This is a genomic window from Vannielia sp. ABF1_015 (assembly GCF_056160745.1).
In genome coordinates, this window is sequence record NZ_JBSWXT010000001.1 from 800,526 (window position 1) to 912,467 (window position 111,942).

Consider the following 111,942-nt stretch of genomic DNA (forward strand, 5'->3'; position numbering starts at 1 on the left):
TGCCCTGCGTGATCTGCTCCAGCGCATCGGCGATGGACGTCGCGCAAATACCAAGCGTGATCGCTTCAGCCGGGCAGCCGTGCTGCAGAAGGGCGTCGATCCCGGCGGACCGTTCCGAAAGGCCCACCGAAGCGCCTTCTCCCGTAGTGCCAAACAGCGTGACGCCCCGCGCCCCGCGATCCAAAAGGTGCCGTGCGTGCTGACCAAGCTGCGTGGTGTCGATAGCACCCTCCGCAGTGAAAGGCGTCAGCAGGGCAACCGAGATGCCAAAGTGTTCCAGTTGAGATTCTCCTCGTCCTTGGGGGAGAACTAACAGGTCATCACTACATCCACAACTGACATGTTAGTTGTGAGCGCCTAGAGCCAGACTCAGCCGAGCGCGCGAATCCGGCGATTTATGTATCCTTGTCTCTGCGGGAAACATCGTAGCGGCAGGCCCGTGACGAACTCGTCCCGCAATGCGTTCTGCCAAGCCTGACAAGGGACCGCACGGCCAAACCGAAGGATCAAACACCAAGAAAATTGGGATTCCAAAGGCCACAAGTCGCCCGCACGGGCTACAGGGCCACCACGGAACGATTATAGTGGAGGGAAGTGGCGCGCTGGGGAGGATTCGAACCCCCGACCCCTTGATTCGTAGTCAAGTACTCTATCCAACTGAGCTACCAGCGCGTGGAGCCGTCATCTAACCGGCCCTCCCGGGCAATGCAAGGGGGATCGCGCGGGTTTTCTTGCGGCAGCAGAAACCGGGCAGCGTGCCGCGCGTTGATCTCATGAAAGGAGAGCGACATGACCAATGGTTTCTCTATTCTCCCCGACTTCCCGACCGAGGTGCTCGCCGTGAAGGGCTCTGGCACAATAAACGCCGAGGCCTACGAGACGGTGCTGCGCCCCGAGGTCGAGCATCGGCTACGCCGCCACGCGCACATCCGCCTGCTCTACATTCTCGACGAAACCTTCGAAGGGTTCACCGCAGGGGCCGCGATGAGCGATGCCCGGCTCGGCATGAGCCATCTGCATGACTTCTCCCGCATCGCCGTTGTCACCGATGCCGGTTGGGTCGCCAAATCGGTGCACCTCTTCGCCCCGCTCATCAAAGCGCCCGTGCGAACCTTTCCGTTGGCCAAGCGCGGGGCGGCAAAAGCCTGGATCAGCGAGCCGGACGCGTCCGCCGAAGCCCAGGCCGACCCGCCCATGGGCGATTCCTTCCCCATCTGACCAACCCGTCGCACGCGGTGTTAACGATTGCCCCGGCGATCCGACGCGCAAAATCGTAAACATGGATTGTGCATAGGATGTGCATGGGTTGTTGCCCCCCTCTTTTTGGGGTGGCATGGCCCGTTAACCACTCAGCGAATTGGCTCGAATCCCGCGTCCCGCATCCGGCAATCGCGTGACACATCCACCCCGCATTCGCGCGGCTCCAAATCCTTTGTCAGGCAGATCCGCACCTCCTGAATACGCCCCGCCTTGCAGGTCACGGTGAGCATATCGGCGTGCAGGTCTGGGTTGTCACGCAGCCATGCCTCTTCGATGACCGAAGCGGGCAGGGTGATCGGGTCTTTCAGCTGTCGCAGCACCTCGGGCCGGGTCACGCTGCCATAGGCCGCGCGGGCTGTGGTAAAGTAGTCTGTGGCCGAGAGCCCGGCGCAGCGGCCGTGCTTTTTCCACTGATACCACGCAAGGCCGGAGGTGCCCATTATGTCAGCCATTTCAGCGGTTTGTGCGCGGCTCGGGTCGCGCGCGCCGGTGCGGCAATAGCTTGGCCAGCCGCGCTCGTTCTGCGGCCAGAGCCCGTGCAGCACCCAGCCGAAACCCCGGCCTCTGTCGCACTGTGGCGAGCCCTTGGCATCCCCCTCCAGAGCACACCAGTTGGGCGACCACGACAGGCTCATCACGTAGTAATCAAACGCCCCCGCAGGCTCCCCCTCGGCCCATGCAGGCCCCGTCAGGCCAACCAGTATCGCCGCAATCCAAGCCCGCATTTGCCCTTCCTTTCCTCGCCAATTTTCCCTATATAGCCCCCCAAGTTCCCCGACAATGTGAACTCACCCCGCCAAAACCCGGGGTCGCCTTTCCGGCGTCGGGAAAGTCGTGCTCAAGGAGTTTCTAGCAATGAACAAACCGCTCATGGCAAAAGCCACCGCTGTCTGGCTGGTTGATAATACGACGTTGAGTTTCAAGCAGATAGCCGATTTCTGCGGGCTCCACGAGCTTGAGGTTCAGGGCATCGCCGATGGTGACGTGGCCGCCGGTGTGAAGGGCTTTGACCCGATCGCGAACAACCAGCTCACCCAAGATGAGATCGACGCCGCCGAAAAGGACGCCGGTCGCAAGTTGAAGCTCAAGTTCAACCAAGCCGCTGTCGGCGAAGAAAAGCGCCGTGGCCCGCGTTATACGCCCCTGTCCAAGCGTCAGGATCGCCCCGCGTCGATCCTCTGGCTGGTCAAGTTCCACCCCGAGCTGACCGACGGCCAGATCGGCAAACTTGTGGGCACGACCAAGCCGACCATTCAGGCGATCCGCGAGCGCACGCACTGGAATATCTCGAATATTCAACCGATTGACCCGGTTGCGCTGGGCCTCTGCAAGCAGACCGAGCTGGACGCCGCCGTGCAGAAAGCCGCCGCCAAGAAGGCCCGCGAAGGCGAGGCGATGTCGGACGATGAGCGCCGCAAGCTGCTCTCCACCGAGCAGAGCCTGACCGCCGAGCCCGAGCCCAAGATCCCCTCCGCCATTTCCGGGCTGGAAACCTTCACCCTCTCCGGCACCGAAGAGGAAGAGGAGAAGAAGGAGGAGGAGGTGCTCGACGCCGACAGCTTCTTCAACCTCCCCGATGATGAGAGCGGCTCCGACGACGAGCAGCCCTGAGCACGCTCTGGTCTTGATTTGAAGGCCACAAAGATTGACGATCCCGGCAGTGACCTCACTCGCCGGGATTTTCTTTGCCATGCGCCTCGCTGCCTTTCTTGCCCTCCTCGCCAGCCCCGCACTCGCCGGTGACGGCACATGCGATGAGCATTGGTTTACCCGCAATGCGATTTTCCACGAGGCGGGTTATTGCTTTGGGTCGCCGCTTGGGCAGGCCGTGTTCGGCAACGAGGGATGCACCACCAAATCCCCCGATCTGACAGAAGCCCACAAAGCCCGTTTGGCGCGGGTCAAGGCAGCGGAAGAGGGCTGTGTTGTCGACTCCAGCCGCACCAGCCTCGACATTCCTGATCTCGACATCCGCCGCCGCCTTTCGGTGCTGCCAATCCGTGGAGTGGGCGAGTCGGGGTGTATCGGTTGGAAGGGCGGGCCGGTGGGGCTGCGCAGTGGCACAAGCCTCTCGGCGGAAACACTTTTTCAGCTGTCACCCGGGGACGTTTTGCTGTTTTCGCATGAGGTGGAGCAGGCAGAGGGGCAGGTTTGGGAATACGTGCAAGTCTTCGATAACGGCATGCTCAAAAAGGCCGGGTGGTCGGCGCTGGAGTGGGGTCCGGAGCAGTGCGAAGGCCTTGCGGGCTAAAGCGATTTGCGCGCCCGGAGCGCTGCGCCGATGGTGCCGTCGTCAAGGTAATCCAGCTCACCGCCCACGGGCACGCCTTGGGCCAGTGAAGTGATTGTTACGCCCATGTCTTCAAGCTGATCCGCGATGTAATGGGCCGTGGTCTGGCCATCGACGGTGGCGTTCAGCGCAAGGATCACTTCGGTGATGTTTTCTTCGCGCACTCGATCTGCAAGACGGGGGATGCGCAGCTCTTCTGGCCCTACGGCATCAAGCGCCGAAAGCACGCCGCCCAACACATGATAGCGCCCCTTGAACACGCCAGCCCGCTCCATCGCCCAGAGGTCGGCCACGTCCTCGACCACGCAAAGCTCGCCGGTGCCACGCTTCTCGCTCTGGCAGATTGTGCAGATGTCGGCGGTGCCCACATTGCCGCAGCGCAGGCACTCGCGGGCTGTTTCGGCCACCACGCGCATCGAATCGGCGAGCGGGACAAGCAGCTGACCGCGCTTCTTGATCAGCTGAAGCACCGCCCGCCGGGCCGAGCGCGGCCCAAGGCCGGGCAGCCGGGCCATTAGGGCAATCAGCCCCTCGATCTCTTCCTGGTCTCCGGCCATGCGGTTATCTGCCTGTTAACCCGTCTGTGCGAGGGTTCAGAGCGGCAGGTCCATGCCCTCGGGCAGGCCCATCTCGCGGGTGATTTTTTCCATCTCCTGGCGGGCTTTCACCTGGGCCTTGGCCTGAGCGTCCTTGATCGCGGCCAGAATCAGGTCTTCGACCACTTCCTTCTCGTCGGGGTTGAAGATCGACGGGTCGATATCAAGCCCGTTGAGCACGCCCTTGGCGGTGCAGCGGGCCTTGACCAGCCCGGCGCCGCTCTCGCCCTCTACGGTCATTTCGGCCAGCTCGTCCTGCAAAGCCGCCATTTTGCCCTGCATCTCCTGCGCGGCCTTCATCATCTTGGCCATGTCGCCCAGTTGGCCCAGTCCTTTAAGCATCTGTTAACCTTTCAGCGATTTATCTTCATTTCAGCGGGTCAGTCCTCTTCGAACGGATCCCACTCGTCATCCACTTCCGGAAGCGCCTCTGCTGCGGCTTCCGCCTCTATCTCCTGCGCGGTGCGGATTTCCTTGATCCGGGCCGCCGGGAACTCTGCCAGAACGGCCTGCACCAGAGGGTGTTTCTTCACCTCTTCCTCCAGCGCCACGCGCTCGGCATCTCGCACTTCGGCAATGGTCTCTCCGCCACCGGAGCCCACAACCGAAACGCCCCAGCGCACGCCTGTCCACGTCTGCAGCCGCCCGCCCAGCCGGGCGGCAAGATCGGGCGCGGCATCTTCGGTGGGCTCAAACTCGATCCGCCCGGGTTGGTAACGCGCCAGCCGCAACGTGGTCTCGACCTCCACCAGCAGCTTCACGTCACGGTGGTGGCGGATGAGCTCGACCACATCCTCGAACCGCCCGTAACGGGCCAATGCCACCTCAGGTTCCACGGCGAGCGCCGTGGCGGTGCCATGCGGCGTGCCGGCAGGGGCAGACACGGGCGGCGCGGCGGCATGGCTCACGGCGGGGGCCTGCGCAGAGGGCGCGGCCACGCCATTGCCGCCGCCCCCCCCGCCCGGGCCGGGCGGCGGCGGAGGTGGCATGTCCTTCAACTTGCGGATCAACTCATCGGGCGTGGGCAGCTCCGACACATGGGTGAGCCGGATAATCGCCATCTCAGCGGCCATCATCGCGTTGGGGGCTTGGCTCACTTCTTCCAGTGATTTCAGGAGCATCTGCCACATCCGTGACAGCACCCGCATCGAAATGCTCTCGGCCAGCGCGCGGCCCCTGTCGCGCTCGTCAGGCGCGATCGTCGGGTCATCGCCTGCATCGGGGGTGATCTGGGTGACAGAGACCCAATGGGTCACTTCCGCAAGGTCGCGCAGCACCGCCATCGGGTCCGCGCCCTCGGCATATTGCTGCGCCAGTTCGCCAAGGGCACCGGGCGCATCGCCGCGCAGCACCATCTCGAAGAGGTCAAGCACCCGCCCCCTGTCGGCCAACCCCAGCATGGCGCGCACCGTCTCGGCACTCGCCTCCTCGCCGCCTTGGCCAAGGGCCTGATCCAGCAGCGAAGTTGCATCCCGCGCTGAGCCTTCCGAGGCCCGCGCCAGCAGCGCCAGCGCGTCGTCGGTGATCTTGCCGCCCTCAGCCTCCGTGATCCGGCGCATCAGCGCGATCATGTCTTCCGGCTCGATCCGGCGCAGGTCGAACCGCTGGCAGCGGCTCAAGACCGTCACCGGCACCTTGCGGATTTCGGTGGTGGCGAAGATGAACTTGGCGTGGGCGGGCGGCTCTTCCAGCGTCTTCAGAAGCGCGTTAAACGCGCTCTTGGACAGCATGTGAACCTCGTCGATGATGTAGACCTTGTAGCGCGCATTCGCGGGCGCATAGTGAACGGTATCAAGCACTTCGGCGCGAATGTCGTCGATGCCTGTGTTGGATGCCGCGTCCATCTCGATCACATCGACGTGCCGCCCCTCGGCGATGGCAACGCAGGCGTCACATGCGCCACAGGGGTCTGTCGTTGGCCCCTGCTCGCAGTTGAGGCCCTTGGCAATGATCCGCGCGGTGGTGGTTTTGCCGGTGCCGCGGATGCCCGTCATGATGAAGGCCTGGGCGATCCTGTCGGCCTCGAAAGCGTTCTTCAGCGTGCGCACCATCGCCTCTTGTCCGACAAGGTCGGCAAAGGTTTGCGGGCGGTATTTGCGCGCCAGAACCTGGTAGCCGGAGGGGGTGGTTTCGCTCATGGGGCCTCGATTGGGTGGGTCGCTGCCAACTTAGGGGCTGGCCCCGCCAAGGTCCATGGCTCAAAGCGACCAGAGGAAGAAGCCAACCGCCGTGCTGGCGAAGGCAAAGATGGCGGCGACGAACGCAAAATGCGTGTGTGTCATCGGCTCGGCGGCATGGTCCTCAAGCCGCGCATGGGTGCGACGGGCGTTGCGCTGGGCGAACCAGAAGATCACAAGCGCGGCGATGATGAAGAGCGTGGCCACGGCTTTGGCGGCCCATGTCGGATCAAAGTCGCCAAACACGGCCTTTAGCCCGATTGCCACGGCAACGGAGCCAAGCCCGGTGCGCATCCAGCCCGCGAAGGTGCGCTCGTTGGCCTGCAACGTGCGGTCTTCCGCCCAATCGGTGCGGCTCTCGGCCCATTCTGTCTTGGTGTCGGCCTCGTCGCCGCGGTGTTCATCCTGCATGGGGCGAGCCTAGCGCGGCGCTCAGGGCTTGCCTATGTCCCCTGATGCCCGTTAGCCTGACAGCGCCGTGCAGGGCGGCACCCCCGGTCCGCGGAAAGCTGAAAGGCCCCCTGAAGCACAGAGACCGACATCGGTTTTTCTTGTGGCCCAGCGCTGGCGGACCATTGGGCCCTGACAAGGGAAACCTGACAATGACTTCCGAAATCGACCGTTATCGCCGGGCCGCCAATCGCCTGAAGAAGGCCCATGCTGCCGCCGACGCCGAGGCGCTGGCCCGGGCCGCCGCCGTGCTGCCCGCCGAGCGCCTTACGCCGCTGCGCCAAGTTGATGCGCTGCATGTAATTGCGCGCGAGGAGGGGGCCGAAAGCTGGCCCCGCCTGAAGCTGCGGCTGGAGTTGCGGGCGGCCACATCCGAGCAACGGCTGCGGCGGCTGAAGGAGGGGCTGGAGAACGGCTTTCATTGGGCGGTGCGGGGCGTGCTGGCAGAGTCGCCTGAGCTGGCAAGGGCCGACCTTGGCGTGGCGGCCGCGCTCTATGATGTGGGGGCATGGCGGGCGGCGTTAAAGGAGGATCCGGCTGTTGCCACGCGCAAGATCGACGGCGCTCCACCGCTCTGCCACCTCGCCTTTTCGAAGCGGGTGCATGGCGATGGTGATGCGGGCGACATGATGGCGCTGGCAGATCTCATGCTGGCCCGTGGGGCCGATGTGAACGCCGGAAAGCCTGAGCCGGGCGGGTCGGGGCACATGCTTTCACCGCTGTATGGTGCCATAGGGCATGGTGACAACATGGCGCTGGGCCGCTGGCTGCTTGATCACGGGGCGGACCCGGATGATGGCGAGTCGCTCTATCATGCCACCGAGCTTGGCCACCGTGATGGGCTGCAGATGCTGTTGGATGCAGGGGCTTCTCCGGAGGGCACAAACGCACTCCTGCGGGCGCTGGACTTCGATGACATCGAGGCCGTGCGCATGTTGATCGATGCCGGGGCCGACCCGGATGAAGGGGTGGCAGAACACCCGTCTGGCGAGCCTGCAATGAAGGCCACGGCTTTGCATCAGGCCGGGCGGAGGATGCGCTCGGGCGAGGTGGCGCGGTTGCTGATCGGGGCGGGGGCTTCGCTCACCGCACGGTGGGACGGGCGGAGTCCTTATGCGACAGCGCGGATATTTGGGAACACTGAGGTGGCGCGGGCCATTGCGCAGGCGGGCGGCGAGACTGCGCTGGAGGGGCAAGATGCGCTGCTGGCTGAGGCGGCAGAGGGAAAGGTGCCAGAGGGCCGCATCGACCCGGCCCGTCTATCGGCGGAGAGCCGAAACATGCTGCGCGGCATCATACACCTGCCGGGCGCCTTGCCTCGGGTGAAGGCGCTGGTGGCGGCCGGTCTGGAATGGGACAGGCCCGATGACATGGGCGTTCCGCCGGTTCAGATTGCCGGCTGGGAGGGGCTCTCGGAGATCATGGCTTTCTTGCTCTCGCTAGGCCCGGACCTTGAGCACACAAACAGTTATGGCGGCGACTTGCTGGGCACCATACTGCACGGCGCGGCCAATGCGCCGGACCGTGAAACGCGGGACCACCCTGGATGCGTGCGGCTGGCGCTGGAAGCGGGCTTGCCGCTTTACCGCGGGTATCTGGTGTTTACCGGCAGTGAGGAGATTGCGGGGATGCTGGCGGAGTATGCCGAGGCGCATCCTGAGCGGGTGGAGGAGAACCTCTAGGCGAGGCTGCCCGTAGCCTCGCTTCGCTCGGTTTCTTGGGGGGGTGCTCTCGGCGTGTTTCTTTGAAACACGCCTGCCGCGCTTCGCATATGCGCTACGCGCACATACTTAGGTGAGAGGCTGGACAACGACCCAAGCGGGGCTCGTTACGGCTGCTTCCTTCCGGATCTGACCGGGTTGGCGAGGCGCTCGCCCGCGCCAACCTCTCAAGGCGCTATGTAGGGTGGTGCCGCGAGATTCGCAAGGTCAGCCGTCTTTGACCGGGATGTCGCCGTTGCAGAAGAACCGGGTGAAGGCACCATAGCACCGGATGGCCTCGCCAAAGCCCTCTACGTCGACGGCGGCATAGAGCGTGCGGTCATCGTAGGTGACATCAAGGCCGCTGCGGATAAGCTCGTAGCAGGCGTCATGGTCGGCCTTGCACATCAGCGTCAGGGCGAAATCTCCGCCGTTTTGCTGGGCGCTGGGGTTGGTGTTGGCAAGCCGCTGAAGGAATTGGGCTTTCAACTCTGCCTCAACATCGGCCTGACCCGGCTTGGTGAAGGCTGCGGCCAGCGCCGCGATGGCGAGGATGGCGATGAGCCAGACGATCTTGCGCATCAATGCGCCTCCCTTGCTGTTGCGGGCTCTACCTATCCCGCCGCGCGAGCCAATGCCAGCGCCTCAAATCGTGATATGCACGCTTTGGAATCCGGTGTCGTTGACCTCACCCAATTGCACCTTGCTGGCACCGCTTTGAGCGATACACCCAAGGTGCGCCTCCACGCCCCTACCGGTTTCCAGTAGGGCGCTGCCCCCGCCGAGCGGGCTGAACCGCCAGCAGGGTTTGGCCGGCTCTCGCAGGCTGCCATGGTCGGCGATGTAGCGCATCAGCACGTCTCTGCTGCTGATTTGCTCTGCCAGCACCACCTCGGCATTGGCCAGCGGCGCATAGAGACCGCCGCCGCCAATCCGATGGCTGTTTGTGGCCACAACAAACTCTTGCTCCGCGCGCACTGGCTCGCCATCGTAGCTCAACTGCCTGACGCGCCCTGCGCCACTGGCTGCCTCCTGCCCGTCATGGCTGAATCGGGCGGGGCGGGAGAGATCAATTTGCCAGGTGAGCCCTGCGATCACGTCAAAGTCGTAGCTTGGAAACTCGGGGTTGAGCAGCGCTTGTTCATCGCTGCCGGGCCTTTGCTGGTTGAAGGCACCGGCTGCGAGTTCTAGCCAGTCGCGCAGGTCTGCTCCTGTGACGCGGATGGCGCGGATGGTGTTGGGGAAGGGGTAGAGGGCGGCGAGGTTTTTGACCGTCAGCGGGCCGGGAGGAATATCGGTAAAGTTTTCTGGCCCCGCTGGCCCGCCAGCCTTGAATGGTGCGGCAGCGGAGAGCACGGGAAGGTTGATATCGGGCAGGGCGCGGCGGACGTACCAGCGCTGGGCGGCATTAATAGTGTGGATGACCGGGCAGGGGCCTGAGAGGCTTGTGTAGCTTTGAAGCGCAATTTCCGTATGGCCTATGGGTCGGCGGATATAGGCAAGCGTGGCCGCATGATCCTTTGCAATGGCGCGCTGAATTTCAGGGGCTTCCGCCACCAGTGCAACGGGCCCGTTCGCGCTGCGACGGACGACAGGGCGGAGCGAAGACTGTGCCTCGGCCACCTGCCAGCCCGCCCCGGCATTCTCCAGCGCAAGGTCAATCAAGCCCAAGTGGCTGCCGGCAATGCCGGGCATGACAACGGGCTTGCCGCCTGCCAATCCGGCCTCCGCCTGTAACCCCGGCAACCCGGAGTAGAATGGCCCCGGAATGAGCCTGTGCACATGACCGGCAACCAGCGCGTCGACTCCCTCGATACGGGCAATGGGCACCAAGGCATTTTCCATGCCAGCCGTTTCTGGCCGGTGAGACGGGCCGCAATGGGCGAGTGCCACCACCACATCGGCCCCTGCCGCACGGATGGCGGGCACATGGGCGCGGGCGGCTTCGATCATGCATCGCACCTCCATCCGGCCCTCCAAGCGCTCTTTGTCCCACTTCAGCACCTGAGGGGGCAGCACGCTAATGACACCGATGCGGATGGAATGGAGCTTTCCGCTCTCGTCCGGCAGTTTGCGGTCGATCAGCACCCATGGGCGGACGAGGGGTGCATCCTGCAACGGATCGGCCCCACGCTGCCGCAGCGCATTGGCGGAGAGCACCGGAAAATCTGCGCCTTTCAAAGCATGTTCCAGCGCCTCCAGCCCATAGTCGAACTCATGGTTTCCGAGACCGACCGCGTCATACCTCAGCAGGTTCATCGCCGCGATCATCGGGTGTGGCTGTTTCTCCGCCTTCCGTTCATTCACCGCGAAATCACCCAATGGGGTGCCCTGCAGAAAATCGCCGTTGTCGAGCAGCACCATGCCGGGCACCTCGGCGCGCGCCTCGGCAAGCCGGGTGGCGACCCGGGCCAGGCCCACGCCGGGGGAAGGCGCGTCGCTGAGGTAGTCGTAGCCCAGCAGGTTCATGTGCAGATCTGACGTGGCGGCGAGGCGCAGGTGCAGCCGGGCCACCGGGCGGTGCGCTTGGGGCTTGTCTTCGGGGCGTGTCATGAGAGGCGTTGGCTGTGCTGCCGGGTGCGGAGGCACGGGGCGTGCGTGTGGGGCGGGAAGGTCGAGTTATTGCGCAGCTTAGAATTGCATTGTGCATCGGAAAATTGCGCCACAACCGCTGCCATGTCAGAACGGCCCGAAGGCTAGGGAGAAGAGCGGATGCGGCACGCGGAAGAGGTGACGTTTGGCGGGGGCGGGCTGAACCGGCGGGCCGAACTGCGAGGGGATGCGGGAGCGCTTGAAAATCTGGCGCGCGGCCCCTTGGCGTGCCACTTGCCGATCTGGAGGGGCAAGGTGCTTATGCGAGGGCCTGAGGCTGCCCCGACGCTGGCGCCACAGCCCGCAGGTGCTGCGGTATTGGCCGAAGCGGGACTGCGGGTGTTTCTCGGCGAGGCGCCCGACGGCAAGATGTGGTTCGCGCATGATATCTCGGCTTGGGAGCCAGACGAGATACTCGAAGCGCCGGATAGCTTCCTTGACCGGTCCGAACAGTTTTATCCCGGCATTGATGATGCCCGCTTTGTTGAGCTTCGAGCGGCAATGTCTCGGATAGTGCCGCTTGATGCGGAGATTGCAGCCACGGCGCGGGCGATCATCGGGTGGCATGCGAGCCACGGCTATTGCGCCAAGTGCGGCGCGAAGAGCGATGTTGCCTGCGCCGGGTGGGAGAGGCATTGCCCGGCCTGCGCTGCGCATCACTTTCCGCGCACCGATCCCGTTGTCATCATGCTCATTACCCATGGCAATTCGGTCTTGATGGGGCGCTCGCCCGGCTGGCCGGAGGGGATGTATTCGTTGCTTGCGGGCTTCATGGAGCCGGGAGAGACGATTGAGGCGGCAGTTCGGCGCGAGGTGGCCGAGGAAGCCGGCGTGCCCGTTGGCCCGGTGCGCTACTTGTCGTCTCAGCCTTGGCCCTTTCCCGCCTCGCTGATGACTGGCTGCCACGGCGAGGCCACGGCCACTGACATCACCTTGGACCCGAACGAGTTGGAAGACGCCTGCTGGGTTAGCCGCGAAGATATGCTCGACACATTTGCGGGCCGAAACCCGGCAATGAAGCCTGCCCGGCGCGGGGCCATTGCGCAATTTCTGCTCGCCAACTGGCTTGCGGACAGGCTGGATTGACGCGTAAGACTTCATCCGGGGCGAGCGGACGAAAAGGGCAGCGGCTGAATGAACTTCACCGGTAAGGAAGATATCGAAAAGCCCATCGGCGAGGTCTTCGCCGCGGTTACCGACCATGACGGATTTGAGAAGCAGGTGATGCGGCGCGGATACGAGGTTGCGCGCACCGATACGCTTGCTGAACCCGGTGTCGGCATGGCGTGGAAAATGCGCTTTCCGATCCGGGGGCAAATGCGCGATTTGACGGCGAAGGTTTCTTCCTACGATGCGCCGGAGCACGTGGCGCTCGATATCACCATAGGTGGGCTCGATACCGTGGTGAAGATTGACCTGATCGAGCTGTCGAAAATGCGCACCCGGATGAACCTCGACATCGAGCTGAAACCGCGCACCATCACGTCGCGCGTTTTGGTGCAATCGCTCAGGCTTCGGCGGGCGAGCCTGACTCAGCAGCTTCGCCGGCGCATGGGCGATTTTGCGGTTCAGGTTGAGAACCGGCCTTCCAAAACGGCTTAACGAACCCGGCACGCCTCAGGCACTCTTGATCAGGCGGTAACCGACCGCCTCGGCGACATGGGGCTTTCCCACTCCGTCACTTCCATCCAGATCGGCGATGGTGCGGGCTACTCGCATGACCCGGTGATAGCCGCGCGCCGAGAGGCCGAAGCGCTGGGCAACCTTTTGCAGAAGTTCCATGCCAGCCTCGTCGGGGCGTGCCACCTCGTCGAGTAACTCGCCCTCGATATCGGCATTGGTGGTTGCGTCAACGCCCAGCGCCTCGAAGCGTGCGCGCTGGATGTCCCGTGCTTCGGCGACGCGCGCCGCGATCTCTGCCGAGCCTTCCTTGGCGGGCGGCAGGTCGAGGTCAGTATAGGCTACGGGCGGCACTTCGAGCCTCAGATCGAACCGGTCGAGCAGGGGGCCGGAGATGCGGCCAAGGTAATCCTCGCCGCAATTGGGTGCACGCGAACAGGCGCGCCCGGGGTCTGTAAGGTGGCCGCATTTGCAGGGGTTAGCGGCGGCCACCAGCATGAAGCGGCAGGGGTAGGCCACGTGGGCATTCGCTCGGCTCACCATGATTTCGCCGGTTTCGATCGGTTGGCGCAAGGTTTCCAGCACCGTGCGCGGGAACTCGGGAAATTCATCCATGAAGAGCACGCCATTATGTGCAAGTGAAACTTCCCCGGGCTTTGCCTGCCGCCCACCGCCAACGACAGCGGCCATTGAGGCGGTGTGATGAGGCGCACGATAGGGGGCCGCGCGGCTGATTCCGCCTTCCTGAAGCAGGCCAGCGAGGGAATGCACGGTGGAGGTGGAAAGGGCCTCGCGTGGGGTGAGGGGAGGCAGAATGCCGGGAAGGCGGGCGGCCAGCATTGACTTTCCCGAGCCGGGCGGGCCAACCATCAGCAGGTGGTGCCGCCCTGCCGCCGCCACTTCCAGGGCTCGTTTGGCGCGCTCTTGGCCCTTCACATCGCGCAGGTCTTTGCCGGCTGCGCGGTCTTGCACCTCGCCCGGCTGCGAAGGCTCAATTGGCGCATCGCCGGTGTAATGCCGCACCACTGCGCCAAGGCTTGCGGCTGCAATCACCTCCGCCGCACCGACCCAGGCCGCCTCTGCCCCGCTGGCGCGCGGGCAAAGCAGCCGTCGCTCCTGCTCCGCCGCAGCCATCGCTGCGGGCAACGCGCCATTCACGGCCACCAGTTTGCCGTCGAGCGAGAGCTCGCCGAGCGCGACCACCTGAGCAATTTCCTCGCGCGGGAGAATTTCCAGCGCCGCCAGCAGCGCCAGCGCAATCGGCAGATCGAAATGGGAGCCTTCTTTGGGGAGGTCGGCAGGAGAGAGGTTTACGGTTATCTTTTTCGACGGCAGCGCAATGGCCATGGCTCCCAGCGCCGCCCGCACCCGCTCTCGCGCCTCGCTCACGGCTTTGTCGGGCAGGCCGACAATGGAAAAGGCGGGCATGCCGGGAGAGACGGCGCATTGCACTTCGACAGGGCGCGCCTCAATGCCATCAAAGGCCACGGTATAGGCCGCCGCCAGCATTCCTCCGCTTCCATCCAGCATAGCACACGCACCCCGGCTACAGCACCTTGGTTAACGGTATCCGTGGATGGTTAGTGAATGGTTAACGCGCCTCGTAGAGCACAGCGAATTTGGGCCAGGCCAATGGATCTGGCACTGTCTTGTCTCGGCAGAAGGCGTTGCAGAAGCCCCAGACCTTGCCACCAGCCTCCATGAAGTGGGTCACGGGCTTGCCGGAGTAGGGACAGGCCTCGTTTTCGGATGGGCCGGACTCTACCGGGCGTGCCGGTAGCGGGGTGGGGCCGGGCCACTCGCGCGTTGGCAGATCCTTTGCATACCAAGGCAGATTCTCGCCTCTGGCAAAGCCTATTCCGCGCCAGCGCCGGAAGGCCGGGTCGGCGAGGTGAGCGGCGACATAGGTTGTGGAGGCTTCCGACAAGGGCAGCCCGTAGGTGGCTATTCTTGCGGCGACCGGGGCAAAGAACGCATCTGCGGCGGAATATTCACCGCAGAGCCAAGGCCCTTCTCCTCCGACCGTGCGTCGAGCGTGCTCCCAGATAACCTCCAACCGCGACAGGTCAGCCAAGACGCCATCAGAGGGGTCGAAGCCCTCGTAAGCGACTCGCAGCGCCATTGGACAGTCCGCCCGGAGCGCACCGAAGCCTGCGTGCATCTCGGCGGCCAGCGCACGCGCGGTTGCACGTGCCCGGCTGTCATCCGGCCAAATCCCGGCTGAGGGAAAACGGCTCGCCAATTCCTCGGCAATGGCCAGGCTCTCGCCCAGCACCGCGCCATCATCGAACACCACCGCCGGCACGGTTTTGGCTGGCGCAATATCGGCAAGTTGTTCAGCCACGTTTTGATCGGCAAAGTCGATCCACTTGGTGCTGCGCTCCAGCCCGAATCTTTCGAACAGAAGCCAGCCCCGGAGGGACCACGAAGAGTAGGCGGGATCGCCAATGTAGAGAGTATTTTTCATACCTGTGACGCTACGCACAGACATCGGGGTGTGACCAACGCATATTTGCGCAGAAGTCCATCAAGAATCGTGATGGTTCGGCTTATGTGTATTTTTCACACTTTCTTTTGAACCGATCGCTCCTAATCTTCGTTTAGCATAAGACAAGGTAGGTCGGTGCTCGGCCTCTCTTGCCCGCGAAAAGGAGCTCCCCCATGCCTTTGGACGGCGATATTGATACCTCCATGTCCCGCCACGCGCGTCAGGCAGAACTGCTTGATGCAGAGACTGAACAGCAATTGGCCCGCGCCTGGCGCGACCACCGCGACGAGCAGGCGCTGCACCGCCTGATCTCGGCCTACATGCGCCTCGCGATCTCCATGGCCGCGAAATACAAGCGCTACGGTGCCCCGATGAATGACCTCATTCAGGAAGCATCGCTGGGGCTGATGAAAGCCGCCGACAAGTTCGACCCCGAACGCGGCGTGCGGTTTTCGACCTATGCGATGTGGTGGATCAAGGCCTCCGTACAAGAATTCGTGATGCGCAACTGGTCGATGGTGCGCACCGGCTCGACCTCTTCGCAGAAGTCGCTCTTCTTCAACATGCGCCGTGTGCAGGCGCAGCTGGAGCGGGAGGCGGCTGCGGCGGGCGAAAACCTCGACAGTCAACAGCTGCGTCAGAAGATCGCCGTGGAAGTCGGGGTGCCGCTGGCTGATGTGGAGATGATGGAAGGTAGGCTCTCGGGCTCTGACTTCTCGCTCAATGTCACCCAGTCCTCCGAAGACGATGGGCGCCAGTGGATTGACGCGCTGGAAGATGACGGCCCACAGGCCGCCGAACAGGTTGAGGTGGAGCACGACAAGGCCCAGCTTCGTGACTGGCTGGCCGAGGCCATGGACGCGCTGAACGATCGTGAGCAGTTCATCATCCGAGAGCGCCGTTTGGCCAAGGAGAAGCGCACGCTTGAGAGCCTCGGCGAGGAACTCGGTCTTTCCAAGGAGAGGGTGCGCCAGCTTGAGGCGGCGGCCTTCCAGAAGATGCGCCGCTCGCTGGAGCAGCAGTCTGACGAAGTGCTGGCGCTGATCTCCTGAGGCTATAGGCCTTATCCAGAGGAAATTGGGACCGCGGTAACACGCGGCCATTTCCTTGCGCTCTGCAAGGGTTCTGAAACCCCACCGCCAACAGTTGCCGCCCGGCCCGCCGCGCCCTACAACAGAGCCACGCGGAGGGCCAAACCCATGCTGGCAGGCAAGAAAATCCTACTCGTCATTGCTGGGGGCATTGCTGCCTTCAAGTCGCTCGACCTGATCCGGCGGTTGCGCGAGCAGGGCGCGCATGTGACGCCGGTGCTGACCAAGGCGGCAGAAGAGTTCGTAACACCGCTTTCGGTGTCTGCGCTGGCAGCGGAGAAGGTTTATCGCGACCTCTTTGATCTGACCGACGAGCGCGAGATGGGGCACATCGAGCTTTCTCGCGCCGCTGATCTGGTGGTCGTCGCGCCCGCAACCGCCGACCTGTTGGCGAAGATGGCGAATGGCCACGCCAATGACCTCGCCTCCACGCTCCTGATGGCCACCGACAAGCCGGTGCTGTGCGCGCCTGCGATGAATGTGCGCATGTGGCTGCACCCGGCCAATCAACGCAATGTTGCCACGCTGCGGGCCGATGGTGTGCGCTTTTCCGGACCAACAGAGGGCGAGATGGCCTGCGGGGAGTATGGGCCGGGGCGAATGTCGGAAGTGCCCGAGATCGTCGCTGCCATTACCGAGGCCCTTGCCGACGGCCCGCTGAAAGGCAAGCATATCGTCGTCACCTCCGGCCCTACCCATGAGCCAATTGATCCGGTGCGTTACATCGCCAATCGCTCCTCGGGCGCACAAGGCACGGCGCTGGCCCGCTCGCTCATGGGCCTTGGTGCATCGGTTACCTTCGTCACAGGCCCGGCCACGGTGCCACCGCCGCAGGGGGCCAAGGTGGTGCAGGTGGAAACCGCCGCGCAGATGAACGAGGCCGTCTTTGCCGCCCTCCCCGCAGATGCAGCCATTTTTGCCGCTGCTGTCGCGGATTGGCGCGTCACCTCGGAGAGTGCCTCGAAGATCAAGAAAGACGGCAGCGGCAAGATTGCGCCGCTGGAGTTCACCGAAAACCCCGACATCCTCGCGGAAGTCTCGAAATCCGAGCAACGCCCCGGTCTCGTTATCGGTTTTGCTGCCGAAACGGATGATCTTCTCGCGCACGCCGAGGCCAAGCTGAAGCGCAAGGGATGTGACTGGATCATTGCCAACGATGTGTCGCCGGAAACTGGCATCATGGGGGGCACAGAGAACGCAGTGACCATCCTTACCGCGAAGGAGGCGAAAGCCCTGCCGCGCATGAGCAAGGACCAAGTTGCCCAGCAGCTTGCCGCCCGAATTTGTGAGGCGCTGACGTGAGGCCTGAAGTCCGTTGTTTCCGCGATGAAGGAGCCGACCCTGCGGTGCCTCTGCCCAGCTATGAAACGCACGGTGCTGCCGGGGCGGATGTGCGTGCGAACTTTCCCGAAGAGCAGCGCGCTGGCGGCCTGACCCTGGCTCCGGGTGGCCGCGCCATTGTGCCCTCGGGGCTGCGGGTGGAGATCCCTGAAGGGTTCGAAGTTCAGGTTCGCCCGCGTTCGGGCCTCGCGGCCAAGCACGGTGTTACATTGGTCAATACGCCGGGCACGATTGACAGTGACTATCGCGGGCCGCTTGGTGTTCTCATGATAAACCTTGGGGACGAGCCTTTCACCGTTGCCCATGGCGACCGGATTGCGCAGTTGGTTGTCGCCCCCGTTGTGCAGGCCGTCTTCACGAAAGCCGATGCGATCTCCGACACCGCGCGGGGCACGGGCGGCTTTGGCTCTACGGGCCGCCGCTGATGCTCCTTGTCTTTGCCCTCATGGCGCTGGTCTGGTGGGGCGGCGCGGTGCTGGGCGCGCGGCTCTGGCAGCGCCAGCTCGGCGTGGGCGCCGTGGTGGGCACGGCGATTGCGATCAACCGCCTGCTCCCTGAGGGTAACGCGCTGCGCGAAATCACCGGCAAGCAGTGGGAGCTGTGGTTCATCGTCCTGCTCTTTGGGGTTGTCGCGGTGGGCTACGGCTACCTGCTCAAGTTCCTCCGGCGCGAGGCGGTGGTTATCGAGGTGGCGCAGGAAAGGCGCGATGCCGAGCGCGCGGCGCAGGCCGCCCGGTTCAATGCGCGCCGCGCCGTGCCATCCGTGTCTTCCGAGCCCGAGGCCGAGCCCGTTTCGCAGGAGGAGCATGCAGACACCGGTCGCCTCACTCCCGACGAACTCAATCGTTATGCCCGCCACATCGTGCTGCGCGAGATCGGCGGGCCGGGGCAGAAGAAGCTGAAGGCGGCCCATGTGCTGGTGATCGGGGCCGGAGGCCTCGGCTCGCCCGCGCTGCTCTATCTGGCCGCCGCCGGTGTGGGGCGTGTGACGGTGGTGGACGAAGACACGGTTGAGGTCTCTAACCTGCAGCGGCAGGTGATCCACCGCACCGACGGACAGGGCCGAGGCAAGGCGCAGAGTGCGGCGCAGGCCATGGTCGCTCTCAATCCGCATGTGAAAGTAACAGCCCTTGCCACAAGGCTGACGCATGAGAATGGCCCAGAACTGGTGGCCCCGGTTGACATGATCCTTGATGGCACTGACAATTTTGCCACGCGCTACCTTGCCAATGAACTTGCGGTTGCCGCGCGGATTCCGCTGATCTCCGGTGCCCTTTCGCAGTGGGAGGGGCAGCTTTCGGTCTTTGACCCGGCCAGCGGGGCACCCTGCTATCGCTGCATCTTCCCCGAGCCGCCAGCAGAGGGTCTTGCGCCCTCCTGCGCAGAGGCGGGGGTGATGGGGCCGCTGCCGGGCGTGGTGGGCGCCATGATGGCGGCGGAGGCGGTGAAGCTCATCACCGGCGCGGGCAGCCCGCTGCGCGGTGAAATGCTGATCTACGATGCGCTTTGGAGCGAAACCCGCAAGATCTCGCTCAAGCGGCGCGAGGATTGCGCAACCTGTGGCCCGCGCGAAGACGTCTCGAAGGACGGATGAGCGCACCCCTCTTCGCCTTCGTCCTCTCCGCCCCTATCTTCCCTCCCAAAGGAGACCGCGACATATGACAAACCCGCTGCTCACCCCCTCAGATCTGCCCTTTGACCTGCCCGATTTCGCAGCGATCAACGACGATCACTTTGCCCCCGCCCTCGACGCTGCCGAGACCGAAACGCGCGCGATGATCGAAGAGATTGCCAGTGCCTCCGAGGTGCCCACTTTTGCCAACACGATCGAGGCGCTGGAAGAGGCAGACATGCCACTGCAAGAGGTGATGGGCCCGTTCTTTCTGCTTGCCGCTGTCGCCTCCACGCCAACGCGGGAGAAGCTCCAGCGCAGTTTCTCGCCGCGCCTCTCCGCCCTCCATTCAGACATCATGCTCGATGCACGGCTCTATGAGAGGGTAAACACGCTTTGGGAGCAGCGGGAGACACTTGAGCTGACCGATGAGCAGGAGCGTGTGCTCTACCTTCATCACCGTGCCTTCCGGCGCTCTGGCGCCGGGCTGGATGACGCTGGCCGAGCGCGGCTGAAGGAGATCAACACGGCACTTTCGGAAAAATCCACGTCCTTTGGCCTCAATCTGCTGGCCGATGAGCGCGACTGGTTCATGCCTGTGGCAGATCTAACCGGTCTGCCTGATTTCCTTGTCAGTGCCATGAAGTCCGCCGGCGAAGAAAAGGAAAGCGCCGAACCGGTCGTCACCCTTTCGCGGTCGCTCGTTGTGCCCTTCTTGCAGTTTTGCCCCAACCGGGATTATCGCCGCACCGCCTATGAGGCCTGGACCTCGCGTGGTGCGAACGGTGGCGAGACCGACAACCGGGCACTGGCGGCCGAAATGCTGGCGCTGAGGGCCGAGCGCGCGGCGCTGTTGGGATATGACAGCTTTGCCGACTACCGGCTGGAAACCGAAATGGCCAAAACCCCCGAAGCCGTACGCGGGCTGCTGCAAGCCGTCTGGTCTCCTGCGCGCGCCAAGGCTGAGGCCGATGCAAAGGTGCTGGAGCGCCGCCTCCATGCTGATGGGTTTGACGGACCGCTCGAACCTTGGGATTGGCACTATTACTCCGAGGCCCGCCGCCGCGAGGAGCACGCGCTTGATGAGGCGGAGTTGAAGCCTTTCTTCCAGCTGGATCGGATGATCGAGGCCGCCTTTTCCTGCGCTCACCGGCTTTTCGGGCTGGAGTTTGTGCCCCTTAGCCTGCCGCTCCATCATCCTGACGCGCGTGCATGGGAGGTGACGCGTGGTGGAGAACACATTGCCGTTTTCATTGCCGACTATTTTGCACGGGGCGGCAAGCGCTCTGGCGCATGGTGTTCGGCCCTGCGCAGCCAGCAAAAGCTGGCGGGCGATCTGCGGCCTCATGTGATCAACGTCTGCAACTTCGCCAAGCCGCCTGCCGGCCAGCCAGCGTTACTGAGTTATGACGATGCGCGCACGCTGTTCCACGAGTTCGGCCATGCGCTGCATCAGATGCTTTCGGATGTGACCTATTCCAGCATTTCCGGCACTTCGGTTGCCCGCGATTTTGTGGAGCTGCCCTCGCAGCTCTATGAGCACTGGCTGGAGGTGCCCGAGGTGCTGCAGGAGTTTGCCACCCACGCTGAAACCGGCAAAGCGATGCCCGAAGACCTGCTGGAACGTGTGCTGAACGCGGCAACTTACGATATGGGCTACCAGACCTGCGAGTTTATCGGCTCGGCGCTGGTTGATCTGGAATTCCACGCAGGGCCGCCACCTGCCGATCCGATGCAAAGGCAGGCGCAGGTGCTTGAGGAGATCGGGATGCCCCGTGCCATACGGATGCGCCATGCCACGCCGCATTTCGCCCACATATTCTCGGGTGGCTATGCCTCGGCCTATTACAGCTACATGTGGTCGGAGGTGATGGATGCCGATGCCTTCGCCGCCTTTGAGGAGGCCGGTGGCCCGTTTGATCCGGACATGGCCAAGAGCCTTGAGCGGCATATCCTCTCCGCCGGAGGAAGCGAGGAGCCGGAGGCACTCTATACGGCGTTCCGCGGACGCCTTCCGGGGGTGGAGGCGCTCTTGAAGGGACGCGGACTGGACGACGTGGCCTGAGTTTCCACGAAGTTATCCACAGGTTTACCTCGGCGTCACGGGGATAACCGACCTCCGCCACAGCCGCCGGTTGAGCAGGTGCCCAGATTGCGGGCGCAATAAAATAACTGAAAACCGGCGGTTCTGGCGCTTGACCCGGAGTGAATGCAGGGGCGACTCGGATGCAGCGCCACTATGCCGCGCCGCCGCATTGCAAGATCGCAAGCCTGCTTGCCGATTTTGTCCACACCGGCTCTGGATGACCCTGCGTCACGCTACAACCCTAGCAGGAGTCCCGGCAGGTAGAGCACAATGGCGGGAAAGGCGACCAGCCCGGCAATGGTGAGCGCGTCCGCGACGAAGAAGGGCGCAGCGCCCCGGAACACATCCTGCACGGAGAGTTCTGGCCGCACGCCTGCGACGACGAAGCAATTCAGCCCGATGGGCGGGGTGATCAGGCACAGCTCGGCCATCTTTACGACGATAATGCCGAACCAGATCGCGCAGCCCGTGGCGTTCATCCCGAAGGCTGAATCCGCCGCCGTTACCGCCTCGCCGCCGTTGAGCGCGATCACCGCTGGATAAACGATGGGAAGCGTCAGCAGCAGCATGCCGATAGCGTCCATGAACATGCCGAGCACCGCGTAGGCGGCTAGGATCATCAGAAGAGTGATCATTGGCGATTGTTCGAGCGTGCTGATCCAATCGGAGAAGGCGCCGGGCAGGTCGGCGAAGCCAAGGAAGCGCACATAAATCAACACGCCCCAGATGATGGTAAAGATCATGACCGAGAGCTTGGCGGTTTCCAGCATCGCGTTCTTCAGCTCTGGCCAGCGCATGCCCCGATAGAGCGCGATGAGGAACACCACGAAAGCCCCCAGCGCCCCGCCCTCGGTGGGCGTGCCCCAAGCATCGCCACCGAAGGGGTTGTAGATGAAGAAGATGATGATGAGCACGACGAAGAGGATCGGCAGCGCGCCGGGCAGGGAGGCAAAGCGCTCCCCCCATGTGAAGCCGGTAACGGGCGGGCCGAGCTTTTTCCACACCATCGCCATGCCTACGACCATGGAGCCATAGATCAGCGCAGAGAAGGCGCCGGGGATGAAGCCTGCGAGAAGCAGCGCGCCCACGTCTTGCTCCACGATGATGGCGTAGATCACGAGGATCGCGGAGGGCGGGATTAGTGAGGCGAGAGTGCCGGCGGCGGCAACCACGCCGGCGGCAAAGCGCTTGTCATAGCCAACGGCGAGCATCTCGGGGATGGCGATGCGGGCGAAGACGGCGGAGGTGGCCACGGAAGCCCCCGAAACGGCGGCGAAGCCCGCGGTGGCGAAGACGGTGGAGACGCCCAAGCCCCCCGGCAGCCAGCCGACCCAGCGTTTGGCGGCGGTGAAGAGCGCCTTGGTGAGCCCGGCGTAATAGGCGAGGTAGCCGATCAGGATGAAGGTGGGAATCAGTGAGAGCGCATGGCTCGACACCTTGGAATGTGGCACCTGTCCGGCGGTTTTTACTGCAACGCCAAGTGCCCAGCCAAATTGCTCGGGGTCATAGCCCTTCTTCGACCAGAAGATCCAAAGCAAGCCCACGAGGCCCGCGATGGCGGCGGCAAAGGCGACGCGGGTGCCGATGAGCACCATCACAAGCAGGCCAGCAGTGACCCAGAGGCCGATTTCGATTGAGGTCATCGTGCGTCCTCCTCGAAGCCCGAAACGGTTTCGGCCTCATGTGCGGCCTGGGTTGCGGCGTCTTCGATGAGTGGCACCGCCACCGGGTGCTCGGCGCCCTCGATGAGTGCCTTGGCGTAGGCATAGACATGCAAGGAGAGCCGCAAGCAAAGAACCCCGAAGGCGACCGGCACCACCAGCTTGGCGGGCCAGAGCGGCAGGCCGATGTCGATGGAACTGTCAGAGGACCAGAGCGGGCGGCCGAGGTCGAAGGAACGGTCGAAATGTGACCAGCTGCCCCAGAGGAGCAGCACCATCAGCAACAGCACCAGAAGTGTGGAGAGCAGCTCGAAGAGCCAAAGCGCCCGGCCCTTGAGGCGGCCCACCAGAATATCCATCCGGATGTGCCCGCCGAGCCGGTGGCAGTAGCTCACGCCGAGGATGGCGATGAACGGCATCAGAAACTGGATCCAGTCGACATATCCCGGCAGGGGCTGGTTGAAGAGCTTGCGCCCGCCGACTGATCCGACCGCGAGGAGCATCAGCGAGAACACGACAATGCCGCCGATCAGCGCCAAAAGCGTTTCCACTCGGAACAGCGCCCTGTCGATGCGACTGAGCGTGCTGCCATCTTCAATGACGTTCGATGCGCCTGCCATGCCTTGCCCCTCTTGCAGAGCGGCGGGCCAGGGTGTGCCCCGGCCCGCCGCTTTGGTTTTTCGGTCCCTCTGGGATCAGCTGTCGCCGCCGATCACGCCTTGAACAAGGTCCAGGAGCTCCTGTGCCGGGAGGCCCTTGGCGGCATTCTCTTCAACCCAGGCCTCGGCAATCGGGCCGGCGGCCTGATCGCGGAAGGCTTGCAGCGCCTCGTCAGAGTAGGTCACTTGCTCAATGCCCTTTTCCTCCAGCAGCGGCCCCCACTTGGACATGGTGGCACCGTTGTAATTTTCGACGTAGTGGGCGATGGCCTCATCCACCGAACCCATCAGCGCCTCGCGCTCGGAGTCGGAGAGCGCTTTGAGCGCATCGGTGTTCACCACGATCGGGCATTGCACGGTGCCGGGGTTGAGGTTGGTCGTCCACCAGTTGGCGCCCTCGATGGTGCCAAAGCTCATGTGCGCGTGCGGGGCGAAGGCGACGCCCTTCACAACGCCACTGTCGAGCGCCTGCCGGGCTTCGGAGGAGGTGACCGATGTGGGCACGGCGCCAACAGTTTCCATCGCCCGGCCAATGCCGCCGGTCGCGCGCACGGTGAGGCCCGAATAGTCCTCTAGCGTCTTGGGCGCGTCACCGACGCCGGCGATATTATACTGTGGCATTGGCGATGGCATCAGCAGGGTGGCGTTCCAGCGGGCGAGGTCTTCTTTCACCGCCGGATGCTCGTAGAGCGCGAAGCTGACTTCGACTTCCTTGTCGAGGCTGTCGACGCCGAGGAAGGGCAACTCCAGCACGGTAAGCGAGGGGTTTTTGTCGGGGTGGTAGCCCGCGCAGATTTGCGCCATCTCGAAGGCGCCGATCTCGATGCCGTCGAGGTTTTCGGTGTTCTTCGAGAGGCCACCGTAACTGATGTTCATGGTGAACTCGCCGCCGGTCTTTTCGCTGACCAGCTCGGCCATTTTCTCGACGTGTTCGGTGAAGGCGCGGCGCTTGCCCCAGACCGACACGTTCCACTCGGTTGCGGCGGCTTCGCTGGCGATACCGCCTGTTATCAGGGCGGCCACGGCCACCTTCGTCATCATATGCATGTTTCTCTCCCTGTTGTCGGCGGCTCTTTCGCGTCGCGGAACTTGGTTCCATCGTCAGGCCGCAGATCGGGATCATCCTAGAAGGAGGCAATCCTTGATGTGAAGGTTTTTCTGACTGGACGGCTGATGCTGCATCTGCACTTTAAATTGCAAATCATTCTCATTTGCATTGACTCGCGCCAAGCTCGCCATATCCTCCACTCGAACAGCAAAGCAGGAAGGCTCCCATGCGCTTCATCGCAGCTCTCGCTCTTTTCGCCCTCAGCTTCGCGCCCGGGACGGCGGGGGCCGAAAAATTCAAGGTCGCCACCACCTTCACGGTGATCGTAGACATGGCGCGCAACGTGGCAGGTGAAGCGGCGGAGGTTGTGTCTGTCACGCCGCCGGGCGCAGAAATTCACAACTACTCCCCGAGCCCGCGCGACATTCTGGATTCACGGGATGCCGACTTGATTTTGTGGAATGGCCTCAACCTCGAACTCTGGTTCGAGAAGTTCTTCCGCAATCTCGGAGGTATTCCTTCCGCCGTGGTCAGTGACGGGGTGGAGCCCATGTCTATCTCTTCCGGTCCCTACGACGGCAAGCCGAACCCACACGCGTGGATGGCCCTCACTTCTGCCGAAATCTATGTAGACAATATCGCGGCCGCGATGTCTGAGCATGACCCGGAGAACGCGGCGACCTATGCGGCCAACGCTGAAGCGTACAAGGCAGAGATTGCGGCCACGATCGCGCCCATCCGCGAGGCTATTCTCGCCCTGCCCGAGGAGGAGCGCTGGCTTGTTACCTCCGAGGGCGCGTTTTCGTATCTTGCGCGCGACTATGGGCTGCGGGAGCTTTACCTCTGGCCGATCAATGCCGACCAGCAGGGCACGCCGCAGCAGGTGCGGCAGGTGATAGACGCGATCCGAGAGAATGAGGTTGCGGTGGTTTTTTCGGAAAGCACCATTTCCGACAAGCCCGCCCGGCAGGTGGCCCGGGAGACGGGTGCGCATTACGGGGGCGTGCTTTACGTCGACAGCCTGACAGACGAGGACGGGCCAGTGCCAACTTACCTCGATCTGCTCCGCGTAACCTCGCAGACCATTCTCGACGGGCTGGAGGACGGGCGATCATGAGCCTTGCCACCGAGCCGCCAGAGGTTTTTGAGCCCGGCACCGCAGAAGCGGGCGCCGGGCTCCGGGTTGATGACATCACGGTCACCTACCGCAACGGGCACACGGCCCTGCACTCTGCCAGCTTTGAAATCCCGAAAGGCACGATCACGGCGCTTGTTGGCGTCAACGGGGCAGGGAAGTCTACGCTCTTCAAGGCGATCATGGGCTTCTTGGGCCTCGCTGCGGGCAACATCAGCGTGCTTGGCCTTCCGGTGCGCGACGCGTTGAAAAAGAACCTCGTCGCCTATGTGCCGCAGGCCGAAGAGGTAGATTGGGCCTTTCCCGTGCTGGTCGAAGACGTGGTGATGATGGGCCGCTATGGGCACATGGGCTTTCTGCGCCGACCCCGCGCCGCCGACCGCGAAGCGGTTACGGATGCGCTCGCCCGTGTCGGGATGTCGGAGTTTCGCCAGCGGCAGATCGGCGAGCTTTCTGGTGGGCAGCGCAAGCGTGTGTTCCTCGCCCGGGCGCTGGCGCAGGAGGGGCAAGTCATTCTGCTCGACGAGCCCTTCACCGGCGTCGACGTGACCACAGAGGAAGAGATCATCAAACTGCTGCGCGAGTTGCGTGACGAAGGACGGGTGATGCTGGTTTCCACCCACAACCTTGGCTCGGTGCCTGAGTTTTGTGACCGAACCGTGCTGGTGAAAAGCACCGTGCTGGCCTACGGGCCGACCTCCGAGGTCTTTACCACCGAAAACCTCGAAGAAGCCTTTGGCGGTGTGCTGCGCCACTTTGTGCTTGGAGGCGCTGACCTGCACGACGACGAAGACACCCGCCGCGTTACAGTCATCACCGATGATGAGCGCCCCTTCGTCATGTACCAAGAGCACAAAGAAGACGAAGACGGGCCCGCGGAAGACGAGGATTGGGAATGAGCTGGCTGGAGCCCCTTTCCTACGCCTATATGACCAACGCCATGTGGGTTTCGGCACTCGTTGGCTGTGTCTGCGCCTTCCTCTCGGCCTTCCTCATGCTCAAGGGCTGGTCGCTGATTGGTGACGCGCTCTCCCATGCGATCGTGCCGGGGGTGGCCGGGGCCTACATGCTGGGGCTGCCTTTTGCGCTAGGCGCGTTTCTATCGGGTGGGCTGGCAGCTGGGGCAATGCTGTTTCTCAACCAGAGAACCGGGCTGAAGGAGGATGCGATCATCGGGCTGATCTTTACCAGCTTCTTCGGCCTCGGCCTTTTCATGGTGTCGATCTCGCCGGTGCCGGTGGATATCCAGACCATCACACTGGGCAACATCCTTGCCATCACGCCGGGAGACACACTGCAGCTCGTCATCATCGGGGTGGTGACGCTGGCGATCCTTACCGCCAAGTGGCGCGACCTGATGGTGACCTTCTTCGACGAAAGCCATGCCCGCTCGATCGGGCTCAACACCAATGGCTTGCGCATCCTGTTCTTCACCCTGCTGGCGGCCTCCACCGTCGCCGCGCTGCAAACCGTGGGGGCCTTCCTTGTTATCTCGATGGTCGTCACTCCCGGCGCCACGGCCTACCTGCTGACCGACCGCTTTCATCGTCTCATCTGGCTTTCCGTGGGCATTGGGGCAGGCAGCGGCTTTTTTGGCGCCTACATCAGCTATTTCCTCAACGGGGCGACGGGTGGGGTGATCGTTCTGCTGCAAGTTGGCCTGTTTTTGATCGCCTTCTTCCTCGCTCCAGCCCACGGGCTGCTGGCCGCCCGTCGGCGTGCACGGGAGGCGCTGGACGCATGATGGAAGAGCTTCTCCTCCCGCTACAATTGCCGTTCATGCAGAACGCCCTTGCGGTGGCCGCGCTGATCTCTGTGCCCGCGGCGCTGCTGTCATGCTTTCTCGTTCTCAAGGGCTGGTCGCTGATGGGGGATGCTGTGTCCCATGCTGTCCTGCCCGGCGTTGTGCTCGCTTATTTGATCGGAATTCCGCTGGGCATCGGAGCCTTCGTCGCCGGGATGGGGTGCGCCTTGGCCACGGGCTACCTGCAAGAAAACTCACGCATCAAACAGGACACGGTGATGGGCGTCGTCTTCTCGGGCATGTTCGCCCTCGGACTGGTGATCTACACGGCCATCTCTACAGATGTTCACCTCGACCATATCTTGTTTGGCGACATCCTCGGCATCGACGGCGCAGACCTTTGGGAGGCGGGAATTATCGGCGCGGTGGTGACCTTGGCGCTTGTTGCAAAGTGGAAGGACTTGCTCCTCCATGCCTTCGATCCGACACAGGCCAAGGCGTCTGGCCTGCCTGTCGGCTGGCTGCACTATGGGCTGCTCGTTGCACTCTCGCTTACCGTGGTTGCCGCACTCAAGGCTGTGGGTATCATCCTTGCCATCGCGCTGCTCATCGCGCCCGGCGCAACGGCATTTCTGCTGACCCGGCGCTTTCATGCCATGCTGACCGTCTCGGTGGCCCTGGCGCTTTTTTGCGCTCTTGCCGGCACCTACGCCAGTTTCTGGATCGACAGTGCTCCGGCCCCAACCATCGTGCTGGCCATGACACTCTGCTTCATCGCTGCCTTCGTTTTGACGGTGGTTCGAAACCGCAGCAGCAGCCCGCTTGCACCCAAGGGCGCGGCCCCGTAACCCGGACGGACCTGCACCGAGACACCAATCATGCTCATCCTCACGATCTGGCCGCTTTTCGCATTGATTTGCCTTGGCTTCCTGCTGGCGCGCAGGGGATGGCCGGACCCGGGCTTTTGGCCTGCGGCGGAGAAGCTGAATTACTTTCTGCTGTTCCCGGCTTTGCTGGTTTCGAGCCTTGCAAATGCGCCATTGTCCGACCCGGCAATCCTGCAGATGGGAGGCGCAGCACTCGTCACGATCGCGCTCGCGGCACTCGCCATGTGGGGCATTCGGCGTACCTTTCTGCCTGCCACGCCTGCGCGCTTCGGTCCGGCGTTTCAGGGCGTGGTGCGTTTCAATACCTATGTAGGGCTCGCGGTCACTGCCGGGCTGACGGGAACGGCCGGGCTGGGGCAGGCGGCGGTCTATCTCGCCGTTGCGGTGCCATTTGTGAATGTGCTGTCGATCATGGCGCTATCAAAGAGCACGGGGCTGCGGGCAGCACCCGCCATGGCCCGCAGCATTCTTGCGAACCCACTGATACTCGCGTGCATCGTCGGTATCCTGCTCGCAATGCTCGGCACCGGGCTGCCCTATGGCCTTGACCGATTTCTTGACCTCATGGGGCGCGCCAGCCTGCCGCTCGGGTTGCTCTGCGTCGGTGCAGCCTTGCGACCCGGTGCCCTGCGCCAAGACCTGACCCCATTGGTCAGCATCGGCGCAGTGCGCCTGATTGCCATGCCGCTCTTCGCAGCGCTCATTGCCCGGCTCATGGGGCTTCAGGGGACCGAGGCACTGGTTCTGGTGACCTTCTCTGCCATACCGGTGGCCCCCACGGCCTATGTGCTGACACGCCAACTTGGCGGTGATGCGACGCTCATGGCCGGCCTTGTAACGGCTCAAACCCTTGCCGCCGTAGCAACGATACCGCTCATGCTACGGCTGCTCGGCATGGGCTGATGGCCCGTCATATCTGTTGTGAAAACTGGTCGGAGTGAGAGGATTCGAACCTCCGACCCCTGCCTCCCGAAGACAGTGCTCTACCAGGCTGAGCTACACTCCGACCGTGAGGCTGCGGGTTACAGCAAGACGCCGTTGTTTGGCAAGGCCCGATCAGCGCAGCGAAGCGGAAAATTCTGCCGCCTTTCGGGCCCGCCGCAGCAGTGGACCAACCCGAAGGGTGGTGCCAGTGTCGGGGCGGATGCGGGTGCGTAGCACGGGGGTGTTTTCCGATGCGGTCGAGCGGCCTTCGCGCAGCACGATGTAGAGGCCCGAGGCGATGATGATGGCGGTGCCGACCGAGGTCCAAAGGTCGATCGTTTCGTCAAAAAGGAAGTACCCGAAAATGACCGCCCAGATGATCTGGCTGTAATGCATCGGTGCGACGATCACCGCCTCACCCACCTTGTAGGCGACGATCATGATGCCCGTCGCAACAAAGGCAAAGGCGGCAATTACGCCGAGCGCGCCGAGGTCCAGCGCCGGCATGGGCTCGTAGAAAAAGGGCATAGCCAGTGCCATGACGATGAAATTTGCCATCATCGGGTAGAGCATGATTACCACGTTGCGCTCGTCCCGACCGATCTTGCGCACCACGATCGAGCCCAACGCGTGAAAGGTCGCCCCCACGATCGCCGCGAGGTGCCCAAGCCCAAGCTCCGTACTGCCGGGCCGCAACACCACAAGCACGCCCGCGAGGCCAACGACGACCGCTGCCCAGCGCCGCAAGCGCACTCTCTCGCCCAACACCGGGATTGCGAGGATGGTGATCAGGAGCGGCGAGGCGAAGAGGATTGCGTAGGTTTGCGCCATCGGCAGGACCGAGAAGGCATAGAACACCGTGATCCCTGTCACCACCGTAGCGGCGGTCCGCAGCGCCACCCACCACGGGTGGCGCGGTCGCAGGTTGCCGTCGGTTGCGTCTCGCATCAGCATGAAGATCGCCAGCGGAAAGCCAATGAGCGTTGAGAAGAAGACGATCTGGAAGGGGCTGTAGCTTTCGCCGAGGTATTTCACCACCACGTCGTGCGTTGAGAAGATCGCGTAGCCAAGCAGCGCGAGAAGCGCCCCCTTGGTGTTGTTGGTGGTCGTGTCGGGCATGGTCCGGGCCGGTCGTCAGGGGGGTAGCGTTGGCGCTAACAATTGCAGGAAACTACCAAGCTGCAGCGCGGCGTCAATCGTGGGTGGCGCGACTGTCTGCCGGGGCCTCGTTGCGCTCCATCATCCCATAGTCACGCAGCACCGCAGCCACTCGAAGGCGGTAATCGGCAAAGATACCTCCGCGCTTAGCCTGCATCTTCTTGCTGAGAGTATTCTCGGGGGTGGGGGGGGGGGGGGCCCCCCCCCCCCCCCCCAACACATCCCCCCCCCCCCCACCCCCACCCCACACCCCCCCCCCAACCCCCCCCCCCCCCCCCCCCCCCCCTTTTTCCCCCCCCCCCCCCCCACCCCCCCCCCCCCCCCCCCCCCACTCCAGTGCCAGTCTCAGAGCGACTCATCCAAAGCGGCGACAATCGCATCGCCCATCTCGGCGGTGCTCACGGGCTGTTTGCCCTCTTCGCCCAGCAGGTCCGCCGTACGCAGGCCCTTGGCCAGCACCGCGTTCACGGCCTCTTCCAGCCGGGTCGCCTCTTCGCCTTCGTCGAACGAATAACGCAGCGCCATGGCAAAGCTGAGGATACAGGCGATCGGGTTGGCCTTGCCGGTGCCTGCGATATCGGGCGCGGAGCCGTGGACCGGCTCGTAGAGCGCTTTCGGGCGGCCGTTGGCCATCGGCAGGCCGAGCGAGGCGGAGGGCAACATGCCCAGCGATCCGGTAAGCATGGCGGCGAGGTCCGACAGGAGGTCGCCGAAGAGGTTATCGGTGACGATCACGTCAAACTGCTTGGGCCAGCGGGTCAACTGCATCGCGCCTGCGTCGGCGTACATGTGGCTCAGTTCCACATCCGCATACTCAGCGTCATGGATCTCCTGCACCACGTCGCGCCAGAGGATACCGCTTTCCATCACATTGGCCTTCTCCATCGAGCAGACCTTGTTGCCGCGCTTGCGGGCCAGTTCGAAGGCCGAGCGCGCCACGCGGGCAATTTCGCTCTCGGTGTAGCGCTGGGTGTTGATGCCTACGCGCTCGTTGCCTTCCTTGATGATTCCGCGCGGCTCACCGAAGTAGACGCCGGAGGTGAGCTCACGGATGATCATGATGTCGAGGCCGGCCACCACGTCCTTCTTCAGCGAGGAGAAATCGGCAAGGGCGTCGAAGCACTGGGCCGGGCGGAGGTTGGAGAACAGGTCCATCTCCTTCCGGAGCCGCAGCAGGCCGCGCTCGGGCTTCACCGAGAAGTCGAGGTTGTCATACTTCGGGCCGCCCACGGCACCGAGCAGCACTGCGTCTACCTCCTGGGCCTTTGCCATGGTGTCATCGTGCAGCGGGGTGCCGTGCTTGTCATAGGCGCAGCCACCGACGAGATCTTCGGACACGTCGAACTTGAGATCACGCTTGGCGCCATACCAGTCGATCACCTTGCGGACCTCGGCCATGACTTCGGGGCCAATGCCGTCACCGGGCAAGATCAGAAGGGAAGGGGTGCTCATCGCGGTCTCCTCGCAGAATACGGTCGCGCGAGGGCCTACGCGCTCCCGGTCACAGGGTCAAGCAGCGGCGGCAGCGCCTCGGCCAGCATGTCCCACACACGGGCCACGCGCGGCACGCGGCGCACCTCTTCATGAGCGGCCAGCCACATCGGCAGAGGCGGCACCGGCGGGCCGCGGAGCAGCGCAACCACGCCCGGTTCGGCATCGCCCACAATGCAAGGGCCAAAGCCCAGCCCGCAGCCTGCGCAGACAAGCGCCCAATAGACCGTCTGGTCATCGACCCGGGTTGCGAAGCTGTGCCTGTCGGCGGCAATGCCCTGTTGCCGAAGGCCGAGGATAATCCGCTCCTCCCGGTCGTTGCCGACGAGGTCCATTTGCAACAGGCCTTCGAGGCTGGCGGGCAACTCCCTGCCCGCGAGATAGCTCTTGGCGGCATAGAGCCCCATTTTCATCTCCCCGAGCTGTCGGGATACGAGATCAAGCTGGGTCGGGCGATACATGCGCACAGCGATGTCGGCCTCGCGGAAGAGCAGGTTATCGCTGGCGTCATTCGGCACCAGCTCGATTTGGATCTCGGGTTCGGCAGCGCGGATGCGGGCGACGATCGGGGGCAATATCCAATAGGTGACTGAAACCGGCGCGGTGATCCTGACGGTGCCCGCCAGCTCTTCCTCACGCCCGGCGGCAGTGAGTTGCAGCCGCATTGCCGCTTCCTGCATGGCACGCGCGGGCTCCACCAGTGCCTCGCCCGCCTCCGTGAGGGACAGGCCTTTGGCTGCGCGCTTGAAAAGCCGGGTGGCCAACTCGTCTTCCAGCGCTTTGACCTGCCGCCCCAGCGTGGGTTGGCTGGTGCCGAGCTGCCGCGCTGCCCCCGAAAGCGAGCCGGTTTCGACCACTGCGAGAAAGGCCTGAACGCGGGACCAATCAAGGGAGGAAAGGTAGCCTGCCATTCAAATATAAATACATGGCCTTCATGTTTATACAATTCACATTTGCCTATGAATAGCGGAATGTCCTCGCGTCAATCGCTGACACGGAGAAAGCAGATGTCCCAGACTGCCCTCATACTTGGTGCTAATGGCCGCTTCGGGCGTAACGTGCATATGGCCCTTTGCGAGGCCGGGTGGCGCGTGCGCTTGTTCGACCGGGCCCGTGATGACCTGTGGGAAGCGGCATGGGGTGCGGATGTCATCGTGAATGGTTGGAACCCGCCCTACCAGCATTGGTCGCGGGATCTACCAGGGCAGACCGCTCAGATCATCGAGGTTGCCCAAGCCACGCGAGCCACCGTTCTGCTCCCGGGCAACGTTTATCCCTATGGGTTTGCGGCGCCATCCCTACTTTCACCCTCCACACCCCATGAGGCGACCAACACGCTCGGACGGCTGCGCACACAGATGGAGGCCGAATATGCCGCGTCGGGTGTGCGCACCATTCTCTTGCGGGCAGGAGACTTTCTCGACACCGAGCCGTCAGGCAACTGGTTTGACAAGATCATGGTGTCGCAACTCGCCAGTGCCCGCTTTATATACCCGGGGCCAACCGACCGCGCACACGCTTGGGCCTATTTGCCCGATATGGCGCGTGCCGCCGTGGCGCTGGTGGAGCAGCGTGACAGGTTGCCAAGGTTCGCTGACGTGCCCTTTGCGGGCTATACCCTCACGGGCGCCGAACTGCATGAAGCGCTGGAGCGAACAACGGGCCGTCGCCTTTCGTTGCGTCGGATGCAATGGTGGCCGCTGCGCTTGCTTTCACCGATTTGGCCGATGGCGCGCCATTTGGTGGAAATGTCCTATCTTTGGAAGCAGCCGCACCGACTTGACCCGGCACCGTTGGCCGAGGTTATGCCAGAGTTTGAGCCCACGCCGCTTGTTGAAGCTCTCGCTTCAGCGGTCGAGCACCAGATCGACCCAGACGAGCCGATGGCGCGAGGCCGCTCGCGCTGTGGCAAGGCTCAGCCCGTTTAGCGGCTGGTCCTCCAACGGCCATAGAACGCCCGCCTCCGCCACCTTCAACCCGGCTTGCGGCAGCACATAGTCCACCCGGAGGTTGCCGGGGCCATCCCAATCGACGGTATCCTGCCCCGGAGGGCCATTATGGCGGGCGTCTGCCTCGGCCACACCGCCCGGCCCATCGGGGGCCGGGTCTTGCAACGGCCCGCTGCGCATTGCGCGCAGCACCGTGCGACGGCCCTCGCCATCCACCGGATCCACGTTGATCCGCCCAGCGATCACTGCAGGCCCGTTAGGTGGGCCGTTCAAACCTCCATTGAGATACACCTGCCAAACCCTCAACTCATCCTCCGCCCGGCGGCCATTGCGGTCTTCCTCCCCGTCGAACACCGGGGGGGTGGCGGAGAAGGCGAGTAGGTGAAGCGGGCCGCCGGGCACTTCCACCCGCACGTCCCAATGCGCGACGCTGGAAAGCCGCTGCACCGCTGCGGCCTCATCAGAGGCAAACCAAGGATCGCCGCCCGGCAGATCGCGCCAGAGCAGATCGGTCAGCTCTTGCACCGGGCCTAGCGGGTAGCGGCTGAGCACTGCCATGCTGCCCTCCCCCGGAAACCGGCCAAAGCCCTGTGCATCTTCGGGTTCTTCCAGCCTGCCATCGCCATCAAGGTCGACGCCAGTCCGCAGGCCGGTGTTCCCAGTTGTCGTGAAGCTGTGAGGGTAGGGGGTGCCTGACTCTGACAAGCGGTCGGTGAGCGCCGTAAGCGTGGCAACCTCCCTGTCCATGTCTATGCCGGTCAGTAGCAGCACGTCAGCGCCTGCAGCCCGGATCACCTCCGCCACTGCATCAACCTGATCATCGCCGCGCAGGATATCACGCAGGAGCAAGCCCGGCCCTTTGCGCGTCAGCTCAGGGGAGAAAGTGGCGATCCGGAGCGTTTCCGCCCCGGCGGGACACGTCAGGAGAGCCGCGATTGCGGCGAGTGTCAGGCGGCGGCCAGTGTGTCGGAAACGCCGGAAGTGGCCTGTTTTGCTTCGCTGGTGCGGCGGCGCTTTTGCTCGATCATCGAAGCGATGCGCCCCATTGCGATGCCACGCATGAAGAGCGAGGAAGGAAGAAAAGCCCATGCCGCCATCGTCCAGATCAGGGTTTGCGGAGCTTCCATGGCAAGCGGGCTGAACACCACTGCCGCCATCTTGGCCACCGCTGGTGCGATGAAGGGTAGCAGAAAACCGAGGCCAATGTTGAGCCGCGCGTCGCGGTTGAGACGATCCACCACGTCACCGCCCGTTGTCGGGTCGAAGGTTGGAAGATTCACCCAGACATTGAAAGCACCTGAGCGGGTGGGCCAGCCACCGGCGCGGATGTAGATGACGAAGATCGCCAGAGAGATCAGGGAGGTCAGGTATGCGATGCCCGCGGCGGAGCGGACCAACTCCACATGCTCAGGGCTCACTGACGGCGGCAGGCTGAGGATCACCAATTGCACCGGGCTGTAGGGGAAATCGATGATGCCACCGATGAGCCGCCCCACCGCTTCAGTGAAAATCGTCAGCCCGTTTTCATCCACCTGACCACGACAAAGCATTGTCAGAAGGAATACGGTGATGAACAGGGAGCCAAAACGCAGCCGGTTGAACGGTGGCGCATCGCGGAACTCCACGAGGCTGGGGTAGTTTGACGCGTATTCAAAGATTGTAAGGCCAGCAGCAAACAGCGCCAGAAGGGCTGTGACCTGCGCCGCATCAGGCCCGACACGGGGCACAAGCAGAGAGGGCGTTGCAATCAGCAACGCGACCAGTCCTGCGCGCACCAAGGCGCCTGTGATCCGTGTGATCACTGCTCAATCCCTTCCCGACGGCCAGCCTCGATACATTGCCGATGGCCCGTTTCCGCGGAGTTCCGCCGATTGTGACGGTATGCCTCAAACTTGCCCAATTTTTGCCGTCTTTCATTACGCGCTACAAGCTTCGGTTAAGGTTAACAAAAGCAATTGGGCGGTTTCGCGGGCCAACTGGTGCGGCTTTGCATCAAATTGCGGGCAGAAAGGTGGCCACCCGAGGCAAGATCGCAAGATGTTGTGGATGCTGCATAATCCAACGCAAGCGCCCCGTTGGAAGGCCTTTGTTTGCCAGAATTGGTTGCGCCTCCAAGATAGCCCATCGCCATGATCGAGCCGATGACCCTTGCCCCGCGGTGCAAGGCGGATTGACATGGATCAAATCACATTCAGTAATGTGAATGTATAAATCGGGAGACTCGTTCAAGGAGACCCGACATGCAAACCCAGTCCCGCACGGGCTACGTGCCCCTCTATTTCCTTGCCGCTCTCGGCGCTGGCGGTCTAACCGTAACCTTCTTCCTCTACCTCATGTTTTGGGTGCCGCACCCCGGCCAGTCGGTGCCGGTGTTCGAAGATATCATGGCGGCCTTCGCCACAGGCACTCCGATTGAGCAGGCGATGATCGTCACCGCGTGGGTGGGAATCGCCTTCTTCGCGTTCCAAATGTTCAAACTTCTGATCTGGAACTTGCGTACCCTCGCCCAATTCCGCCGCACGCAGGCCTATTCCAAGCTGCTGCATTCCAACGCGGGCACCCAACTCATGGCGGTGCCTCTGGCGCTGGCCATGGCAGTGAACGGCGGCTTCATCCTCGGCCTGGTATTTGTGCCTGGTCTCTGGTCGGTGGTTGAATACCTCTTCCCGCTCGCCATGCTGGCCTTCGCGGCCATCGGCATCTACGGGCTCAAGCTCTACGGCGCATTCCTCTCCGAGCGGTTGACCAAGGGCGGCTTCGATTGCGCCGCCAACAACAGCTTTGCACAGAAGCTGCCGGGCTTCGCCTTCGCCATGATCGGCGTCGGGCTCGCCGCCCCCGCTGCGATGAGCGCAGTAAAAGCCACGGTTGCGATCTCGCTGATGCTGTCGAGCTTCTTTATCCTCTTGGCCATCGTCATCGCTGCGGTCACTTTCCTGCTCGGCATGCGCGCGATGATGGAGCATGGCGCCAACGCAGAGGCCGCGCCCACCCTCTGGGTCGCCATCCCGCTGCTGACGGTCATCGCCATCGCCTGGCTGCGGCAGGCCCATGGTCTGCACGTCCACTTCGATGTGCACAGCGGCCCGGCCTCCAGCTTCCTGCTGCTGTTGCCCCTGCTGGCGCTACAACTCATCACCGCGCTCTTTGGCTGGGTCGTGCTTAAAGGGCACGGCTATTTCGGCCGCTTCGTTTCTGGCCCCGAGCGCTCGCCCGTTAGCTACGCGCTGGTCTGTCCCGGCGTTGCGCTCTCGGTGATGCTCCAGTTCTTCGTGAACAAGGGCCTTGTCGGCTCGGGCGTGATCGAAAAGTTCTCGGCCGTCTATTGGGCGGCCACCGTACCGGCGTTGACCCTGCAGGTCGCCACCATCGCCCTCGTGCTCAAACTCAATGCCAAGCACTTCGGTGGCGAGAAGACCCCGGTCGCACTGGCGGCCTGACTCGAACTGAAAGACAACAAAAAAGGGGGCCCAAGAGGCCCCCTTTCTCGTATCTGTGCCGGCCCGTCAGACCCAGGGCCGCGCCTGTGCGGCCTTCTCTTCGAAGCTTTCGATGCTTGCTGCCTTCTCAAGCGTCAGGCCAATGTCATCCAGCCCGTTCAGCAGGCAATGCTTCTTGAAGGCATCCAGTTCGAAGGTCACCGTGCCACCATCCGGTCCGGTGATCTCCTGCTTCTCTAGATCAACAGTCACTACCGCATTGGCCCCGCGCTCGGCGTCGTCCATCAGTTTGTCGACGTCTTCCTGCGGCAGAATGATGGGCAAGATCCCGTTCTTGAAGCAGTTGTTGTAGAAGATGTCGGCGAAGCTGGTGGAGATCACGCAGCGAATGCCAAAGTCGGCCAACGCCCACGGCGCATGTTCGCGCGACGAGCCACAACCAAAGTTGTCGCCCGCCACGATGATCTTGGCGTCGCGGTAGGCCGGCTTGTTCAGCACGAAATCCTCGATCTCGTTGCCCTGCCGGTCATAGCGCATCTCGTCGAAAAGGTTCACCCCGAGGCCCGACCGCTTGATCGTCTTCAGGAAGACCTTGGGGATGATCATGTCAGTGTCGATATTCACCAGCGGCATGGGCGCCGCGATACCGGTGAGCTTGTCGAATTTTTCCATTACATCATCTCCCGCACGTCAGTCAGCTTGCCGGTGACCGCCGCCGCGGCCGCCATGGCCGGGCTCACCAGATGGGTGCGGCCCTTGTAGCCCTGCCGCCCCTCGAAGTTACGGTTCGAGGTGGAAGCACAGCGCTCGCCCTCGGCCAGTTGGTCGGGGTTCATCGCGAGGCACATCGAGCAGCCCGCAAGGCGCCACTCAAACCCGGCCTCTTTGAAGATATCCGCCAGCCCCTCTTCCTCGGCCTGTGCGCGCACAAGGCCCGATCCGGGCACGATCATGGCACGCATGCCGTCCTTGATCTTCTTGCCCTTCAGGATGGCAGCCGCCGCCCGCAGGTCTTCGATACGTCCGTTGGTGCAGGAGCCGATGAACACGGTGTCGATCTCGATGTCGCTCAGCTTCTGGCCGGGCGTGAGGCCCATGTATTCGATCGAGCGTTTTGCCGCCTCGACCTTACCGCCGGAAAAGCTGGACGGGTCTGGCACAACCTCTGTGATTGGCAGAACGTCTTCCGGCGAGGTGCCCCACGTGACGACCGGGGCGATGTCTTCGCCCTTGATGGTGATCACCTTGTCCCATGCCGCGTCATCGTCGGAATAGAGGGTCTTCCACCAGGCCAGCGCGGCCTCCCATTGGGCACCCTTGGGTGCATGCGGGCGGCCTTTGACGTATTCGTAGGTGGTCTCGTCGGGCGCGATCAAGCCGGCTCGCGCGCCGCCCTCGATCGCCATGTTGCAAACCGTCATGCGGCCTTCCATCGAAAGGTCGCGGATCGCTTCGCCGCAGTATTCGATCACGTAGCCGGTGCCGCCGGCGGTGCCGGTCTCGCCGATCACCGACAGGGTGATGTCCTTGGCGGTCACGCCGGGGCGCAGCTTGCCGGTGATCTCCACCTTCATGTTCTTCGATTTCTTCTGGATCAGCGTCTGCGTGGCCAGAACATGCTCCACCTCGGAGGTACCGATTCCGTGGGCCAGCGCCCCGAAGGCGCCGTGGGTCGCCGTGTGGCTGTCACCACAAACCACCGTCATCCCCGGAAGGGTCCAGCCCTGCTCGGGGCCGACGATATGCACGATACCCTGCCGCACGTCGCTGACGGGGTAGTAATGCACGCCAAACTCTTTGGCGTTCTTGTCGAGCGCATCCACCTGAATGCGGCTGTCCTCGGTCATCTGCGCCGGGTCATCGCGGCCTTCGGTGGTTGGCACGTTGTGATCGGGCACGGCAATGGTCTTGTCAGGCGCGTGCACCTTGCGGCCTGCCATGCGCAGCCCCTCAAAGGCCTGCGGGCTGGTGACCTCGTGCACCAGGTGCCGGTCGATGTAGAGCAGGCAGGTGCCATCCTCGGCCTCATGGGCCAAATGGGCATCCCATATCTTGTCATAGAGTGTCTTGGGGGACATTGGTCCTCTCCCTTGATGTGCGTGGGGGTTCGACTGTGGAGGGCGCACAGAGGGCGCCACGGCTCATAGCGAGGCGAGAATCGTCAGGGTCGCGCCAAAGAACCGCCACGGCAAGCGGGCCCGGTCGTCCATATCGAAAACCTGCGTCATGGGCCGGGAGATACACCTGCCCGCGCCCTGCGGCAAGAGGACTCACGGTGTTGCGACCGCCTCCAGCAAGTCGCCCGGCTGACAGTCCAGCACCTCACAGATGCGCGCGAGCGTTTCGAAGCGAATGCCCTTTACCTTGCCCGATTTCAGCAGGCTGATGTTTTGCTCGGTGATCCCCACATGCTCGGCCAACTCGCGGCTCTTCATTTTGCGCAGGGCCAACATCACGTCGAGCCGCACTACGATTTCCATCAGATGAAGCCCCTGTTCTCTTCCGCCACCACGGCAGCCTCGCGCATGGCCCAGCCGATCACCACCATTAGCCCGCCGGCAAGCACCTGCCCAAGATCGGCGCCCTCCAGCGAGATGGCCAGCACCCGTTCGCCCGGTGGGTTGGCGAGGCTGGCCAGCGTGGTTTGAAGTGGGCGGGCCAAAAGCTCCAACGCCACTGCCACAAGCAGGCCGGTGCCGATCCGCAGGATATGAGCAGCACAGTGGTGGGTTAGCGTCTCACCCTGCGCGTAGCGCCCGAACAGCCGCGCCATCTCACGCAGAACGTAGAGCAGGGCGAGGGAAGGTAGGGCGCCGAGCGCTGCCACGCTCGTCCTGTGCAGCGGCGAAAGCTCCACCCCCGGCTCGATCCCCGCTGCGCGGCGCAACTCGGCAGGCAATGCAGCCCATGCAATGGCGAAGACGAGCGCGGCTATCAGGATGCCCATCGCGATGAATGTCAGAACGCGGAGCACAGCGGCCCAACGGCTAACAGAGAGAGTGTTGCTCACCTGAGAATACCCCTTTTCACATCCAATATTTATTGTAATACATTAAAAATATCTCGAATCAAGGATAATCCAGATGAAGCGCCTTCTCACCGCGATCTGCCTCGCCGCGTCCCTCGCGGCGTGCACCACCCTTAACCCCGTCACCGCCGCGCGTCTCTCACGGCTCGATCCGCTCACCGCCGACCCTGCGGCCATTGCGGCGCGGCTGCGCCTGCCGGAGGGGCTGGCGATCCAGCCGGGCGGCGCGGTGTTGTCGATCTCCGCCATTCGCAGGGACACCGGTGAACGTTTGGCCGAGACTTTTGAGCTAGTGCCGAGCGGCACCCTGTGGCGCCTGTCCGAACCGGATGCCGAAACCATGCGCGAGGCCCAAGACAGGGCGGCGCGTTGGAAGCGGGAGGCGCCTGGCCAGTCCTCTGGCGCCTTGTCGCTGAGCCTCACCGGATGCAGCAGGAGCACCGGGGCAAGGTCTGGCCCAGATCCTGAGGCCACCATCTCTGCCGACGTTAGCCTCGACGGCGGCGCGAGTTTCTTGCCGCTGATCCGCGGGCTGACGGTGGCTGACCTCGCAAGAGCAGCAGGCACCGACTCCGCCATCGGGCCCTGCACCCCTGCACCGCCCAAGCCACGCTGAAGTGAAAAGCCCGGGGATCGCGGGCACTTGCCCGATCGACGGACGCCATGCAACCATGGCGACGAAGGGCGGAGCACAATGGATCCCGAACAACAGTCGCTGCAACTGGGGCAACTGCACAGCGAAGTGACCGGCCTGCTGGGGCGGGCCGAGGCGCTTTTGACGACGATGCTCCAGCCGTGGCGGCTCTACCAACTCGGCATCATCGTCGCTCTCGTCGTCTTGGCCTTCCTCCTGCGGGTCTGGCTCTCGCCCCGCATGAAAGCCTGGATGCGCTCGCTGGAAGGCCGGCCCAAGTGGCAGCTGCGGCTGCTGTTGATCATTCACAACCGGCTGACGTTGATCTTCTTCGTCCTTGCGACATGGGGCACGGTGGCAGTGATGCAGCAGGTCACCTGGCCGTCTCGCAGCTACATCGTCAGCATCGCAGCTACGATCGCCACCGCTTGGTTGCTCATCAGCCTTACGACACGCTTCATCCGCAACACCTTCCTGCAAAGGCTGGTGCGTTGGGGCGCTTGGATCTGGGTGACGCTCTATTTCCTCGGCCTCTGGTCGAGCACTGAAACGGTGCTCGACAGCGTCGCCTTCGAGGTGGGCGAGTTCCGCCTGTCCATCCTTGGTCTGTTGCAGGCGCTCATCATCACGGGGCTCCTGTTCTTCTTCGCCCGTATTATCCTGAAGGCCGCGCAAGGCAAGATCCGCACGAACAAAGACATCTCGCCCTCGATGCAGGAACTGATCATCAAGGTCTTGCAGATCGTTCTTTTTGGGGCTGCCTTTTTCCTCGGTCTCAAGGCCGTGGGTTTCGACCTCACCGGCTTTGCCGTGCTTTCGGGCGCTATTGGTATTGGCCTTGGTTTCGGCCTGCAAAAGGTGGTGTCCAACCTCGTTTCGGGCGTCATCATCTTGCTCGACAAGTCCATCAAGCCGGGTGACGTGATTACCGTGGGTGAAACCTTCGGTTGGATCAATTCGCTGGGCGCGCGCTACGTTTCGATTACCACGCGCAATGGCAAGGAATACCTGATCCCGAACGAAGACCTGATCACCCAACAGGTGGTGAACTGGTCGCATTCCAACGATTTTGTACGGCTCGATATCTTTTTTGGCACCGCTTATCACGATGATCCGCACGAGGTCCGCCGCATTGCCATCGAGGCCGCGAAATCGGTGGACCGCGTGCTCAGCTGGCGACCGCCCGTGTGCCATATCGTCGGCTTCGGAGACAGTTCGGTGGACTACATCCTACGCTTCTGGATCGAAGACCCGACAGGCGGGCTGACCAACATTCGGGGCAATGTTTATCTGGCGCTCTGGGATGGCTTTAAGGAACACAACATTTCCATTCCCTTCCCCCAGCGCGAAGTGCGGATGCTGGAAGATGAAGACCCGTCACAGCCCGCCGATGCGGTGGCAAGGGAGGCGGCGGGCAAGGCAGACTGAGCAAAGGGTGGGCAATTTACCCACCACCCGATGCCGTTACGCAGTGCGCTCCGGTGGCCATGGCCGGGCATCTTCTGCCGCGATCCAGGCCTGTACCCAATCGGGGAGAGCCATTTCAGGCACCGCTGCCGCGCCCAATTCCGCCAGTATTTCCTGCGGCGGCACGATGCCCTTTGGCCCGGTGACCGCACCGCGAAATACCGCTTGGCCGCAACACGTGTCGCCGCGCCACATACTCTGCTCGATATAAACAAAGCGATGGTCCCACCCGATCATCCGGCTGTGGGTGGCAAACCGTTGAAACGCGGTGATCCTTTTGCGGTAGCGCACCACCGACCCGGCGATGGTCAGTCCCCAGCGCTTTTTGCGTAGCACAGTCACCAGCCCGGTGCGCCGGGCCAAAGGGATGCGGCCAAGGTCATAGAGCGTAAGGGTGCGCCCGTTGTTCAACTCCATCCAGAAGTCCAGATCCCACGGCCAGCAGCGATGGTGGCTGATGTGGGTGCCGGTCAGTGGCAGGGCGGGCTGGCGGCCTGCGAGCCAAAGCTCCTTGGCCATACGGACAAATGGATACATGCCGCGCAAACTGCGCTGCCGAACGCCAGCGTCAACCGCGACGTCACGGCACGTTTAACCCGGTTGCAACCTTGCGCGCCCATGAATACCTCTGTCGCGGCCCATAAAGAGGAACCCGCCCATGCTGATGCTCTATCAAGTGCTCGACCTGATCCTCGGGGTTGTCTTTTTCATCATGTTGGCCCACGTCATCATGAGCTGGCTGATTTCCTTCCAGATCCTCAACCTGCGTCAGCCGTTGGTGTATCAGCTCTGGGATGGTCTCAACCGGCTGCTTGAGCCAGTATACCGCCCAATCCGCCGGGTGCTGCCCGACACCGGAGCGCTAGATCTTGCGCCGCTGATTGCTTTCGTCATCGTGATCGCGCTTCGCAACATCATCCTGCCGGGCGTGTTTCAGCAGTTGGTCTGACTGGCTGCTTGAGTCCCGTGCGGTGACAAGGGTATGGGACGCCATGCCCTCTGCCTCCCCTTCAGATCTTCTGCACTCTGTCTTCGGGTTCCCCGAGTTCCGGCCTGGGCAGGAGGAGATTGTCAGCGCGGTGCTCGCAGGGGAGCCGACCCTCGCGATTATGCCCACCGGCGGTGGCAAATCGCTCTGCTACCAGCTTCCCGCGCTGTGCCGCGAGGGGGCGACGCTGGTTGTTTCACCGTTGATCGCCCTGATGCGCGATCAGGTGGCGGCGTTGCGTGGCCTCGGGGTGGAAGCCGGTGCGCTTTGCTCGGCCAACACCGAAGAAGAGACAGATGCGGTGTTTTCCGCCATCGACGCGGGCAGCCTCAAGATCCTTTACATGGCGCCAGAACGGCTGCGCTCTTCCGGGACCGAACGCCTGCTCCGCCGGGCTGGCGTGCAGCTGATCGCCGTCGACGAGGCTCATTGCGTCAGCCAGTGGGGCCACGATTTTCGCCCTGACTACCTCGAAATTGGCCCGCTTTGCGCTCGCATGGGCGTGCCGCTCGCCGCCTTCACCGCCACGGCGGATGCTGAAACGCAAGAAGAAATCGTCACCCGGCTCTTCGGTGGTAAAGCCCCCCGCGCCTTCCTGCGCGGCTTCGATCGGCCCAACATCCGCCTCGCCTTCGAAGCCAAGGACAAGCCGCGCAACCAGATGCTCGCCTTTGCCGCGGCTCGGCGCGGTCAGGCAGGCATAATCTATTGCGGCACGCGTGCGCGCACCGAGAGCATTGCTGCCGCCTTAGCCGCCGAGGGTCACACGGCTGTGGCCTATCACGCCGGGATGGAGGCTGAGCCGCGCCGCGAGGTCGAGCGCCGCTTTCAGGCCGAAGACGGGCTGATCGTGGTGGCCACGGTCGCTTTTGGCATGGGGGTCGATAAGCCGGATATCCGCTGGGTGCTCCACGCCGACCTGCCCAAGTCGATCGAAAGCTATTACCAAGAAATTGGCCGCGCCGGGCGCGATGGCCTGCCCGCCGATACGCTCACACTCTACGGCCCCGATGATATCCGCCTGCGCCGGTCTCAGGTGGATGAATCCCTCGCTCCGCCGGAGCGCCGCGTCGCAGACCATGGCAGGCTCAACGCGCTTCTGGGGCTGGCAGAGGCGCAGGGATGCCGCCGCAAGCTGCTGCTGGGATACTTCGGCGAAGAGAGCGGCGATTGCGGGAATTGCGACCTTTGCGAAAAGCCGCCGGAGGTGTTTGATGGCACCGAAGCCGTCCGCATGGCGCTCTCTGCCGCCCTGCGTACCGGCGAATGGTTTGGCGCTGGGCACCTGATCGACATTCTGCTGGGCATCGAAACCGACAAGGTTCGTCAACGCGGCCACGCGGACCTGCCCACCTTTGGCGTCGGCACCAAGCACAATCGCAAGGTCTGGCAGGCGGTGTTTCGGCAGATGATGGGGCTCGACCTGATGCGCCCGGACCCAGAGCGCCACGGTGCGCTGCGAATGACAGTATCGGCACGACCGATCTTGCGGGGCGAGGCAACCATCACACTGCGCCGCGACTCGCTGACTCGGGCCGACACGTCGCGCCGCCCGGCGGTGAAGGCGCTGGTGAGCGAGGAGGACGCGCCGCTGCTCTCCGCCCTTAAGGCCAAGCGCCGAGCATTGGCCGAGGCGCAGCGCGTGCCCGCCTATGTGGTGTTTCCCGATCGGACGCTGATTGAGATGGTTGAGAAGCGGCCCGAAACGCTTGACCAGATGGCGCAGGTGAGCGGCATCGGGGCCAAGAAGCTGGAGCGCTATGGCGCCGACTTCCTTGCTGTGCTGATGGGGCAGGATGCGCCGCAGATGCACCCCGCCCGGCGCGAGTTGGCTGCGCGTGGGCAGGGTGATGCGTTTGATCGACTCCAAGCGGCAGCGCAGCAGTTGTATAGGGGCGAGGATGGCACCGAGAAGCCACTGTCCTGTGATACGGCGCTGCTTCGGCGCATCGTCAAGGCAAAGCCTGCCGGGATTGAGCAGATCGCGCGGGTGCAGGGCATGACCGAGCGGCACGTCGAGCGATTTGGCCGTGCCTTTCTCGCTGTAATGGCTTCCGAGTAGCGGCTCTTCGGCTGCGTCACAGGTGCTGTGCGGATCACAACGGGGCCGCAGCGTTACCGCCTGTTTCCCTCCTCCGCACCAGCGGCTAAAAGCCCTCTCATGCTTATTGTGATATCCCCCGCCAAGCGGCTCGACTGGCAGCCGCGCGATCTAACCCAGACCTCTCTGGCCTTCCCCGACGATGCTGCAAAGCTGGCTCGGGCCGGGGCGAAACTGTCGCGTGCTGATCTGCAAAAATTGATGGGTCTCTCGCCCGATCTCGCCAAGTTGACCCAAGAGCGGTTCCGGGCCTATGCGCCGGAACCCGAGGCGGAAGCGACCCGGCCCGCAGCGCTGGCTTTTGCGGGCGACACCTACACCGGGCTTGAAGCCGCATCGCTAGACCCTGATGAAATGGATTGGGCGCAGGAGCACTTGCGCATACTTTCCGGCCTCTATGGCCTGCTGCGCCCACTTGACGCGATTCAACCCTACCGACTGGAAATGGGATCCAAGCTGAAAGTTGGCCGGTCGGCCAACCTCTATGACTATTGGGGTGATCGTCTCGCGCAGCAGCTGGCGGCTCAGGCCAGCGCGCTTGGCACCGATACGTTGGTCAACTGCGCCAGTCAGGAATACTTCGGCGCGGTTGACGCCTCGGCGCTAGACGGGCTTCGCGTTGTCACCCCGCGGTTTCTTGAAGAAAAGCCGGGCGGCCCCAAGCAGGTGAGCTTCTTTGCCAAACAGGCGCGCGGTGCCATGGCTCGTTTTGTCATTCGTCATCGTCTTATGGATCCCTCTGTGCTTGAGGGGTTCGACACCGGCGGCTATCGCTTCCGCCCCGACCTGTCCGAGCCGGGAGCTCCCACCTTCTCGCGACCCGATACGACGGCCTGACCCTGCCTATCGCAGCGTTTCATCTTCCGAACTTTAGCCGGCCATGGCACCCTCAACCGCTTCGCTAGCGGTTAGTGGAGGGTCAAACGGCTCAACGCCAGCGGGCGCATGGATGGCGATTTGCTCGTGGATCAGCCGCTTCTTCAGAGGTTTTGTGAGATAGTGATCAAGGCCCGCGGCCAGGATATCGTCGCTATCCCCTGCAAGGGCGTGAGCCGTCATTGCCACAACTGGAACACGGTGCCAGCCCTGCGCATCTTCCAAGTCGCGGATCGCCCGGGTGGCGGCCTTCCCGTCCATCTCGGGCATCGAGATATCCATGAAAACAAGGTCGGGACGCTCTGATTTGTAAAGCTCTACCGCTTGCCGCCCATTTTCCGCGAAGATCAGATCTACCGAAAGACTCTTCAGCATTTTGGAGAAGACGAACCGGTTGGTCTTATTGTCTTCCGCGGCCAGAATTCGCATCACCTTCTCAGTCGCGCGGGGGGGCGTTGGATTACTGTTGCTCGGCGCGTTGGCGGTTTCTCCTTCCGGCGGAGCCTCAGGCGCGAAACGGAGCGGTGTTTCGTTTAGGGCGGCATAGATTTCGGCGATTTCGGAATTGCGATAGGGGTAGTGCAGCAAGTGATCGACGCCGCTGCCCGCCAGCGCTGCGCGCACGCCCTGTTGGCCCTGCCGGATCACGCAAAGGAACTGGCTGCGAGGGCACATCCCGCGCAATTCCCGCACAAGGGCGGCCGGGTTGCTGTCACAAAAGTCACTGTCGATCGCAACCATATCTGGTTCGGCGCCCTCTGCCAGAATGCTGCGCAACACATCGCGCGATCTCGCTACCTCGATCTCCATCCCGGTCATGGCTGATCTGTTCTTAGCCATGCGAACGCTGGCCCGGGAGGCGGTGGCGACCACGATACGTGGGCCTGCGTCTGCCGGCCACGGCGTTAACCCAAAGGCAGGCGCTTCGGCTTCGAGCGAGAGATCGACGGTAAAGGTCGTGCCGCGGTCCGCTTCGGTGACGAGGCCAATCTGCCCGCCCATCAGCTCTACCAGTTGACGGGTAATGGCCAGCCCAAGCCCGGTGCCCTCAAAGCGGCGGTTCTTCTCATCCTGCACTTGATTGAACTGGCCAAAGATGTGGCTGCGCATGTCTTTGGGAATACCGATGCCGGTGTCTTCAACCGCAATCTGCAAGGCCCAGTGCTGGCCGTCCTGCCTTGGAGGTGCCGCCCGCACGCCAATGCGCACATAGCCTGTTTCAGTAAACTTGATTGCGTTGCCCAGCAGGTTCACCACAACCTGCCTTAGCCGTTTCGGGTCTGCCGTAACCATCACCGGCGCGTCAGGTGCGTAGTCGAGCAGCAGATCCAGCCCCCGCTCTCGTGCGACAGGAAGCGACAGGGTGATCACCTCGCAAAGCATCCCTTCAAGGTCGAAAGACTCGGGGAACAGTTCCATCTTCTCGGCCTCGGCGCGGGAGAAATCCAGCACATCGTTTATAATTTCCAGCAGCGCCTCGCCGGAGTTGCGGATGGTGCGGATGAATAGCGCCTGCTCTTCATCGACATCCGTATCTAGAAGAAGATCAGCCATGCCGACTACACCGTTCATCGGGGTGCGCAACTCGTGGCTCATCTTTGCCAAGAAGGCAGACTTTGCCCTGGTCGCGGCTTCTGCAGCGTCGCGGGCCTCTCGCAGTTCCTTCTGGCGCCGCATTTCGCCCGTGACGTCGATCCCAAGGCAGACCATGTCGCCATTGGCGCTGCGCCGGTCATGCAAGCGCATGTGCCGTCCGTCCCATGTGCGAATTGTAATGTCGGGAATCTCGGGTGTGTCCCAGCGATCAAGCATCTCGATGATCCAGTCGCCGGGCGGCTTCTCGCCCGGGTCCACCAGCCCTTCCTCCATCATTAGGCGCAACATATCCATGTAGGTCAGGCCAGGGCGCGCATCTTCAAGGCCGTCAAACAGGTTCAACCAGGCAGTATTTGCAGCGACCAGCCTGTCTTCCGCGTCAAATACGGCGAAGTTGTCAGTGATCGTTTCAACCGAATCCCACAGCCGCCGCTCAGCAATCGTCACCGCCTTTTCGGCCTTCACGAGGTTGGCGCGGGTTTCCTGCGCCACGCCCTTCATGGTTTCGGCTTCTTCCTTCAGCGCGTGGGCCTGTGCCCGGGTGGTGGCCACAACTTCGCGCTGGGCGATGATGGTATCGGAAAGTTTGAGAGCGTGATCTGAGAGCTTCCGGTTTGCTGCCATCAGCTCCCGGCTTTTCAACTCAAGCATTCTCTCGGCGGCAAGGCGGCCTCGCCGTTCTCTAGCCAGCTTGTCCGTCAGTAACATCACACGCTCCCCGTGGCCCAGGTGACCTTGGGACTCATGGTTAAGGCGCACCTCACACAGGTTTTGCCCCTATACAGTTTAAACTGTCTTAACGTCAGAAAGACCGTTCACATCCGCGCGCCGCCACTGGACTCGAACACGGGGCGCGTGTCACCATTGCTTTGGATTATCCGCATTTCAGATCCGAGGTCATTTCCCATGCGTCGCATACTTGCGCCCTTCCTCTGCCTTCTCGCTATTGCCACCACCGCTTTGCCCGCCGCCGCGCAACAGGGGCCAACATCCCCCGCGCCGATCCCCGAGCGCAGGCTGGTGCCCGAGAAGGACGTAGACTTCTATGGGGCCGATCTGCGTGCACTCTTCGACACCACTTATGACGCCTGCCGCACCGCCTGCATGGCCGATGCCGCCTGCACAGCCTTCACCTTCAACGCCCGCTCAAATTCCTGTTTTCCAAAGCGGGCGGTAGAGCGGCGCGAGCCCTATGAGGGCGCCCAATCGGCCACGGTCATCACCGAGCCTGAGGGCCGCGTGGCGCTGGCCCGCACCCGGGCCGATGAGTTGGACTTTCTCCGGTCTGGCGATATCCCGAGCGCCCGCAGTTTCGCAGCTGGCATGGCCGGCCTCCACTCGCCCGCGGGGTGGACGATCGACAGGCTTGAGACGGGCGCGCTGGAGGCTGCTCGCAGCGGCAATCTGCGCGAGGCCATGGTGTGGATGGGCCCGGCCATCGTGTTGGCCGACCGTGACGACCAGTGGATTGACTACGCACGCTACGCGCTCGACGCGAAGGCAGAGAACAACACCAGTTCTCGCAAGCGCCAGTATGAGCGCCGGGCCCTGGATGCAGCCATTAACGGCTACCTGCGTGCCGACACGCCGGTGGATCAATCCGCCGCGCTCACCATCCTCGCCTCCGCATTGGAGCGTGCGCGCCGTGGCCGCGATATGATCCCGACCCTTCGGCTTGCACAATCGGTGTTGCCCAGCCCGGGCACACAGGCCGCGTTGGACAATGCAATTGGCAAATATGGCTTCCGTGTCACTGAGCATCAGGTGGATCCGAACCCCGAAGTACCTCGTGTCTGCGCAACCTTCTCTGAGCGATTGGCTGAAAGCGGCACCGATTATGCGCCTTATGTGCAGCTCCACGGCACCTCCTTCACCGCCGAGCCTTCGGGCAATCAACTTTGCATCGAAGGGCTGACTCATGGTGAGCGCTATCGCGTGGTGCTTCGCGCCGGCCTCCCCTCGGCCTCGGGCGAGAAGATGGCAAAGGATGTTGAGCTTTCCTTTTACGTCCGCGACCGCGATCCGCAGGTGCGCTTCCCCGGTCGGGCGTATGTTCTGCCGAAAACCGCAGATGCGGGCATTCCCATCGTCACGGTTAACGCTGAAGAGGTAGACCTTACTCTCAACCGTGTCTCCGACCGAAACCTCCTGCGCGTGATCCAGGAAAGCTATTTTGGCCGCCCGTTGAACGAGTGGGAAGAAGACTACTTCGATGGCAACATTGCCGAGACCGTGTGGACAGGCACAGGCCATATGGAACGCCGCTTGAACGAGGATGTCACGACGCGCCTGCCCATGGCCGAGGCCATCGCCGATCTGCCCCCCGGCGTCTACGCCCTGAAGGCCGCCATCCGTGGCTCCGATCCCTACGACAACCCGGCGGCCACTCAGTGGTTCGTGATCTCCGACATCGGCCTTGCCTCCATGTCTGGTGCTGACGGGTTGCACATCTTCACCCGTTCGCTCACCTCGGCAGATCCGCTCGCGGGCCTCACCGTCACCCTTCTGTCGCGCTCCAACCGCGAATTGGGCACGGCAACGACTAACGCACAGGGTTATGCCATTTTTGAGCCGGGCCTCACGCTGGGCCGCGGCGGCGCAGCGCCTGCGATGGTGCTGGTAAAGAACGGCGAAGACGACATGGGCTTCCTATCGCTGACCGATCCTTCTTTTGACCTGTCCGACCGGGGCGTTGAAGGCCGCGAGCCGGCGGGGGCGGTCGATGCCTTCCTTACGACGGATCGAGGGGCTTACCGCGCGGGCGAAACCATCTATGCCACCGCGCTCCTGCGCGATGCCACAGCCACCGCCATCGAAGGGTTGCCGCTGACGGCCATCCTCACCCGACCCGACGGTGTGGAATACGCACGCCACTTCTCTCCCGGGGGTGTGAATGGCGGCCATGTGTTCTCTATGCCGACCTCGGGCGTCGCCCCGCGCGGCGCATGGAAAATCGCCCTTCACAGCGACCCGAAAGCGCCGCCGATCGCGACGCAAACTGTGTTGGTTGAGGATTTCCTGCCGGAACGTATCGACTTCTCGCTGGAGCTGCCCACCGAAGGGCTGACCGAAGGCGAATCCGTGGCGGATGTGGACGTGCGCTATCTCTTTGGCGCGCCCGGTGCCAACCTGCCCGTCGAGGGCGAGCTACGCATTGCGCCACGTCGTCAGATTGCTGGTTTCCCAAATGTGTACTTCGGCACTGAGAACAATGGCACCGGCCCTCAAACCAGCTATCTGAACGGCACCACCACGGGCGAGGATGGCAAGGCGACGCTGGCATTGACCATGCCCGATGATATGGATGGCTTCGACGGCCCCATCGAAGCGCGCCTCACCGTCCGCGTGGCCGAAGGTTCTGGCCGTCCCGTGGAGCGCCGCGAGGCAATCGTCACGGGCCCCGGCAAACCCATGATCGGTATCAAGCCCGCCAGCGAAGGCGTGTTGCCTGAAGGCAGCGAAGCCGCTTTCTCAGTCATCGCGTTGGGGGCCGACCTTGAGCCAACCGAGATGCAGGTGAGATGGACGCTGAACCGCATCTCGCGCCGCTACCAGTGGTACTCCTCCTATGGAGCATGGAACTGGGAGCCGATCACCCGCCGCACACGAATCGCCGTGGGCGAGGGCAGGTTGGGCGAGGCACCGCTGGAGGTGTCTGGCTCGGTTGACTGGGGCACCTACGAGCTGGTTGTCGAGCGGCTGGATGGCGACTTTATCTCTGCCTCCTATGAGTTTTATGCCGGCTGGTATGCGCCGGTGGATGTGTCCTCCACCCCTGATACGCTGGAGGTCTCGCTCGACGCTGAAAGCTACAGGCCCGGCGACACGGCCACACTCCGGATCGTGCCGCGCTACTCAGGCAAGGCGCTGGTCACGGTTGTCTCCAACCGCTTGATCGACATGAAGACGGTCGAGGTGGATGCCGAGACCGATACACTGGTGCAACTCCCCGTCACCGACGACTGGGGCGCAGGTGCCTATGTAACCGCCACCGTGATCCGTCCGATGGATGTGGTCGACAAGCGCGGTCCCGCTCGGGCGCTGGGCTTGTCTCACGCCTCGGTCGATCCGGGTGACAAGGCGTTTTCCGTGGCCTTCGACGTGCCCGCCGAATCCCAACCCCGCAGCCCGCTTGAGGTGGCGCTGAAGGTTGAGGGCGTGGCCCCGGGCGACACCGCCCACGTCACCATCGCCGCCGTGGATCAGGGCATCCTCAATCTCACCGGTTTCACCCCGCCGGACCCGTCCGGCCATTACTTCGGCCAGCGCCGCCTCGGAATGGGGATGCGCGACATCTACGGGCGGCTTATCGACGGGATGAACGGTGCCATGGGCGAGATCCGCTCCGGCGGTGACGCGGCGGCCAACGCTCGCATGCAGTCTCCGCCGCCGACCGAGGAACTGGTTGCCTATTTCTCCGGCCCGCTCGAAGTCGGCCCCGACGGTTACGCCCGGACCTCTTTCGACATGCCTTCCTTCAACGGCACCGTTAAGCTGATGGCCGTCGCATGGACAAAGACCGGCGTTGGCGAAGCCTCCGCCGATGTGCTTGTGCGTGATCCGGTGGTGCTGCAAGCCTCGCTGCCACGCTTCATGGCCCCGGGCGACGAGGGGCGGATGCTGCTCGAAATCACCCACGCCTCCGGCGAAACAGGCCAAATCGGCCTTTCCATCACTGGCCACGGCGTCACCCTGCCTACCGGTGCGACCTCCACGATGGATCTCGCGGAGGGGCAGACCATCCGCCTTCCGCTCACCGTGGTGGCGGGCAACCCGGGGCTGGCGACGATCGACATCGCGCTCACCACGCCCTCAGGCAAGGTGCTCAATAAGCCGCTGAACCTGCCAATCCAGGTGAACGACCCCGAAATCTCGCGGACATCGCGCTTCGAGCTTGCCTCGGGCCAGAGTTTCACCTTCTCGCGCGATGTCTTTACCGGGCTTCAAACCGGCACAGGCAAGGCCACTCTGGCCCTCGGGCCGCTTGGCCGGTTCGACGTGCCCGGCCTGCTGGCCGCGCTCGACCGTTACCCCTACGGCTGCACCGAGCAAACAACCTCGCGCGCCATGCCGCTGCTTTATTTCGATGAGGTGTCTCGCGCGATGGGCTTGGAAGAACGTGGCGACAACCGCCAGCGGGTGGAGCGGGCGATCACCCGTATCCTCGCGCGGCAAGCGGCCTCGGGAAGCTTCGGCCTGTGGTACGCGGGCGATGGCGACTTCTGGCTCGACGCCTATGTCACCGATTTCCTAAGCCGCGCACGGGCGCAGGGCTACGATGTGCCCGCAATCGCCTTCCGCAATGCGCTCGACAACCTGCGCAACAAGGTCAACTACGCACCAGACTTCGACGAGGGCGGCGAGAGTATTGCCTATGCGCTGATGGTGCTGGCCCGCGAGGGCGCGGCCTCGATGGGGGATCTGCGCTACTATGCCGATGTGAAGGCCGAAGCCTTCACCACGCCACTCGGGGCGGCCCAATTGGCCACCGCGCTTTCGCTCTATGGAGACCCGACGCGCGCGGATTCAATGTTCACCCGTGCCGCTGCGCAGATGGTGGCCGATACCGGCACTGAACCGGCGAGCTATTGGCGTGACGATTACGGCACCAAGCTGCGCGATGCGGCTGCGGTGCTGGCGCTTGCGGCAGAAGCGGGCACGCAGGTGATCAACCGTGAAGCGCTTTCCGTTCGGGTGACGGGCCAAACCGGCTATCGCTCGACGCAAGAGAAGGTTTGGACGTTGATGGCCGCGAAGGCGCTGATCTCCGCTGCACCGCGCGATGGTTTCACCCGTAACGGACAGCCGGTGAACGGCCCACTGGTGGAGGTGCTGGCCGACGAAACGGCAAGCCAGCCGGTGGACATCCGCAACGACAGCGGGCAGACCACCACGCTCACCCTCACCACCTTTGGCGTGCCGACGGAGCCTGAGCCCGCAGGCGGCAACGGTTACACAATCGAGCGCGAGTATTACACCATGGACGGCATGGGGGTGGACCTCGGTGCCGTGCCCTCGGGCGAGCGCATGGTGGTGGTGCTCACCGTCACACCCTTCGGGCGGCGCGACGCCCGCCTGATGGTGGATGATGCCCTGCCTGCCGGTTTTGAGATCGACAACCCTTCGCTGATCCGCTCCGGTGATATCCGCGAGCTGAGCTGGCTCAAGACGGTTTCGGCGCGGCACTCCGAGTTCCGGCAAGAACGCTTCCTCTCGGCGGTGGATTGGCGCAGCGACAAGCCCTTCAAGCTGGCCTATATCGTCCGCGCCATTTCGCCGGGCCACTATCACCACCCGGCGGCATCGGTTGAGGATATGTACCGCCCCGCCTTCCGTGCCCGCACCGACGCTGGCCGGGTGACGGTGGTGGAGTGATGTGCAGGCAGGCGGGGTTTTCGTGAAACATGGCAAACCCCATGCCACCGCCCATTGGCACCGCCTCGATCGGCTGGGCGACGACAGCTGCCGCCTGATCGAGGAGCCCGGCGGGTGGATGCTTTGCGGCCACGCACGTTATGACCAAGGCGGTCAGCGCACCGCGTTGGATTACGTCGTCCGCTGCAACGCTGCGTGGGAAACTCGATCAGCGGATGTAACAGGCGTCATCGGCGGGCAAGATGTGGCTTGGCGCGTGGTGCGTGGCCCGTTGGGCTGGCACCTTGGTGATGGCCCGGCCACGCTTGATGACTGCACGGACATCGACCTTGCCTTTACCCCTGCCACCAATCTTCTGCCGCTCCGCAGGCTGGCGTTCGAAGGCACGGAAGAGGTGGCGGCTGCCTGGTTTCGGGCGGGCGAGGAGGCCGCGCTGGAACGCCTTGCCCAACGCTACACACAAAAGGGCGCGGGGCGGTTCACGTATGCCTCCCTGGGGTTTGAGGCTGAGCTTCAGGTGCATCCGACGGGCTTTGTGACCCACTATCCCGGCCTCTGGGAGGGATCCGTCGATGTTGCGTGAGCGACTCATCGCCCGCATGGCGGTTATCGCCGCCATCGCCCTCCTCGCCTTCGCACTGGGGCGCGACAAACTCGACGCATGGGTCTCTGCAACGGTGTTGCCGCCCTTGGTGGCCGAAACCTCGCCCGAGGTGTTGGCTCGCGATGGCAGCCTGCTGCGGGCCTATACCGTTTCGGATGGTCGCTGGCGGCTTCATACGACATTGGCCGAGGTCGATGCGCGCTATGTAAACATGCTGTTGGCTTATGAAGACAAGCGTTTCCGTAGCCACCCCGGGGTGGATTGGCGCGCGACGCTCCGCGCTGTGGGGCAGGCGGTTTGGAATGGGCGTGTCATCTCCGGCGGCTCGACGCTTTCGATGCAAGTGGCCCGCATTCTCGAAGATGGCCCAACCGGGCAATGGGAGGGCAAGGTTCGGCAGGTGCGCGTGGCGCTGGCCATGGAGCGGCGATTGGGGAAGGAGGCAATCCTTGAACTCTACCTCAATCGCGCGCCCTTTGGGGGCAACCTCGAAGGTGTGCGCGCAGCTTCGCTTGCCTATTTCGGCAAAGAGCCCCGCCGCCTGACACCTGCGGAGGCCGCGCTTCTGGTGGCATTGCCGCAATCACCCGAACGCCGCCGCCCCGACCGTCAGAATGATGCGGCCACCGCCGCAAGGGGCCGGGTGCTTGACAGGATGGTGGGCAAGGCCCTGATCACCGAGGCAGAAGCCCGCGCGGCCCGGCGCGACCCTGTGCCTGCGCGCCGCCGCGACTTTCCCGCGCTCGCGCCCCACCTTTCTGATTACTTGCTGTCTGAAAACCCAATCGGTACGCGCCACGCGACGACGATTGACAAGAGGCTGCAATCGGCGCTGGAGCCACTCGCCAGCCAGGCCGCCCGCGAAATTGACGAGAGCGTCTCTGTCGCAATCGTTGTCGCCGACCACCAGACCGGTGAAATCCTCGCCACCGTTGGCTCCGCAGGCTACCTTGACGACACGCGCGCAGGCTGGATCGACATGACCCGTGCCCTGCGCTCGCCCGGCTCCACGCTAAAGCCTCTGGTGTACGGCCTCGCCTTCGACCAAGGGCTCGCCCACCCCGAAACGCTCATCGAAGACCGACCCATGGCCTTCGGCGCCTACGCGCCGCAAAACTTCGACAATCGCTACAGGGGCACCATCCGCCTTTCGGAAGCACTGCGCCAATCGCTCAACATTCCCGTGGTGCAACTCACCGAAGCGCTGACACCCGAGCGCTTGCTCGTTCATATGCGCCGTGCCGGGATGGAGCCCAAGCTTCCGCGCGGCCGCCCCGGCCTAGCGGTGGCGCTAGGCGGGGTGGGCGTAACGCTCACCGACCTTACCCAGCTTTATGCCGGCATCGCCCGCGGCGGGGAGAGCATTGAGCTTTCGGCAATGCGGGGCCCTGCGCGGCCCGTGGCCCGACAGGTGCTCTCGCCTGAGGCCGCTTGGCAGGTGACGCATATCCTCGCAGGGCTCGCCCCACCGCCACGCGCCTCGCACGGGCCGATGGCCTGGAAGACTGGCACGAGCTACGGCCACCGAGATGCTTGGGCGGTGGGCTATGACGCGCGCCATGTGGTTGGAATCTGGATCGGTCGCCCCGATGGCACCTCCGTCCCCGGTGCATTCGGCGCAGACATAGCCGGGCCATTGCTGTTTTCCGCCTTCGATCGGCTGAAGGACAGGCGTGAGGCCTTCGCGCCGCCGCCGCCCTCGGTGTTGATGGTGACCAACCCCGAATTGCCCCAGCCGCTCCGCCGCTTTGCCTCCCGCTCTGCGGCCCTTTCCTCCACGCAGCCCGACGCGCCCAAGCTTGCCTACCCGCCCGATGGTGCCGAGCTGGAAACTGGCGGAGCCTTGGTGGTGAAGCTCCGCGACGGGAACCCGCCGTTCACCCTTCTGGCAAACGGTGCCCCCCTCGCCACCGGCCTGCGAAGCCGAGAGGCGCAGTTTGATTGGGAAGCGCCTGGCTACCTCCAGTTAACGGTTATCGACGCAACCGGGCGCACGGCACGCGCTTCAATCCGCGTGCTTGATTGAAGCGGCGCGCCCGAGCCGCCGTTGAAGGGTGGGGCAGCAAGAGGTTGAAGCGGCGTCGGCGTGACGGTGTCTTTACCCGCGCTTCCGCCGCATAGCAGATTTCAGCTCGGCCAGCCGCAGCGCTCCGGTGACATGAGCGATGGCGAAGTAGCTCACGATGCCGCTGGCGACCAGCGCGAGAAGGGCCCAATAGCGCACGCCCGCGGTATAAAGCGCCTCGCCTAAAGCCCATTCGGCAAAGAGCAGCACAGCGCCCATCAGCGCCGCCGAGAGGGCAATGCGGGGCAGGCGGGCCAGCAGGCGGGTGTCCAGCTGGGCCGCGCTGCCCATTTTGCGGGAGCCCTGCCAGAGCAGTAGCACCATGACCCACCCAGCGACGGTAGTGCCGAGGGCTGCGCCGACGAAACCGAAGGCCAGTGCAAGGCCAATGGCGGCCACAGCGTTCACGACCATGGCAACGAGCGCATAGTTCATCGGGCGGCGCGTGTCGTGGCGGGCGTAGTAGAGCGGTTGCAGCACCTTTTGCAGCACGAAGGCCGGCAGGCCCAGCCCGTAGGCCGCTGTGGCCAGCGCGGTGGCGGCGGCTGCGTCTGCATCGAACGCTCCACGTTGGTACAGCACCGAGCAGATCGGGCCGGCCACCAGCACCAGTGCGACGGCGGCGGGCACGGTGAGAACCAGTGCAAACTCGGTGGCCCGGTTGAAACCATCCTGCCCGGCCTGTTCATCGCCAGCCGCGAGGCGACGAGAGAGCTCCGGCAGGAGCACAACGCCAATGGCTATGGCAACCACACCCAGCGGCAGTTGATAGAGCCGGTCCGCGAGGTTGAGATACTGGATTGCCCCGTCATAGAAGCTCGCCACCTGTCGGCTGACCAGCAGGTTTACCTGCAGCACGCCGCCCGCTAACGCCGCAGGGGCGGCAATGACCGCGAGCCGTTTCAGTTCCGGCGTCATCCGTGGCATCCGGGGCACCAGCCGGAAGCCTGCGCGTGAGGCTGCAACCCAAACCAGCGCCATCTGCACCACCCCCGCCACGGGCACTGCCCATGAGAGCGCGAGGCCAAAATCCCAGCCCTGTGCCGTGGCCAGAAGCATTGTGCCAACAAGGATCACGTTCAGCAGCACCGGAGCGGCAGCGGCAGCGGCAAAGCGACCTGTGGCATTGAGCACGCCAGATAGCAGTGCAGCCAAGGAAATAAAGAGGATGTAAGGAAAGCAGATCCGCCCAAAGGTGGTGGCAAGGTCAAAGCGCCCGTCCTCCGCAAAACCGCTTGCCATCGTCAGCACCAGCCAAGGCATGACAAGTTGAGCGAGCAGGGTGAAGAGAATGAGAACGCCCGCAAGCCCGGCGAATGCATCGCGGGCAAAGCCGAGCGCGTCATCGTCGTTCTCCAGCTTCTTGGAGAACAGCGGGATGAAAGCGAGGTTAAAGGCCCCCTCAGCGAAGAAGCGACGGAACATGTTGGGCAGGGTGAAGGCGACCACGAAAGCCTCCGCCACCGGCCCGTCGCCCAGCCGCGCCGCGATCAGGATATCGCGGGCGAACCCCATGACGCGGCTCATCAGCGTCCAGAGGCCGACGGTCAGAAAGCCTTTGATCAGGCGGATGGGTTGCATGGCGCTGCTCGCTTGTTTTGCGGTGACCATACAGGCAGGCGAGAATGGAGGAAATGCAGTTGTGGCGCGCGCGCACTGCGTCTTGTTTAGGCGGCGGTCTTTCGTATCCTGCCAGCGGGGAGGCTTGAACCTGCCGACGTTCTTCAGTTGCGCGCCTAACCGTTCGCCCGGTCCGTTCCTGCCTGCACCGCTTCTGTCAGCTTTGCTTCAATCGATTTCTGCTTGCTCTCGGAGTGGATTTTCAGCCCGAACATGTCTTTCACATAAAAGCTGTCCACCGCCTGTGCGCCATAGGTGGCGATCACCGCTGATGCGATCTGCAGGTTGCGCTCTGATAGCGTGCGAGCAAGGTCATAAAGCAGGCCGGGCCTGTCGCGGGTGTCGACCTCGATGATGGTGTAAATTTCCGAGCCCTCGTTGTCGAAGCTGACCGTAGTGGGAAAGCGAAAGCTCCGTTCGCGCTTCTTGAACTTATCTTTCTTGGTCAGTTCCGCGCGGGCCAGCACCTCTCCCTTCAGCGTGCGCGAAATCATTGCGCGGAGACGGTCGAGCTTGTTCATTGAATAGGGGTTGCCATCGGCGTCCTGTATCCAGAACACGCAAGTCGCATAGCCGTCCTTGGTGGTATAGGTCCGCGCGTCCACCACGTTGGCCCCCACCAGCGCCAGCGCCCCGGCAACGCGGGCGAAGATGCCCGGGTGATCGGAGAGGGCGAAGGCGGCGCGCGTTGCATCACGGTCGTCGTCCGGCGTGAGGTCGATCCGAATCTCATCCGTGCCGATGCCCTGTAGCAACTCGGCCATAATAACCTGTGTGGCCGTCGAAAGGCCTTGCAGGTAAGGGTCGTAGTGGCGGGCAAGCTCTGTGCGAACGGCGGCTTTGTCCCACCCTGCGAGCGCTTCGCGCAGTTGGCGGCGCGCCTCGGCGGACTGCTTGTCGCGGTTGAGGTCTTCCAGCCCGTTCTCAAGCCCGTCAGCGGTTTGCCGGTAGAGGTTACGCAGCAGCTGTGCCTTCCAGTTGTTCCAAGTGCTCGGACCGACGCCCCGAATGTCGCAGACAGTGAGCACAGTCAGAAGGTCGAGCCGTTTCTTTGTTTTGACGGCACGGGCAAAGCTGCGGATGGTGCGCGGGTCTGAGAGGTCGCGTTTTTGCGCCATGTCCGACATCAACAGGTGATAGCGCACCAGCCACTCTACATCCTCCGCCTCGCGCGGCTTGAGATGAAAACGTGGCAGCACGGCGCGGGCGATCTTGGCGCCCAGCACCGAATGGTCTTCTTTGCGGCCCTTGCCGATATCGTGGAGCAACAACGCAAGGTAGAGAACCTTGCGGTTCACGCCTTTCTTTAGGATGCGGGAGGCCACTGGAAGGTCTTCCAGAAGCTCTTCGCGCTCGATCTGGGCAAGCTGGGAGATGCATTGAATGGTGTGCTCGTCCACCGTGTAGCTGTGGTAGATGTTGAACTGCATCATCGCCACAATAGGGGCGAACTCGGGGATGAAGGCCGAAAGCACGCCGAGCTCATTCATGCGGCGTAACGCGCGCTCGGGGTTGCCGTGCTTCACAAGCAGATCAAGGAAAATGCGGGCTGCTTCCTTGTCGTTGCGCATATCGTCGTCGATCAGGTCGAGATTTGCGGTCACAAGGCGCATGGCGTCGGGGTGGATGAGCAGGCCGGTGCGCAGTGCTTCTTCGAAGATGCGCAGCAGGTTTAGCTTGTTGGCAAGAAACGTCTCTTCATCTTTCACATCCAGCCGGTTTTGCCGGACTTCGTAGCCGGCCTTCACCTTGCGGCGGCGCAACATTCCCACCAGATTTGGCAGCCGCTTGGCGTGATCAGCCTCCAGCGCGGTAAGGAAAATGCGGGTTAGCTCGCCCACCATCGTGGCGTGGCGAAAGTAATCCTGCATGAAGAGCTCCACGCCCCGCCGCCCCGGGCTGTCGGTGTAGCCCATCCGTTCGGCCACTTCGATTTGCATATCAAAGGTCAATTGGTCGGCCGGTCGGCCCGCGATCAGGTGAAGGTGGGCGCGGACAGCCCAGAGAAAATTTTCGGCCTGCTCGAAGGCCCAGTATTCCTCGGCGGTGAACACTCCAAGCGGCACCAGCTCTTCGATCTTGTCGACGTGGTGAATGTACTTTGCAATCCAGAACAGGCTCTGCAGGTCACGGAGGCCGCCTTTGCCCTCCTTGACGTTGGGCTCCAGCATGTAGCGCTGGCCCCCCTGCTTCTTGTGGCGCTCACTGCGCTCTTCCAGCTTGGCTTCGATAAATTCCTTGCCGGTGCCCGCAAAGAGGTTTTGCTGCAGCTTGTCGTGCAGCTCTTCCTCCAGTTCCTTGTCTCCGGCGAGAAAGCGCAGTTCGATCAGCGCGGTGCGGATGGTGTAATCTTGTTTTCCGAGGCGCAGGCAATCCTTCACCGTTCGGCTGGCGTGGCCCACCTTGAGGTGCAAATCCCACAGAATGTAGAGCGTGGTTTCAATAACGCTCTCCGCCCAGGGGGTGATCTTGTAGGGCGTGAGGAACAGCAGGTCGACGTCCGACTGCGGGCTCATCTCGGCGCGCCCGTAGCCGCCAACGGCGCAGAGCGCGAGCTGCTCGGCGGTGGTGGGGTTGTGCAACGGGTGCAAGAAGCGCCGGGCGGCCCAAAAGGCCGTCACCACGAGGCCGTCGGTCAGATAGGCATAGGCATGCACCATCTCGCGGGCGCGCAGCGGGTGTTCTTCAAAGGCGGCACCAATGATGGACCGGCCCGCTTTCGCCGCCGCGTTGAGCCGAGACGTAATCAGGCCGCGCAGCGCCATGGCATCGCTGCCCGCTTCGGCGCAGTCGGCCTCAAGGGCTTGCGCGAGCGCGATAGGGTCCACGATTTCCTCCGGCGCACATAGCATCGCGCCGGAGGGGGTAATCGGACCTGGCAGGGTGGTGTCGGTGGGGAGCTGGTCAGAAACCGGCGCCACCAAAGCTTCTGGGGGCTGGGTCAATGACAACGACCTGATTGTTGCGGATTTGTGCGATGGCGAGGCCCCTCTGGTTGGTGCCGTCGCCGCGCAGACGGAAGATCCCACCGGTGCCGACGAAGCCGGAGCCTTGGGTCAAAGCGCTGCGGGTGAGCGCGTCTGAGCCACGGCGCTCGACAAGGGCGCCGATGGCGGCGATCCCGTCGAAGGCAAGGCCCGCAATCGGGTGCGGGCTGCCACCGTAGCGGGCACCGTAGCGGCGCTGGAAGCTGCTGTAGAGATTGTTGTCGGGCAGCGCGAACCATGCGCCTTGCAGGCCCGGCTGCGTCAGTGCCTCGGCCGGGATGTCGAGGCGCCCTAGCCCGATGTATTGCGTGGCGGATGGCGAGAGGCCCGCCTCGGGCAGCAGCTGCGCGAGGAAGGGCATGGCCCCGTCGTTGGTTGACGTAAAGAACACCGACTGTGCGCCCGAGGCCTTCGCCTGCGAGACGATCGACGGCACTGCACCCACGAGGCCCTGCTGACTGAGCTCGAAAGACACCGAGCCGGCGTTGCTGGCCCCATTCGCACGAATCGCCTTGGCAATAGCATCGCGTCCAATCTCTTCGGCAACCGAGCGGGCGTGGACGGTGAAGATGCTTCCTTTGCCCTGGCGGCGCGCATAGCTCACCAGCCGGTTGGCGGTGTTCTCGAAGGTCGGCCCGAGCACAAAGACGTTGCCGCCCGCAATTTCAGGGTTGTTTGAGAAGGCCAGCACATTCACGCCTTCGTCGGCCACCGCAACGCCGGCCGCGTTCGCGGCTTCGGAATACACCGGGCCGAGGATAATTTTTGCGCCCGCATCCACAGCGGCCTGCGCCTGCCGTGCGGCGTTGGCGGCACTCCCGGCAGTGTTGTAAACGCGCAAGTCGATCTGAACGCCATCAAGATCGGCCATTGCCAACCGGGCGGCGTTTTCCAGCGCCTTGGCGAGCACATCATCACCGCTGCGTCCGGAGCCACCGGGCACGAGCAGGGCCACTGGAACGGCGCGGCTGGCATCAATCTTGGGGCCGGAATTGCCGCCGACCCCGCCAAGAGCGGAAGGGTCGCAGGCGGCGAGCAGGGCGATGGCCCCTGCGGCAAACAGCTTGGCCGCCATACGGCGGGGTGTCGTCAGCGCGGCAAACATGGGATACTCCTTCAGGGCCTCGGGGCCTCGGTGTCAACGGCCGGGTCCGGACAATTCTAACATCTGCAGGAGCCAAGTAAATGTCTGAGCCTCCGCAAGGAAGCCCTTGGCGCAAGACGCCGCTGGCTGCCGGGCTTTATTTTGTCGCCACCCCGATCGGATCGGCCCGGGATATCACGCTCAGAGCGCTCGATGTGCTGGCCTCGGCAGATGTAATTGCAGCCGAAGATACCCGCACCGCGCGCAAGCTTTTGGAGCTTCACGGCGTCCCCTTGGAGGGCCGCCGGGTGATTGCCTACCATGATCATTCCTCACCGGCTGCCCGTGATGGCGTGCTGAAACTCGCCGCCGAAGGCGCCTCTGTTGCATATGTCAGCGAGGCCGGTTCGCCATTGGTCGCCGATCCCGGCTTTGCGCTGGGGCGTGCGGCAGCGGAGCAGGGGATTGCCACAACCACCGCACCCGGCCCTTCCGCCGCAATCGCGGCGCTCACCCTCTCCGGGCTGCCCTCCGACAGATTTACCTTCGCAGGCTTCCCGCCTTCCACCGGCGGCGCTCGCAAGCGATTTGTCGAAGAGATCGCCGCGTTACAGTCCACAGTCATCCTCTTCGAATCGCCCAAGCGCATAAACAACTTGCTAACCCTTTTGTGTGACACTGCCGGAGAAACCCGCCCCGCCGCGCTCGCTCGCGAACTCACCAAAAAGTTCGAGGAGGTCCGCCGGGGCACATTGGCCGAGCTCTGTGACTCGGTCGCAAATGACCCGCCGCGGGGCGAGATCGTTCTTGTCCTCGGGCGCGCTGAAAGCTTGGAGGCCGCGCCAGAGGCCATTGATGCCGCGCTGAGTGCTGCGCTCGGGCGATTGCGGGTCAAGGAGGCCGCCGCCGAGGTGGCAGCGGCTTACGGGCGGCCAAAGAGAGAGATGTATCAGCGCGCCCTTGAGTTGGCGCGCGACGATGGAGATGGCTGATGCCCTTTGACCTTGCGCCAAACCCCGCTCGCCGTCAGCGCGGTCGCCGCAACTATCATGCCGGCGCTATGGCCGAAGAGAGCGTTGCCCGCGTTTATTCTGATGGCGGAAGCGTGGTTGCCGAGAAGCGATGGCGCGGTGAAGGCGGCGAGATCGACCTTGTTGTCGAAGAGCCCGATACCGTGGTGTTCGTAGAGGTGAAGCAAAGCCGCACGTTCGATCAGGCCGCTGAAGCCATAACGCCGCGCCAGGTAGCTCGCATAATGGCTGCGGCTTCCGAGTATGTTGGGCGGTATCCCACGGCGCTCTCCACCCCCATGCGTTTTGATCTTGCCCTCGTAAACGGGCATGGCGAGGTCCGCATTCTTGAAGGCGCGCTCTGCACCTGAGCCGTTGCAACTCCTTGCCTGCTCCGCCATGAGAGGGGAGCTGAGAAAAAGGGGGACGCGCCATGAAGGCCGCCTTTCAGATGGACCCGATCGGTGGCGTTGATATCAACGCCGACAGTAGCTTTCGCCTTGCCGAAGAGGCACAGACGAGGGGGTGGGAGCTTTTCTTTTACACCCCCGACAAGCTGAGTTGGAAAGAGGGCCGGGTTGTGGCCCAAGGCTGGCCACTTGAAGTGCGCCGGGTGCAGGGGGACCATTTTACCCTTGGCGAGTCGCGGGAAATCGACCTGTCAGAAATGGATGTGATCTGGCTCCGGCAGGATCCGCCTTTCGACATGGGCTACATAACCACCACTCACATTCTTGAGCAGATCGGCGGCAAGACCCTGGTGGTGAATGATCCTTTTTGGGTGCGCAACAGCCCCGAAAAGCTGCTGGTTCTGAACTTCCCCGATCTAACACCGCCCACCGTCATCGCCCGTGATCTGGAGGCATTGAAGGCCTTCAAGGCCCAGCATGGCGACATCATCGTCAAGCCGCTCTACGGCAATGGCGGTGCTGGCGTGTTCCGCCTCGGCCCGGAGGATCGCAACCTCGCCTCGCTGCATGAGCTCTTCACCGGCATCAACCGCGAGCCGCTCATCGCGCAGCAATTCCTGCCCGCTGTTTCGAAGGGCGATAAACGGGTGATACTCGTCGACGGTGCACCGATTGGCGCCATCAACCGGGTGCCGCTGGCGGGGGAGACACGCTCTAACATGCACGTGGGTGGCAAGCCGGTGAAGGTTGAGCTGACCGAACGTGACCGAGAGATATGCGCCGCCATCGGCCCGCTCCTGCGCGAGCGCGGGCAGGTTTTTGTGGGCATTGATGTCATCGGAGATTGGCTGACCGAGATCAACGTGACCTCGCCCACAGGCATTCAGGAACTGGAGCGCTTTGATGGAATCAACGTCGCAGGTGCAATCTGGGACGCCATCGACCGCCGGATTGCCGAGCGGGGCTGATTGCGTCTGCCTCAGTGCGCCGGTGCGCCCACCGGATCCAGCAATGAGCGCCCGCCGTCCATCGTCACCACCTGTCCGGTAATAAAGCCAGCGCTTTCGGAGGCCAGAAACTGCACCACTTCGGCCACTTCTGAAGGCTGGGCGATGCGGGCCATCGGCGTGTGGCTCACGATGTCTTCTCTGTAGCCCTCGTTCTCATTGACCGCTTTGTTCAGCGAGGTCGTCAACACCGAGCCAAAGCTCACTGCGTTGACCCTAATCCGCTGCGCTGCCAGTGCCACCGCCATCGAGCGGGTCATCTGGTCGAGTGCGGCAGTCGAGACCGAATAGGCTAGCAGCCGGGGGTGCGTCCGGCGGGCGGCGATCGAGCTGAGGTTCACAACACAACCGATACCACCCTCACCTTCACTGCCCTCGGCCTGTTTGGTGAAGCGCTTGGCTACCAGCTGGGTCATTCGCAAGGCAGTCAGCAAGTTCTGTTGCAATAGTTCCTCTACCGCATCCTCATCCGGGTCGCCGGGAACCGAGGGCATCACCACCCGGTAGGCGTTCACCAGCACATCGACCCGGTCAAAGGCGTCAATTGCGGCCGATAGTAGATTGGCCTGACATAGCCGTTGGCGCAGATCCCCGGCGAAGTAGCGCAACTGGCTGCCTTCAGCCTCGGCCTCGGCGGCGAATTCCTCGGCCAGCTTCTTGTCGTCATTGTCTGCAGCCATCACGTTGGCACCGTGGGCCGCAAAATGCCGGGCAATCGCCAATCCCAGCCCGTGGCTGGCCCCGGTGACGATGCAGGTCTTGCCCTTGATCGAAAAGCTCATGTGCGCTCCCTCTCGGCGGCCTGTGAAGCCGCAGCTTAGTGCCTATCTGCGCCCTTGGCGAGCAGGTCGGGCTGCGGAGAAAAGCTTGAAGCGTGTATCCCCGCCGATCTCGTTCACCTCGCCAAAATGGGCGGCAAGGGCGGCCTCATAAGGCAAGTGACGGTTGGCCACCATCCAGAGTTTGCCCGAAGGTTTCAATGACGCGGCGGCAGAAGCGATAAACGCGGTGCCCAAGCCCGGGTCGGCGGCACGCGCCGGGTGGAAGGGCGGGTTCATCACCACGTGGTCTAAAGGATCTCCGAGCGGCGCAGTGGCATCGCCCCAAGTGAAGCGCGCACGTGGGTCGTCAAGGTTTTTGCGCGCGGCCTCGAGGGCCGCCCATTCGGCTTCCACGAGTTCCACGGCGACAACGCCCTCGCGCTTCAGCACAGCGGATGAAAGGTAGCCCCAGCCAGCACCCAGATCCGCCACCCGACCTTTCATCTGCGCAGGCAACGCTGCGGCAAGCAGTTCCGAGCCGGCATCGGGCCCATCCGCCGAGAACACGCCCGCAGCCGTCATCCATCCGCCCTCGGCCTCGCTCACCTCTGGCAAACGCCAGGCCGAGAAATCCCCGCCCGTGACAGCAAACACCTTGCCATGCGCTTTCGAGAACGCCGCCGAGGCGTCGCCCTGTTTGCGGGCGGCCTTCCAGAGGCTTTCTATCCCATCGGTCTTGGCCCCATCCACCAGCACCGGCCCGCCCAAGGCGGCAGCCTGTGCCAGCAAGTGCTTCGCCAGCGCTTTGGATCTTGGCACAAAGACGATTGCACCTGAAAATTCGCCTTCAGGAGCTTGCGAGACAGAGAAGCCTCGGCCTTTCCACGCGACGACATCGGGGTAGAAGCCCGTCACCACCTCGGCGCCTTCCGGCAGCCATGCCTCGCCCGCGCCTGGTCGAAACACGGCCAGCCGGCCCTCAGGCAGCTCAACTGCGCCCGCATCGAGCGCCATTTTTAAACGGGAGGTCATCGGGGCAAGGGCCGGGGCCCTACTCCTTTTCCATGGTGCATTGGAGGGGGTGTTGATGCCGCCGGGCAAAATCCATCACCTGCGCCACCTTGGTTTCGGCCACCTCGTGGCTGAACACGCCAACAACGGCGAGGCCCTTCTTATGCACTGCGAGCATGATCTCGAAGGCCTGCGCGTGGGTCATGTTGAAGAACCGCTCAAGTACATGCACCACAAATTCCATAGGCGTGTAATCGTCGTTCAGAAGCATCACCTTGTACATCGGCGGCTTCTTGGTTTTGGGCTTGGTCTTGAGCGCAATCGCCGGATCGCCGCCAATGGCGTCGTCTTCGTCGTCCTGCGACATGGTGATGGGCTCAAGGCGCATGGCGCTCCGTGGTATCTGTCTGGTGCATGGGATATCGGAGCCGTTATATATGGCCCGTGACCGCCCTGAAAAGGGTGAGATGGGAGAGAAACACGCAAAATGCCTGCCAAGACGTCGCAGAAACTCCGCTCCATCGGCTTCGATGCCGACGATACGCTGTGGCACAACGAGCGTTTCTTCCAGATGACGCAGAGCAGATTCGCGGAGCTTCTGGCAGATTTCACCGATGCCGAAGAACTCGATGCGCGGTTGCTGGAGGCCGAAAAACGCAACATCGGCCACTACGGCTTCGGGATCAAAGGCTTCATGCTTTCGATGATCGAAACTGCGCTGGAGGTAACCGAGCACCGTGTTCCCGGCGAGGTCATCAGCCAGATTCTCGCTGCCGGGCAGGACATGCTCTCGCATCCTATTGAGCTGCTCCCGCACGCGCGCGCGGCAGTGGAAGAGCTTTCGGGCAGTCACCACATCGCTCTCATCACCAAGGGAGACCTCCTCGATCAGGAGCGCAAGCTGGCCCAGTCCGGGCTGGGTGACCTGTTCGATGCGGTCGAGATCGTCAGCCACAAGACGCCGCACACCTATGCCCGAATCTTCGAAGGGCACGCGCCGGGCGAGGCCATGATGGTGGGCAACTCGATGAAATCCGATGTTCTGCCCGCCCTCGAAGTCGGGGCTTGGGGAATCTTTGTGCCGCAAGAGCTTGGCTGGGCGCTTGAGCATGCCGAACCACCACAAGCGCAAAGCCGCTTCCGCGAAATTGCAGATTTGGGCAAACTTCCGGCGCTCGTCGATGAGATCGGACAAAGCATCTAGCGGAAGGCCCCATGGTCGCCCGCTAGATGTTGCGCATGTGGCTTCGCTGCAACCTTAAAAAACCTCTCAAATGCCATGTTTTCGCACGAAAATTCCTGTGCTAGCGTGGTATCAAATCAGAACAAAAAATTGCCGACCGGAAAAATCCGGCGGCCTGAGGCAGTAAAAGGCAAGCGACGTGAGCACGCTCTCCACCAGGGGCCGATTCGGCCTTCTTATCGGACTATTCCTGATCACGCTCATGGGCATCTCGCTGCGCGCAAACGCGGCACCCTATGCAGCCATGGTGATCGACGCACGCACCGGCGAGGTGCTGCACTCCCGCAATGCGGATACGCGGCTCCACCCCGCGTCTCTGACCAAGATGATGACGCTCTACGTCGCCTTTCAGGCGGTCGAGCATGGCGAGCTTTCGCTCGATACCAAGATCCTCATCTCCAAGAAGGCCGCCGCCGAGCCGCCGTCGAAGATCGGGCTCAAGGCTGGTCAGCGCGTGGCCCTGCGCTATCTGATCCGCGCCGCGTCAGTGAAATCGGCGAATGATGCCGCTACCGCCATCGGTGAGGGAATCTCTGGTTCCGAGGCGGCTTTCGCCCGCCGGATGAACCGCACCGCCGCTGCGCTCGGCATGTCTCGGACAACCTTCAAAAACGCGCATGGTCTCACCGAGTCGGGCCATCTTTCGACCGCGTCCGACATGACCAAGCTGGGTCGTCACCTGTTTTATGACTATCCGGACTACTACAACCTGTTCTCGCGCATGAGCACCTCGACCATGGGCAAGACGGTGAATAACACCAACCGTCGCCTGCTCTCCGCCTACAAAGGTGCCGATGGGATCAAGACAGGCTACACCCGCGCTGCCGGGTTCAACCTCGTCGCCTCCGCCGAGCGCGGCAACGAGCGTATCATCGCTACCGTCTTCGGTGGGCGCAGCTCTGCCTCACGCAATGCCAAGGTGGCGGAACTGCTCGATCTTGGCTTTCGCCGTGCCCCCTCGCGCGTGGCGGTTCGCAAGCCAGCCAAGCCTGCCTACACACCCAATGACAATGGCCCCGCGCCGGTGATGACGGCCGCGCTGGAGTCGCCCACGCCAGCACCCAAAACGGGCGATGGCATCTACAAGGGCAAGACGATTCGTCTCCAACGTGCCGTTGCGAAATCCCTCCGGCCACGCCGTCGTCCGGGGTCTGAGCCCGCTGCGCCGTCGACAGATGTCACTGACGAGCTTTTGCTCGCCGCGCTGTCCGAAGAGATCGACTCTGCTGTCGCCGCTGTCGTTAGCGAAACCGATGTCGATCCGAAGGCGGAGGCAGCAAAGCTTGCAAGCATCGCACCGGCGACAACTCTTGAAACAGAGGAACAAGTGGCCGAGGCACTTGCCGAGCTGAAGGAAGAGCCGGCGGCTGAAGAAAAGACCGCAAAGCTCACCCTCGCCTCTGTCAGCCCCGTTGCTCGCCCCACGCTCGATGACGAGCCGGGCGAGGTTCGTGGCTCTGCTGGCGATCTGGAAATGGCCGTGGCGGAAGAACCGGGCACCTTCACCGCCGCTGGTGGACCCGCCATTTCGCCCTCACTGCTGCCCAAGCCCCGCCCGGTTCGTAGCGCTCGCCCGGCGCCTGAGGGCGTGCAGCTGGCGTCAGCCGAGTCAGCCCCAGCCGCAGTGGCCGCAGCCCCGGCCCGTGTTCAGCCGGAAGAGCCTGTTGTCATCACCCGCGCTTCCACCTCGGGCGGCAAGATCTGGGCGATCTCGCTGGGCAAGTATCCGTCGCGCTTTTCTGCCGAGAAGGTGCTGCTGAAGACAGCCCTCAAGGAGATGGAAACGCTCGATGGCTCGCTGCGCAAGGTGAACAACCGCAAAGGTGGGTTTGAGGCAATCTTCGTTGGTCTCTCCGCCGACAAGGCCAAGCTCGCTTGCGCTCGCCTTGAGGCGCGCGGCACCACCTGCACCGCGCTCGAGCCCGGCCAGGGCTGAGCCAAAGAAGAACAACGAGGGACGCGCCCGGCGGAGCAATCTTCCGGGCGCACCCTGTTCTAGGGTCTGGGTCTGTCGTCCCAATCGTCTGAGAGGATGCGCTGGCTGTCGCCCTCCGGGTCTTCAAATTGACGGCTCTTAACCGCCCACCAGAAGGCCCCCAGCCCCAGCCCACCGAGCACCAGTGAAATCGGGATCAGATAAACCAGAATTTCCACCTGTCGCTCCTATCTCAGCCGCAGCGCGTTGAGCGACACGGTAATCGAACTCGCCGACATTGCCAGCGCGGCCACAAGCGGCGTGGCCATCCCGGCCACCGCCAGAGGCACCGCAATCACATTGTAGGCCGTGGCGATCTGGAAGTTCTCGCGGATGCGCCGGACGGCCCTGCGTGACATTGTGACAGCCTCCGCCACGGGTGCCACGCTCTCTCCAAGCAGCACGATATCTGAGGCCACACGTGCCGCGTCGAGCGCGGTGGCTGGGCTCACGCTGGCATGGGCGGCAGCCAAGGCAGCTGTGTCGTTGAGCCCGTCGCCCACCATCAGCACCTTTGCGCCGCCAGCCTGCAATCCATCAACCCGAGCGGCTTTTTCCGCCGGCAGCACCCCTGCGCGGAAGTGCGTGATGCCAAGCGCCGCTGCAAAGCGGGCTACCGCACCGGGCGCATCGCCGGAGAGAAGTTCCACTTCACACCCTGCGGCTTTTAGGGCGGCTACCGCCTCCACCGCGCCCGGGCGCAATTGATCGGCGAAGTTAAAGGCCACCGGTGCGTCCTCGCCGACCGAGAGCCAGGTCGCTGTCTCTTCACCCGCCTCGGCTCCGACCCACTCGGCACGGCCCAAACGAGCCAACTGGCCTCCCGCAAGCGCCTCGGTGCCGTAGCCCGGCACCTCGCGCAGGCCCTCCACCGGCAACGGCAGTATGCCTTCTGCCCGCAGCGTGCCTGTCAGCGCCACCGCCAGCGGGTGGCCCGAGCCCATCGCGAGCGAAAGCGCGACCCGCTTGGCGGTCTCTGGCACCTCGGCGAGGTTCACAGGCTTCGGCGTGCCCATTGTCAGCGTGCCAGTCTTGTCGAACACCACATGCGTCACCTCAGCCAGCCGCTCCAGCGCGGTGCCATCCTTGATGAGCAGGCCCTTGCGGAAGAGCTTGCCCGAGGCGGCAGTGACAACGGCAGGCACTGCAAGGCCCAACGCACAGGGGCAGGTGATGATGAGAACGGCAGCGGCAATGTTCAGCGCCACCCGCGCATCCATCGTCGCCACGAACCAGCCGATCCCGGCCAGCGCCGAGAGGATATGCACCCCCGGCGCATAGAGCCCCGCCGCGCGGTCGGCCAGCGAGGTGTATTTGTTCTTTGCGCTTTCGGCGACGGCCACGAGGTCGGCCATGCGGTGCAGCGAGCTTTCTTTGCCTGCCGCAGTCACCCGCACGGTGAGCGGGCCGGTCAGGTTGACTTCCCCCGCGCTCACCACCTGACCCACCTCGGCGGCCACAGGCCGGGTCTCGCCGGTCAGCAGGGCGCGGTCCAACTCGCTTGCGCCTTCCACGATTACACCGTCCACCGGCATCCGCCCGCCCGGGCGCACCAGCACCGCGTCGCCCGGTGCCAGTTCGCCCACGCCCACCAGCTCTTCCACGCCTCCGACCATGCGCACCGCGCGGGGCACCTCCAGCGCGGCCAACTCCTCGGCGGCAGAGCGGGCCACGGCCCGCGTGCGGTAGTCGAGGTAGCGCCCCGCCAACAGGAAGAACGTGAGTGATAGGGCGGCATCGAAATAGGCATGTGCGCCGGAATGGATCGTCTCGTAAAGCGAAGTGCCCAGCGCCAGCAGGATCGCCAGCGTGATTGGCACGTCCATGTTCAGTCGCTGCGCCTTCAATGCCACGGCGGCAGAGGCAAAGAAGGGTCGCCCGGCGAACCCCACGGCTGGGAAGGCGATGGCAGCGCTTATCCAGTGAAACAGGTCGCGCGTCGCCCCCTCGGCCCCGCTCCAAACGGCGACCGAAAGCAGCATGACGTTCATCATGGCAAACCCGGCGACCGCGAGGCGCATCAGCAGGTCGCGGCCTGCCTTGTCAGCCTCGGTGCTGCTCAGCAGGCCTACATCAAGCTCCTGCGCCCTGAAGCCCGCCGCGCCAAGGGCGGCCACCAGCGCGCCGGGTTCAACAGCATCTTCAGCCTCCACCGTCGCGCGCTTAAGCGTCAGGTTCACCCGCGCCGAGGCCACGCCCGGCTGTGCGGCGAGCACGCGCTCAACGCCGCTGATACAGGCAGCGCAATGGATCTCGGGCAGCGAGAGCAAAAGCTCCTTCTCTGCCACGCCGCCTGCCGCCACGTCCCCCATGCCGGGCAGTGCAACGCAGGCCGGGCAGGCCGCAAGGCCGCCGCGTTCCACGCTGCCGTCCATCTTAGCCCCGCACCGTCAGGATGAGCCGCTGCTCAAACGGCGTGCCATCCACGGCATTGGCCTTCACCCGCACCTCCCAGCGCCCTTGGGCGAGGTCTACCGGTGCCACAAATCGCCCGCCTTCATAGGTAAACTCCGGCGTCCGATCCTGATTGCGCACCGTGGTGCGGCCCACCATCACTTCAAAATTTTCCACCACGGCTGGCCGCCCCTCTGGCCCGGTGACGGCAATTGCCAAAACACCGCTTTCGTACTGCGGCGCAACGCTCCACCCCAAAGCCTCTTGCGCTTCTCGCTTGGCGTCAAACTGCTGGCTCGCAACGTAGGAGTTTTTCACTTCCAGCCCGGGGAAAGTGCTTACCGCCTTGTAAGCCATCACCAAGTTCACACCGATGATCACGGCAAAGGCCCCTGCTGTCACCGCAAACACCTGCCTTCCGGTAATCTCGCCCATGCTTACTGTCCCTTCCCGTTAAAGCTGCTGTCCTTGTGTACCCGGTCGCCATTGCTGAGGTCTTCCACCCAGAAGCGAAACTCGGTCAGATCGCCCTCCGCGGCGGCCGAGCCTGCTGGGGCAAACACGTGGACCCGTTGCAGCATGGTTTCGTCGGCAGGCACCATGACCGAGCCGTAGGGTGTGCCCTCAATCGCCACGCGCAGCACCGGGTCGCCAGTGATGGCAATGCCAAAGCGTCGGTCTTCGCCGTGCTTGTTGCGCAGGCGCAGCTCGTAGGTGTTGCGAATGGTTCCGTCCGACATGGTTACAAACACCGGGTTTCGCACGGGTGCGACCGTCAGGCTGATGTCATCACGAATGAACAACGCCACCACGAGACCAATGCCCACAAGCGCCCAGAGAGCGGAGTAAAGGATCGTGCGCGGGCGGAAGATGTGGTGCTTCCACACGCTCCTTGCCTTATTCCCGGTGGTCTCCCATGCCTCATCCGAGATTGCGAGGTAACCAACCAGCCCACGCGGGCGGCCCAGCTTGTCCATCATCTCGTCGCAGGCGTCGATGCACAGCCCGCAGGTGATGCACTCCATTTGCTGCCCGTTGCGGATGTCGATGCCCATCGGGCAGACGTTCACACAGGCAAGGCAATCCACGCAGTCCCCTGCCGCCGGGTCTTTCGGCTTGCCGCGAGGCTCGCCGCGCCAATCGCGGTAGCCGATGGTCAGGGTGTTTTCGTCCATCATCGCGCCCTGAATGCGCGGCCATGGGCACATGTAGATGCAAACCTGCTCGCGCATGAAACCGCCGAAAACAAAGGTGGTGGCTGTGAGCACGGCGATGGTGGTGTAGGCCACCGGGTGGGCGTTCAGCGTGGCGAGATCGCGCAGCAGGGTTGGCGCATCGGTGAAGTAGAACACCCAAGCCCCGCCAGTCGCCAGAGCGATCAGCAGCCAAGTGATCCACTTCGTCGCTCTCAGCCGCGCCTTCCGAAAGTCCAGCTTCTTCTGCCGATGAAGGCGCAGTCGCGCGTTGCGGTCACCTTCGATCCAGCGCTCAACGAGGATAAAGAGATCGGTCCATACCGTCTGCGGGCAAGCATAGCCGCACCACACCCGCCCCAGCGCGGAGGTGAACAGGAACAGGCCCAGCCCGGCCATGATGAGCAGACCCGCGATGAAGTAAAACTCATGCGGCCATATCTCGATCCAGAAAAAGAAAAACCGGCGATTGGCGAGGTCTACCAGCACAGCCTGATCGGGAAGGTTTGGGCCTCTGTCCCAGCGGATCCACGGAGTGAGGTAGTAGACGCCGAGGGTGGCCAGCATGATCACCCATTTCAGAGTGCGGAAACTTCCTTTTACCCGACGCGGGAAAATTGGTTCCCGCGCGGCATAGAGGCTTTTTGGCTCTTCCGGCTCAACTGTGCTCACGATTCACGCCCTTTCGCGCATACATCCCGGATTGTGAATGTCATGGCGCGGGCCGGGCGACATTGACCTGAATCAACAAAGCTGATTCTTCACTGCGAGTTTTCGCGCTGGATTTCGGGGAGGCCAGATGCACTTGGCCCCGACCCTTCCAAGGAAACGCGCGAACAGGAAGGAGGGCCGGGGCCTATCCGGTCGAGCCGGAAGTGCGGAGCTTCGGCGGAAGGGAGGTTGCCTTGGCTCGCTATGTCTCCCTTCTACGCCTCGCGCGACTCACCGGCTTTGATCTGGGTCAAGCGGCGGCGGTTTTATGGGCCCGCAGCCATTTGACGAACTTCGCTGCAGGCGGGCGCAGCGGACCGGGCCGGGTGACGATGTGATAGCCCTCTGCCACCGGCCCCCGGTTGAACAGCACCGTGAGCGTCCCTGCTTCAATATCCTCCTCAATCAACGCGCGGGTGGTGGCGGCCACGCCCTCGCCTCTGCGGGCCGCATCCAGCAGGAAGTTACCGGGCAGATGGCTGTGCAGCTTTGCCCGCGCCTCCGTCACACCTTGGCTCTTCAACCACTCATCCACCTCATTGGTGCCGAACTCCTGAAGCCACGGCAGCTCCAACAGGTCTTCGGCGCGGCCGATCTCTCGGCCCGCCAAAAGCTTCGGCGCGGCGACGATCACATATTCTGACGCGATGAGCATTTCCGTATCCACGCCCGGCCAGTCGCCCTTGCCGTGGCGAATGGCAATATCCACGCCGCCGGGTGAAAGCGTTGCAAGCTGGGGCGAGGGGTTCAGCATCAGTTCCACCTCCGGAAAACGTTCGCGAAACCCGGCAAGACGCGGCATCAGCCAATGAGCTGCAAACATCGGTGTGGTGGTGATTTGGACCGGTCGCCCTTCACCCTGCCCGGTGATGCGGGTCACGGCGTCGCCAATGAGTGCAAAACCCCCGCTAACGGCTGCGCCCAGTTCTTCGCCAGCTTCGGTTAGCCGCACTGAGCGGCCATCGCGCTGCACCAGCGCTACGCCAAGGTGGCTCTCCAGCGCCCTGATCTGTTGGCTGATCGCAGCGTGTGTCACGCCCAAGGCCTCCCCCGCAGCCGTAATAGAGCCCGCCTCGGCCAGTGCCGCGAAAGCGCGGAGCATAGCGGGTGGGGGCAGGTCGCGCAGGGGCATGCGTTAGTATTCCTTACATACGAATATCTATTAAACTCGCGAATCTGCGCCGAGGCGTCAATGTTCATGGGGTAACCGTTGCACGAGAGGAGGTGCGAGATGTTCACGATTCTTTCAAAGGCCCTGTTCACGGCCACCCGGACGGGCAAGGGCCTTCCGCCCGCCGCGCGTCCGACGGCTCCCTGGCGGCTCACGCTGCCGCGGCTCACCGCGTTCCCCGACGCCTGATTGGTCAGCCGCATGATCGAAGGGCCGCCCCGGCTATCCGGGTGCGGCCCCTCTTTGTGTCCGAGCCTTCGGGTTGCAACGTCCTTCAAGCCGGTCTAGGTAGCATCCGTTATGTTATAACATAACTATTCAACCAAAGAGGACTTCAATGCAACCCAACCTCCTCGGCGCAACCTTCGCCGCTCTCCTCATCGCCATGCCTGCCGTCGCCGAAACCAAGCACGACCACGCCCATGACACGGAGGCCGAGCAGATCTACAAAGGCTACTTTGAAGACAGCCAGATCGCCGATCGTCCGCTGTCGGACTGGGCGGGCGATTGGCAGTCGGTCTACCCGCTGCTCACCTCCGGCCAACTCGACGAGGTTATGGAACACAAGGCCGCGCATGGGGATAAGACGGCGGAAGAGTATCGCGCCTATTACGAGACCGGCTACGCCACCGATGTGGATCGCATCGTGATCGAGGGCGACACTGTCACCTTCCACGGCGAAAGCGGACCACTTCAGGCCCGCTACGCCTACGACGGCTACGAAGTGCTGAACTACGAGAAAGGCAATCGCGGCGTCCGCTTCGTCTTTGCCAAAACCGAGGGTGATGCAGCTGCGCCTGCCTACTTCCAGTTCTCCGATCACAAGATCGCCCCCGGAAAGGCCGATCATTATCACCTCTACTGGGGCGATGACCGCGCCGCGCTGCTCGAAGAGCTGACGAACTGGCCCACCTACTACCCGTCCTCCCTGACGCCCGGCGAGGTGGTGCACGAAATGACGGCGCACTGACGCCAGCGCACGAAGAGGGCCGCCCCGGTCTCCCGGAGCGGCCCGCAACTTATGTGGCAGAGGCTTACTCGCCAGCCGCTTCAGCTGGCTCCTCGCCACCGCCGCGGGTGTGCACATAGGCCGACACTGCCCGGATCTCGGCTTCGCTCAACCGGGTATTCCAGTTGGGCATCACGCCGAAGCGGGCGTTGTAAACCGACTCGCGCACGTCGGCGTAATCGCCGCCATAGAGCCAGATTGCATCCGACAGGTTCGGCGCGCCCTGCTCCCGGTCGCCCTCGGCGTTCTCGCCATGGCAGGAAGAGCAGTTGTCTTCGAACACCACCTGCCCGGCCTCAACCAGCGAAGCATCCTGCGGCTCACCCGAGAGCGACATCACGTAGTTCACCACCTGGTCGACCTCTTCGTTTTCCAGCAGCTCGTCGGTGCCGAAGCGGGGCATTTCCGAGTAGCGGGCCTCGCCTTCCGGGTCGTCCTCGTTGCGGATGCCGTGGGTGATCGTGAAGTGGATCGCCTCCATGTCACCGCCCCAAAGCCAGTCGTCGTCCAGCAGGTTGGGGTAGCCCTTGGCCCCCGCAGCGCCCGAGCCATGGCACTGAGCGCACCATGTCCGGAAGACGGCGCCGCCAGCGTTCTGGGCAAAACTGGCCAGCTCGGGGTCGCTGTTGATCTCGTTCAGATCGGCGGCCACGAGCTTTAGCCGCATGCCCTCGTTGGCGGCGTCGAAACTGTCAATCTCCGCCTGCACCTCGGCGCGGGTCGAGTAGCCCAGCAGCCCTGCCGTTGCACCTTTCACCAGCGGCCAGGCCGGGTAGGCGATGGTGTAGCCAATGCCCCAGATGATGGTGGCGTAGAAGGTCCAGAGCCACCAGCGCGGCATCGGGTTGTCGTATTCCTGAATCCCGTCCCAGCTGTGGCCGGTTGTCGGAATGTCCTTTTCAGGCGTTGTCGGTTTCTTGCTCATTGCTTCGCCTCCTCGAGGCCCTCGCCCGCAGGCGTCTTTTCGTTCCGAAAGATCAGGTTGGCGCTCTCCTCATGGTCCTTCCGTGACCCGGGCCGAAAGGCCCAGACCACGACACCAAGGAAGAAGACGAACATGGCAAGCAGCACCCAGCTGTCGGCCAGTTCACGCATCCACGAATAGGTATCCATCTCGCGCGCCCTCCCTTACCGGCTCTCGTCGGGCTGGAAGGTGGAAAAATCCACCATCGTCCCGAGCACCTGAAGATAGGCCACCAGAGCATCCATCTCGGTCAGCTCTGCTTGGCCATCGAAGTTGCGCACCTGCGCAGAGTCGCCATAACGCTCGATCAGCCCGTCATAGTCGCTGTCCGGATCGGCCTGCGCGGCGAAGTCCTCTGCTGCCGCTTCGAGCATCTCGTCGGTGTAGGGCACGCCCACCATCCGGTGGGTGGCCATCAGCTCGCCCACGTATTCGCCCTCGATCGGCCGATCGAGCAGGTAGCCGTACTTCGGCATCACGCTCTCGGGCACCACGCTCTGCGGGTCGATAAGGTGGTCGACGTGCCACTCGTCGGAGTAGCGCCCGCCCACCCGGGCCAAATCCGGCCCGGTGCGTTTGGATCCCCACTGGAACGGGTGGTCATACTTGCTTTCCGCTGCTAGCGAATAGTGCCCGTAACGCTCCACTTCGTCGCGCATCGGGCGGATCATCTGGCTATGACAGACGTAGCAGCCTTCGCGGATGTAAATGTCGCGCCCGGTCAACTCCAGTGGCGAGTAGGGCCGCACCCCTTCCACATCCTCGATTGTGTTGTCGAGGTAGAAGAGCGGGGCGATTTCCACGATGCCACCGACGGTGACAACGAGGAAGGAGCCCAAGAGTAGCAGCGTTGCGTTGGTTTCAAGGATCTTGTGCTTGTCGAGAAGTGCCATTTTCTCAGGCCCCCCTTATTCAGCGGCGACAGCGGCGGCGGCGGGCACTTTTGCCTCACCCTTCCGCACTGTCATCCACAGGTTCCAGGCCATGATCAGCGCACCGGTAAGGTAGAGCACCCCACCCAGAGCCCGGACCACATACATCGGGAATTTCGCGCTCACCGTGTCGGAGAAGGCGTTGACCAAGAAGCCGTTGGCGTCAACTTCACGCCACATCAGGCCTTCCATGATCCCGGTCACCCACATCGAGGAGGCGTAGAGAACGATCCCGATGGTGGCGAGCCAGAAGTGCCAGTTGACCGCCGGAAGGCTATAGAGCTTTGCCCGGTTCCACAGCTTCGGCGTCAGGAAGTAGAGCGCCCCGAAGGTGATCATCCCGTTCCAGCCCAGCGCGCCAGAGTGCACATGGCCAATGGTCCAGTCTGTGTAGTGGCTCAGGCTGTTGACCGCGCGGATCGACATCATCGGGCCCTCGAAGGTGGACATGCCATAAAAGCCGATGGAGACGATCATCATCCGGATGATCGGATCGGTGCGCAGCTTGTCCCACGCGCCACTCAGGGTCATCAGGCCATTGATCATGCCACCCCAGCTCGGCATCCAGAGCACGATGGAGAACACCATGCCCAGCGTTGAGGCCCAGTCGGGCAGGGCGGTGTAATGCAGGTGGTGCGGACCGGCCCAGATGTAGAGGAAGATCAGCGCCCAGAAGTGGATGATCGACAGCTTGTAGGAGTAAACCGGCCGCTCGGCCTGCTTCGGGACAAAGTAGTACATCATCCCGAGGAAGCCGGCAGTGAGGAAGAAGCCCACTGCGTTGTGGCCATACCACCACTGCGTCATCGCATCCTGCACACCGGCAAACACCTGCACCGACTTGGCGCCGAAAATGCTCACCGGGATCGAGAGGTTATTGACCACATGCAGCATGGCCACGGTCACGATGAAGCTGAGGAAGAACCAGTTTGCCACGTAGATGTGGCGCTCCTTGCGATTCAGGATCGTGCCGAGGAACACCAGCAGATAAGCCACCCAGACGACGGTGAGCCAGATGTCCACGTACCATTCCGGTTCAGCGTATTCCTTGCTCTGGGTTGCACCCAGCAGGTAGCCGGTGGCCGCCAGAATGATAAACAGGTTGTAGCCCCAGAACACGAACCAGGCGAGGTTGCCGCCCCAGAGCCGCGCGGCGGAGGTCCGCTGCACGATGTAGAAGCTCGTCGCGATCAGCGCGTTGCCCCCGAAGGCGAAAATCACCGCAGAGGTGTGCAGTGGCCGCAGGCGCCCGAAGTTGCCAATCCCGTCTCCCAGGAGTTGGAAGTTCAGCCCCGGAAATGCCAGCTGGAAGGCGATAAAGGTGCCCACCAGAAAGCCGACAACACCCCAGAAGGCCGTGGCGACAACGCCGTAGCGCACCACGCCGTCCATATAACCTTCAGCGTTGAGCGCCGGTGCCGGCTTCTCTTCCCAGGTGGTGCGCACCGCCCAGATGAACATCCCCGCCGCTACGGCGCAGATGATCAGGGCGTGCACCATATAGGCCAGATCGCGCGCGTAGTTCGCAGCGATGGCCGCGAGCAGCGCGATCAGGCCGAACAGCACGATCTTCACGTAGTCCCACATGACAGTTTCCTTCTTTGTCCCCACGAAGCCGCACAGGGAATCCCCCCGCGAACGGTCCTCGAATTGGGGGCAAATTCGTCGGAACAGACGGCGGCGTCCTTGATTCAGGTCAATTTCTGGCGGCTCGAAATCCTGCACCCTGCTGCATAAGCCCGCCGGCGTTCTTTCCGGCCACTTCCGCGAGGAGACGATCATGATGGACCCGAAGACGATACTCGTCCCCCTGCTGGAGCCGCTGGCCGCTGGCTCCACGCAATCCCGGGCGCTGAACCATGCCGAGGCGCTGGCCGATACCTTCGATGCGCATCTGGAAGTGATTGGGATCGGATGTGATCGCACTCAGGTTGGCTACTACTACGCCGGGGCGACGGCCGTGGTGCAGCAGGAAACCTACAACGAAGCGCGCGCCGCCGCCGAGAAGATCGAGGCATCGGCGCGCGAGCACATGAAGGCCTCCGCCCTGCGCTGGTCAGTCGAGAGTGCAGTGGGCCAGATGGTCGCCCTGGCCGGGTTGATCACATCGCGGGCACGCTTTGCAGACTTGGTCGTTATGCCCGTGCCCTATGGCGACGGCAAAGGCACGGAGTATGAGGTCGCGCTTGAGGCGGCATTGTTCGACAGCCACGCCCCGGTGATAGTCCTGCCCGAAACCGCCACAGCGCCAGTGCGTCCGCGCCGCGCCGTTCTCGCTTGGAACCAAAGCCCCGAGGCGCTTGCCGCCATCCGCCGAGCGCTGCCGCTTCTGGCCGGGTCTGATCTGGTGAATATCGCCATCATCGACCCGCCACGCCACGGCCCCGAACGCTCCGATCCGGGCGGTGCGTTGAGCCAGATGCTCACCCGCCATGGGCTTCGCTGCGAAATCTCGGTGCTTTCGCGCACCATGCCCAAAGTGTCCGACGTTCTGGCACGGCACGTGGCCGACTTCGGGGCAGACCTGCTGGTTATGGGCGCATACGGCCATTCCCGCTTCCGAGAGGCCATCCTCGGTGGGGCAACGCGCGATGTGTTGGCGAAGCCCCCGGTGCCCGTGTTCATGGCGCGGTAGGGAAGAGTCTCGCCTGCTCTACGAGGCAACTCGCAGGGCGGGCAATCTGCCCACCACCCGGCCTAAACCATCACGCCGCCGTCCGAGTCATCGCCCGTTTCCACCATGAGCGCATCGTAGCTTGGCACACGCACCCGGCGCTTCCCCTCCAACTCGATCAGGCCGTCCTTCTTCAGTGCCGAAACCTGTCTGCTCACCGTTTCCAGCGTAAGACCAAGGTAATCGGCCATCGCTTCCCGCGTGAGTGGTAGATCAAAGGTAATCTCATCACCCATTGGCCCGCCAAGCCCCAGTGAGGCATCGCGACGGCCCAGAATAGCCAGCAGACTGGCAATCTTCTCCCGCGCTGTCTTTCGGCCCAAAATCAGCATCCACTCGCGTGCTGCGTCCAACTCGTCCAGCGTCATCTGCAACAGGCGCTGGGCGATATGCGGTGTGGATTCCATCATGTTTTCGAACGGCTTGCGCCGGAAGCAGCACATCGTGAGGTCAGTCACCGCCGTTACGTCATAGGTGGCCGCCTCGCGCCCAGGGCGGCCCACAAAATCCGAGGGCAGAAGCAAGCCCACCATCTGCGTTCGTCCGTCCTCCATCGTCTGGCTCAGCGTCGCAACGCCGGTGACAATCGAGCCGAGAAAATCCATGTGGTCGCCCGACCAGATCACCGTCTGCCCCGGCTCAAAGCTGCGGTAATACTTGATCTCTTCCAGTAGGGAGAGCTCGTCCTCGTCGCAGCGCGCACAAACTGCCCGATGGCGGATCGGACACGAGCCACAATCATGTGACGTGAACTTGATGTCGAGGACAGCCATTCTCTTCCTGTTGATCTGGGTCAAGGCAGCCCAGTGCCCCTGTCCAGTAACCTAGGCCAATGGAAACCACTGCACAACTTGCCCGCCACGGCCTCTTTGACGCACGTGTGCCCCGCTACACCAGCTACCCCACCGCCCCGCACTTTGCCGGGGGCGTTGACGAGGGGCGCTTTGCCAGCTGGCTTCGCGCGATCCCCGAAAACGGGCAGATATCGCTCTACATTCACGTGCCTTTCTGTCGTCGGCTCTGCTGGTTTTGCGCCTGCCGCACCCAAGGCACCTCTTCTGGCGAGCCGGTTCGCGCCTATCTCGACGTTCTGAAGGCCGAAATTGCGCATCTGAGTCGCAATTTTGCCTCCGGCGTGCGGCTTTCTCGCATGCACTGGGGCGGCGGCACGCCCACGCTGATGGAGGCCCCGATGATGGAGGAACTGGCAGCGGCCGTCGAGGCTGTGGTGCCGATGGCCCCCGGCGCGGAGTTCTCGGTCGAGATCGACCCCAATGAGATCGACGAGGCCCGGCTTGATGCGCTCGCAGCGGCGGGGATGACCCGCGCCTCAATTGGCGTGCAGGATTTCGATCCGGAGATTCAAAAGGCTATCGGTCGCGACCAGAGCTATGAGCTGACGGCCCGCGCAGTCGAGATGATCCGCGCCCGCGGCATCGAGAGCCTCAACGCCGATATCCTCTTCGGCCTGCCGCATCAGACCGAGGAGCGCATGGCCGACTCGGTCCAAAAGCTGATGTCGCTCTCCCCCGACCGGGTTGCGCTTTATGGCTACGCCCATGTGCCGTGGATGGCCAAGCGCCAGTCGCTGATTCCCACCGATGCGCTGCCCACCCCCGAGCAACGCCTCGCGCTATTTGAAACCGCGCGGCGGCTGTTTCGCTGGGATGGCTATGAGGAGATCGGCATTGATCACTTCGCTCGCCCCGGCGACGGGCTGGCCCGCGCGCTCCGCGATGGCCGCCTGCGCCGTAACTTTCAGGGCTACACCGACGACACCGCAACTGCGCTTGTCGGCCTTGGCGCCTCCTCGATCTCGCGCTTCCCGCAGGGCTACGCGCAAAACGCCTCGGCCACTTCGGCTTACACCCGAGACATCCGCGAAGGCCGTTTCGCAACCGCGCGGGGCCACGTGTTTAGCCGGGAAGACCTTTGGCGCGGTCGGATCATTGAGCAGTTGATGTGCGAGTTCCGCTGCGACGTGAAGGCCATCGTCGCCCTCGGGGCTAGCCCGCATTGGGTGCTCAGCGTGCTCAAGGGCATCACGGCAAGGTTCGACGGCGTAGTCAATCTCACCTCCGCTGGCATCGAGATTCCGCCAAAGGCGCACCCACTTACTCGCGTCATCGCCCGGGCCGTCGATGCCTATGATCTCTCCCGCGCTGGGCACAGCTCGGCTATTTGAGCCCGTTCCTTGCTCTATAGTTGGCGTTGCTGACAACCCACGTCGGCGGCACCGAGGCCGGGCATCATCACCGGCCTCAGCCGCCCGGCAAGTCGAAAGCCGCATCCATCAGCGTGCGGGTGTAGTCCGACTTGGGCGCATCAAACACCTCTGCGGCCAACCCGGCTTCCACCACATCGCCCTGACGCATCACCATAACCTTGTGGCTCAGCGCCCGAACGACTCGCAGATCGTGGCTGATGAACAGATAGGCCAGCCCATACTTCGTCTGGAGATCGCGCAGCAGGTCGACGATCTGCACCTGCACCGTCATATCAAGCGCGCTCGTTGGCTCATCAAGCACCACCAGCCGGGGCTTCAAGATCATCGCGCGGGCGATAGCGATCCGCTGGCGCTGTCCGCCTGAAAACTCGTGCGGGTAGCGGTCCATCACCGCCGGGTCGAGACCCACTTCTTGCAGCATGTCGGCCACCAGCGCGCGTGGATCCTGCCCCTTCTCCACGCCATGCACACCCAGCCCCTCGGCCACGATCTGCGCGACCGTCAGGCGTGGGCTGAGGCTGCCGAAGGGATCCTGAAACACGATCTGCATATGCCGCCGCAGCTCTCGCATTTGCCGGGTCTTCCAACCCTGAATATCTTCGCCAAGATAATAGATCGGCCCTTCCGACTGGATCAGCCGCATGATCGCCAAGGCAAGCGTCGTCTTGCCCGAGCCGCTCTCGCCGACGATCCCCATCGTCTCGCCCGCCCTGACGGAGAGGCTGGCGGCATTCACGGCTTTCACATGCCCCACCGTTCGTTTCAGCAAGCCTGACTGAATGGGAAACCAGATGCGCAGATCTTCCGTCCGCACAATCTCTTCGGCCCCCGCCGGCACGTCCGGCGGCCCGCCCTGCGGCGCAGCGCCAAGGAGCTTGCGGGTATAGGCATGTTTGGGGTTGGCAAAAATCTCCGCCGTCGGCCCGGTTTCAACAATTACGCCGTCCTGCATCACACAGACCCGGTCGGCAATCGCCTGCACGATCCCGAGATCATGGGTGATGAACAGCAGGCTCATCTTGCGCTTCTGCTTGAGCTCGGCCAGCAAATCGAGGATCTGCGCCTGAATGGTCACATCCAGCGCCGTCGTCGGCTCATCGGCGATCAGAAGGTCGGGGTTGTTGGCCAGCGCCATGGCAATCATCACCCGTTGCCGCTGCCCGCCCGAAAGTTGGTGCGGATAGGCTCCGAGGCGGCTCGCCGGATCGTGGATGCCCACGTCCTTGAGCAGCTCAATTATCCTCTCCCGCGCATCGCTCCGCTTGATCCCCTGGTGCAACTCTAGGCTCTCAGCCAGCTGCTTTTCCAGCGTGTGCAGCGGGTTGAGGCTGGTCATTGGCTCCTGAAAGATGAAGGAAATGTCGTTGCCGCGCACTTCCATCAGTTTCTGGTCATCGGCTCCCACCATCTCTGCGCCCATGTAGCGCACAGAGCCGTCAACCCGGGCGCTCTCCCCTAACAGGCTCACCGTTGAAAGCGCGGTAACAGACTTGCCCGAGCCGCTCTCGCCAACCAGCGCCACTGTCTCGCCCCGACCTACCGAGAAGGAAACGCCCTTCACCGCATGGGTTGTCTCCCCGTCCTGCCGGAAAGACACCTTCAGGTCCTTGACCTCCAGCACCGCGCTCATGCGAACACCTTCCGCGGGTCAAACGCATCGCGCACACCCTCGAAGACGAAGACCAGTAGCGAAAGCATGATGGCGAAAGTAAAAAACGCGGTGAACGCGAGCCATGGGGCCTGAATGTTCTGTTTGGCCTGCAGCGTAAGCTCGCCCAATGAAGGCGCGCTGGACGGCAGGCCGTAGCCAAGAAAATCCAGCGTGGCGAGCCCGCCGATGGTGCCGGTGATGATAAAGGGCATCAACGTCAGCGTCGCCACCATCGCATTAGGCAGGATGTGGCGGAACATGATCTTGCTATCGCTCACCCCCAGCGCCTTGGCGGCGCGGACATATTCGAAGTTGCGGGCGCGCAGGAATTCCGCTCGCACCACGCCCGTCAGCGCAGGCCAGCCGAACAGCACCGTCAGGAAGACCAGCAGCCAGAAGCTTCGGCCAAAGATCGCGAACATGATGATGATCACATAGAGCCCCGGGATGCCGCCCCAGATCTCCAGCATCCGCTGGAAAAACAGGTCGACCCAGCCGCCAAAGTAGCCCATCGCCGCACCCGCCGCGATGCCGATAACGGAGGCAACAGCGGTGACGATCAGGGTGAACAGCACCGAAAGTCGAAAGCCATAAATCACCCGCGCCAGCACGTCTCGGCTGCCATCGTCGGTGCCCAGCCAGTGGTTGCCATCCGGCGCTGAAGGGGCGGCGCCAACAATGTCATCATTCGGGGTGTTGTAGGAGTAGGGCACAGGTGGCCAAAGCGCCCATCCCTTCTCGATCTCCTCGCCGTCCACCACCCCGTCGGCGGCGTCTTCATACACGGCTTCCGGGTCATCAAAGCAGGCCTCCAGCCCGCCAGAGCGGATGAGGCATTGCACCTCGATATCGCGGTATTTCGCTTCCGTGCGGAAGTCACCGCCAAAGTCCTGTTCCGAATAAAACGTACGGATCGGCATGTAATACTCGCCGCGGTACTGCACGAGGATTGGTTTGTCGTTCGCGAGGAACTCGGCAAAAAGGCTCGCGCCAAAGAGCAAGCTAAACAGGATCAGAGACCAGAACGCACGCCGGTTTTTCTTGAAGTTACGCCACCGGCGCTGGCCCAGCGGGCCCAACTTGATCAACGCCATCAGCCAGCCCTCCGTTCAAAGTCGATCCGCGGATCGACGAAGACATACATCAGATCGCTCAGTATATTCACCAACAGGCCGATCAGCCCGAAAACGAAAAGCGTGCCGAAGACCACCGGGTAATCCCTGTCGACCACACTCTCAAAGCCCAGCCGCCCCAGCCCGTCCAGCGAGAAGAGCCACTCGATCACGAGCGACGAGCCGAAGAAAACACCGAGGAAGGCCCCTGGAAAGCCGGCAATCACGATCAGCATCGCATTGCGGAAAACATGGCCATAGAGCACCTGCTTTTCGCTCAGGCCCTTGGCCCGCGCGGTGATCACATATTGCTTCTTGATCTCGTCGAGGAAGCTGTTCTTCGTCAGCAGCGTCAGCGAGGCGAACCCGGCGATGGATGAGGCCAGCACGGGCAGGAAGATGTGCCAGAGATAGTCCAGCACCTTGCCCCAAAGGCTCAGGTCTTCCCAGATCGCATTGGGCGAGGTGAGGCCGCGTAGCGGGAATATCTTCCAGTAGGAGCCGCCCGCAAAGAGCACCAGCAGCAGGATGGCGAAGATAAACCCCGGAATGGCATAGAAAGAAACGATGACGCCCGAGGTCCAAGTGTCAAACTTGCTGCCGTCTTTCACCGCCTTGCGAATGCCCAGCGGGATCGAGATCATATAGGCAATGAGCGTTGACCAAAGGCCCAGCGTGATCGAAACCGGCATCTTCTCGATGACAAGGCTCACCACTGACTTCGATTTGAAGTAGCTCTCACCAAAATCGAAGGTCAGATACTGGCCCATCATGATGAAGAACCGCTCGGCAAGGCCGATGTCTTCCTTGGTGCAGGCCTCCGAAGACAGATCGCGGTGGGTGATCGCTTCGCCGTCGCGTGGCTCATAGCCCTCTTCGCAGACGACACGGGCAAAGCCCATTTGCACCTCAAGCTGGGCCAGAAACTCAGGCGAGAGGCCCCGCGCCCCCTGATAGCGGTCGTCCACGCTTTCGCTTTGCTGCTGCCCGGCGTCAGCACCGCCGGTCACATTATCGCCTGCGCCCTCACCCTGCTCGACTCGCGCGATAACCGCCTCAATCGGGCCGCCGGGGACGAATTGGGTGAGGATGAAGTTCACCAGCATTATCCCGAACAGAGTCGGGATGATCAGCAAGAGTCGCCTGAGGATATATGCGCTCATCTAGAGCCTTTTCGCCTGCATTTTTCTTTTTCTCGCGCCCCGCTCAGAACGCGCCGGCCGCTTTCAGCTTCTCGGCCTTCTCGGCGTTATACCACCAGAAATCCATGTTGCCGAGTGCGTAGGGCGGCAACTCCTCCGGGTGCTCGAAGACATCGTAGTAGGCCACCGTATAGGCCGCCTTGTTCCACTGCCCGGTGCGGAACTTCAGCGCTCGCAACACCCGGTCCAGGGCCGAAATGGCCACTTCAAGGTCTTCTTGGTTCCGCGCAGCTTTCACATGTTCGATCAGCGCATCAACGGCAGGGTTCTTCAGCCCCATCTTGTTGAAGGTCGAAGTGTCGGCCGTTTCGCTGCCAAAGTACTGCTTGAGCGAGTCGCCGGGGATATAGCCGGTGGGCAGGAAGGCCGTGACGATGTCAAAATCATAGTTCGGCGGGCGCTCGCGCTCGGTGGCGCTGGCGTTGTCCACCCGCTGGTGCTGCGCGTCGATGCCCGCGGAGCGCAGGTTTTCCACAAAGGGGTTCACGATCCGGTCAAAGGTCTGGCTGTCATTGAGGAATTCCACCCGCAGTGTCTTGCCGTCCTTCACCCGCAGCCCCCGGCTGTTGAACTCGCTCCACCCTGCGGCGTCCAGCAGGCGGTTGGCCTTGCGCAGGTTGCGCCGGTCGGTCGAGCTGTTCGGGTCCGAACGCGGCTGCATATAGGGTTCTTCGGTAAACACCTCTTCAGGGATGTCTGCCCGCAGCGGCTCCAGCAGCGCCAACTCTTCCTCGCTCGGCAGGCCGGTTGCAGCCAAATCGGTGTTCTCCCAAAAGGAATCCACTCGCTCGTAGAGCCCGTAAAACAGCTTCTCGTTCGACCATTCGAAGTTGAACATCAGCCCAATCGCCTCGCGCACACGCGGATCCTTCAGCTGTTCGTGGCGCGTGTTGAACACAAAGCTCTGACCGTTGGAGATCACCCCATGCGGCAACTCGCGCTTCACGATCCAGCCCTTCTCAACGGCTGGGAAGTCATAGCCCGTAGCCCAATCCTTTGAGCTGGCCTCATTGCGGAACATGTAGGCCCCGCCTTTCAGCCCTTCCAACGCCACAGCGTAATCTGCAAAATACTCAACCCGGAGCGCATCAAAGTTGTTGCGGCCAATGTTGATCGGCAGATCCTGCCCCCAGTAATCGGGGTTGCGCGTCACAACGACGGTCTTGCCAAGCTCTGATCGGTCGAGGTCCACCACATAGGGGCCAGTGCCGATCCACGGTGTGCTTTGCGGTTCTTCCAGATCCATCTTGCCCGCGTCGTACTGTGCTTTCGAGAGGATCGGCAGGCCGCCAACCTTCTGGATCGCGTCGCGCTTTTCTGTGTCTTCCCTGAAGTCGAACCGGATGCGCAGCGGGTCTAGCACCTCAGCTGTTTCGACGGTGTCGCCCAGCACCTTACGGAAGCTTGGCAGGCCCTTTTCCCTGAACACCTCATAGGAAAACAGCACATCTTCTGCGGTCATGGGCGTGCCGTCAGAAAACTCGATTCCCTCACGCAGATTGAAAATCACCCAGGAGCGATCCTCCGGGTATTCCAGGCTCTCTGCCAGCAGCCCATAGTCCGAGCCGATCTCATCGGAAACCGAAGTGAGCAGGCTTTCGAGCGGTGCGCTTGCGAGGGCGCCGGCACGGCCGTTGATGGTGTAGGGGTTCCAGTTGTCAAAGCCACCGAAAGCCCATTCCGACATTTCGCCACCCTTGGGGGCATCGGGGTTCACATAGTCCAGATGTTCGAAGTCGGGGCCATACTTCAGCTCACCGCCCGGAAAGGTCGGGATGCCGTGGCGCGTCACAGTGTTCGCTTCGTCCTGCGCCATTGCAGGCAGCGCAGCCAGCATCAATGCCAGAGCCAGCCCGGCCCCCCATGTCACAACATCTCGCCGCTTTGCTTTCAGGGCAGTTGCGGCGACGGCAGTTCGGGGCGGCAAATGTCTCTGGCGCAAGTCGGGCTCCTCTCGGGTCAGGTTGGGCGGGTCACCCGCGCGGGGCGACCTCAGCAAAACATCGTTAAATTTAGCTAAATGCCCCACGTCCTGGCATGCAAGTTGAAACCTCGTGAGCAAAGCGCGAGGGCAGGTCAGTGCAGGGCACAAAAAAGGCCGCCCCGGTTGCCCGGCGGCGGCCCTGAATTCTGTTGCGTGTCGCTTACTGCGCGGCTTGCAGATAGGCGATCACGTTGGCGCGGTCTTCGATTTTGCGAAGACCGGCAAAGCTCATCTTGGTGCCGCTCATGTAGCCTTTGGGGTTGGCGAGGAACTCGCTGAGCACTTCAGGGGTCCATTCACCACCGTGGGAGGCCATGACGTCAGAGTAGCCAAAGCCATCCACGCCGCCAATCGCGCGACCGACCACACCATTGAGGTGCGGCCCGGTTCCATCGGTGCCATCCAGCTTGTGGCAGGCCTTGCACTTGCCAAAGACGCGCTCGCCTTTGCCGGCATCGGCGGCTGCAAACACCTCTTCAAACGAGGGGCCGGAGTCTTCTTCGGCAGCATCGCCACCACCAGAGTCTTCCACCACAATAGCATAGCCTTGCGGATGCTCTTCGCCCTCTTCGCCGTGGCCACCTGCGTCCATCGCATACAGCGATTCACCGGCCCAGTTGATCAGCAGATAGATCAGCAGCGCCCCACACAGCCAGCCGAACGCCTTGACCATCGTCATTGTGTCGAACATGTCTCATCCCGTGCACGGTTTCCGTCTCGCGGCCTTCTAGCGGCTTCACCCGGTGTGCTGCAAGCCGTATCAGGCGCGACCAAACGCCCGAGGGGGCCAAAATCGTATGAAATGTCAGGGGAGGGGCGGCAATGACTGGCCGTATAGCGTTTCAGGGAGAGCTCGGGGCCTATTCGCACCAGGCCTGTGCCGAGGCCCGGCCAGAAATGGAGGCGCTGCCCTGCCGTAGTTTTGAGGATGTGATCGAGGCCGTCCGCAGCGGGGCCGCCGAGCAGGCCATGCTGCCGGTCGAAAACTCCACTTATGGCCGGGTGGCCGACATCCACCGCTTGTTGCCAGAAAGCGGGTTGCACATCGTCGATGAAGCCTTCGTACGCGTGCACATTTCGCTGATGGCCCTGCCGGACGTAACGCTGGAAGAGGTGCAGAAGGTGCGCGCCCATCTGGTGCTCTTGCCGCAATGCGCTTCCTTTCTGGCGGCGAACGGCATCAGGGGCGAGGCGGCCGCCGATAGCGCGGGCGCAGCGGCCGAGCTTCAAGCCAGCGGGGCGCGCAACGAGGGTGTTTTGGCTTCGGACCTCGCGGCAGATACCTACGGGCTTAACATCCTTGCCCGCCACATCGAGGACCACGCCCACAACACCACCCGATTCCTCATCATGGCCCCGCAGGCCCAGCCCGCGCGCCGCGCCGAAACCATGATGACAACCTTCGTCTTCCGCGTCCGCAACATCCCCGCCGCGCTCTACAAGGCGATGGGCGGCTTCGCCACGAATGGGGTGAACATGACCAAGCTGGAAAGCTACATGGTCGGCGGCAGCTTCACCGCCACCCAGTTTTATTCCGACATCGAGGGCCACCCCGACGACCCGAATGTGAAATTGGCCATGGAAGAGCTGGATCACTTCACCGAAGAGGTGAAGATTCTCGGCGTCTACCCGGCAGACGCACGACGCCACTGAGACGACACTCAACAAACAAAAAACGCCGGCCCGGCTGAGGCAGCCGGGCCGACGCGTCCCGATCGGCTCGGGACCAGACTTGGAGGCGGGGGAGGGGGCTCCCCCGGCGCTCCGCGTCTAGCTGGTTACTGGAGCCAGACCAGCTCGATCCGCGAGCCGCCCCGATCCGTCATGTCGTAGGTCTTGCCGCCGGAGTCGATCCAGCCGCTGATGGTGTGGCGCGAAAAGTTCACGCGCTGGCCCTGTGCCGCCGGAACCTGTGTGCAGCGGATCGAGTTGCGCTTGGCCGTCACCCAGCCGCCACCGTTGACGCTGAAGCGCTTGTCCCAGGTCGCCTGATTGCGCAGGCAAAGCTGGAGCAGCCCGCCGCGGCCCGAGGCATCCTTCGTCACGTTCACGGTGACGGTGTCGCCGTTGTTGAGCGAAGCGGCGTTCAGTGGCTTCTTCTGGGGGCCGATGGGGCCACCCGGGCCAGCATCCACGAGGCCTGGGTCGATTTCGATGCAGCCCGAGAGGGCGGTGACGACGAGGAGGGCGGGGAGGGCCATGAGTTTAGTGAGTTTCATTTGTCAGTTCCTTTCATCTGTTGTGGTCTTTGCCGACCGGATGAGATGAAAATGACCTGAGAGGCGCTTCATTCGTATGGGGTCGATCCCCCAATCGGAGTTTGCGCTGTTCCGAGCGGTTTGGAGCCGATTCCCGGTTTCAGGCAAAGCCTGCCGCCGCAGTGCTCCCCTGCACGTGCGCCAAAGCGCCGATAGGCAACATCAACTGCTGGCGCGCCGCGTGAGATTGAAACCCATATCAATGCGCGTTTCAGGCAGGGCTTGTCCGGTGGTTGCTGCCATCAGGAGTTGGGCCGCCTTGCGCCCAATTGCGGCTCCATCAATGCGGATCGTGGTAAGGCCGATCCCCGCGTCGCCCACGTCCTCCACATCGCCAAATCCGGTGATCGCGAGTCGCTGGGGCACGTTTATGCCGCGCCGCCCAGCCTCGCAGAATGCGCCCAGCCCAAGGGCGTCGGAGGCACAGAGCACCGCGTCCGTGTCGGGCCACTCTTCAAGGATCCGTTCAAGGCCGATGGCACCAAGGTCCGGGCCTGTCTGGCCCGGCTCTGGCGTAAGCTTCAAAAGGCGCGGGGCGTGGCCCGGCACAGCCTCGGCATAGCCTTCGGCACGAAGCTGGGCGCGCGTATCTCCGCGGCGGTCAGTGGAAAGCATGGCAATGGCACGGCGACCGGTCTGCACAAGATGCTCCGTCATTGCCCAGCCAGCTGCTCGGTTGGAAAAGCCTACGGCTGCGAAAATGGGCTTGTCAGGCAACTCCCAGAGTTCGACAGTTGGCAGGCGTGATAGGAGCGCCCGGGTGCCTTCGGTGTGCTCCGAACTGGTCACCACCATCGCGTCGGGGCGGCGGCCCATCAGGGTCGCCACCAGCCCGGCTTCGGTTTCTGGCGCATATTGCGCTGTGCCGAGCAACAGTTGCATGCCCTCCGGCGCGAGGCCTTCTGACAGCCCCCGGATGGTTGAAGCAAAGACTGGCTGGTCCAAGGTGGAAACCACCGCCCCCACTATCTTTGAGCGCTGCGATGAAAGTGCCCCTGCGGTATCATCTCGCACGTAGCCCAGCGCGGCCACTGCAGCCTCTACCTTCTCACGCGTCTCCGCCGAAACCTTCTGGGGTGTTGAAAGTGCACGCGAGACAGTGATTTTGCCAACGCCCGCCGCACGGGCCACATCGCCCATCGTCACCCATTTCTTTGTCATGCGAACCCCGTTGTTGACGACTCGGAAATAGCGATGGTATCGATACCACGCAAGGCATGGTATCGATACCATGCTCAGGGAGGAGACCCACGATGCTTACTCAGGATCAAAAAGAATTTTACGATGAGAACGGCTACCTGATGGTCGAGGACGTGGTAACGCCCGATCAACTGGCCAAACTGCAAACGATCACCCGCGAGATGATTGATGCGGCCCGCCCGCTAAAAGAGAGCGACGAGCGTTACGATCTGGATGAAGGTCACTCCGCCGAAAACCCGCGCCTAACCCGGATCAAGCTACCGCACATGCAAAACCCCTACTTCTGGGAAATCCTCACCCAAAGCCGGTTGACAGAAGTGCTAAATGGTCTGCTCGGCCCCAACACCCTGATCAACACCTCCAAGCTCAACACCAAAGCGCCCGGCGGCGGGGCAGCGGTGGAATGGCATCAGGATTGGGCCTTCTACCCGCACACCAATGATGATCTGCTCGCCTTCGGCCTTATGCTGGAGGATGTCGACGAGGCCAACGGGCCGCTGATGGTCATCCCCGGCTCGCACAAAGGGCCAGTGTTGAGCCACCATGTGAACGGAGTGTTCGCCGGTGCCGTCAACCCGGACGATCCGGAGTTTGACCTCTCAAAGGCGGTCACTCTCACGGGCAAGGCGGGCAGCATGACGGTCCATCACGTACGCACCTTGCACGGCTCCGCTCCCAACATTAGCGACCGTAACCGTCTGATCCTGTTCTACGAGCTGGCCCGCGCGGATGCATGGCCGATTCTTGGCTCATCAAGCTACATCCACGCCCTCGGTCAGCGCAAATTCTGGGACGATATCCAAAGCCGCATGGTCACCGGCCAGCCGGTTCTGGAGCCACGGCTGGAGCAGGTGCCGGTGCGCATGCCGCTCCCGCCCGCGCCCGACAACACCTCGATCTTCAAGACCCAGAAGACCGCAGGTCAGAAAAGCGCTTTCGCAATGGGGTAATCGGCTCAGCGGGTCAGCCGGAAGATCATGTAGCGGTTGAAGTGGCAGAAAGCTTCGGAGGTGCGTTTGCTCTCCTTCAGCCGCTCATTAAGCCGAAACAGGCGGCGCTCGCTGACCATTCGGCGGATGATGAAGGCCAGGGCCCATCGCGTCTTGGGCTTCTTCATCTTCAACTCTTCATCCACGCGGCTGACGCCATGGCCCATCACGTTGAAGAGCCCCTGCTCAAGGTCGATCGAGGGCGCAACAGCCTCGGTGATATCCTCCTCGGCCTCGATCTTGAGATCCATCTCCGCAAGGGCCTCACGCATCACCGCCAACCTATGCCCGCCGCCAACGGTTTGGCTGCGCTTCACGCCCTCGTAGTTCTCCGAGCGGAAGCAATCCGCAATCAGCACCCGCCCGCCCGGCTTAAGCAGTGCCAGCGCCTCCTTCAGCGCGACCTCATGCGGAATGTACTGAAAGCTCTCGGAGAACAGGCACAAGTCAAAGCCGCCCGCGCCGGAAAATTCCTCGAACATGCACTGGTGCACGCGCGCCTCGGGTGCATTCTGGCGGCAACGTGAGGCAAGGAAGGGGGAGGGAACGACGATTTCAACGTCATGCCCAAGCGCAATCAGCTTCTTGGCAGTCTCTCCAGCGCCGCCGCCAATGTCGAGGATGCGCAGGCTGCCTTCGGGGAGATAGGAGAACAGCTTGTCCGTATAGGCCGCCTGCGCCGCGCCAAGGTTTTCGGCAGCCACCGGCAAGCCATCCCAAAGGCCGTAATGCAGGTTCTCAGCGCCCGTCAGCCATCGCATGAAGCTCAGGCCTACATCGAGGCCGATGGCGCGTGTGTCGACTTTCTGTCCCATTGCAACCCGTCTAGCGGAGACGGGCTGTGCGGAAAAGCACGATCAACGCTGCTTCACGTTGCAGTTGCCGCCCTTGTGGCACCTCACCACGCGGCGCAGGTCCGCCCGGGTGGGGTTGTGGAAGGTTTGTGAGCCGCAAGGATCGGAGGTGACGGTCAGCTTCCCTCCCTTTCCCTCGGCCACCGACAACAGCATCCGGTCCGACCCGGGCCACCCGCCGCACCAAGAGGCAAAGCAGGCGAGCGTTACGGTGACGGGCACATCAACGGGGGTAGAAAAGCCATCGCGCCCCAGTTGCATGCCCTGCAATCGGGCTTTGATATAGATCGGCTTCGGCTCAAACCGGCGCGACAGATCCTTCTTGTGTTTGCGAATTTTTTGGGTGGCCGTAAGCGTGCCATGAACAATGCGATAACGGGCTTCCGCGTCGCGGGCCTGAGTATACTGCAACACCGGGTCAGGCCGCATGCAGGAGAGCGCAGAGGCTGGAAGTGCCGCGCCAATCGCGGAAGTGAAGGCAAGGGCAGCGGCGAGAGTCTTCATCATGCGAGATACTCCTGAAATTCAGCCACGACGGCCTCGTAGACCGCGCGCTTGAAGGGCACGATATTAGCCACTAACTCGGAACCGGGCAGCCACCGCCATTCGGAAAACTCGGGGTGCTTCGTGGCCAGATTCACCTCGCCATCCTCACCCAAAAACCGCATCAAAACCCAATGCTGTTCCTGCCCGCGGTATTTGCCTTTCCAGACCTTGCCCAAAAGCTCAGGAGGCAGGTCATAGCGAACCGGCGCCGCAGTTTCGGTGACAATCTCCACCCTGTCCGGGGCGATGCCGGTTTCTTCCTCCAACTCGCGCAACGCAGCAGTGCGGTGATCTTCTCCTGCATCCAGTCCCCCCTGAGGCATTTGCCAAGCGGGTGTGGCGCTGTCGATCCGCTGGCCAACGAAGACGTGGCCACTAGAGTTGAGAAGCACGACGCCCACGCAGGGGCGGTATGGGAGCGAGTCGGCACTGGTCATGGGCGGAGTTAGTGGCAGGCGAGCGCGTTATTCAATAGCGTTTGTGCGGCTGGCGCTGCGGGAGGTTCATCGGGCAAGTAAATGCTACAAGACTCCCTTGGCATCGAAGCGTGTTGTCAGTCGCGGCGGATAAGCCCCGTCAGCGCGGCGGCGGCAAGGGCAGTCACGATCCAGCCGATACCCTTCGCAAACCAACGCAGCCACCAGCCCGTCACGCCCCAAGGGGAGCGGGAAGTGGAGGGGGCCCATGCCTCTTCCTGCCCAAAGCTGACGAGCGGAATCACAAGGTCGGCGGCATAGGCGAGGGAAGAGAATGTTTCCCAATCCTGCCCCGCCTCGCCCGGCTGGCTCCAGAAGGCGCCGGGGCCTTCGGGGTGGCTCTGCGTCGCCTCGATCCATGGCTGCGAGGTAAGGATTGGGGCGGCGTTTGGGGTCATGTCCCCCGCGTTCCAAGTCGCTTGGTAAAAGGCGGCAAGACCTGCGATCAGCAACCCCGCAAAGGCCACGGACCGACCGGGCCGATACCCGTAGCCAACAGTGAACCGCAGCACCATGTCCGACAGCCACATGATCAACCAGCGCGGCCCGTAACCCGAGGTTTCCGCCCTAAGCCTGCGATTCTCGGCGCGCAGCAGGCGCTCTTTCACCATAAGCACGGTTTGCGCATCGCCCCGGTGGCCCATACGGCCGAGCACATAGGCAAGCTGCTCGTAAGGCTGGGCGTTAAAGGCCAGGCCCTCGGCTCTTCGGGCCAGCCACTGAAGGCGTTCGGTCGGGCGGGTGTCGGCGTGGCGGGAAAAGTCGGTGTATTGAAAGCCATCGAGCCGAAGCGGGTAAGCTGCGCCGGGGCCGGTGGGTTCATCCTTGAAGCGGGCCACCTCGGCTCCCGCAAGGTTAACCACCCGGCCTATCTCGTTGTTCTGAAAAAAGAGGATGCCCCCCACCCGGGCCCGCGCCAGTGAAATGGCAATATCGGCACCATGCTCTTCGGTGGCTCCAAAGGCACCATGTCCCAGCGGTTCTTCTGGCAGGTCGATGGCGCAGTTGGTGATGAAAACATCATGATCAATCCGCGCGGAGGAGAAGAAAAGCATCCCACGGGCATGCAACGTGGTTTCGCCTTCAGCGTAGGGGTAGTTCCCAAGAAAGACCGAGCCCTCAACCCGAAGCGAGGGCGCAAACACGGCATCTTGCCCGCCGCCGTCGATCGTGGCCCCGCAAAGTTGCAAATCGCCCCCAATGCGAGCCCCGGCAAGCCCGATCTCGCCTGCCACGTGAGCATCGCCCCGGATATAGACTGAGCCAGCAAACCGGGCATTGTCGGCGGTGAGCGCCTTCAGCCAGCAGCCCTGCAGATGAAGGCCGCGCAGGGAGGCGTTAACCAAGTTCATTTCGCTCTCGATCCGGCAGGCCGAGAGCGTGATATCAAGCGTGCAATCGGTGCCCTGCAGGTCGAGCGTGCCGATAATCCGCGCGCCCCGCAGCCGCAGCCCCTTGGCATTGAGCGGGTGCTCGTAGAGCCCCAGCAAAAGCTCGCGCAACAGCGCCGCCCGCACCTCCACTGCCGGGTTATCTTCGGCGGGCGGCAATTTGCCGTCGCCCAGGGTCACCCTGTCGGGCTCACCACAGGACGCGAGCAGTTTTTCCTCCGCTTCGGATAGCGGGCCAAATGCCTTGAGTGCGCTCATTGCGAGACGTTGCCACCCCGCCGCGCGCGGGTAAAGCGACGATCCGCTGGGGGGGCGAAGATGGCCGGGCGCGTTGCGTCGAGAAACATTGATGCAGGCCCGCCCCGGTGCTACCTTAAAGCCATGCCCGGCGCCGGGGCAGCACAGGCGCGTAACTTCGGAGGACCATCTCCTGTCTCACTCTTCGGAGGCCGCCGTCCAGCACACGGCAGGCAACGCCCCGCAGCACGGGGCACCTAACGGCAAAGCAGGCGGCACCACAGGGCTGCTCGCGGACATCCTTCAATCGCTCGAAGACGACAAGGCCGAGGAGATCGTAACGATCGACCTATCGGGCAAGTCGACCATGGCTGATCACATGGTGATCTGTTCGGGTCGCTCCTCCCGGCAGGTGGGCGCGATCTCGGAAAAGCTGGTAGACCGTCTGAAGCAGGCGCACGGTACGTCCTGCAAGGTCGAAGGCAAGGACGCGGGTGACTGGGTTTTGATCGACGCAGGCGATGTGATCGTTCACGTGTTCCGTCCTGAGGTTCGTGACTTCTATCAGCTAGAAAAGATGTGGCAGCCGGCGACGGCCACCGCCTGACGCACTCTTGAAGCTGACCATTCTCGCAATCGGGCGGCTGCGCGCCGGCCCGGAGAAATCCCTGATTGACGATTACCTAGACCGCGCCGGGAAGACCGGGCGCGGTTTGGCGCTTGGGCCTGCGCGCGTGGTTGAGCTGGAAGACAAGCGCGGTGGCGGCAAACCGGCGGAAGCGGAGCTGTTGCGCAAGGCCTTGCCCAGTGGCGCGGTAGTGGTTGCGATGGACGAGCGCGGCAAGGAGTTGAGTTCACCCGGTTTCGCGGATCAACTCGCAAAGTGGCGCGACACCGGCCGCCCGGAGGTAGCGCTGCTGATCGGTGGCGCCGACGGGCTAGACCCGGCGCTGGTCGCGGAGGCGGACTTTACCCTCAGTTTCGGCAAGATGGTCTGGCCCCACATGCTGGCCCGGGTGATGCTGGCCGAACAGCTCTATCGCGCCACCGCGATTTTGGCGGGCACGCCCTATCACCGCGTCTGACAGCGCGCGAGCACGCCCCGTTTTCACCGGCAACGCGATGGTCTAAGACTCCACCAAACCGTCAAGGAGCCGCCCCATGCCCAAGCCTGTCGTCCTTTGCATTCTCGATGGCTGGGGTATCGGAGATGGTGGCCCCGGCGACGCTCCAGCGTTGGCGAAAACTCCCAATTTCGACCGGCTTATGGAAACCTGCCCAAATGCCACACTCACGACCTTCGGGCCGGACGTGGGGCTTCCGTCCGGGCAGATGGGCAATTCGGAGGTCGGCCATACGAATATCGGCGCAGGCCGCGTGGTGGCAATGGACCTCGGTCAGATCGACCTCGCCATCGAAGACGGTTCTTTTGCGCAGAACGAAGGGCTCGGCGCGTTCATCGCTGCGCTTAAGGCCTCGGGCGGCACGGCGCATCTGGCTGGGCTGGTTTCACCGGGGGGGGTGCACAGCCACCAGTCCCACATGATTGCCGCCGCCAAAGCGATTGCCGATGCGGGCGTTCCGGTGGCGATCCATGCGCTGACCGATGGGCGCGACGTGGCCCCGAAATCGGCCGACGGCTACATTGGCGAGACGGAGAAGCATCTGCCTGATGGCGCGAAATTCGTCACCGTTTCGGGTCGCTACTACGCGATGGATCGCGACAACCGCTGGGACCGGGTCAGCAAGGCCTATGAGGCCATCGTAAAGGGCAAGGGCGAGCGGGGCGAGGATGCCGTGGCCGTGGTGCAGGCCGCTTATGAGGCAGACAAGACCGACGAGTTCATTCTGCCAACGGTGCTGAGTGGCTACGCCGGAATGAAAGACGGCGACGGGCTCTTTTTCCTGAATTTCCGCGCCGACCGCGCCCGTGAGATCCTGCGTGCTATTGGTGAGCCGGGCTTTGCGGAGTTTGACGCCGGCACCCGGCCTGAGTTGGCGGCGCTGCTGGGGATGGTGGAATACTCCGAAGGGCACAACGCCTATATGAATACCTGTTTCCCGCCGCGCGATATCGTCAATACGCTGGGTGCATGGGTGGCTGAACAGGGCCTGACTCAGTTCCACATCGCGGAAACCGAGAAATACCCTCACGTCACCTTCTTCCTTAACGGCGGCAAAGAAGACCCTGAGCCGGGGGAAGACCGCTACATGCCCAAATCCCCCAATGTGGCGACCTACGATATGCAGCCCGAGATGAGCGCCGGAGAGGTAACAGAGCATCTCGTCGGGGCGATTGAGAAGGGCTACGACTTTATCGTCGTCAACTTCGCCAACCCCGACATGGTGGGCCACACAGGCATCATCGAGGCCGCCGTTGCCGCCTGCGAGGCGGTGGATGCCGGGCTTGGTGCTGCGCTTGAGGCGCTGGAGAAGGCCGGCGGAGCGATGATCGTGACCGCCGACCACGGCAATTGCGACATGATGATAGATCCCGGAACTGGCGGCCCGCACACGGCCCACACGCTCAACCCAGTGCCGGTCGTGGTTTATGGCGCGCCGCAGGTTGCCACTGTAGCCGATGGGCGGCTGGCCGATCTTGCGCCGACGGTCCTATCGCTGATGGGCCTGCGGCAGCCCAAGGAAATGACAGGAAAGAGCCTGCTGGGATGATCCGCGCTTTTCTCCTCTGCTTGGCCATGGCGGTGCCTGCCGCTGCGCAAGAGAGCGACCCGGCGCAGATTGCCATCGACGCCGCTTCGCTGCTCAAGAAGGCGTCGGTCGCGCTGCAAGAAGCCGAAACCCGGGCTGACCGGGTAGAGGCGCTCACCCGCACCGTGCGGGCCTATGAAACCGGGCTGACCGCGCTGCGCACCGGGCTGCGGCAAGCGGCGATCCGCGAGCAGGTGCTGCGCGCATCGCTTGAGGCGCGGGAGGCGGAGGTCAGCCAGCTTCTTGGCGTCCTGTCGACCATGGAGCGCAGCCCTGCGCCGCTGTTGCTGCTGCACCCGGCGGGGCCAGCAGGCACGGCGCGGGCGGCCATGATCCTCGGTGACGTCACACCGGGGCTTCAGGCCGAGGCGGCCACTTTGCGCGGGCAGGTGGAGGAGATCACCCTGCTGCAAATCCTGCAAGAGAGCGCCAGCGAAACACTGAGCGATGGCCTGCAAGGCGCACAGGATGCACGGCTTGCGCTCACCCGCGCCATCGACGAGCGCACAGAACTGCCGCGCCGATACGTGGAAGACCCTGAGCGCTTGCGGGAGCTACTCGAAACCTCCGATACTCTCGCATCCTTCGCTTCCGGCCTCTCGCAAGTCGCCGGGGCGACAGCCGCTGAAGGTGCGGGGTTCGAAGAGTCCCAGGGCGCCTTGCCACTGCCCGGCCCCGCGACCGTGATCCGTGGCTATGAAGAGCCCGACGCCGCCGGTATCGCCCGGCCCGGCCTGCTGCTGGCGCTCTACCCCGGCACCCTTCTCACCGCCCCCGCCGCCGCCACAATCCGCTACACAGGCCCGCTTCTGGACTACGGAAACGTGATGATCCTTGAGCCCGCGCCAGACGTTCTGCTGGTGCTCGCCGGGATGGAAACTGTCTATGGTGAGCCCGGCGAGATCGTCACCGCAGGCGCGCCGCTCGGCCTCATGGGTGGGCTTGCGCCCGGGCGCGGAGCCGACGCCGCAGAGTTTGCAGAAGGAAGCACGCCGGAAGCGGGTGCAGAGCGCAGCGAAACGCTTTATATGGAGCTGAGACAGGGCGACGCCCCGGTGGACCCGACCGAATGGTTTGCCGCTACCAAGGATGGATGATGGTATGAAGAAGTTCATGATGGCCGCGCTGGGCGGCACGCTGGCAGGGGCACTGATGAGCACCCAGATCGCCGGCCCCCTGATCGCTCAGGAAACCGACCGCAACGCCTCGATCTACGAACAGCTCGATCTCTTCGGCGACATCTTTGAGCGCATCCGCGCGCAATACGTTGAAGAGGTCGACGAGAAAGAGCTGATCGAAGCAGCCATCAACGGTATGCTCACTTCGCTCGACCCCCACTCTTCCTACCTTTCCCCGGATGATGCAGCCGATATGCGCGTGCAGACCCGCGGCGAGTTTGGCGGCCTCGGTATCGAGGTGACGCAGGAAGAGGGCTTCGTAAAGGTCGTCTCCCCCATCGACGACACCCCTGCCGACGAAGCGGGCATCGCAGCTGGCGACTTCATCACCCACGTTGACGGCGAGTCGGTTCTGGGCCTCACGCTGGATGACGCGGTTGAGCTCATGCGCGGCCCGGTCGGCTCCGAGATCATCATTACCGTGGTGCGCGAAGGTGTCGACGAGCCCTTCGACGTGACCATCGTGCGCGACACCATCAAGCTTACCGCCGTGCGCACCCGCACCGAGGGCGACTCGGTCGTGCTGCGGATCACAACCTTCAACGACCAGACCTTCCCCAACCTCGAAGAGGGGCTGAAAAAGGCCGTCGAAGAAGCCGGTGGGATGGACAACATCAACGGCATCGTGCTCGACCTGCGCAATAACCCGGGCGGTCTTCTGACGCAGGCCATCAAGGTTTCCGACGCCTTCCTCGAAAAGGGTGAGATCGTCAGTACTCGTGGCCGTCAGGCTGCCGATGGCGACCGGTACAATGCCACTGCTGGCGACCTTGCCGAAGGCAAGCCGATCGTGCTGCTGATCAATGGCGGCTCGGCTTCGGCCTCCGAAATCGTCGCCGGTGCGCTGCAGGATCATCGCCGCGCAATCGTCGTGGGCACCAAGAGCTTCGGCAAGGGCTCGGTGCAAACCGTGATGCCGCTCAAAGGCGACGGCGCGATGCGGCTCACGACCGCGCGCTACTACACCCCCTCGGGCCGCTCGATTCAGGCGCTGGGCGTTTCGCCCGACATCGTCGTGCAGCAGCCCACGGTAAACCCGAACGCCGCCGAGGAGGAGGATGAAGAACAGTCTGCCGCCGCACGCCGCCGTTCCGAGGCTGACCTGCGCGGGGCAATCTCCAATGACAGCCTGAGCGAAGACGAGATTCGCCAGATCGAGGAAGAGCGCGCCGCCGCCGAAGCCGCTGCCCAACTCCGCGACGACGACTATCAACTTGCCTACGCGATTGACCTGCTCAAAGGTCTCCACGCGCTGGAGCCTGCCGAGTAAGCCCGCAGGCATCAGTGAACTTCGGATAAGGGCGGTCTTCGGGCCGCCCTTTTTCGTCTCCGGCGCACCGGCTGTCGGCTTGCATAGGCGGGCGGCGCGTGGTCGGGTGGCGCTCATGCGTGCTGCGTTCAAAGCGATTGGTGTAGGCCTTCTTCTGCTGCTTCTTGCGGCGGCGGTCGCCGCATGGGTCAAACGCGAAGAGGTCGCGCGGCTCTGGGCGGTGCAGCGGCTGTTCGACCCGGATGTCATCGTCTGGAACTTCGGGCACATGGGCGAACTGTTTCACGCGGTGCCGCTGCCGGTGGGCGAGGGCGGGGCGTTGCAGCCAATGCTGGAGACCGAGCCGGTGGCGCTGCCCGAACGCTCGCGGGAGATCATCGCGGCGCGTCGGATCACCGGGCTTATGGTGCTTTCAGACGGGCAGGTGACCCACGAGAGCTATCACCTAGGCACCGGGCCGGATGACCTGCGCATCTCATGGTCGGTGGCCAAAAGCTTCGTCTCCGCGCTGCTCGGCATCCTGCTCGACGGGGGCGAAATCGAAAGCTTGGACGACCCGGTCACACGCTATGCACCTGAACTGGCAGGCAGCGCCTACGATGGGGCACGTATCCGCGACGTGCTCCAGATGCAGTCGGGGGTGGAGTTCGACGAGGCCTATTCCGACTTTTGGTCAGACATCAACAAGATGGGCCGCATCCTCGCCATCGGCGGATCGCTCGATAGTTTCACCGCCGGGCTTGATGCCCGCGCGGGGCCGCCGGGAGAGCGCTGGCGCTACGTGTCGATGGACACCCACGTGCTGGGCATGGTGATGCGCGGCGCGACAGGGCAGGATATGGCCACCCTGCTGGGTGAGCGGCTGCTGGCACCGATGGTACTTGAGGGGCCACAGCCCTACCTGCTGACAGATGCCAAGGGGCAGGGCTTCGTGCTGGGCGGGCTAAACATGTCTCTGCGCGATTATGCCCTCTTTGGCCTCATGTATGCTCAGGACGGGCGGCTGGGAGAGCGTCGCATCGTGCCCTTCGATTGGGTAGAAGAAAGCACCCACCCCTCGGCGGTGACAGCACCGGGCAAGTGGCGCTATGGCTACCATTGGTGGATGCCCAAGGAGGGCGAGGGAGAGTTTATGGCTGTCGGGATCTACGGCCAATACATCTACATCAACCGGCCTGCCCGGGTGGTGATTGCCGTCACCGCCGCAGATCCCGCCTTCGGCCAAGGTGATGTGCGGGATGATATTATGGCATGGTTCCGCCAGATCGCAGAGGCCAACGCGGAGGCACGCCCGTGACTGCATTGGAAAAATATCCCTCCCTCAATGTGCTGGGTGGCCCACTGGAACCCTGTTCAATGGCCCCCGTCACCGGCTTTTTCCGCGATGGCCACTGCAACAGCTGCGCAGCGGATGCCGGCAGCCATACCGTGTGTGCGGTAATGACGGCCGAGTTCCTTGCCTATTCAAAATATGTTGGCAACGACTTGAGCACACCAATGCCGCAGTACGGCTTTGAGGGGCTCAAGCCCGGCGATAGATGGTGCCTCTGCGCCAGCCGCTTCCTGCAGGCCCAAGACGAGGGATGCCCGCCGCAGGTGGTGCTGGAAGCCACCCACCAACGGGCGCTGGAAATTGTGCCGTTGGCAACTCTGACAGCTGTTGCGACAAAATAGTTGTCTATCAATTTCAGATGCTTAGAGAGTTTCCTGCGAAATTTTGCGCCCCCGAGTGAATAAACTCCCGTCCTGCTGCGTATCTCTAGTGACAGCCACTGAGGGCCGTCACCGGAATAAACGAAGCCAACCGATTGATCCAAAGGACAAACAGATGACCCGCATTCTTCCTCTCTCCGCCGCCCTGATCGCACTTGCCGCCCCGGTCTTCGCTGCCGGCTCCGACAGCACAACGCCGCCCACCACCACCAGCACCACGACGAAATGTGAAAAAGGTCAGGTGTTCGACGAGAAAACCGCCAAATGCCTCGACGCCAAGTCCGAAGCCGTCACCGATGACGACCGCTACAACGCGGCCCGCGAGCTGGCCTACAACGGCAAGTACGACCGGGCGTTGATGGTGCTCGCCACGGCCGAAAATCAGAACGATCCGCGCATCCTCAACTACAAGGGCTTTACCCACCGCAAGATGGGCAAGACCGACACCGCGATGAGCTTCTATCAGGCCGCGCTGAACGTGGACCCCGATTACATTCTTGCCCGCTCCTACATGGGCCAAGGCCTCGCTGCTGCCGGTGATCTGGCCGGGGCCACTGAGCAGTTGGAAGAGATCGCTCTTCGCGGCGGCACCGAAACCTGGGCCTACGCCAGCCTGATGAACGCGATTGGCGGGGTCGCGGTGGATTATTGATCTCCACCAGATCCCCGGGGGCGGGCTCATCCCGGCCTGCCCCACAGCCAACCGCCCGGGCGCATTTTCGCGCGGGCGGTTGCATCACGCTCGGGCAACAGGTTCTATCGGGCCAGCAGGGCCATGGTGCCCGCCCCGCCCCGAGGAGGCCGCAACGTGCAGCCCGACGCGACAGATTTTCAGGCCGAGCTTCTGGCCAGCCTTCCGCGGCTGCGGCGCTTTGCGCTCAGCCTGACCCGCCACCCCTCCGAGGCCGATGACCTTGTTCAAATGACCTGCGAACGCGCCATAACCAAAGCCGAAAGGTGGAACCCCGAGCAGCCCCTGCTGCCTTGGCTCTACACCATGGCGCGCAATCTCTGGACGTCCGAGATGCGCAAGCGGCAAGTGCGCACTGGCGCGGGCACGGTGCCCGCCGAGGAGGCCGCCGAACTGGTGAGCCACGCAGGCGGGGAGGAGGCCACCCGCGCTGGGCAGGTCATGGCTCAGATCATGGCGCTGCCCGAAGGCCTCGCATCCGTGCTGCTTCTGGTGTCGGTAGAAGGCCACAGCTACGGCGAGGCGGCTGCAATCCTCGATATTCCTGCGGGCACGGTAATGTCCCGCATGTCGGCCGCGCGGGCGAAGCTGCGCGCGGCTCTGGCAGAAGGAGCGGCGTGATGATGGACCGGATGGACAGGATCTCGGCCTATCTCGACGGCGAGATGAGCGCAGAAGATGCCGCGCGCCTTGAGGCCGAAGCCGCCGCAGACCCGGAGCTTGCAGCCGAAATCAAGGCCGCAGGCGCTTTGGACGGCGAGATTGGCATGGCCTTCGATGCGCTCTTGGATGCGCCGCTGCCGCCCGCGCTTGCAGCCACGGTCTCTGCCACCACCACGCCGGGCACGCGAGTCGAGCAAGCAACGCCAACCGTCGCTGCCGCAAGCCCCATGGGCGAAGCCCCGGCACAGCCGCCGGAGGTGGCTGAAGGCGAACCGGGAGTGCCCGGGCAAGTCGCTATGGAATCCTCTGCCGATGCGTTGCCCGAAACACCCGCGATGGGGGCCATCCCGCCCGGTGGTGCCGCCCCCCGAGAAGAAACGCCGCCCCCCCTCTTTACCCCGGCCAATCTGGACCGCCGCCCAATCTTCTCCGCCTCGATCGCGGCCATTCTGGCACTGCTTATGGTTGGCGCGGGCGCGGGGGCGCTGATCACCCGCGTCATTGCGCCGAACGAAGAGCTTGCCGATGGCCATGCGACCCGTGGCTGGATGGACGAGATTGCCGACTATCACCGGGTCTACGCCCGCCAAACCGCGCATCTGGTGGAGGTTCCGGCAACCGAGCAGGCGCATATTGAAACATGGCTCGGTAAGGAGACCGGCGTGCCCTTCAACGTGCCCGATCTAACGGCCTCTGGCTTTACCTTCCAAGGGGCCCGCTTGCTCGTGGCAGGCGGAAAACCAGTGGCGCAGCTGCTCTACACGGATGCCGAGGGGCAGGTGATGGCGCTGTGTGTGCTGGCCCGAGAGGGCGAGGGCTCGGAAGAGTTCACCCCGCGAAGCTTCAACGGCGTGGAAATGGTGCGCTGGCTCGCACCGGGCGCCGCCTGGGTCGCCGTGGGCGAGCCGGGAATGGACCTCGGCACCATAGCACGCCAGGCCGCGCAAGACGTATGAGTCGCAAGGGCTTCAGCCCATTGCGCTCATATCAACGCCCAGAGCCTTGGCGACAGTGAAGATGTCTTTGTCACCCCGTCCGCACATGTTCATCACCAGAAGGTGGTCGGCGGGCAGTTGTGGCGCGGCCTTGATCACGTGACCAAGTGCGTGGCAGGGCTCGAGCGCGGGGATGATCCCCTCGGTCTCGCAGCAGAGCTGGAAGGCCTCGAGCGCCTCGTTGTCGGTGATCGACACATACTTGGCCCGGCCCGTCTCGTGCAGCCAGCTGTGTTCCGGCCCGATGCCGGGATAGTCGAGGCCCGCCGAGATGGAGGAGCCTTCAAGAATTTGTCCGTCTTCGTCCTGCAAGAGATAGGTCCGGTTGCCATGCAGCACGCCGGGGCGGCCGCCGGAGAGGGAGGCGCAGTGCTCCATCTTCTCGTTCACGCCCTTGCCGCCCGCTTCGACGCCGATGATCTCGACCTCCTTGTCGTCAAGGAACGGAAAGAACAGGCCCATCGCGTTGGAGCCGCCGCCGATGGCGGCCACGAGGCTGTCGGGCAGGCGGCCCTCGGCCTCCATCATCTGCTCGCGGGTTTCCTTGCCGATGATGGCCTGAAAATCGCGAACCATGGCCGGGTAGGGATGCGGGCCGGCGACGGTGCCGATGCAGTAGAAGGTGTCGCGCACGTTGGTGACCCAGTCGCGCAGCGCGTCGTTCATCGCGTCCTTTAGGGTGCCGCGCCCTGAGGTCACCGGCACCACCTCGGCGCCCAGCAGGCGCATGCGAAACACGTTGGGGGCCTGCCGCTCCACGTCATGCGCGCCCATGTAGACCACGCATTTGAGGCCGAACTTGGCGCAGACGGTGGCTGTGGCCACGCCGTGCTGGCCCGCGCCTGTTTCTGCGATGATGCGGTTCTTGCCCATGCGGCGGGCGAGGATGATCTGGCCCAGCACGTTGTTGATCTTGTGCGCGCCGGTGTGGTTCAGCTCGTCGCGCTTGAAATAGATCTTCGCGCCACCAAGCCGCTCGGTCAGCCGCTCGGCAAAGTAAAGCGGCGAGGGGCGGCCGACGTAGTGCTTCCAGAGGAAATCCATCTCGGCCCAGAACTCCGGGTCGGTCTTGGCATGCTCGTAGCGTTCCTCGAGTTCGAGGATCAGTGGCATCAGCGTTTCCGACACGAAACGCCCGCCGAAATCGCCAAAACGGCCTTTCTCGTCGGGGCCGGTCATGAAGCTATTGGGAAGGTCGTTCATCGCGAGGACTCCTTGGTGCACCCCGCGTTCTAAAGGTGCGGGCGGCGGGCGGCAAGGCGATCAGGCAAGCAGGGTGTGCTCGATCAGAATTGCGCTGCCGAGGGCGACAAGTGCTAAGCCTCCCATGATCTCCGCCCAACGCCCGAAGCGGCGGCCAAGGCTGGCCCCGACAAGCGTGCCCGCGGTGGCCATGGACATGGTGGCCGCGCCAATGGAAAGAGCGACAATGAGGATGGGTGCGTCCAGCATGGCGAGAGAAATGCCCACCGCGAAAGCGTCGATCGAGGAGCCGATGGCGGTAATCACAAGCGAGCATGTAGTGGCGCGAGGCGTGGATTTTGCCAGTGCATGTAGCACCATGCGCCCGCCGACAAGGACAAGCAGGGTGAAGGCTATCCAATGGTCTATGGCTGCCACAAACTGGCTCGCGGCAAGGCCCGCAGCCCAGCAGCGGGGTAAACGCCTCAATGGCCCCAAAAACCGCGCCGGTGGAGAGCGCGGCGGTAAAGCCGGGCCGCCCCGATTGCGCGCCCCGCCCCAGAGCCGCCACGAAAGCATCCACGGAGAGCGCGAGCGCGAGTGTTACGATGGCAATCGGGGTCATGGTGCGTCCTGTTCCTAGAAGGTCAGGTAGGCGCGACTTGTAAAATAGTCAACGAAAACAATGCATTGCGAATGAATTGCATTTGCGCCCTCAAAGCGCGTTCAACAGCTCTGCCGTTGGCCAGCCATCGGCAGGTAGCCCGAGGCGGGCCTGTTCGGCACGAATCGCGGAGCGGGTCTTTGCGCCAAGAATACCGTCGACTGCACCCACATCGTGGCCCCGACCCTCCAGTTTCTTTTGCAGCGCCTTCATCTGCCCGTCTGACAGCCCCGGATCTGGGTTGCCCGCGTCGAACACCGGCGCGCCCTCAAGCCGGGTCGCGAAATAGGCAGCGGTGGTGACGTAAACGAAACTCTGGTTCCATTCAAAATAGACGCGGTAATTGGGGTAGGCTAGGAAAGCCGGGCCCTTGCGACCCTGCGGCAACAACAAGGAAGCTGGCAGGTCGGCAAAGCTGCCTTCGCGCGGTGCAATACCCATTGCGGCCCAATCGGCGGCGGGCAACTCGGTTTCCAGACCTGTTTTCGACCAGTCGAGGCTCTCGGGAAGGGTCACTTCCTGTAACCATGGCTCCCCGGCGCGCCAGCCGAGCGCCTGAAGCATCTTGCCGCCAGACATCAACGCATCGGCGGCGGAGGTCTTGAGGCGAACATGGCCGTCACCATCCCCATCCACGCCGTTTTCGAGGATGTCCTCCGGCAACATCTGCACCATACCGATTTCGCCCGCCCATGCACCAGTTGTACGGTCCGGGTCGAGATCCCCCGTCTCAAATAGCTTCATCGCGGCAAATATCTGCGGGCGGAAGAGCGCCGGGCGGCGGCAATCGTGCGCCAGCGTGACCAGCGCATTGGCGGTGTTGAAATCGCCCTGAAACGTGCCGTAGTCTGTTTCAAAGGCCCAGAATGCGAGGAGAACGCCGCGCGAAACCCCGTATCGAGCCTCTATTTCGCTGAAGATACTGTCGTATTTCCTGTCGTTGCTGCGGCCCCGGTCAATCCGCCCCCGACTGATGAGGCGGCGGGAGAAGTCGACAAAAGGCATCTGAAACACGCCTTGCGCCCGGTCGGCTTTCAACACACGGCTGTCTTGCCGGACGCCGGAGAGAAAGCGCGCTGCAGTTTCTGCCGCGACGCCATGGTCCGGGGCCTCCGCCACGAGCGCTTGCTTGAACTCAGAGAAGCTGCCGCCACAGGGCACGTCGGAGGCCTCTTGGGCATGCAACGGCGCGGCGGCGAGGGCTAGAGTAGCGGCAAGGACAAGGCGCATTGTGGTCTCCGGTGCGGGTCGTGGCGAGATTAGCGTAAAGCGCCAGCGGGGCAACGGCGGCATCAAATAGTCCGCGTTTTAACCAATTTGAGCCGACCGCAGGCATTAACACGCTGAGATCGGCCCGGTTTCCATGATTCGGGTGCCTAAACCGGTATTTGCGTTAACCATTGTGGCGAATGTGTTAACGTCCACTTAGGGTTTCCTGCCCAAAATGGGCAATGGGGGAGTTGGGTTCGGCTCAAACCGAACGGCGAGGCGTGTGTGAAAGTTCTCATCGTGGAAAGCGACGAGGAGCTCGGAACTATCTGGGCTCGGCACCTGAAGCGATACGGCTTCGAGGTGACTTTAGCCTGTGATCAGGCCGGTGCGATAGATGCGCTGCGGCATGGCGAGGCCGATGTGATCGTGCTCAACCTCATCTTGCGCGAGGGGAGCTCGCTGGCGGTCGCAGACTTCGCCTCCTACCGCCACCCCGACGCACGGGTGATCTTCGTGACCGACACCACCTTTTTCTCCGACGGTTCAATTTTCTCCTTCGCGCCCAACGCATGCGCCTACCTGCGCACCCAGACACCGCTCGATGATCTGGCGGCAATGGTGGAGCACTACGGCGGCGGCTTAGCGCCAAGCGCAGCGCATGAGGCCGCCGGCCTCCCGCACTGATCAGCAGCACTTTTGCCACGACGGAGGCTTGCCGGGGCGAGGCGAATGGCACAGGCTGGTGCGAATCCCCGGGGCTCCAAAATGAAGACCGTTGTGCCACTGAAAACTCCTAAACCCGCAGCCGCACCGCGCGCCGCAGAACTTCGTCATGGCGGGCAAGTGCTTGTCGATCAATTGCTGATCCGCGGGATCGAGCGGGTCTTCTCGGTGCCCGGCGAAAGCTTCCTGCCGGTGCTCGATGGGCTCGTGGATTCCGGCATTGCCAATGTGGTTTGCCGGCAGGAGGGCGGGGCCGCGATGATGGCCGAGGCCGAGGGCAAGATGACGGGCGAGCCCGGCGTGCTGTTCGTCACCCGTGGGCCCGGCGCGGCCAACGCCTCTGCCGGGCTGCATGTGGCCAAGCATGACAGCACGCCAATGGTGGTGTTTGTCGGCCAAGTGCCGCGCGAGCAGCGCGACAGGGATGCCTTTCAGGAGGTTGACCTGCGCGCCTTTTTGGCGCCGGTGGCCAAGTGGACCGCCGAGGTGGATGATGCCGCTCGCCTGCCCGAATACATCGACCGTGCCTTCCGCCTTGCTTGTGCCGGGCGTCCCGGGCCGGTGGTGCTTTCGCTGCCAGAAGACATGCTGCACGATCAGGTGGATGTGCCAGACCGGCCCGATGATGCCTTTTACACCTCGCCGGAAGGCTCCAACTTCGCGGAACTCGTGATCCATCAGATCGAGCGGTCACATCGCCCGCTCGTGATCGCGGGCGGCCCCGGCTGGAGCGCGGAAGCCTCGGCCAACCTCGCCCGCTTCGCAGAGGCGCTGGATCTGCCTGTGGCGGTGCCCTTTCGGCGGCAGGATTACATGGACAACCGGCACCCGAACTACATCGGCGATCTCGGTGTCGGCATGTGCCCCGCACTGGGAGATGCAGTGCGTCAGGCTGATCTGATCGTGGCACTCGGCACCCGGCTGGGCGATGTGACGATGGGGGCCTATCGGTTACTCGACGTGGCCGCCCCGCGCAAGCGGATCATCCACGTGCATCCCGACCCCGATGAAATTGGCAAGGTCTATCCGGTGCAGCTGCCCTTTGTGGCGGAGGCGCCGGTGGTGCTGGCCAAACTGGCCCGCTCGGTGCGTCCGCGCAGCGACAAGCGCCAATGGACGGCGGACTACCGCGCCGCTTATGAAAAATGGGTTCGCCCCAAGGAGACCCCGGGCGCGCTGAAGTTAGAGCAGGTGATAAACTGGCTGTCCGAGAACCTGCCTGAGGATGCGGTGCTGACCAACGGTGCCGGCAATTATGCGGCCTGGCTGCACCGCTACTACCAATTCAAACGCTATGGCACTCAGCTAGCTCCGACCAGCGGCAGTATGGGCTATGGCCTGCCAGCCGCCATCGCCGCCAAACTGCGTTACCCGGAGCGGGTGGTGGTGGCCTTGGCGGGCGATGGCTGCTTCCAGATGACCTGCAACGAGCTGTCGACCGCCATCCAGCATGGGGCCGCCCCCATTGTTCTGGTGGTGAACAACGGTCGCTACGGCACGATTCGGATGCATCAGGAAAAGAC

General features: G+C 63.2%; 103 protein-coding genes, 2 tRNA genes, 1 other RNA gene and 1 pseudogene (2 of these 107 running past the window's edge). 49 read left to right on the top strand and 58 right to left on the bottom strand.

The annotated features are described in order from the left end of the window. Together ACXAG6_RS04155 and ACXAG6_RS04160 are read right to left on the bottom strand one after the other, a co-directional pair. On the bottom strand, positions 1 to 316 hold the 5' portion of the coding sequence (locus ACXAG6_RS04155) for a dihydrodipicolinate synthase family protein (protein ID WP_475337914.1). 581 nt of this gene lie to the left of the window's left edge; only the first 316 of its 897 coding nucleotides appear in the window; the start codon lies at positions 314 to 316; the stop codon falls past the left edge of the window. Between the two features lie 279 nt (positions 317 to 595). Beyond that, positions 596 to 672, bottom strand: a tRNA-Arg gene (locus ACXAG6_RS04160). A gap of 117 nt (positions 673 to 789) precedes the next feature. Here ACXAG6_RS04160 and ACXAG6_RS04165 point away from each other — a divergent pair. Beyond that, complete coding sequence (locus tag ACXAG6_RS04165; RefSeq protein WP_475335300.1) at positions 790 to 1,218, top strand: SpoIIAA family protein; 429 nt, start codon at positions 790 to 792, stop codon at positions 1,216 to 1,218. A gap of 131 nt (positions 1,219 to 1,349) precedes the next feature. Here ACXAG6_RS04165 and ACXAG6_RS04170 read toward each other — a convergent pair whose 3' ends face one another. Then, positions 1,350 to 1,985 carry a ribonuclease T2 family protein gene (locus ACXAG6_RS04170; protein WP_475335302.1) on the bottom strand — a complete coding sequence of 212 codons (636 nt, stop codon included), beginning with the start codon at positions 1,983 to 1,985 and terminating at the stop codon, positions 1,350 to 1,352. 130 nt (positions 1,986 to 2,115) lie between these two features. Between ACXAG6_RS04170 and ACXAG6_RS04175 the strand changes: the two genes are divergently transcribed. Continuing rightward, on the top strand, positions 2,116 to 2,871 hold the full coding sequence (locus ACXAG6_RS04175) for a DUF1013 domain-containing protein (protein WP_475335304.1): 756 nt from the start codon (positions 2,116 to 2,118) through the stop codon (positions 2,869 to 2,871). A 49-nt stretch (positions 2,872 to 2,920) separates the two neighbouring features. Then, on the top strand, positions 2,921 to 3,511 hold the full coding sequence (locus ACXAG6_RS04180) for a DUF4453 domain-containing protein (RefSeq protein ID WP_475335306.1): 591 nt from the start codon (positions 2,921 to 2,923) through the stop codon (positions 3,509 to 3,511). On the opposite strand, the gene recR is transcribed toward ACXAG6_RS04180, so the two are convergent. Genes recR through ACXAG6_RS04200 form a run of 4 tightly spaced genes read right to left on the bottom strand, consistent with a single transcriptional unit; the run spans position 3,508 to position 6,734 of the window. After that, entirely contained in the window at positions 3,508 to 4,107 is a 600-nt protein-coding gene (gene recR / locus ACXAG6_RS04185) for a recombination mediator RecR (protein WP_475335309.1), read from the bottom strand. The genes ACXAG6_RS04180 and recR overlap by 4 nt on opposite strands. A gap of 36 nt (positions 4,108 to 4,143) precedes the next feature. Further along, the gene (locus ACXAG6_RS04190) at positions 4,144 to 4,488 is read right to left on the bottom strand and encodes a YbaB/EbfC family nucleoid-associated protein (protein ID WP_140012755.1); all 345 of its coding nucleotides are present in this window, start codon (positions 4,486 to 4,488) and stop codon (positions 4,144 to 4,146) included. Positions 4,489 to 4,526: 38 nt separating this feature from the next. Beyond that, entirely contained in the window at positions 4,527 to 6,284 is a 1,758-nt protein-coding gene (locus tag ACXAG6_RS04195; RefSeq protein ID WP_475335311.1) for a DNA polymerase III subunit gamma/tau, read from the bottom strand. A 60-nt stretch (positions 6,285 to 6,344) separates the two neighbouring features. After that, positions 6,345 to 6,734, bottom strand: coding sequence for a YidH family protein (locus tag ACXAG6_RS04200; RefSeq protein ID WP_475335314.1), 390 nt, complete (start codon positions 6,732 to 6,734; stop codon positions 6,345 to 6,347). A 191-nt stretch (positions 6,735 to 6,925) separates the two neighbouring features. Here ACXAG6_RS04200 and ACXAG6_RS04205 point away from each other — a divergent pair, with 191 nt between their 5' ends. After that, positions 6,926 to 8,455, top strand: coding sequence for an ankyrin repeat domain-containing protein (locus ACXAG6_RS04205; protein ID WP_475335316.1), 1,530 nt, complete (start codon positions 6,926 to 6,928; stop codon positions 8,453 to 8,455). 110 nt (positions 8,456 to 8,565) lie between these two features. On the opposite strand, the gene ffs is transcribed toward ACXAG6_RS04205, so the two are convergent. The 3 genes from ffs to ACXAG6_RS04220 form a co-directional block, all read right to left on the bottom strand. Further along, positions 8,566 to 8,664, bottom strand: an RNA gene (ffs, locus tag ACXAG6_RS04210) — signal recognition particle sRNA small type. A 37-nt stretch (positions 8,665 to 8,701) separates the two neighbouring features. After that, positions 8,702 to 9,055 (bottom strand): hypothetical protein, encoded by a 354-nt coding sequence (locus ACXAG6_RS04215; protein WP_140012759.1) that lies wholly within the window; start codon positions 9,053 to 9,055, stop codon positions 8,702 to 8,704. Positions 9,056 to 9,118: 63 nt separating this feature from the next. Further along, positions 9,119 to 11,026 (bottom strand): bifunctional 2',3'-cyclic-nucleotide 2'-phosphodiesterase/3'-nucleotidase, encoded by a 1,908-nt coding sequence (locus ACXAG6_RS04220; protein WP_475335317.1) that lies wholly within the window; start codon positions 11,024 to 11,026, stop codon positions 9,119 to 9,121. A gap of 159 nt (positions 11,027 to 11,185) precedes the next feature. On the opposite strand from ACXAG6_RS04220, the gene nudC reads away from it, so the two are divergent. Together nudC and ACXAG6_RS04230 are read left to right on the top strand one after the other, a co-directional pair. Further along, entirely contained in the window at positions 11,186 to 12,151 is a 966-nt protein-coding gene (gene nudC / locus ACXAG6_RS04225; RefSeq protein ID WP_475335320.1) for an NAD(+) diphosphatase, read from the top strand. Between the two features lie 48 nt (positions 12,152 to 12,199). Beyond that, positions 12,200 to 12,667, top strand: coding sequence for an SRPBCC family protein (locus ACXAG6_RS04230; protein ID WP_475335322.1), 468 nt, complete (start codon positions 12,200 to 12,202; stop codon positions 12,665 to 12,667). A 15-nt stretch (positions 12,668 to 12,682) separates the two neighbouring features. Here ACXAG6_RS04230 and ACXAG6_RS04235 read toward each other — a convergent pair whose 3' ends face one another. Further along, positions 12,683 to 14,194: a YifB family Mg chelatase-like AAA ATPase gene (locus ACXAG6_RS04235; protein ID WP_475337916.1), complete on the bottom strand. Its 1,512-nt coding sequence runs from the start codon at positions 14,192 to 14,194 to the stop codon at positions 12,683 to 12,685. An 82-nt stretch (positions 14,195 to 14,276) separates the two neighbouring features. Continuing rightward, a complete protein-coding gene (locus ACXAG6_RS04240; RefSeq protein WP_475335324.1) occupies positions 14,277 to 15,152 on the bottom strand; it encodes a glutathione S-transferase in 876 nt (291 codons plus the stop codon). 194 nt (positions 15,153 to 15,346) lie between these two features. On the opposite strand from ACXAG6_RS04240, the gene ACXAG6_RS04245 reads away from it, so the two are divergent. The 5 genes from ACXAG6_RS04245 (at position 15,347) to ACXAG6_RS04265 (ending at position 21,282) form a co-directional block, all read left to right on the top strand. Next, positions 15,347 to 16,225 carry an RNA polymerase factor sigma-32 gene (locus ACXAG6_RS04245; RefSeq protein ID WP_475335326.1) on the top strand — a complete coding sequence of 293 codons (879 nt, stop codon included), beginning with the start codon at positions 15,347 to 15,349 and terminating at the stop codon, positions 16,223 to 16,225. A gap of 147 nt (positions 16,226 to 16,372) precedes the next feature. Next, positions 16,373 to 17,566, top strand: coding sequence for a bifunctional phosphopantothenoylcysteine decarboxylase/phosphopantothenate--cysteine ligase CoaBC (coaBC, locus tag ACXAG6_RS04250; protein ID WP_475335328.1), 1,194 nt, complete (start codon positions 16,373 to 16,375; stop codon positions 17,564 to 17,566). Then, positions 17,563 to 18,030, top strand: coding sequence for a dUTP diphosphatase (gene dut / locus ACXAG6_RS04255; protein WP_475335330.1), 468 nt, complete (start codon positions 17,563 to 17,565; stop codon positions 18,028 to 18,030). Before coaBC ends, dut begins: the two co-directional genes overlap by 4 nt. After that, positions 18,030 to 19,199: a HesA/MoeB/ThiF family protein gene (locus tag ACXAG6_RS04260; RefSeq protein ID WP_475335333.1), complete on the top strand. Its 1,170-nt coding sequence runs from the start codon at positions 18,030 to 18,032 to the stop codon at positions 19,197 to 19,199. Before dut ends, ACXAG6_RS04260 begins: the two co-directional genes overlap by 1 nt. 64 nt (positions 19,200 to 19,263) lie before the next feature. Next, the gene (locus ACXAG6_RS04265; protein ID WP_475335335.1) at positions 19,264 to 21,282 is read left to right on the top strand and encodes a M3 family metallopeptidase; all 2,019 of its coding nucleotides are present in this window, start codon (positions 19,264 to 19,266) and stop codon (positions 21,280 to 21,282) included. Positions 21,283 to 21,536: 254 nt separating this feature from the next. On the opposite strand, the gene ACXAG6_RS04270 is transcribed toward ACXAG6_RS04265, so the two are convergent. The 3 genes from ACXAG6_RS04270 to ACXAG6_RS04280 all read right to left on the bottom strand — a co-directional run bounded on the left by ACXAG6_RS04270 (position 21,537) and on the right by ACXAG6_RS04280 (position 24,670). Continuing rightward, a complete protein-coding gene (locus ACXAG6_RS04270) occupies positions 21,537 to 22,946 on the bottom strand; it encodes a TRAP transporter large permease (protein WP_475335337.1) in 1,410 nt (469 codons plus the stop codon). Beyond that, positions 22,943 to 23,584 (bottom strand): TRAP transporter small permease subunit, encoded by a 642-nt coding sequence (locus ACXAG6_RS04275; RefSeq protein WP_475335340.1) that lies wholly within the window; start codon positions 23,582 to 23,584, stop codon positions 22,943 to 22,945. Before ACXAG6_RS04275 ends, ACXAG6_RS04270 begins: the two co-directional genes overlap by 4 nt. Before the next feature lie 75 nt (positions 23,585 to 23,659). Further along, positions 23,660 to 24,670 carry a C4-dicarboxylate TRAP transporter substrate-binding protein gene (locus tag ACXAG6_RS04280; RefSeq protein ID WP_475335341.1) on the bottom strand — a complete coding sequence of 337 codons (1,011 nt, stop codon included), beginning with the start codon at positions 24,668 to 24,670 and terminating at the stop codon, positions 23,660 to 23,662. Positions 24,671 to 24,897: 227 nt separating this feature from the next. Here ACXAG6_RS04280 and ACXAG6_RS04285 point away from each other — a divergent pair, with 227 nt between their 5' ends. The 5 genes from ACXAG6_RS04285 to ACXAG6_RS04305 are packed head-to-tail and all read left to right on the top strand — an operon-like array spanning position 24,898 to position 29,340. Beyond that, positions 24,898 to 25,788, top strand: coding sequence for a metal ABC transporter substrate-binding protein (locus tag ACXAG6_RS04285; RefSeq protein WP_475335343.1), 891 nt, complete (start codon positions 24,898 to 24,900; stop codon positions 25,786 to 25,788). Then, entirely contained in the window at positions 25,785 to 26,705 is a 921-nt protein-coding gene (locus ACXAG6_RS04290) for a manganese/iron ABC transporter ATP-binding protein (RefSeq protein ID WP_475335346.1), read from the top strand. Before ACXAG6_RS04285 ends, ACXAG6_RS04290 begins: the two co-directional genes overlap by 4 nt. Further along, entirely contained in the window at positions 26,702 to 27,550 is an 849-nt protein-coding gene (locus tag ACXAG6_RS04295; protein WP_475335347.1) for a metal ABC transporter permease, read from the top strand. Before ACXAG6_RS04290 ends, ACXAG6_RS04295 begins: the two co-directional genes overlap by 4 nt. Further along, the gene (locus tag ACXAG6_RS04300) at positions 27,547 to 28,398 is read left to right on the top strand and encodes a metal ABC transporter permease (RefSeq protein WP_475335350.1); all 852 of its coding nucleotides are present in this window, start codon (positions 27,547 to 27,549) and stop codon (positions 28,396 to 28,398) included. The genes ACXAG6_RS04295 and ACXAG6_RS04300 overlap by 4 nt, the downstream gene beginning before the upstream one ends. A 30-nt stretch (positions 28,399 to 28,428) precedes the next feature. Next, complete coding sequence (locus ACXAG6_RS04305; RefSeq protein WP_475335352.1) at positions 28,429 to 29,340, top strand: AEC family transporter; 912 nt, start codon at positions 28,429 to 28,431, stop codon at positions 29,338 to 29,340. 26 nt (positions 29,341 to 29,366) lie between these two features. Here ACXAG6_RS04305 and ACXAG6_RS04310 read toward each other — a convergent pair. From ACXAG6_RS04310 to ACXAG6_RS04330, 5 genes and pseudogenes are all read right to left on the bottom strand, one after another. Then, positions 29,367 to 29,443, bottom strand: a tRNA-Pro gene (locus ACXAG6_RS04310). A gap of 50 nt (positions 29,444 to 29,493) precedes the next feature. Next, complete coding sequence (locus tag ACXAG6_RS04315) at positions 29,494 to 30,480, bottom strand: DMT family transporter (RefSeq protein WP_475335354.1); 987 nt, start codon at positions 30,478 to 30,480, stop codon at positions 29,494 to 29,496. 73 nt (positions 30,481 to 30,553) lie between these two features. Further along, a pseudogene (locus ACXAG6_RS04320) lies at positions 30,554 to 30,664 on the bottom strand (antibiotic biosynthesis monooxygenase); the annotation flags it as partial. Between the two features lie 200 nt (positions 30,665 to 30,864). Then, on the bottom strand, positions 30,865 to 31,971 hold the full coding sequence (leuB, locus tag ACXAG6_RS04325) for a 3-isopropylmalate dehydrogenase (RefSeq protein WP_475335357.1): 1,107 nt from the start codon (positions 31,969 to 31,971) through the stop codon (positions 30,865 to 30,867). Positions 31,972 to 32,006: 35 nt separating this feature from the next. Beyond that, positions 32,007 to 32,921: a LysR family transcriptional regulator gene (locus ACXAG6_RS04330; RefSeq protein WP_475335359.1), complete on the bottom strand. Its 915-nt coding sequence runs from the start codon at positions 32,919 to 32,921 to the stop codon at positions 32,007 to 32,009. 96 nt (positions 32,922 to 33,017) lie between these two features. On the opposite strand from ACXAG6_RS04330, the gene ACXAG6_RS04335 reads away from it, so the two are divergent. Then, complete coding sequence (locus ACXAG6_RS04335) at positions 33,018 to 33,938, top strand: Rossmann-fold NAD(P)-binding domain-containing protein (protein WP_475335361.1); 921 nt, start codon at positions 33,018 to 33,020, stop codon at positions 33,936 to 33,938. On the opposite strand, the gene ACXAG6_RS04340 is transcribed toward ACXAG6_RS04335, so the two are convergent. Together ACXAG6_RS04340 and ACXAG6_RS04345 are read right to left on the bottom strand one after the other, a co-directional pair. Next, a complete protein-coding gene (locus ACXAG6_RS04340; RefSeq protein WP_475335363.1) occupies positions 33,858 to 34,808 on the bottom strand; it encodes an endonuclease/exonuclease/phosphatase family protein in 951 nt (316 codons plus the stop codon). The two genes, ACXAG6_RS04335 and ACXAG6_RS04340, sit on opposite strands and share 81 nt — an antisense overlap. A gap of 98 nt (positions 34,809 to 34,906) precedes the next feature. Then, positions 34,907 to 35,761: a hypothetical protein gene (locus ACXAG6_RS04345; protein WP_475335366.1), complete on the bottom strand. Its 855-nt coding sequence runs from the start codon at positions 35,759 to 35,761 to the stop codon at positions 34,907 to 34,909. Between the two features lie 438 nt (positions 35,762 to 36,199). Here ACXAG6_RS04345 and ACXAG6_RS04350 point away from each other — a divergent pair, with 438 nt between their 5' ends. Next, a complete protein-coding gene (locus tag ACXAG6_RS04350; RefSeq protein ID WP_475335368.1) occupies positions 36,200 to 37,399 on the top strand; it encodes a TsoY family (seleno)protein in 1,200 nt (399 codons plus the stop codon). Between the two features lie 66 nt (positions 37,400 to 37,465). Here the strand turns inward: ACXAG6_RS04350 and leuD are convergent, their stop codons facing one another. From leuD to ACXAG6_RS04370, 4 genes are all read right to left on the bottom strand, one after another. Further along, positions 37,466 to 38,071, bottom strand: coding sequence for a 3-isopropylmalate dehydratase small subunit (gene leuD / locus ACXAG6_RS04355; protein WP_475335371.1), 606 nt, complete (start codon positions 38,069 to 38,071; stop codon positions 37,466 to 37,468). Then, positions 38,071 to 39,477, bottom strand: coding sequence for a 3-isopropylmalate dehydratase large subunit (leuC, locus tag ACXAG6_RS04360; RefSeq protein ID WP_475335373.1), 1,407 nt, complete (start codon positions 39,475 to 39,477; stop codon positions 38,071 to 38,073). Before leuC ends, leuD begins: the two co-directional genes overlap by 1 nt. A gap of 192 nt (positions 39,478 to 39,669) precedes the next feature. Further along, entirely contained in the window at positions 39,670 to 39,879 is a 210-nt protein-coding gene (locus ACXAG6_RS04365; RefSeq protein WP_475335375.1) for a helix-turn-helix domain-containing protein, read from the bottom strand. Continuing rightward, positions 39,879 to 40,409 carry a hypothetical protein gene (locus tag ACXAG6_RS04370; RefSeq protein WP_475335377.1) on the bottom strand — a complete coding sequence of 177 codons (531 nt, stop codon included), beginning with the start codon at positions 40,407 to 40,409 and terminating at the stop codon, positions 39,879 to 39,881. Before ACXAG6_RS04370 ends, ACXAG6_RS04365 begins: the two co-directional genes overlap by 1 nt. Before the next feature lie 73 nt (positions 40,410 to 40,482). Between ACXAG6_RS04370 and ACXAG6_RS04375 the strand changes: the two genes are divergently transcribed. Beyond that, a complete protein-coding gene (locus tag ACXAG6_RS04375; protein WP_475335378.1) occupies positions 40,483 to 41,043 on the top strand; it encodes a hypothetical protein in 561 nt (186 codons plus the stop codon). 78 nt (positions 41,044 to 41,121) lie between these two features. Beyond that, a complete protein-coding gene (locus tag ACXAG6_RS04380) occupies positions 41,122 to 42,489 on the top strand; it encodes a mechanosensitive ion channel family protein (protein ID WP_140012790.1) in 1,368 nt (455 codons plus the stop codon). A 36-nt stretch (positions 42,490 to 42,525) separates the two neighbouring features. Here the strand turns inward: ACXAG6_RS04380 and ACXAG6_RS04385 are convergent, their stop codons facing one another. After that, on the bottom strand, positions 42,526 to 43,065 hold the full coding sequence (locus ACXAG6_RS04385; RefSeq protein WP_475335380.1) for an acyl-CoA thioesterase: 540 nt from the start codon (positions 43,063 to 43,065) through the stop codon (positions 42,526 to 42,528). Between the two features lie 121 nt (positions 43,066 to 43,186). On the opposite strand from ACXAG6_RS04385, the gene ACXAG6_RS04390 reads away from it, so the two are divergent. From ACXAG6_RS04390 to yaaA, 3 genes are all read left to right on the top strand, one after another. Then, positions 43,187 to 43,477, top strand: coding sequence for a YggT family protein (locus ACXAG6_RS04390; RefSeq protein ID WP_475335383.1), 291 nt, complete (start codon positions 43,187 to 43,189; stop codon positions 43,475 to 43,477). A gap of 43 nt (positions 43,478 to 43,520) precedes the next feature. After that, on the top strand, positions 43,521 to 45,578 hold the full coding sequence (gene recQ, locus ACXAG6_RS04395; RefSeq protein WP_475335385.1) for a DNA helicase RecQ: 2,058 nt from the start codon (positions 43,521 to 43,523) through the stop codon (positions 45,576 to 45,578). A gap of 99 nt (positions 45,579 to 45,677) precedes the next feature. Beyond that, positions 45,678 to 46,454 (top strand): peroxide stress protein YaaA, encoded by a 777-nt coding sequence (yaaA, locus tag ACXAG6_RS04400; protein WP_475335387.1) that lies wholly within the window; start codon positions 45,678 to 45,680, stop codon positions 46,452 to 46,454. A gap of 33 nt (positions 46,455 to 46,487) precedes the next feature. On the opposite strand, the gene ACXAG6_RS04405 is transcribed toward yaaA, so the two are convergent. Further along, positions 46,488 to 48,740, bottom strand: coding sequence for an ATP-binding protein (locus tag ACXAG6_RS04405; RefSeq protein WP_475335389.1), 2,253 nt, complete (start codon positions 48,738 to 48,740; stop codon positions 46,488 to 46,490). A gap of 255 nt (positions 48,741 to 48,995) precedes the next feature. On the opposite strand from ACXAG6_RS04405, the gene ACXAG6_RS04410 reads away from it, so the two are divergent. Genes ACXAG6_RS04410 through pbpC form a run of 3 tightly spaced genes read left to right on the top strand, consistent with a single transcriptional unit; the run spans position 48,996 to position 57,094 of the window. Further along, on the top strand, positions 48,996 to 54,464 hold the full coding sequence (locus tag ACXAG6_RS04410) for an alpha-2-macroglobulin family protein (protein WP_475335391.1): 5,469 nt from the start codon (positions 48,996 to 48,998) through the stop codon (positions 54,462 to 54,464). Between the two features lie 22 nt (positions 54,465 to 54,486). After that, on the top strand, positions 54,487 to 55,047 hold the full coding sequence (locus tag ACXAG6_RS04415) for a putative glycolipid-binding domain-containing protein (RefSeq protein ID WP_475335393.1): 561 nt from the start codon (positions 54,487 to 54,489) through the stop codon (positions 55,045 to 55,047). After that, entirely contained in the window at positions 55,037 to 57,094 is a 2,058-nt protein-coding gene (gene pbpC / locus ACXAG6_RS04420; RefSeq protein ID WP_475335395.1) for a penicillin-binding protein 1C, read from the top strand. The genes ACXAG6_RS04415 and pbpC overlap by 11 nt, the downstream gene beginning before the upstream one ends. Before the next feature lie 72 nt (positions 57,095 to 57,166). Here the strand turns inward: pbpC and murJ are convergent, their stop codons facing one another. From murJ to ACXAG6_RS04435, 3 genes are all read right to left on the bottom strand, one after another. Continuing rightward, on the bottom strand, positions 57,167 to 58,714 hold the full coding sequence (murJ, locus tag ACXAG6_RS04425) for a murein biosynthesis integral membrane protein MurJ (protein WP_475335397.1): 1,548 nt from the start codon (positions 58,712 to 58,714) through the stop codon (positions 57,167 to 57,169). A gap of 155 nt (positions 58,715 to 58,869) precedes the next feature. Continuing rightward, positions 58,870 to 61,674 carry a [protein-PII] uridylyltransferase gene (locus tag ACXAG6_RS04430; protein ID WP_475335399.1) on the bottom strand — a complete coding sequence of 935 codons (2,805 nt, stop codon included), beginning with the start codon at positions 61,672 to 61,674 and terminating at the stop codon, positions 58,870 to 58,872. Further along, a complete protein-coding gene (locus tag ACXAG6_RS04435; protein ID WP_475335401.1) occupies positions 61,658 to 62,845 on the bottom strand; it encodes a penicillin-binding protein activator in 1,188 nt (395 codons plus the stop codon). Before ACXAG6_RS04435 ends, ACXAG6_RS04430 begins: the two co-directional genes overlap by 17 nt. An 80-nt stretch (positions 62,846 to 62,925) precedes the next feature. On the opposite strand from ACXAG6_RS04435, the gene rsmI reads away from it, so the two are divergent. From rsmI to gshB, 3 genes are all read left to right on the top strand, one after another. Beyond that, complete coding sequence (gene rsmI / locus ACXAG6_RS04440) at positions 62,926 to 63,816, top strand: 16S rRNA (cytidine(1402)-2'-O)-methyltransferase (RefSeq protein ID WP_475335404.1); 891 nt, start codon at positions 62,926 to 62,928, stop codon at positions 63,814 to 63,816. After that, entirely contained in the window at positions 63,816 to 64,205 is a 390-nt protein-coding gene (locus ACXAG6_RS04445; RefSeq protein ID WP_140012802.1) for a YraN family protein, read from the top strand. The genes rsmI and ACXAG6_RS04445 overlap by 1 nt, the downstream gene beginning before the upstream one ends. Before the next feature lie 62 nt (positions 64,206 to 64,267). Next, entirely contained in the window at positions 64,268 to 65,212 is a 945-nt protein-coding gene (gene gshB, locus ACXAG6_RS04450; RefSeq protein WP_475335406.1) for a glutathione synthase, read from the top strand. 11 nt (positions 65,213 to 65,223) lie between these two features. Here gshB and ACXAG6_RS04455 read toward each other — a convergent pair whose 3' ends face one another. Genes ACXAG6_RS04455 through clpS form a run of 3 tightly spaced genes read right to left on the bottom strand, consistent with a single transcriptional unit; the run spans position 65,224 to position 67,411 of the window. Beyond that, positions 65,224 to 66,033 carry an SDR family NAD(P)-dependent oxidoreductase gene (locus ACXAG6_RS04455; protein WP_475335409.1) on the bottom strand — a complete coding sequence of 270 codons (810 nt, stop codon included), beginning with the start codon at positions 66,031 to 66,033 and terminating at the stop codon, positions 65,224 to 65,226. 42 nt (positions 66,034 to 66,075) lie between these two features. Next, positions 66,076 to 67,026 (bottom strand): class I SAM-dependent methyltransferase, encoded by a 951-nt coding sequence (locus ACXAG6_RS04460; RefSeq protein WP_475335411.1) that lies wholly within the window; start codon positions 67,024 to 67,026, stop codon positions 66,076 to 66,078. 37 nt (positions 67,027 to 67,063) lie between these two features. Beyond that, entirely contained in the window at positions 67,064 to 67,411 is a 348-nt protein-coding gene (clpS, locus tag ACXAG6_RS04465; protein WP_475335413.1) for an ATP-dependent Clp protease adapter ClpS, read from the bottom strand. Positions 67,412 to 67,510: 99 nt separating this feature from the next. Between clpS and ACXAG6_RS04470 the strand changes: the two genes are divergently transcribed. Continuing rightward, positions 67,511 to 68,227 carry an HAD family hydrolase gene (locus ACXAG6_RS04470; RefSeq protein WP_475335415.1) on the top strand — a complete coding sequence of 239 codons (717 nt, stop codon included), beginning with the start codon at positions 67,511 to 67,513 and terminating at the stop codon, positions 68,225 to 68,227. A 241-nt stretch (positions 68,228 to 68,468) separates the two neighbouring features. Then, positions 68,469 to 70,202, top strand: a complete 1,734-nt coding sequence (locus ACXAG6_RS04475; RefSeq protein ID WP_475337917.1) for a D-alanyl-D-alanine carboxypeptidase family protein — start codon at positions 68,469 to 68,471, stop codon at positions 70,200 to 70,202. Between the two features lie 59 nt (positions 70,203 to 70,261). On the opposite strand, the gene ccoS is transcribed toward ACXAG6_RS04475, so the two are convergent. From ccoS to ACXAG6_RS04500, 5 genes are all read right to left on the bottom strand, one after another. Further along, positions 70,262 to 70,420 (bottom strand): cbb3-type cytochrome oxidase assembly protein CcoS, encoded by a 159-nt coding sequence (gene ccoS / locus ACXAG6_RS04480; RefSeq protein WP_475335418.1) that lies wholly within the window; start codon positions 70,418 to 70,420, stop codon positions 70,262 to 70,264. 9 nt (positions 70,421 to 70,429) lie between these two features. Then, positions 70,430 to 72,616, bottom strand: a complete 2,187-nt coding sequence (locus ACXAG6_RS04485) for a heavy metal translocating P-type ATPase (protein WP_475335420.1) — start codon at positions 72,614 to 72,616, stop codon at positions 70,430 to 70,432. Position 72,617: 1 nt separating this feature from the next. After that, a complete protein-coding gene (locus ACXAG6_RS04490) occupies positions 72,618 to 73,070 on the bottom strand; it encodes a FixH family protein (RefSeq protein ID WP_475335422.1) in 453 nt (150 codons plus the stop codon). A gap of 2 nt (positions 73,071 to 73,072) precedes the next feature. Beyond that, the gene (ccoG, locus tag ACXAG6_RS04495; protein WP_475335425.1) at positions 73,073 to 74,500 is read right to left on the bottom strand and encodes a cytochrome c oxidase accessory protein CcoG; all 1,428 of its coding nucleotides are present in this window, start codon (positions 74,498 to 74,500) and stop codon (positions 73,073 to 73,075) included. Between the two features lie 289 nt (positions 74,501 to 74,789). Further along, positions 74,790 to 75,671 (bottom strand): LysR family transcriptional regulator, encoded by an 882-nt coding sequence (locus ACXAG6_RS04500; protein ID WP_475335427.1) that lies wholly within the window; start codon positions 75,669 to 75,671, stop codon positions 74,790 to 74,792. 99 nt (positions 75,672 to 75,770) lie between these two features. Between ACXAG6_RS04500 and ACXAG6_RS04505 the strand changes: the two genes are divergently transcribed. Together ACXAG6_RS04505 and ACXAG6_RS04510 are read left to right on the top strand one after the other, a co-directional pair. Next, positions 75,771 to 75,899, top strand: a complete 129-nt coding sequence (locus ACXAG6_RS04505; protein WP_475335429.1) for a hypothetical protein — start codon at positions 75,771 to 75,773, stop codon at positions 75,897 to 75,899. 148 nt (positions 75,900 to 76,047) lie between these two features. Further along, positions 76,048 to 76,680, top strand: coding sequence for a ZinT family metal-binding protein (locus ACXAG6_RS04510; protein ID WP_475335431.1), 633 nt, complete (start codon positions 76,048 to 76,050; stop codon positions 76,678 to 76,680). Positions 76,681 to 76,744: 64 nt separating this feature from the next. Here the strand turns inward: ACXAG6_RS04510 and ccoP are convergent, their stop codons facing one another. Genes ccoP through ccoN form a run of 4 tightly spaced genes read right to left on the bottom strand, consistent with a single transcriptional unit; the run spans position 76,745 to position 80,202 of the window. Beyond that, the gene (ccoP, locus tag ACXAG6_RS04515; RefSeq protein WP_475335433.1) at positions 76,745 to 77,644 is read right to left on the bottom strand and encodes a cytochrome-c oxidase, cbb3-type subunit III; all 900 of its coding nucleotides are present in this window, start codon (positions 77,642 to 77,644) and stop codon (positions 76,745 to 76,747) included. Continuing rightward, on the bottom strand, positions 77,641 to 77,832 hold the full coding sequence (locus tag ACXAG6_RS04520) for a cbb3-type cytochrome c oxidase subunit 3 (protein ID WP_140012816.1): 192 nt from the start codon (positions 77,830 to 77,832) through the stop codon (positions 77,641 to 77,643). Before ACXAG6_RS04520 ends, ccoP begins: the two co-directional genes overlap by 4 nt. Positions 77,833 to 77,847: 15 nt before the next feature. Beyond that, a complete protein-coding gene (gene ccoO, locus ACXAG6_RS04525; RefSeq protein ID WP_140012817.1) occupies positions 77,848 to 78,576 on the bottom strand; it encodes a cytochrome-c oxidase, cbb3-type subunit II in 729 nt (242 codons plus the stop codon). A gap of 15 nt (positions 78,577 to 78,591) precedes the next feature. After that, positions 78,592 to 80,202: a cytochrome-c oxidase, cbb3-type subunit I gene (gene ccoN, locus ACXAG6_RS04530; RefSeq protein WP_475335436.1), complete on the bottom strand. Its 1,611-nt coding sequence runs from the start codon at positions 80,200 to 80,202 to the stop codon at positions 78,592 to 78,594. 193 nt (positions 80,203 to 80,395) lie between these two features. Here ccoN and ACXAG6_RS04535 point away from each other — a divergent pair, with 193 nt between their 5' ends. Then, positions 80,396 to 81,250, top strand: a complete 855-nt coding sequence (locus ACXAG6_RS04535) for a universal stress protein (protein ID WP_475335438.1) — start codon at positions 80,396 to 80,398, stop codon at positions 81,248 to 81,250. Between the two features lie 62 nt (positions 81,251 to 81,312). Here ACXAG6_RS04535 and fnrL read toward each other — a convergent pair whose 3' ends face one another. Further along, a complete protein-coding gene (gene fnrL / locus ACXAG6_RS04540) occupies positions 81,313 to 82,062 on the bottom strand; it encodes a transcriptional regulator FnrL (RefSeq protein WP_475335441.1) in 750 nt (249 codons plus the stop codon). 59 nt (positions 82,063 to 82,121) lie between these two features. Here fnrL and hemN point away from each other — a divergent pair, with 59 nt between their 5' ends. Next, positions 82,122 to 83,474 carry an oxygen-independent coproporphyrinogen III oxidase gene (gene hemN, locus ACXAG6_RS04545; RefSeq protein ID WP_475335443.1) on the top strand — a complete coding sequence of 451 codons (1,353 nt, stop codon included), beginning with the start codon at positions 82,122 to 82,124 and terminating at the stop codon, positions 83,472 to 83,474. Positions 83,475 to 83,550: 76 nt separating this feature from the next. On the opposite strand, the gene ACXAG6_RS04550 is transcribed toward hemN, so the two are convergent. The 5 genes from ACXAG6_RS04550 to ACXAG6_RS04570 all read right to left on the bottom strand — a co-directional run bounded on the left by ACXAG6_RS04550 (position 83,551) and on the right by ACXAG6_RS04570 (position 90,156). Next, entirely contained in the window at positions 83,551 to 85,146 is a 1,596-nt protein-coding gene (locus ACXAG6_RS04550; RefSeq protein WP_475335445.1) for an ABC transporter ATP-binding protein, read from the bottom strand. After that, positions 85,143 to 86,261: an ABC transporter permease gene (locus ACXAG6_RS04555; RefSeq protein WP_210410528.1), complete on the bottom strand. Its 1,119-nt coding sequence runs from the start codon at positions 86,259 to 86,261 to the stop codon at positions 85,143 to 85,145. The genes ACXAG6_RS04550 and ACXAG6_RS04555 overlap by 4 nt, the downstream gene beginning before the upstream one ends. Next, positions 86,261 to 87,442 carry a microcin C ABC transporter permease YejB gene (locus ACXAG6_RS04560; RefSeq protein WP_140012824.1) on the bottom strand — a complete coding sequence of 394 codons (1,182 nt, stop codon included), beginning with the start codon at positions 87,440 to 87,442 and terminating at the stop codon, positions 86,261 to 86,263. The genes ACXAG6_RS04555 and ACXAG6_RS04560 overlap by 1 nt, the downstream gene beginning before the upstream one ends. A 43-nt stretch (positions 87,443 to 87,485) precedes the next feature. Continuing rightward, positions 87,486 to 89,318 carry an extracellular solute-binding protein gene (locus tag ACXAG6_RS04565; RefSeq protein WP_475335448.1) on the bottom strand — a complete coding sequence of 611 codons (1,833 nt, stop codon included), beginning with the start codon at positions 89,316 to 89,318 and terminating at the stop codon, positions 87,486 to 87,488. Positions 89,319 to 89,625: 307 nt separating this feature from the next. Beyond that, positions 89,626 to 90,156, bottom strand: coding sequence for a c-type cytochrome (locus tag ACXAG6_RS04570; protein WP_475335450.1), 531 nt, complete (start codon positions 90,154 to 90,156; stop codon positions 89,626 to 89,628). Between the two features lie 131 nt (positions 90,157 to 90,287). Here ACXAG6_RS04570 and ACXAG6_RS04575 point away from each other — a divergent pair, with 131 nt between their 5' ends. Next, the gene (locus tag ACXAG6_RS04575) at positions 90,288 to 91,118 is read left to right on the top strand and encodes a prephenate dehydratase (protein ID WP_475335452.1); all 831 of its coding nucleotides are present in this window, start codon (positions 90,288 to 90,290) and stop codon (positions 91,116 to 91,118) included. 125 nt (positions 91,119 to 91,243) lie between these two features. On the opposite strand, the gene ACXAG6_RS04580 is transcribed toward ACXAG6_RS04575, so the two are convergent. Both ACXAG6_RS04580 and ACXAG6_RS04585 read right to left on the bottom strand, forming a co-directional pair. Next, positions 91,244 to 91,684, bottom strand: coding sequence for a hypothetical protein (locus ACXAG6_RS04580; RefSeq protein WP_475335454.1), 441 nt, complete (start codon positions 91,682 to 91,684; stop codon positions 91,244 to 91,246). Positions 91,685 to 91,885: 201 nt separating this feature from the next. Further along, a complete protein-coding gene (locus ACXAG6_RS04585; protein ID WP_475335456.1) occupies positions 91,886 to 92,884 on the bottom strand; it encodes a LacI family DNA-binding transcriptional regulator in 999 nt (332 codons plus the stop codon). 92 nt (positions 92,885 to 92,976) lie between these two features. Here ACXAG6_RS04585 and ACXAG6_RS04590 point away from each other — a divergent pair, with 92 nt between their 5' ends. Further along, a complete protein-coding gene (locus tag ACXAG6_RS04590) occupies positions 92,977 to 93,873 on the top strand; it encodes a phytanoyl-CoA dioxygenase family protein (RefSeq protein WP_475335459.1) in 897 nt (298 codons plus the stop codon). 5 nt (positions 93,874 to 93,878) lie between these two features. On the opposite strand, the gene ACXAG6_RS04595 is transcribed toward ACXAG6_RS04590, so the two are convergent. The 4 genes from ACXAG6_RS04595 to ACXAG6_RS04610 all read right to left on the bottom strand — a co-directional run bounded on the left by ACXAG6_RS04595 (position 93,879) and on the right by ACXAG6_RS04610 (position 97,437). Continuing rightward, entirely contained in the window at positions 93,879 to 94,727 is an 849-nt protein-coding gene (locus ACXAG6_RS04595) for a class I SAM-dependent methyltransferase (RefSeq protein WP_475335461.1), read from the bottom strand. A gap of 42 nt (positions 94,728 to 94,769) precedes the next feature. Further along, entirely contained in the window at positions 94,770 to 95,273 is a 504-nt protein-coding gene (locus ACXAG6_RS04600; RefSeq protein WP_475335463.1) for a hypothetical protein, read from the bottom strand. Beyond that, positions 95,270 to 95,749: an RNA pyrophosphohydrolase gene (locus ACXAG6_RS04605; RefSeq protein WP_475335466.1), complete on the bottom strand. Its 480-nt coding sequence runs from the start codon at positions 95,747 to 95,749 to the stop codon at positions 95,270 to 95,272. Before ACXAG6_RS04605 ends, ACXAG6_RS04600 begins: the two co-directional genes overlap by 4 nt. A 116-nt stretch (positions 95,750 to 95,865) precedes the next feature. Beyond that, on the bottom strand, positions 95,866 to 97,437 hold the full coding sequence (locus ACXAG6_RS04610) for a hypothetical protein (RefSeq protein WP_140012834.1): 1,572 nt from the start codon (positions 97,435 to 97,437) through the stop codon (positions 95,866 to 95,868). Between the two features lie 265 nt (positions 97,438 to 97,702). Between ACXAG6_RS04610 and rsfS the strand changes: the two genes are divergently transcribed. The 10 genes from rsfS to ACXAG6_RS04660 all read left to right on the top strand — a co-directional run bounded on the left by rsfS (position 97,703) and on the right by ACXAG6_RS04660 (position 106,599). Then, a complete protein-coding gene (gene rsfS / locus ACXAG6_RS04615; protein ID WP_371707696.1) occupies positions 97,703 to 98,023 on the top strand; it encodes a ribosome silencing factor in 321 nt (106 codons plus the stop codon). 7 nt (positions 98,024 to 98,030) lie between these two features. After that, complete coding sequence (gene rlmH, locus ACXAG6_RS04620) at positions 98,031 to 98,501, top strand: 23S rRNA (pseudouridine(1915)-N(3))-methyltransferase RlmH (RefSeq protein WP_475335468.1); 471 nt, start codon at positions 98,031 to 98,033, stop codon at positions 98,499 to 98,501. A gap of 76 nt (positions 98,502 to 98,577) precedes the next feature. Beyond that, a complete protein-coding gene (gene gpmI, locus ACXAG6_RS04625; protein WP_475335470.1) occupies positions 98,578 to 100,089 on the top strand; it encodes a 2,3-bisphosphoglycerate-independent phosphoglycerate mutase in 1,512 nt (503 codons plus the stop codon). After that, positions 100,086 to 101,225, top strand: a complete 1,140-nt coding sequence (locus tag ACXAG6_RS04630) for a murein hydrolase activator EnvC family protein (protein WP_475335473.1) — start codon at positions 100,086 to 100,088, stop codon at positions 101,223 to 101,225. Before gpmI ends, ACXAG6_RS04630 begins: the two co-directional genes overlap by 4 nt. A 4-nt stretch (positions 101,226 to 101,229) precedes the next feature. Then, positions 101,230 to 102,576, top strand: coding sequence for a S41 family peptidase (locus ACXAG6_RS04635; protein ID WP_475335476.1), 1,347 nt, complete (start codon positions 101,230 to 101,232; stop codon positions 102,574 to 102,576). A gap of 115 nt (positions 102,577 to 102,691) precedes the next feature. After that, positions 102,692 to 103,873, top strand: a complete 1,182-nt coding sequence (locus ACXAG6_RS04640; protein WP_475335477.1) for a serine hydrolase domain-containing protein — start codon at positions 102,692 to 102,694, stop codon at positions 103,871 to 103,873. Positions 103,874 to 103,878: 5 nt separating this feature from the next. Then, positions 103,879 to 104,250: a DUF2237 family protein gene (locus tag ACXAG6_RS04645; RefSeq protein WP_475337919.1), complete on the top strand. Its 372-nt coding sequence runs from the start codon at positions 103,879 to 103,881 to the stop codon at positions 104,248 to 104,250. Between the two features lie 154 nt (positions 104,251 to 104,404). After that, a complete protein-coding gene (locus ACXAG6_RS04650; RefSeq protein ID WP_475335479.1) occupies positions 104,405 to 104,941 on the top strand; it encodes a hypothetical protein in 537 nt (178 codons plus the stop codon). Between the two features lie 156 nt (positions 104,942 to 105,097). Beyond that, complete coding sequence (locus ACXAG6_RS04655; RefSeq protein ID WP_475335482.1) at positions 105,098 to 105,601, top strand: RNA polymerase sigma factor; 504 nt, start codon at positions 105,098 to 105,100, stop codon at positions 105,599 to 105,601. Next, positions 105,601 to 106,599: a zf-HC2 domain-containing protein gene (locus ACXAG6_RS04660; protein WP_475335484.1), complete on the top strand. Its 999-nt coding sequence runs from the start codon at positions 105,601 to 105,603 to the stop codon at positions 106,597 to 106,599. The genes ACXAG6_RS04655 and ACXAG6_RS04660 overlap by 1 nt, the downstream gene beginning before the upstream one ends. Positions 106,600 to 106,611: 12 nt before the next feature. Here the strand turns inward: ACXAG6_RS04660 and trpB are convergent, their stop codons facing one another. The 3 genes from trpB to ACXAG6_RS04675 form a co-directional block, all read right to left on the bottom strand. After that, the gene (trpB, locus tag ACXAG6_RS04665) at positions 106,612 to 107,841 is read right to left on the bottom strand and encodes a tryptophan synthase subunit beta (protein ID WP_475335486.1); all 1,230 of its coding nucleotides are present in this window, start codon (positions 107,839 to 107,841) and stop codon (positions 106,612 to 106,614) included. A 60-nt stretch (positions 107,842 to 107,901) separates the two neighbouring features. Continuing rightward, the gene (locus ACXAG6_RS04670) at positions 107,902 to 108,258 is read right to left on the bottom strand and encodes a manganese efflux pump (protein ID WP_475335489.1); all 357 of its coding nucleotides are present in this window, start codon (positions 108,256 to 108,258) and stop codon (positions 107,902 to 107,904) included. Between the two features lie 277 nt (positions 108,259 to 108,535). Beyond that, entirely contained in the window at positions 108,536 to 109,714 is a 1,179-nt protein-coding gene (locus ACXAG6_RS04675) for a lytic murein transglycosylase (RefSeq protein ID WP_475335491.1), read from the bottom strand. 264 nt (positions 109,715 to 109,978) lie between these two features. Here ACXAG6_RS04675 and ACXAG6_RS04680 point away from each other — a divergent pair, with 264 nt between their 5' ends. Beyond that, positions 109,979 to 110,380: a response regulator transcription factor gene (locus ACXAG6_RS04680; RefSeq protein ID WP_475335494.1), complete on the top strand. Its 402-nt coding sequence runs from the start codon at positions 109,979 to 109,981 to the stop codon at positions 110,378 to 110,380. Between the two features lie 81 nt (positions 110,381 to 110,461). Beyond that, positions 110,462 to 111,942 carry the 5' portion of a thiamine pyrophosphate-binding protein gene (locus ACXAG6_RS04685; protein WP_475335496.1) on the top strand. Its footprint extends 232 nt past the window's final position, so only the first 1,481 of its 1,713 coding nucleotides appear in the window; the start codon lies at positions 110,462 to 110,464; its stop codon lies beyond the right edge, outside the window.

Coding starts and splice junctions, on each gene's coding strand:
- rsmI (WP_475335404.1), top strand. CDS start 62,926: ATGTCTGAGCCTCCGCAAGGAAGCCCTTGGCGCAAGACGCCGCTGGCT.
- yaaA (WP_475335387.1), top strand. CDS start 45,678: ATGCTTATTGTGATATCCCCCGCCAAGCGGCTCGACTGGCAGCCGCGC.
- ACXAG6_RS04385 (WP_475335380.1), bottom strand. CDS start 43,065: ATGTATCCATTTGTCCGTATGGCCAAGGAGCTTTGGCTCGCAGGCCGC.
- leuB (WP_475335357.1), bottom strand. CDS start 31,971: ATGAGCACCCCTTCCCTTCTGATCTTGCCCGGTGACGGCATTGGCCCC.
- ACXAG6_RS04630 (WP_475335473.1), top strand. CDS start 100,086: ATGATCCGCGCTTTTCTCCTCTGCTTGGCCATGGCGGTGCCTGCCGCT.
- ACXAG6_RS04200 (WP_475335314.1), bottom strand. CDS start 6,734: ATGCAGGATGAACACCGCGGCGACGAGGCCGACACCAAGACAGAATGG.
- trpB (WP_475335486.1), bottom strand. CDS start 107,841: ATGAACGACCTTCCCAATAGCTTCATGACCGGCCCCGACGAGAAAGGC.
- ACXAG6_RS04235 (WP_475337916.1), bottom strand. CDS start 14,194: ATGCTGGCGGCGGCCTATACCGTGGCCTTTGATGGCATTGAGGCGCGC.
- ACXAG6_RS04240 (WP_475335324.1), bottom strand. CDS start 15,152: ATGAAAAATACTCTCTACATTGGCGATCCCGCCTACTCTTCGTGGTCC.
- ACXAG6_RS04470 (WP_475335415.1), top strand. CDS start 67,511: ATGCCTGCCAAGACGTCGCAGAAACTCCGCTCCATCGGCTTCGATGCC.
- ACXAG6_RS04330 (WP_475335359.1), bottom strand. CDS start 32,921: ATGGCAGGCTACCTTTCCTCCCTTGATTGGTCCCGCGTTCAGGCCTTT.
- ACXAG6_RS04475 (WP_475337917.1), top strand. CDS start 68,469: ATGGGCATCTCGCTGCGCGCAAACGCGGCACCCTATGCAGCCATGGTG.
- ACXAG6_RS04600 (WP_475335463.1), bottom strand. CDS start 95,273: ATGATGAAGACTCTCGCCGCTGCCCTTGCCTTCACTTCCGCGATTGGC.
- ACXAG6_RS04610 (WP_140012834.1), bottom strand. CDS start 97,437: ATGAGCGCACTCAAGGCATTTGGCCCGCTATCCGAAGCGGAGGAAAAA.
- ACXAG6_RS04640 (WP_475335477.1), top strand. CDS start 102,692: ATGCGTGCTGCGTTCAAAGCGATTGGTGTAGGCCTTCTTCTGCTGCTT.
- ACXAG6_RS04190 (WP_140012755.1), bottom strand. CDS start 4,488: ATGCTTAAAGGACTGGGCCAACTGGGCGACATGGCCAAGATGATGAAG.
- gpmI (WP_475335470.1), top strand. CDS start 98,578: ATGCCCAAGCCTGTCGTCCTTTGCATTCTCGATGGCTGGGGTATCGGA.
- ACXAG6_RS04300 (WP_475335350.1), top strand. CDS start 27,547: ATGATGGAAGAGCTTCTCCTCCCGCTACAATTGCCGTTCATGCAGAAC.
- ACXAG6_RS04505 (WP_475335429.1), top strand. CDS start 75,771: ATGTTCACGATTCTTTCAAAGGCCCTGTTCACGGCCACCCGGACGGGC.
- ACXAG6_RS04435 (WP_475335401.1), bottom strand. CDS start 62,845: ATGTTTGCCGCGCTGACGACACCCCGCCGTATGGCGGCCAAGCTGTTT.
- leuC (WP_475335373.1), bottom strand. CDS start 39,477: ATGTCCCCCAAGACACTCTATGACAAGATATGGGATGCCCATTTGGCC.
- gshB (WP_475335406.1), top strand. CDS start 64,268: ATGAAGGCCGCCTTTCAGATGGACCCGATCGGTGGCGTTGATATCAAC.
- ACXAG6_RS04445 (WP_140012802.1), top strand. CDS start 63,816: ATGCCCTTTGACCTTGCGCCAAACCCCGCTCGCCGTCAGCGCGGTCGC.
- ACXAG6_RS04280 (WP_475335341.1), bottom strand. CDS start 24,670: ATGCATATGATGACGAAGGTGGCCGTGGCCGCCCTGATAACAGGCGGT.
- ACXAG6_RS04490 (WP_475335422.1), bottom strand. CDS start 73,070: ATGGGCGAGATTACCGGAAGGCAGGTGTTTGCGGTGACAGCAGGGGCC.
- ccoP (WP_475335433.1), bottom strand. CDS start 77,644: ATGAGCAAGAAACCGACAACGCCTGAAAAGGACATTCCGACAACCGGC.
- ACXAG6_RS04660 (WP_475335484.1), top strand. CDS start 105,601: ATGATGGACCGGATGGACAGGATCTCGGCCTATCTCGACGGCGAGATG.
- ACXAG6_RS04520 (WP_140012816.1), bottom strand. CDS start 77,832: ATGGATACCTATTCGTGGATGCGTGAACTGGCCGACAGCTGGGTGCTG.
- ACXAG6_RS04405 (WP_475335389.1), bottom strand. CDS start 48,740: ATGCTTGAGTTGAAAAGCCGGGAGCTGATGGCAGCAAACCGGAAGCTC.
- ACXAG6_RS04170 (WP_475335302.1), bottom strand. CDS start 1,985: ATGCGGGCTTGGATTGCGGCGATACTGGTTGGCCTGACGGGGCCTGCA.
- murJ (WP_475335397.1), bottom strand. CDS start 58,714: ATGCAACCCATCCGCCTGATCAAAGGCTTTCTGACCGTCGGCCTCTGG.
- nudC (WP_475335320.1), top strand. CDS start 11,186: ATGCGGCACGCGGAAGAGGTGACGTTTGGCGGGGGCGGGCTGAACCGG.
- ACXAG6_RS04585 (WP_475335456.1), bottom strand. CDS start 92,884: ATGACAAAGAAATGGGTGACGATGGGCGATGTGGCCCGTGCGGCGGGC.
- clpS (WP_475335413.1), bottom strand. CDS start 67,411: ATGCGCCTTGAGCCCATCACCATGTCGCAGGACGACGAAGACGACGCC.
- recR (WP_475335309.1), bottom strand. CDS start 4,107: ATGGCCGGAGACCAGGAAGAGATCGAGGGGCTGATTGCCCTAATGGCC.
- ACXAG6_RS04295 (WP_475335347.1), top strand. CDS start 26,702: ATGAGCTGGCTGGAGCCCCTTTCCTACGCCTATATGACCAACGCCATG.
- ccoN (WP_475335436.1), bottom strand. CDS start 80,202: ATGTGGGACTACGTGAAGATCGTGCTGTTCGGCCTGATCGCGCTGCTC.
- ACXAG6_RS04285 (WP_475335343.1), top strand. CDS start 24,898: ATGCGCTTCATCGCAGCTCTCGCTCTTTTCGCCCTCAGCTTCGCGCCC.
- ACXAG6_RS04590 (WP_475335459.1), top strand. CDS start 92,977: ATGCTTACTCAGGATCAAAAAGAATTTTACGATGAGAACGGCTACCTG.
- ACXAG6_RS04380 (WP_140012790.1), top strand. CDS start 41,122: ATGGATCCCGAACAACAGTCGCTGCAACTGGGGCAACTGCACAGCGAA.
- pbpC (WP_475335395.1), top strand. CDS start 55,037: ATGTTGCGTGAGCGACTCATCGCCCGCATGGCGGTTATCGCCGCCATC.
- coaBC (WP_475335328.1), top strand. CDS start 16,373: ATGCTGGCAGGCAAGAAAATCCTACTCGTCATTGCTGGGGGCATTGCT.
- leuD (WP_475335371.1), bottom strand. CDS start 38,071: ATGGAAAAATTCGACAAGCTCACCGGTATCGCGGCGCCCATGCCGCTG.
- recQ (WP_475335385.1), top strand. CDS start 43,521: ATGCCCTCTGCCTCCCCTTCAGATCTTCTGCACTCTGTCTTCGGGTTC.
- ACXAG6_RS04335 (WP_475335361.1), top strand. CDS start 33,018: ATGTCCCAGACTGCCCTCATACTTGGTGCTAATGGCCGCTTCGGGCGT.
- ccoO (WP_140012817.1), bottom strand. CDS start 78,576: ATGGCACTTCTCGACAAGCACAAGATCCTTGAAACCAACGCAACGCTG.
- ACXAG6_RS04270 (WP_475335337.1), bottom strand. CDS start 22,946: ATGACCTCAATCGAAATCGGCCTCTGGGTCACTGCTGGCCTGCTTGTG.
- ACXAG6_RS04595 (WP_475335461.1), bottom strand. CDS start 94,727: ATGGGACAGAAAGTCGACACACGCGCCATCGGCCTCGATGTAGGCCTG.
- ACXAG6_RS04510 (WP_475335431.1), top strand. CDS start 76,048: ATGCAACCCAACCTCCTCGGCGCAACCTTCGCCGCTCTCCTCATCGCC.
- ACXAG6_RS04500 (WP_475335427.1), bottom strand. CDS start 75,671: ATGCCCCTGCGCGACCTGCCCCCACCCGCTATGCTCCGCGCTTTCGCG.
- ACXAG6_RS04565 (WP_475335448.1), bottom strand. CDS start 89,318: ATGCTGGCTGCGCTGCCTGCAATGGCGCAGGACGAAGCGAACACTGTG.
- ACXAG6_RS04175 (WP_475335304.1), top strand. CDS start 2,116: ATGAACAAACCGCTCATGGCAAAAGCCACCGCTGTCTGGCTGGTTGAT.
- ACXAG6_RS04410 (WP_475335391.1), top strand. CDS start 48,996: ATGCGTCGCATACTTGCGCCCTTCCTCTGCCTTCTCGCTATTGCCACC.
- ACXAG6_RS04195 (WP_475335311.1), bottom strand. CDS start 6,284: ATGAGCGAAACCACCCCCTCCGGCTACCAGGTTCTGGCGCGCAAATAC.
- ACXAG6_RS04365 (WP_475335375.1), bottom strand. CDS start 39,879: ATGGAAATCGTAGTGCGGCTCGACGTGATGTTGGCCCTGCGCAAAATG.
- ACXAG6_RS04390 (WP_475335383.1), top strand. CDS start 43,187: ATGCTGATGCTCTATCAAGTGCTCGACCTGATCCTCGGGGTTGTCTTT.
- ACXAG6_RS04455 (WP_475335409.1), bottom strand. CDS start 66,033: ATGAGCTTTTCGATCAAGGGCAAGACCTGCATCGTCACCGGGGCCAGC.
- ACXAG6_RS04675 (WP_475335491.1), bottom strand. CDS start 109,714: ATGCGCCTTGTCCTTGCCGCTACTCTAGCCCTCGCCGCCGCGCCGTTG.
- ACXAG6_RS04290 (WP_475335346.1), top strand. CDS start 25,785: ATGAGCCTTGCCACCGAGCCGCCAGAGGTTTTTGAGCCCGGCACCGCA.
- ACXAG6_RS04580 (WP_475335454.1), bottom strand. CDS start 91,684: ATGAAACTCACTAAACTCATGGCCCTCCCCGCCCTCCTCGTCGTCACC.
- ACXAG6_RS04315 (WP_475335354.1), bottom strand. CDS start 30,480: ATGCCCGACACGACCACCAACAACACCAAGGGGGCGCTTCTCGCGCTG.
- ACXAG6_RS04555 (WP_210410528.1), bottom strand. CDS start 86,261: ATGGCGTTGATCAAGTTGGGCCCGCTGGGCCAGCGCCGGTGGCGTAAC.
- ACXAG6_RS04550 (WP_475335445.1), bottom strand. CDS start 85,146: ATGAGCGCGGTGCTGGAGGTCAAGGACCTGAAGGTGTCTTTCCGGCAG.
- ACXAG6_RS04535 (WP_475335438.1), top strand. CDS start 80,396: ATGATGGACCCGAAGACGATACTCGTCCCCCTGCTGGAGCCGCTGGCC.
- ACXAG6_RS04165 (WP_475335300.1), top strand. CDS start 790: ATGACCAATGGTTTCTCTATTCTCCCCGACTTCCCGACCGAGGTGCTC.
- ACXAG6_RS04205 (WP_475335316.1), top strand. CDS start 6,926: ATGACTTCCGAAATCGACCGTTATCGCCGGGCCGCCAATCGCCTGAAG.
- ACXAG6_RS04605 (WP_475335466.1), bottom strand. CDS start 95,749: ATGACCAGTGCCGACTCGCTCCCATACCGCCCCTGCGTGGGCGTCGTG.
- hemN (WP_475335443.1), top strand. CDS start 82,122: ATGGAAACCACTGCACAACTTGCCCGCCACGGCCTCTTTGACGCACGT.
- ACXAG6_RS04650 (WP_475335479.1), top strand. CDS start 104,405: ATGACCCGCATTCTTCCTCTCTCCGCCGCCCTGATCGCACTTGCCGCC.
- ACXAG6_RS04245 (WP_475335326.1), top strand. CDS start 15,347: ATGCCTTTGGACGGCGATATTGATACCTCCATGTCCCGCCACGCGCGT.
- ACXAG6_RS04215 (WP_140012759.1), bottom strand. CDS start 9,055: ATGCGCAAGATCGTCTGGCTCATCGCCATCCTCGCCATCGCGGCGCTG.
- ACXAG6_RS04575 (WP_475335452.1), top strand. CDS start 90,288: ATGACTGGCCGTATAGCGTTTCAGGGAGAGCTCGGGGCCTATTCGCAC.
- ACXAG6_RS04275 (WP_475335340.1), bottom strand. CDS start 23,584: ATGGCAGGCGCATCGAACGTCATTGAAGATGGCAGCACGCTCAGTCGC.
- ACXAG6_RS04265 (WP_475335335.1), top strand. CDS start 19,264: ATGACAAACCCGCTGCTCACCCCCTCAGATCTGCCCTTTGACCTGCCC.
- ACXAG6_RS04305 (WP_475335352.1), top strand. CDS start 28,429: ATGCTCATCCTCACGATCTGGCCGCTTTTCGCATTGATTTGCCTTGGC.
- ACXAG6_RS04230 (WP_475335322.1), top strand. CDS start 12,200: ATGAACTTCACCGGTAAGGAAGATATCGAAAAGCCCATCGGCGAGGTC.
- ACXAG6_RS04570 (WP_475335450.1), bottom strand. CDS start 90,156: ATGTTCGACACAATGACGATGGTCAAGGCGTTCGGCTGGCTGTGTGGG.
- ACXAG6_RS04460 (WP_475335411.1), bottom strand. CDS start 67,026: ATGGCGCTCGATGCGGGCGCAGTTGAGCTGCCTGAGGGCCGGCTGGCC.
- ACXAG6_RS04375 (WP_475335378.1), top strand. CDS start 40,483: ATGAAGCGCCTTCTCACCGCGATCTGCCTCGCCGCGTCCCTCGCGGCG.
- ACXAG6_RS04220 (WP_475335317.1), bottom strand. CDS start 11,026: ATGACACGCCCCGAAGACAAGCCCCAAGCGCACCGCCCGGTGGCCCGG.
- ACXAG6_RS04485 (WP_475335420.1), bottom strand. CDS start 72,616: ATGGACGGCAGCGTGGAACGCGGCGGCCTTGCGGCCTGCCCGGCCTGC.
- ACXAG6_RS04560 (WP_140012824.1), bottom strand. CDS start 87,442: ATGAGCGCATATATCCTCAGGCGACTCTTGCTGATCATCCCGACTCTG.
- ACXAG6_RS04635 (WP_475335476.1), top strand. CDS start 101,230: ATGAAGAAGTTCATGATGGCCGCGCTGGGCGGCACGCTGGCAGGGGCA.
- ACXAG6_RS04260 (WP_475335333.1), top strand. CDS start 18,030: ATGCTCCTTGTCTTTGCCCTCATGGCGCTGGTCTGGTGGGGCGGCGCG.
- fnrL (WP_475335441.1), bottom strand. CDS start 82,062: ATGGCTGTCCTCGACATCAAGTTCACGTCACATGATTGTGGCTCGTGT.
- ACXAG6_RS04350 (WP_475335368.1), top strand. CDS start 36,200: ATGCAAACCCAGTCCCGCACGGGCTACGTGCCCCTCTATTTCCTTGCC.